This is a genomic window from Paenibacillus sp. WLX2291, from assembly GCF_046603665.1.
In the GTDB taxonomy this organism is placed as follows: domain Bacteria; phylum Bacillota; class Bacilli; order Paenibacillales; family Paenibacillaceae; genus Saccharibacillus.
In genome coordinates, this window is record NZ_CP176755.1 from 4,767,501 (window position 1) to 4,882,843 (window position 115,343).

The window sequence follows — 115,343 nt, forward strand, 5'->3', positions numbered from 1 at the left end:
AAAGCGCTCCATTCGATTACAGCCGGACAAAGCAGATGTGGATCCCCTACATCCAGATTCTGAGCCAACCGTGAAGAAACCGGTAGTAACACCTGTGTCACGTCCACAGGAAGCAACGCCTTTTTATACACGACGTTCCTTTTTGCGCGGTGCCATTGGTATTGGACTTGCGGTTTCGATTGGTCCTACTTTTCTACGGTGGCTGGGTAGTTCATTAACAAGCGGTGGTGGTAGTTGGACTGAAATGCAAGCCAGCAATCCAAACAAAATGGTGCCTGATCCGAAACCGCTCACTGATTCATCTCCTCCAATTGGTGGAGGAGCGCAGGGTGAGTTCCGTGTGTATACGGTGACGCCGATTCCTTCTTTTGATAATAGTAACTGGTCGTTCACGATTGATGGGCTGGTGGATAAGCCGCAAACATGGAATTGGGAGCAATTTCTGAAGTTGAAACGACAGGTTCAGGTCAGTGATTTTCATTGTGTAACTGGCTGGTCGGTGTATAAAAATACGTGGGAAGGCATTCCGTTACTCGACTTTTTGAAGATGGCTGGCGTGAAGCCGGAGGCGCGTACGATTAAATTCTATTCTGGTGACGGAGTGTATACGGATTCGATTACAATGGAGCAGGCGCAGTTGAAGGATATTATGGTTGCGCTTCTGCATGATGGCAATATTATTCCTGCCGATCTGGGCGGTCCGGTGCGACTTGTCATTCCGAAAATGTATGCTTATAAATCAGTAAAATGGTTGAATCGGATTGAGTTGATTACGGATGATTATACGGGATATTGGGAAGAACGCGGTTATGATAAAGATGCTTGGCTGCCGGATAACCTGAGTTGATCATTGTTTGATTGTTGGAATTTGGTTAGTGTGGTGAGTTATTAATTAGTTTGGTATTGAATAAAAAGGACGAGTGTCTCGGTGTATAGAGATGCTCGTCCTTTTTTGAGGTTGTGGCTTAACATTTCAAGATACTAGGTGACAAAGGAGTTCTCTTAGTTCTCTTAGTTCTCTTAGTTCTCTTAGTTCTCTTAGTTCTCTTAGTTCTCTTAGTTCTCTTAGTTCTCTTAGTTCTCTTAGTTCTCTTAGTTCTCTTAGTTCTCTTAGTTCTCTTAGTTCTCTTAGTTCTCTTCATTCTGTTATGCTTCGTCGAGGTTTAGCAATTGGCGGAGTTGTTGCTCGTCTTCGATGATCTCGATGCCGAGGTCTTGTGCTTTGGTGAGTTTGCTGCCTGCTTTTTCGCCGGCAATGACGATGTCGGTCTTTTTGGATACGCTGCCGGTGACTTTGGCGCCGAGTTGTTCCAAACGCTCAGCAGCATCGTCGCGGGTCATCGTATGAAGTGTGCCCGTTAGGACGACGGTTTTGCCAGTAAAGTAGGAATCTTCGGTTATAACCGTTGCGGGCGCTTCAGGAACTTGCGGCTTCACGCCTTGCTCCAGCATACGGTCAATTCCGGTTTGCATAAATGGATCAGCAAAGTATTCGACGATACTTTCAGCGACAATCGAACCAACGTCTGGCAACTCAACCAGTTCTTCAACCGTTGCCGCGCGGATTTTCTCCAGATCGCGGTAATGTTCTGCCAGCATACGCGTTGTTGTTTTCCCAGTATTGGGAATGCCCAGTGCGTACAGGAATGATGCCAGATCACGGGTTTTGCTGTCTTCGATTGCTTGTAACAGGTTATTGGCCTTGCGTTCTCCAAAGCGTTCCAGCTTCACCAGATCGTCCAGCTGCAACGTATACAGATCTGCTGGTTCGCGTACTTGCAATTCGCTTTGCAGCTGCGTTGCTGTTTTGATGCTGAATGTCTCGATATCCATCGCATCTCGGGAAGCAAAATGTGTGATACGCGCTACAATTTGCGGCTCACAGCCAAATTTGTTATTACAGAACAAATGTGCACCGCGCTGTTCTACCGGGAAACCGCATGCCGGACATTGATCCGGGTATGGAATTTCTTCGCCATCGTTCTCTTCGGACACTTTGCCAAGAATTTCAGGAATGACATCGTTTGAGCGACGAATATATACACGAGTGCCAAGGGCGTGTTTCAAGTTTTTGCGTTCAATGTCGCCGATGTTGTTGAGTGTACAGTTCTGTACAGTTACGCCTGCGAGTTCGACAGCTTCCACACGTGCGAGCGGTGTGATTTTACCAGTACGCCCTACATTCCAGCTTACAGATTGGAGAATGGTACTCGTCTCTTCGGCTTCGAATTTGTAAGCAACTGCCCAGCGCGGAAATTTATCGGTATAGCCGAGTACTTCACGGGTGCGCATATCGGTAATTTTCACGACCGCGCCATCGATCAGATAATCCAGACTGGTACGTTCAGCTTGGATCTCTTCCAGCTTCACGATCACATCATCAAAATTCTCATAATAAAAAACAGACGGATTCACGCGCAAATGGTTATCCTGTAGAAACTGCATCATCTCTTGTTGATTTTGGAACGTGATGCCTTCTGCATATCCTACATTATAGAAGTAAGCGTTCAGCTTGCGTTTGGAGGTGATTTTGGGATCGAGGTTGCGTAGTGCGCCTGCGGCGGCATTGCGGGCATTTTTAAGTTTGTCCTTATCAGATGCGGCTTCGTTATACGCTTCCAGTACAGACAGATTCATAATGCCTTCACCCTGAATTTCCAGCTTGCCCTTCGTAAATGGAATCGACAATGGGATCGAGCGGATCGTTTTCACTTGTTCTAAAATTCCTTCACCGACTACACCACTCCCACGAGTCGATGCCTGAATCAAGCGACCATTTTCATACGTCAGGTTCAGTGTTAACCCGTCAAATTTCAGTTCGACCGCGTAACTTGGTTCCGGCAATGGTGTATCTGGATTCTTCTCGTTGTAATCATCAATGCGTTTCCGAGCACGGGTATGCCAACTTGATAGCTTTTCCAGGTTTTGCGCTTTGTCGAGACTCCATAGTGGTGCCAGATGACGATGTGGTAGGAAGCCTTTTAACAGCTCGCCGCCTACGCGTAAGGTAGGGGAATCTGGCAGTACGACACCGCTATCCTGTTCTAGTTGCAGCAATCGGTCATACAGGGCGTCATAGGCTTTATCGTCCACAAGCGGTTCGTCCATCGTGTAGTAATGATAATTATAGTTATTCAGCTCGGCGACAAGGCTTTCCATTTCCTTCATCGGGTCCATTGGGGGCATCTCTCCGTTCGTAATATGTAAGACGGCTGCCAATGAAACAGACAGCCGCCTCGAAATATAGACAGCATCCGCATACCATGCATCAAACTGTGTGATTTTCTCTTATTTTAAAATTTGATCGTAACGTTGAAGATATACAATGATACGATGTGCGTTTACAAAGGAAGGTTCATTATTCCACTTTGGTAATCGGTGCAAAACCAGCCAATAGTCGCTTCAAGCCTGTCGGTGCCGGGAAAGCAATTTGTAGCTCCATATCGTTCCCCGTTCCTTTGACAGCTACAATGGTGCCTATCCCCCATTTGCCATGGGATACTTTATCGCCTGCCTGGAAGTTACCACCACCGCTTGCGGCTGCTGGTTTGGGTGCTGTGCCGTTCCCCGTGCTTACCGTGACACCAGAAGATGCCGAAGTTGTACGTGGTACAGCACGTGCAGACGATCCGCTACCGAATGCCGACGAGTTATCCCGGCGTCCGCCAAAGTTACTACCACCTGCATTGCCACCAAATCCACGTCCACTATTTCCATAGCTGCTACCGCCGCCACGACGGTAGTTGTTCGGTGCTACGCGTGTATCTTCTTTGTACTCTTCTGGAATCTCTTCCAAGAAGCGTGACGGCGGGTTAGCAGTTGTGCGTCCAAACAGCGTACGCATCTGGGCGCAGGAAAGGAATAGTTGCTTCTCCGCGCGCGTAATACCGACATACGCCAGACGACGTTCTTCTTCCAGCTCGTCATTATCCATAAACGCACGGCTGTGCGGGAAGACACCTTCCTCCATACCGATAATAAATACAGTTGGGAATTCCAGACCTTTTGCACTATGCATCGTCATCAGTACGACAGCATCATCCTGCTCTTCTGGATCATCCCCCATTGAATCGATATCAGCGATCAGCGCCAGATCAGTCAAGAACGATACAAGCGATTTGTCTTCGTTGTTTTTCTCAAATTCCATCGTAACGGATAAGAACTCCTCAATATTCTCGACGCGCGCTTTGGACTCCAGTGTATTCTCACGTTGCAATTCGATTCGATATTGAGACATTTCCAGAATCTTCTCCGTCAATTCGGTCACTGACAGATAGTCTACCATCTGGTGCAGCGCTGCAATCATATCGTAAAATTCCACCAGCGCATTGCGCGTACGTCCAGCAAAACCCAAGTCATCCACAATCTCCAACACTTTAAAAATAGAAATACCGCGTTCGCCTGCTGCCGATGCCAGCTTCGCTACACTCGTATCACCGATCCCACGCTTCGGTACGTTGATTACACGGGTTAAGCTAATATCATCATCCGGGTTGGATAATAGACGCAAATAGCCGAGAATGTCCTTGATCTCTTTGCGATCATAGAACTTGATGCCGCCGACAATCTGGTACGGAATATCCGACTTGATCAGAATTTCCTCTATAACCCGGGATTGGGCATTGGTGCGGTACAGAATCGCATGATCCTGATACGGACGACCGGTTTTCACATTTTTATGAATCTCGGATGTAACGAAGTAGCCTTCATCATGCTCGGAGTCGGCGCGGTACACTTTGATCTTGGCGCCGCCTTCTTTGTCTGTCCACAGCTTTTTCGGTTTGCGTCCGCCGTTGTTGCCGATGACTTCGTTGGCTGCGTTCAGAATGTTGGAAGTCGAACGATAGTTTTGCTCCAGCAAAATCGTTTTCGCTTCCGGGTAATCTTTTTCAAAGTTTAAAATGTTCGTAATATCGGCACCACGCCAGCGATAGATCGACTGATCGCTATCACCAACGACACAAATATTGTGATGCGCATCTGCCAGCATATTACAGAGCATGTATTGCGCACGGTTCGTATCCTGATATTCATCCACATGGATATACCGGAATTTCTTCTGGTAAAATTCCAGCACTTCCGGTACTTCTTTGAACAGTTGAATCGTCGTCATGATCAGATCGTCAAAATCGAGCGAGTTATTCGCACGCAGTCGACGCTGATACATCGTATATACTTTGGCTGCTAAACCTTCAAAATAATCGCCGATATTGCGCTCATACTGATCCGGTGTGACCAGTTCGTTCTTCGCTGTGCTGATCATGGATTGCACCGTTTTGGGTTCAAACTTTTTCGTATCCATGTTCAAGTCCTTCATGCAGGAGCGAATAACGGACAACTGGTCACCAGAATCAAGAATGGAGAAATTGGAAGTAAAGCCGATCCGTTCGATATCACGGCGCAAAATTCGTACGCACATAGAGTGAAAGGTGGATACCCAAATTTCACGTCCATCCTTGCCAACCAGCTGAGAGACACGCTCTTGCATCTCACGAGCAGCTTTGTTTGTAAATGTAATCGCTAGAATGCCCCATGGTGCCGATTTGCGAGAATCGATAATATGAGCGATACGGTGAGTCAGTACGCGTGTTTTACCACTACCTGCTCCTGCCATAATGAGCAGTGGACCATCGGTTGCCAGTGCCGCTTCCTTTTGTCTGGGATTCAGGCGGTTGATGGCGTCTTTTATGTTAATCATCGTCATGCGAAATAATACCCCTTTCAAACAAAATAATTACGCTTTGACAGCAGAAACTGTCTTCAACGCTTGTTGTAGATCGTTGTATACGATGTTGCCAACAATTACGGTATCGCATATTTGTGAAGCCTGACGTGCCGTCTGTTCATCGACTACGCCACCACCGTAAAAGATACGTGCGTTGCGAGTCACCCGACGAATATCTGCTGCCAGTTCCATATCGCCAAATGTACCACTATATTCGACATACACTACTGGTAACTGCAATAAACGATCTGCTGCCTGTGCGTAAGCAGCTGCCGTATCAGCATCGAGATCGGTAATAGCATCGGTCAATTGCGCTACAGTAGATTCGCCATTTAACACAATATACCCTTCCGGGATCAGCAATTCCCATGGAATGAGATGACTGTACTGCTCAATCGCCTGTACATGTCTGCCAATCATCCACTGGCTGTGCTGCGTATTCAATACCATCGGAATCATATACAGATCAAAACCCGGTACAACTGCTTCGAGGTCGGACACTTCCAGCACACAGGGCAATTCGTAACGACGCACACGGGACATTAGATCAACCGTGTTGTCATACGTAATCCCAGATGAACCACCGACCATGATCGCGTCTGTTCCGGACATGCAAATCAGCTCCAGATCGTCATCCAAAATGTCGCGATCGGGATCAAGTTTGAACACATGACGCCATGTTTTTATTTCGTCTCTCAATGATATTCCTCCGTCTTTGAAACAACCTTCAAAATAAGTCTATGACAGCAGGTGTATAGTGTCAATGTTCGTATGCAATACGAACAAAAATGCCCTACTTTATACAAGTAGGACATAGGCGTATTTCCATTGCAGTCGATAGATGTATCGTTATTTTAGTTATTGTGCATGATGATGCAGATCAATACGCATTTTTGTTTACGAATCCATTACGTATCGTTTTGAAAATGATCTTAATATCGAATAGCAACGACCAATTTTCAATATAGAAAATATCGTGGTTAATCCGATCTTCAATCGACGTATCGCCACGCAAACCATTACTCTGCGCCCAACCGGTAATGCCCGGACGTACATGATGCTTGACCATATACTTTGGAATCTCTTCCCGGAATTGCTCTACATAATATGGACGCTCTGGACGTGGACCAACCACACTCATATCGCCAATCAGTACATTGAAAAATTGCGGTAGTTCATCCAGACTCGTACGTCGGATAAATGAACCAAACTTCGTTTTGCGCGGATCATTGGCAGTCGTCCAGCCTGTATCGACCTGACCTTCTGGAATAACGCGCATAGAACGGAACTTGAACATCATAAAATTACGCCGATTCAGACCGACACGCTCCTGCTTGAAAATAATCGGTCCCGGCGAAGTCAGCTTCACCCCGATTGCCACTATCAGCATAATCGGCGATGTAACCAAAATAGCTGCCAAAGAGAACAGAATATCAAAGCCGCGTTTGAAAATGCGGTTCGCCGCAATATCGAGCGGAATATCCCGCACGTTGATCATCGGCATGCCAGCAAAATTATCGAAATACGGTCGCGCAGGCAAATAGTCAAAGAAATCGGGAATAATGAGTGTACGTACACCCGCTTTTTCACATTCCGCAATGATCCATGGATATTTATCATGTGCATCCAGTGGCAACGCTAGAATGACCTCGTCAATCATCATCGAATGCAGCTTATCTCCCAATTCGTGAATTTTACCGAGTACTGGCTTGTACTTGCGTAGCTCAATACTGTCAAAATCACGATAATCATCAAGGAAGCCGACCACATCGTAGCCCATTTCCGGGTATTGCATCAGATTGTCGTAGAACCGTTTCCCAAGCGAACCTGCGCCCAGAATAAGTACGAACTGCTTGTTGAATCCTTTTTGCCGTGCGCGCTTGAGTCCGAGCTTGATCACATAACGATAAAAGATAATAAGCAGCAGATTGAAGATCATATATACGAGCAAGTAGTAACGCGAAATATTGACTTCTTTAAAGAAGAACAACGCGCCGAGCAGTACGAAAATACTCACTGCATGCGTCTGTACAATTTTTAGCATTTCATCAGCAAAACGCTTTTTGCGCTTGGCTGAATATAAACTGCTCATCGTGCCGATCAGTACGGCAATACCACCGTACACAATACTCCACATAAAATATGTTTCAATCGGCAATGCCCCATAACCTTCAGGCGAATTATCATACGGCAATACTAGTGCCTGAAACTTCAAAAACCAGGCAATCAGAAAGGAAAGCTGAATGACCAAGAAATCCGTCAAAATATACAGTCGGGTCAAAAATCGCTGATTTTTGCGGATCACGTCTGGATTCTCCTTTCTGTTTCGGCTGATGATGCGGATGCCGGTCGTAATAATTTATTTTTAATCAATGACATCGCAAGCTTGACCCCGATGCCAGCATACACAATACCGTTCGTTACAAACGAATACTGCTTCCGGTAATGCTTGCGGTGAAACAGCCACATGGCCCGGTGAAATTCATAGATGATCTTGAATGGCTTGCGACGGCTGCTTGCTCCCTTGTAATGCACAATAAACGTATTGCCGCGGTAGTGAATCTCCCAGCCCGCTTCTTTAATCCGGTAGCACCAGTCGATATCCTCACCATACATGAAAAACGCTTCATCTAGCCCGCCAATCTGCTCAATGACCTCACGTCGTACAAGCATAAAAGCACCTACCAACGAATCAACCTGGTAGCTGTCGTCCGGACTGAGATAACCGAGCTGATAGCCGTTAAACTTGGGATTGTTCGGAAACCATTTTGAAAATCCGAACGCATAATAAAACGATGCTGATGGTGTTGGGAATCCGCGCTTGCACGCTTTATCCAGTGTTCCGTCCGGCAAAATAATCTTACAGCCTGCTGCACCTGCGTGCGGATGGCTGTCCATAAAAGAAACCATCGTTTCCAGTGTGTCCGGTTCTACGATGGTATCGGAATTAAGCAGCAATGTATATCGCCCCCGCGCCTGTTTCATGCCAATGTTGTTGCCTTTGGCAAACCCTCCGTTGTCGGGATTGGCGATGAATACAGCATCCGGAAAAGTTGCCGGAATGCGAGTGACGGAATCATCACTGGAATGATTATCGACCACGATCATTTCGTACGTATACTGTGTCTGCGAACGATATACCGAAGCAATACAATCCAGTGTCAGCTGACATGTATTATAATTTAAAATTAAAACGCTAACGTCCATAATACGCTCCTGCCTTGAAATTCGCATATCATAAGCTAATGTGATTCATAGATTACGATCCTGCAATGGCTATTTATGATTGCTAATCATTATGAGTATTCTACCGACTTTTGTATATTCCTTGCAAAGACCGGACTTGAGTCTACAGGCATTATAGCACAGATCATCTGTTAGAAGTTAATTTCAAGATTATACCAGTAGAACCTTTTCAGTGTTTTCTGAATGACAGTCATTGGTGTTGCATGAATACGATACAGTATCTAGATGTAGCCGATTAAAATGAGAAAACGGAATAATAATTGTTCTGTAATAGACTGCCTGAATAGTCGACATGTTCTCAAATATCGAACCCTTGACCAAAAAGTAGATCTAGGTGCGATGAAATCATTCACCTGTCGAATCATCTCTTTATCGCACATTTGTTCACCATATATACGTTTAAATTCTTCTGCCTGTTTTACAAGTAGACTTTTATCTCCACGATGCTTGAGAAAACTATTCCACTTTTTCTTCAATTTCTGAGCAATTGTCCATTCTCCTCCAACTGCATTTCCACCGTGCTGACGATAGTAAATGGATGGCGTATGTTCAAAATGAACGTTACCAAAACAGGAAATGACCAGATACATCCACCAATCATGCATTTGAAGATTATTTATATTTACAGAATGAGATTTGTTCATTAATAACTGTAGCGCTGCTCTATTAAATGAGACAGTAGCACCAACAGCAATATTTTGAATTAATGCATTGTAAAAAGAGGCTTGCAAATTAGGCATCCCCGGCCAGATCGCAGTTGGATTTAACTGTCCATCTGTCAACTGGGTATCCGTACAGATCATACACGCAAGACTATGTTCGTTCTTATGTTTATCAACCAGATTACTACTTGGAGTATGGAGGTTTGTGGATTGCTGCTCTTGCATAGTAGATAACAATTGTACAGCCTGCTCTGCTTTATGAGTCATCCATACATCATCTTGGTCGCAAAAACAAAAATACTCCGCAGTCTGATCCGCGTGCTGCATCAATGACCAAAAACTTGGCACTACCCCTACATTGTCACCCTGGATCAACTGAATTACGTCAGGATGCTGTTCTTGATAGCGATGTATAATTGCAATTGTGTTGTCAGTAGAACCATCATCTCGAATTAAAATTCGTATAGGCTGGTACGGCTGAGATAGTATACTATCCAATTGCGCTTCGATATATTTGGCTCCGTTATATGTAGACATCAAAACTTGAAGCATTCCAATATCAGTCATGCCAATACCTCATTTTATTAAAATTAAATTGTCGCCCACTATACATTCGACGATACAATCTGATATGCATTATACACAACTCCTGTATCCAACGTCATCTATTCATAAAAAAACTGGATTCTATCTAATACATAGACAGAAATCCAGCCTAAAATAAATTATAAGTTAAACAAACCATTTATTCGTACATTTAAACAAATATATAGTTTAGATAAACACAATAATTCACAAAAATATATATAATAATTAATGCACTTATAACTATAATCAACTTCTGAGGAAAAATTAAGTGATCCAAAACGTATTTGAGTCCTAAGATAATAAAGATAATCAATGGAGAAGCAATAGACATAATATATCTTCCTTGTGGTTGATAATCGATTTTTAATGAATAATACGAATGTAAGCCTATCGTAATTAAACAACTTAAAACTATGGATATATTCATAAATAGCAGGTTTTTTTCCAAACATATATTTTTTTAAATATCTTACAAATATAATTAAAAATAACAGAAATTACGCCAACTATACCTAAATACAAATAAAAATCATAATAACTTTCGCTCATGATCACATTCATATATCCAAACTGACCAATAAATGAATGAATAACCGTTTCTCTAGCTTGATTATCAAATAAAAGTTTAAAAAGATCACCTTTATATGGTTGCTGTAGCACTTGTCCACCTTCAGCTAACCAGCGCAAATATTCTTTTCGAAATGTATTCATACCTAAAAAATCACTGTATAACATGTAATTTCTAATAAAAAAAGGAAAAGTTACTACTGCAGTTAAAATAAAAACTACTGAAAAGTTAGTTATTATCTGCTTTAGCGTAGTTCTATTCATTTTAAAATTCAAAATATTACTTATTATAAAAAAAAGCCCTCCCATTAAAATAAAACCGTATGAATTTGAATAACCTAGACCACAAATAATAAAACCTAATGCCAAACAAATACTATTTTTAATATTCCATTGATTTTGATAAGCTTTAATCATACTAAATACCACTATACTGGCTCCAGAAACTGCAATAATATCATTATTTACATAACTCGATAAAAAAGTGAATTGAGGCAAAAATGCCATAAAAACCATACCAAGTATAGAGAATTTTTTACTTTTTGTGATAAGTTCAATGCTTTTTCCAGTAAATAGTATTGCAATCATACCAAATAATACGCTGGTTAAACGAGCAGCAAACAACAAAGCATGATCTGAATTTTTTATAATGCTCATTATTCCCATGAAAAGAGCACTAAAAATTGATCCTAGGAATTGCGGGTAAAATGCGTAAGACCAGTTGCCTAGCCAATATATAACTTCTGGATCATATCCTGTTGGTAATTTCCCATGATTAAATATAAATTGTGGAATCTGATATCTCATTAATTCATCGGGTGCATTATTAAAAGGGATATGGTATGCCCATACTGAAAAAACAATTCCTGATACTATTACAACAAAACATTGATAAAAATTCATATCTATTTTTAGAAGTTTCATTCCTTTTGCTTTGTCCTTTCTAATTTAATAGGATTAACTCCTCACTTTGAAAAATCTCAATAGTTGAATGTAATATCGCAGGAACGCTAACACTATTTCTTATTTTGATTATAGTAATTTTGTAAAAAAACATTTAATCCTTTCGACCAATCGTGAATATCTACAAAGCCATTAGTTCTGATCGACATATGCTCCATTACTGAATTAGTAGGACGTAAAGCTGGTCTTGGAAATTCTTCTGTAGTACAAGGCTCCAATTGAGCAATAATTTCGACCGCTGCAACTTGATTAGCTTGTTTAAAAATTTCTTTTGCAAATTCATACCAACTGCAAGAACCACTATTAGAAGCATGATAGATACCATATTTTTCAGTAAGCATTAATTCAGCGAAAAATTCAGCTAAATCAACTGTATATGTTGGAGACCCCTTCTGATCATGAACTACTCTTAAATTTGGTTTTTCCTGACCTAATTTGAGCATAGTTTTCACAAAATTATTTCCATGTAGTCCATACACCCAAGAAGTACGCACAATAAAATAACGGCTGGATAACGTTTGTACAAGTATTTCACCTGCACGTTTAGACTTACCATAAATACTTTGAGGATTTGTATTATCATATTCATGATAAGGAATCATACTTTGACCATCAAATACATAATCAGTACTGACGTAGATCATTTTTGCCTGTACCGCTTCGGCAGCTACGGCAATATTGCGACTGCCTGTTGCGTTTACGAGATACGCGCCATCCACATCACTTTCCGCTGCATCTACAGCTGTGTATGCTGCACAGTGGATTACAACATCAGGAGCAAATTTGCCGAGCACCTGCTGGCATTGCTCCAGATTGGTAATATCCAGTTGATGGCGGTCGCATCCCAGCACAATGTGACCTTTACGTTCCAGTACAGCAACCGTATCGACGCCAAGCTGACCAGATGCGCCCGTAACGAGTACTTTCATTATTGCTCACCCAGACGGCTACCGTATTGCTGTTGGTAGTATTCTTGGTATTCGCCAGAAGCGATACGAGTCCACCATTCTTTGTTATCCAGATACCATTGGATCGTTGCTTGGATACCGGATTCAAAATTGTGTTTCGGCTTCCAGCCCAGCTCGGTCATCGTTTTGGTTGGATCGATACCATAGCGACGGTCGTGACCCGGACGGTCTTGCACGTATTTAATCAAGGATTCCGGCTTATCCAATTGTTCCAAAATCGTTTTAACGATATGGATATTCGTACGCTCATTGTTGCCACCGATGTTATACACTTCACCATTTTTGCCTTCATGAATAACGAGATCAATCGCGCTGCAATGGTCTTCTACATACAGCCAATCACGAATATTCAGACCATCACCGTATACCGGCAATGCTTCATCCGCAAGCGCACGAGAAATGATCAATGGAATCAGTTTCTCTGGGAATTGGAAAGGTCCGTAGTTGTTCGAGCAGCGTGTGATATTCACTGGCAGACCGAATGTTTCGTGGTATGCACGCACCAGCAGATCGCCGCCTGCTTTGCTCGCAGAATACGGGCTATTCGGAGTGAGCGGTGTTTCTTCTGTGAACAGACCAGTTTCGCCCAGTGTGCCGTAGACTTCATCTGTCGATACTTGCACGAATTTGGTGATGTTGTGTTTTTTGGCAACATCCAGCAGGACTTGTGTGCCGAGGACATTCGTTTTTACAAATACGTCCGGCTCCAGAATGCTACGATCCACATGCGATTCTGCTGCAAAGTTAACAATGATGTCCACACCTTGCGAGACGAGTTCCTCCATTTTGGCTCCATCACCGATGTCGGCTTTCACAAACGTATGATTGGGATTGCCTTCGATGTCTTTCAGATTTTCCAGATTTCCTGCGTAAGTCAGCGCATCTACGTTGATAATCTGGTATTCTGGATGCTCCCGCAGCATATACAGTACAAAGTTGCTGCCGATAAAACCGGCACCACCCGTAACGAGTAATTTCATAAATTGCCTCCTAATTTAACATAGTTATTTTGTTTGTTTAAAAACTATTAATTTACTTATAAAATAATTGACCAATATTACTATAATATTAACAAGGATTTTGGCAATAGTATCATTAATAGTTAATCCTTCAACAAGTAAAATCATACCCATTAAATCTATAAAGTAAGAAAGTAATCTAGCCCCAAAAAACAATACCATTTCTTTCATAAATCCTTTTTCACTTTTAAAAACATACTTCTTATTTGTAAAAAAGGCAAAGAGAACGGAAATAATCCAAGCGATCGTTGTGGCAATTCGATAATCCATATACAACAAATTCACCAATATTATATATGAAACAATATTTACAACGGTCGTCAATACACCAAAAATAATATAATTTATAATCTCTTTTCGATTAATCATTAGTAACCTTTTGTTCTTTCGGCAATTCTTTAGTGGGGATAATTTTATTATTATTATATTGATTTACAAAGTAAAGCGGTCTTCTTTTCGTTTCATTGAAAACTCTTCCTAGATATTCTCCTATAATTCCTAAAGAAATCAATTGAATACCGCCTATAAATAGCATTACCGTCATTAAAGAAGGATAACCTTCAACTGGATTCCCATAAATCAAAGTTTTAATAATAATCCAAATCATATAGATAAATGCACATGCAGATATAATGATTCCAGATGCTGCTGATAAGCGTAATGGAGTGATTGTAAATGAAGTTATGCCTTCAATAGCCAAATCAAATAATTTAAAATAGTTCCATTTTGTTTCTCCAGCAAATCTAGCATCTCGATCAAAGCGGATTTCTTTTTTGTTAAAACCGATCCAACTAAACATACCTTTAGTATAACGTTGAGTTTCTCGTAACTGTTTTAATGCCTCAATACAACGACGATCAAGAAGCCTAAAATCTCCTGTATCTTGTTGCAAGGGTACTCTGGTCACCTTTTGAAGAACTTTATAAAAAGTAGCTGATGTCCATTTTTTAAACCAAGTTTCTCCTTGCCGACTATTTCTTCTAGCAAAAACATCATCATAACCATCTTCCCAAAATTTTATCATTTGAGGAATAAGTTCAGGTGGATCTTGCAAGTCAGCATCTATAATAATAATTGCATCTCCTCGGGCATAATCAAAACCAGCCATCATTGCAACTTCTTTACCAAAATTTCGCGAAAGATCAATAATGGAAATTCTTGTGTCTATTTCGCGAAGCTCTTTAATAATTTCAATAGTGCGGTCTTTACTACCATCATTTATGAATAAAAATTCATAATCGTATTTAGAGATTTCATGTGTAACCAATTTCAACCTATCATATAAATGTGTTAGAACATCTTCTTCATTATACGCAGGTATCAAAATAGTGATTAATTTTTTCAATTTATCCTCCTTATATCTTATTGATGAAATTAATCGTTTTAATAATTATTGACCAATTTATTTTGTAGTACTGGTAAATTTAGTTTCAATAAGGCATATGCAGTGGTTTTCACATGAATAGAACCATCTGAATTTTTAGTCAATTTGATTTCGCCATGTGCTTTAGTGTTTTTAATTACATATTCAGAAAAAAGTTTTTGTGTTCCGCCGATTCCATATACGGATAGTCCTTTAACATCAAACTCTGCTGGTCCAGGCATCACCATTTGAATATCATTCAAGTCTTCTGGTATTTCAAACAGAGCTTCATTCTCTGTCACTTGTACCTCACTTGGATCAATATTATATGGTTCAGTTTGACTTATTGCTATTTGATCATTCATGCTTTTAACTATCATATTTGTATCTTTAAAAGGAGTTTCTCATACAAGAAGTTTTTCACCACGTCTTACTCCTCTTACAGAATCTATACCATAATAATTGGAAAAGTAACGATTACTTACAGAATTTCTGAACGGTGCGATTTGATCATTAACATTCTGATCTTTTTGATAAAAATAACGTGTATATTTCTCACCAGGTAATGTGTATTGATAAATCACAATATCCTTGTTATTCATACTTTTATTATAATTTAGCAAGTAGGCTTCATCGGCTAAATCTTGACGAGCAGATTTTAAATAAAAAGCATCTACCGACAAAAAAACGAAGCATGTAATCAAAGCTAAGATACTCAGCGTAAACATTTTCATAAAAGAGAATTTTAATAAAGGAACGATGCACGAAAGAATAAATATAATTAAAAATGTAGAAAATGCAAATGAACTGCGAACAGGTATATCAGGAAAAATAACTAAGGGTAATAAAGAGAGCGAGGGTGCCAAAATATATTTATAATTTTCAAGCAATTTTTTTACTTATTACAAGAACAACAATAAAGCAAATTGTAGCTAGTAAACATAGTTCGAAATTAAAACTTAGTAATGTTGTTATTTTGGATATATCAATATGCAGACCTGCAGACCCTGCTCTTTTGAAATTACCCGGAGCAGTGAAAAGCAGTATGACACCAAATGCAAAACCTACAATTCCATACCATGGAATTATTTTAATTTGTTTGATATTTTCAAGTAAATACAGAAATAAAAATGCTGCTCCTAGGAAAGCCACATTCTCTTGTCCCCAGCCTGCAATTATGCCAACAAAAAAAACAATACTATTAAAAACTTTTCTATTAGTAGATTCAGAAGAAAATACCTTAAAGTGACTTTGTATTTTATCATAAATAGAATTATTCATATAAAATACAGTTAAAACGATTAGTGCAGTAGTTGGCCATAAATAATTTAAACTTCCAGATAACCATACAACAGTTTAAAAAATACAGGAATAAACACCAATAATAGTACACAAGATATTATGAAAGAAGATAGCGCGATTTTGATTTTTTTATTATATAAGTTGAACTAAATAAGTACACATTTAAACAAAGTCGATCAATTACTTCTTGCGGTTGCCGGTTCACACGATTCATAAAACGGCGAACAGCCAAGCGGATTTTGTAGGTTTTGTCAAAAAAGACATTGTGGATGACATCACTTTTTAGCCATTTCCATAAGCCTTCTATCGGATTCATTTCGGGCGAATATTTAGGAAGAAAAACCAACTGCAGTCGTGGATGTTGGCTTAAAAAGAACCGAATCGCAGCCGCTTTGTGAATCCGTCCATTATCCACAACCATGACCAGCTTCCCCGTCGGATAAACCGCCAGAATTTGTTCCAGAAATCGCTGGAAGGCTTTGGCATCATAATCGAGTTCTTCATCCATTCGCTTTTTTTAAATCGGGTAGCACGTTTTCTTGAAAAAAAGCTTGCTCATCCGGATCGGCACTTGCAAGCGTATAGGTCGCTTTCGTGTAACTGAATCCAAGTCTTTGCAACACACGCGAAATGCCTTTTTCGCTAAATGTTTGACCAAATTCCCGCTTCACATAAGCCGCGATGAGCTTCAGTGTCCACGTCGATTTGGCTTCAAAACCCATGTCAGAAGGCTGCTGGTGTTTGAGTATTTCAGCGACGTATTGCTCTTGTTCGGGCGTAAGGGTACGAGGTTTGCCTGGAGAATGCTCCAACGCCAGTTCACTCAAGCCGCCATCTTGGTAGCTATGAATGTATTCGCCAATCGTCTTTCGAGTCCGGTGCAAAATAGCAGCGATGTCTTGCTGTGTTTTGCCTTCGAGATGCAGCAGAACAGCCAAATAGCGCTCGTACAGCCGCTTATCTGTAGTTTGTCGCATCGCTTGAATCAGCTGTTTGTTTTCATTCATTTTTCTCACGTCCCTGTTCACAGAGTTTAAAGAGTATTACCCCATTTAAACAAAGACAATAAGTCTTGTACGTTTCTTTAAGTCAACTTATATAGATAAATTTATCTATATCCTTGATAGTTTTAAATTTCTGCATTTTCTAAAAAAGGATGTCTAGTGTCTTTATCGGAAAGTACAGGAGAATGTACAGGCCAATCTATACCCAAGGCTGGATCATTCCACAGTATACCGCGATCATGTTGTGGAGAATAATATTCATCTACTTTATATAAAACTTGTGTATTAGGAATGAGTGTACAAAATCCATGAGCAAATCCTTTTGGAACGAGTAATTGCCTTTTGTTGTACTCGCTAAGAATAAAACCTTGCCATTGCCCAAATGTCGATGATTCTTTACGAATATCAACAATTACATCATATATAGCTCCAGATATAACACGAATTAATTTAGTTTGAGCTTTTGGTTCTAATTGATAATGCAACCCGCGTAATACTCCCGGCTCAGCCGAAAGTGATTGATTATCTTGAATGAAATTATGATAGATACCAATTTCTTTCATAACTTGATCATTATAACTTTCCATAAAAAAACCTCTATGATCCCCATGAACTATAGGATCTAGCAATTTAGCGCCTTCCAGTTTTAAAGATGTTACTTTCATAATAACCTCCTAATTACAGCTTTAATTTACCAAATTCTTCACCAAATATGATATCTTTTGCAAGTTCATTTGCTTTGGCCAAAGAAGCATGCGTTCCTGCATCTGTCCACCAACCCTTGAGAATATCAAACGAAAGTTCACCACGTTGAATATAGGCATTATTTACATCAGTGATTTCAAGTTCACCACGTGCAGAGGGTTTTAATGTTTTAACAATATCAAACACGTTATTATCAAACATATAAATTCCTGTAACAGCAAAATCACTTTTTGGCGCTTTTGGTTTTTCTTCAATCGAAACAATTCTTTCTCCATCAAGTTCAGCTACTCCGTAGCGCTGAGGATCATGAACTTCTTGAAGCAGCAATTTAGCACCATTCTCTTGTAAACGGAAGTTTTCAACAAAAGGAGCAATATCATCTTCAAATACATTATCGCCCAAAATAACAATCATTTGATCGTCTCCCACAAAATGTTCAGCCAAATCTAGAGCTTGAGCTATTCCTCCCGCTTCATCCTGTACCTTATATGTAAAGGTTACACCCATTTCGCGACCGCTGCCCAACAAGTTAACAACATCTCCCATATGATCTTTACCGGTGACTATCAAGATATCATGAACTCCAGCTTGTTTGAGTTTATGGACCGAATAAAAAATCATAGGATATTTGCCTACTGGCAAGAGATGTTTATTTGTCACTTTAGTTAAAGGATAAAGCCGTGTGCCTGTACCCCCGGCAAGAATAATACCTTTCATATTGTAAACCTCCCAAATATAATACTGGATTCATACTTATCGTTATCCAGCCACAAAATATATAGACAAATCAATAGTATCTCAAATAGACATATAATGCTATGCAAATCATAAATTTCGATTGAATAGCATTATGTCAATAGCTTAATTATAACATCAGAGAAAAATCTTCTCTTTCTCTCGAAAGATGTTTGCTATAAAAAGGATCATTATCAAGCAAAAAAGCCCAGCGTTTTTTTAAATAATCCGCTTCTTTATTGAAACGTTCCATTTTCTCAGGCGTGTTCTCATACCCTCTAGATTTGGATTCATAATGATAGAGAACTACATGTGGAACATATACATTATAATATCCTTTCTCAATCAATTTCAGGCAGAAATCTACATCGTTAAATGCCACTTGTAGATCCTCGTCCAATCCATCTACTTCTAGAAACAGTTTTCTTTTCACCATTAAACATGCACCTGTTACTGCTGCATAATCGCTTACCATACGCAATCTTGAAAAATAACCTGGGTGATTTTCCGGAAAATGCTTATGACTATGTCCTGCAGTACCCGAAATCCCCAACATAACGCCTGCATGTTGAATTGTCGAATCAGGATATAATAACTTTGCTCCTACCGCACCTATTTCGTTACGCTGTGCTTGTCCTGCCAGACCTTCCAACCAATCTGGAGTAATAATTTCAACATCATTATTTAATAATAAAATAAGTTCACCTTGAGCCTCGCGAGCCGCAAGATTATTTAGCTTTGAATAATTAAAAGGAATATCTAAGCGAAGAACTTTAAATCTTTTACCATGTTGTACGATATATTTATTAAATAAATCCAACGTAGCAGGATCATCACTACCATTATCAATAATAATAACTTCAAAATTTGAATAGGTAGATAATTTGAATATAGAATCCACACAAGTTGATAAAACCTCTGCCATATTCCGAGTCGGAATTAAAATCGAAATCAATGGTTCATTTTTTGGAAGATGCTTCATCACATATACATTTGCCAACTCATCTTTAAATACTTTAGCATTATAACCACGTCGATTTATAGTATCTTTTAATGCTCTGACGCCAGCATCAGAAGTATAAGTTTTAGCATTAGCTGAAGTAGCTGTTGAAGTATTTGACATTCGCCAATGATATAATATTTTATTAATATGACGAATATTTTTTGTTAATTCGACTATTCTTAGAGCGAGATCATAATCTTGACTACCTTCATATCCAACTCTAAATCCACCTATTTTTTTTACAATTTCAAGGCGATAAACAGTCAAATGACAAGTATACATTTGCGACAATAAAGTATTCGGAGACCAATCCGGTTTGAAAAACGGCTGTGATCTATTACCTTTTACATCAATTTTATCTTCATCCGAATAGATCATATCTGTATCGGGTTCATTATTCAATAAAAGTGCTACCTCATATAATGCATCCTTGGTAAACTCATCATCATGATCCAAAAAAGCAACATATTCACCACTTGCCAATGAAAGTGCCGAGTTACTTGCAACAGATATATTTTGCTGTTTTTCATGCTGAATAAATTTGATTCTACTATCTTGTTGAGCATATTGTTCAATAATCGCTTGAATTTTATTATTGCTAGAAGCATCATTACATATACAAAGTTCCCAATGTGGATACAATTGCTCTCTTACAGAATCAATTGCTTTCTTCAAATATTCTTCAGGTGTATTGTAGACAGGCATTATTACTGAAATTGTAAACTTACGTGTAATGGAATTTAAGTTTTGATTGATTTCATATTCCGAGATACCATTCAAACGAATCCATTCTTGATATAGTTGTTGTGTGCTTAATTGTGATGGATCGACAAAACTTTTAAGACGATTTGCAACTCCTTTAATTCCTTCTTTTTTATAAAGTTTAGCTGCTTTTAATATCAAATCACGATTTAAACATTTTGATAAATTAATATAATTTGAATATTTTTTTTTCAAAATCGTCAATGCACCAACAATTTTAATATCAATCAGAGACAATTCAAATTCACATTTTTGTGTACCTGTATCCAGCCTTAGTGTACGTGTCTGTTTAGGAATATAAAAGGTAAACTGACTGCTGACACGGTTTCCGATAGGCAAGCTACCTATTTTTGTACTATTCTCTTCAGAAATTCCACTACCATCATCCCAATATACTTTTAGAGGAACAATCATAGCCGAACTAGAAATAACATTTAGTTCAATCCAACCTTTTGGATAATCTCCATCAATAAAAAAGAAAGGATCTTCACCTAGAGAGCGCCATTTCTGTTTTTCAATATCATATTCAATTTGATTGATAGGGACCAGTTTTAATTCTGACCTCTGCATATTCAATTCAACCAACCTTCTCTACATAAAATGGAATTTAAATATCCAACATATAAGGTTTATCTTTGGAATAATTTTCATTATAATAAGCATCTTGCTTTAAAAACCCATTCCATTTCCCCTTCATATATGCTCGTTCTTCTGAACTATCATCATGAACATTACTGATATTATTGAGAAGTATTACTCGAACATAAGGCAACCAAACATTTATATAACCTGCTTGCATTGCTTTTAAAGCAAAATCGATTTCAAAAAAATGTTCCTGCAAGTTCATGTCAAATCCTTCAAGTTTTACAAAAATCTCTTTGGAAATAATGAAAAAATCTTTGCTTAATGCTGACACATTCCGAGTGACAAACATAGCACCATAATGTCCTGGGAAATCTATAGATATTCCTTTATAAGGATCCTCTGCGATATGATGCTCTCCTAAACCTAATACATATCCCGAATGTATAATGAGATCGTTATCTGATTGAATATAGGCTCCAATGACTGCGGTCTCTTTACGTTGACTATGGCCAATCATATCTTGAAGCCAAGCAGAATTATTTAAACGAATAGAATGATTAATGAATAAGTAATGTTCCCCTGCACATAAAGAAACTGCCTTATTATACATATGAGCACCTTGAAATTTCTCAGCATTGATCGATGTGTAGCGATTACCTAGTCTGTCATTCCATTTTTTATCAATTTCCGACACACTTACTTCATCTGCGTTCCAAATGACAACAATCTCGTAATTTATATATGCAGTTTGATCTAGTAAATGCTCCAAAAATTCATCTGTTGCAATCGGATTTTGATTCTCAGTAACAATAATACTTACTAATGGATTAGAATGTACATTGTAATGAAGTAAATAATAGTTAGGATATTGAGAAAGTTCCTCGATCCAACCATTAATTTCTCTACGTCTCATAGCATCAGATAAAGCTTTCATTCCTGCTACATGTGTATAACTTTTTGCAGAAGAATTTGATGCAGTTGATTCAGGGATCATGCGCCAGTGATATAAGATTTTGGGAATATGTGCAATTCGCTGCGTTTTCTCAGTAATTCTCAACGCTAAATCAAAATCTTGACTACCCTCATATCCTTTTCTAAATCCACCAGCTTCCTGAATCAATGTACTACGATATACTCCCAAATGCCCATAATACATATGGCAAAGAAAACGATCCGGAGACCAATCTGGTTTAAAAAATGGAGAAACTCTTTGATGGTCCATATTAACGAAATCTTCATCGCTATAAATGATATCCAGTTGTTTATTATGATTAAGCAACTTTACAATTTCATATAAAGCATTATTGGCAATTTCATCATCATGATCCAACAAAGCTAAATATTCACCTGTTACGAGTGCTAATGCTGAATTGCTTGCTTCTGAAATATGACCGTTTTTCTCACGATATACAACCTTAATTCTAGAGTATTTATTACTATATTCATCCAGTACTCTTTTTATATGATCTTTAGTAGATGCATCGTCCGCTATACAAAGTTCCCAATTTGTATAATATTGGCGAATAACTGAATCTATGCATCTTCGTAGCCATATTTCATCTACATTATAAACTGGCAACACAAATGAAATTAATGGCTGATATTGCATAGCTTGAATATCATGATAGATGTAGTCTAAATCATCGGCGGTTAATTGATTATTGGTTTGCCAAATTGTATATTCATCATATGATTGCGGAGTATTTGATTTACTTTTAACTCTTTGTAAAAATGAACGAATACCTTCTTTTTTTACAAGTAAAATAACCTTTTTGCATATTCCCATTATACTACCTTGTTCGGTTCTCGAACGGTATTCTTGTAGACGCTCCAAGAGCATATGCATTCGGGTTATTTTTTTTATTTGTACATTTTGCAATTTAAATATTACTTTTTTATCTCCTGTATCTAATCTTAATACTTTTGTATTATACGGGATAAAAAAAAGAACTTTACCTTTATATGTTCCTTTGGGCATATATGAAGGAGTAATGGTGTGCTCTTCTGAAAATCCATGTCCATAATCTATATAAAACTTTAGAGGAATAGATTCTTGCGTGCCAGATTCCCAGGCGAATTCTATCCACCCTTTTCTAAAAGAGCCTTCCAATACAAAAGACGGATCTGAACCCATTACTTCCCAGTTATTATCTTTATTTTTGATAACATCATTTAAAGGTACAAGTATAATTTTTTTCTGTGGACTTGCCCATCCAGTAATCTCGTCCCAAGCCATAAAACTTACTTTTTTCAACCGAGAAATCATTTTGGATTAAGAACTCCTTTTCAAAAAACTTTAATTATTTTTAAACTTAAACTTTTGTATAAATCTAGCCAATTTGAAAGATCGTGAATTTATTGTTTGATTTAATTCATTTTGCAATATGAGATTTGAATTATTAATATTATTTTTTTCATCAGTTAAATTCTTAATTTCAGCTTTATACGCATTATTATTCTCTTCTAGTTTTTCAACTTTATGACTAAAATCAGTATTTAAGTTCATAAGATTCACTTTTTCTGTTTGTAGGCTTTGATTTTCTACTTCAAGCATACTATATTTTTGTTTTTGTTTTTGTTCTGTTTCAGCTGAACTTTGAATCAATGCCATTAACATATCCAGCTTTTTCATACGTTGAACTGAAAAAGTGAGTTTATCCACTGGAGAAGAAAAGTTATGTTCAAGTTTGAGAATAATATAAGGGTCATTTTCAAGAAACAAAAATACATCTTCTAACGTTTGATAACCATTATTAACAAACAAACTGAATTCAACTTTCTCGTTTTGTTTATTTGTAATTACGATATTACTGATACGAAAAGCTCCTTTGGAATGTGAAGGATCTATGCGGACGTGTTTTATCGTAGAATAAGCAGCAAGTTCAAATTGAAGTTCAATCTCCTGATTCTGATCTTCATATATGCTAATATTCCTTTTCAGACTAGTTTCTTCACTAAAGCCTTTACCGTCATCAATATAAACTTGTAAACAATCTGTATTACGTTTCTCGCTGCCTCTAACAACCGCAAGCAATTGATGAAACTGATGCTCCAAAAATTGAAGTTTGTTTAAAATCTCCACATCGATTATTTGTTCGTCTTTGTCAATTACATAATCAGAGTAATTTACATTAGTATAGCCAATTATAATTTTCCTATAAGAATCAGCTGCATAATCGATGTTATACAAGTTTTCGTTATAAAAACGATCTATTAGTTTTCGGTACTCATTCATTCTTGAATCCCATACCGCAAAAAAATGAATACTCATCATACGTTCCCAAATATCAACATTGCCATGTGATAAAATACTATGGTTTATATTCTGTTCTTCCAAAAATTCGGTTAACTCTTCCAGTACAGGCAAACCGTTGATGTAATGTTCTTCTAACCAGATATATCCTTCATTATATAAAGAGCGATATAAAGTATTAAGACGCTTTTCTGCATTTCTTACTTTTTCAGAGTGAAAAGGAGCCGTTATTACAAAAAACTCTCGACTGACTCTTTGTAATTCCCAAATAAAATTTTGCCGTTGTTCTGGAAAAATATGTTCGAATACGTCCATAGCAACAATTACATCAAATGTATTATCATCGAAATCCATAGCTGTAGCATCTCCCAAAATATATTGAGGATCCTCCAGCAAATGGTCTGGTAGTTGTATATCCAAATATGTTATTTTATCATTCGGTAAAAATACTTCCAAATTTCGATGCTCGTTTGCACCTACTTCAAGAATATGAAAGGATGTTCCATCTTTTCTTAATTTATTGATAATCTCCTCAACGTTTTTGTATCTTTGATATTGATCAAAAGGATAATCCATTACTCGTTAACCTCCCAGGTGTGGTGGATGTAAAGTCTTCCTTCAGAAAAATATTTATTGGTAACTTGAAATTTTTTTACACTCTCTTTGTAATCCAGACAAACAATACCTTCATTATTGAAAATCCCTACATCAATAACAAATGTGCCACTAATTAAAGGTAAACTATCAATATGATAAGAAACTCTGTGCTTACCACGAGTGGTCGGAATTTCCACTTTTTCCAAATACGTATTAGGTCCAAATATATATTCTCGATCTGGAGTATAGATAGCTACTCCGATCAACAAATCGTCGATACGTTGTTCATAAACTTCATATTGAATATCTACTGTCAGTTTATCAAATGTCTTAAATTGATCATTATTAAGTTCGACTTTACGAATCAAAGCTAATACAGAAGTATCTACAGGCGTTAATAGATCATTCTCATCGCTAGCAGCATAGTCAGGAGCCATAACTTCCGTAATGTTAGGCTTATTTGGTTGTGAAGAGGACATTTTCATATAGTCTTCATAGCGATCTACAATTTCGCTTGATTCACCTTCTGCCTCAATTAATCCATCTTTAATCCATATAGCTTTGTTGCAAAAGCGTTTGATTTGTTCGGAAGCGTGCGACACAAACAAAATAGTTGTGCCTCGCTCTTTCATCTCTTTCAACTTATCGATACATTTGATTTGAAAACGGGTATCCCCTACAGCTAAAGCTTCATCAATAATAAGAATATCTGGTTCCACATTAATTGATACTGCAAATGCTAATCTTGCAAACATACCACTTGAATAAAATTTAACTGGCTGATTGATAAAGTCTCCAATATCGGCGAATTCAATAATACGATCCATTCTTTGTTCAATTTGGTCCGCCGTGTATCCCATCATCATTCCATTTAAACGAATATTTTCAATTCCAGTATATTCAGGGTTAAAGCCAGTGCCCAACTCTAAAATAGCAGAGATTTTTCCATGGACCTGAATATCTCCAATAGTGGGATGCAATACTCCTGTAATCAGTTTTAACAGTGTAGATTTTCCCGATCCATTTCTACCCAGGATACCAAGCGCATCGCCTTTTTGGATGCTAAAGGAAATACCTTTAAGAGCTTCAAAATCTTTATGATATTTTGTTTTCCGAATCGATAATGCTTCCTTCAATCGATCAACTGGTTTATCATATATTTTGAAATTTTTCACTACATTATTTAATTCAATCATATTTTCCATAGTAACGCTCCCTTAAAGTACATCGGAGAAGTGTGTTCTGAGCCTATTGAATATCTTAACACCGAATACCAAAGTAACCAAGCAAAACAACCAGAAGTATATCGTATGATACGGATGTTCAAAAAACCAAACTTTATTAATAAAACTATCCCTATAACCATCCACCACATAATACATAGGATTCAATTTGAAAATGTTTAACCAAAAGGGAGATAACATTGTGCTTGGCCAACCAATCGGTGTAAACCAAAAGCCCATTTGTAATACAATGCCGATAATTTGGTTTAAATCTCTAAAAAATAAAACTGTTGCAGAGGTAAATATGGTAATCGCAGCAACCAATACGATCATACAGCCTGTATAATATATAAATTGAAGATTAAAAAGCTGAGGAGTATATCCATATGCAGCATAGACAATAAAGATGAAAACAATAAAAAATAAATGAACATACAAAGCAGACATAATCTTCACACTCGGAATAACCTCAATACGAAAGACTACTTTTTTTACAAGGTAACTATAGTCAAAAAATGAACTCGTTGCTCCGCCAATTCCATCTGAAAAGAAAAACCAAGGAATGATGGCTACTAGGAACCAAAGTATAAATGGTACATCTGCTACGTCACCACTTCTTAGTCCCACTTGAAATACAAACCAATACGTAACAATGGTAAGTAATGGTTGAATAAACCCCCACACTACACCTAAATAAGAAGCAGCGTATTTTGTTTTAAAATCATTTTTGGATAGACTCCATATTAATTTCCGATCATCGATAGAATATTTCAAGAATCTAAGCGCTGATTTAACATTTACTACTGTATAAGAAAATAAAAAGCCAAATAAAATACTAAGTATGATTGAACTCACCTTAAACATCAGGTTTTCGCCCTGATTTGCCAATTGGTTGGCAGCTTCTATATCCATATAGATACCTGGATCCGTATTCGTAGCCTGAAGCATCAACGTATCTGTTGATTTTTGTAAAACACGAATTTGTTGAGATGCAAGTACAGCTTTTTTAAAATCGATTTGCTGAATATTATTGACTTGTACAAATAAATTTTTCAATTCTACATTTCCGATAGCGACACCAGGATCCAAACGAATTTGTTTCGTATTAGCTGGAATATAAAATTCCAATTTTTTCTGCCCTTTGTTGGCATCGTAATTTTTGGAAACAATTTGTTGTTCTGACCACTTATTTTTAGTAGATGTATAATACAGTTTATACTCTCCAGAATGTTCAGCGTTGACAGTCACATTTACAATCGTCTTTAAATTAGACTGATGATGAGCTTGGAAAACTTCAAAAAATGAAAAAATTGCCAGTATAGCAATGACCATAAATAAAATTGTTTTTTTGCTTGTAAATTTGTTCATACATCCACACCTCAGAATTTAATACATATGTATCGCAACCTAGACTTAAGATGTTCAGGTAACAACACTTATGTTTGAACGTAACGCAACTAGTTATCACATACATAACTATGCTAATATAGCATAAGTATCTATTATGAAAAGGAGTTTAAAAAGTGGCTAATCCAGTATACGGCAAACAGTTTAAAGCGTCTACCGAAGAAGAAAAACGCAATGGCATGTTCTGGGTCGTTAACATCTGTCTTATTCTATTCTTGTTATGGACCCCGTTTCAAGTGGCTTTATTTAATGGTTTAAGTTATTCATTTGAAAAACCGATTTTCTGGGCGATTCTGTTGTCCGGTACAATCATGATCCTGGGGCTGATCCAATTTTATAAAAAGGTAAAATTGGATGATCAACGGGATATGGTGGCGCTGCTGATCATTTTGCTGCCTCTATCGTACATGATCTCCATGATTGGTGCCGCCTCTTGGCATTATGCCGTAAATATGGTGCTAATTCAATGGATGTACGCATTTATTTTCATCACTGGCGTGTATATGCTACGTGACCGTATGTCGAATAAGATCATTCAGATGACGATTATGGGTTCCGCCTATATTATCGTAATGTTTGGTTTTATTAACTGGTTCGGTCAAGCACCGCTCGGTGGCAAGCTGGTATTCTGGTTCTCGAACGGGGTACAGAACGGTTCTTATGTAGACGCAATTATGCAGGATTCCAACGGCTGGCGTCTCACTTCTGTATTCCAATATGCGAATACATACGCTGCGTTCCTGATGGCTATGTTGTTTGCTGCGCTATTCAATGTAAGTCGTTTGAAAACATGGTATGACCATTTGCTGCATGGCTTTATGCTCGTACCGATTATTTTGTCACTGATTCTCACGTTGTCTCGTGGTGGTCTTGTTGTACTGCCATTTGTACTGCTGATTCTGCTCTTAATGCTGCGTCCGGCACAGCAAATTCTGTGGATTATCTATATGGTGATTGCAGGCGCTGCCTCCGCGATTATCCTGAATCCGGTAACGAATATCGGTCTACAGGTCATTGCCAAGTATGATGGTGTTGCAGCTGCTAAAGGCTGGGGCTATGTGCTGATAACTTCGCTGATTGTCGGTCTAATCGCGATAGCTATTGGACGCTTCATTGCTCCAAAACTCGAAAACGGTGTGGAAGGCTGGACCGCTCGTCGTTTCTCCAGTGTATGGTTGCCGATTGGTTCAGCAGTTATTGGTGGCGTAATGTTATTGCTGCTGATTGGAACCAGTCTGCGTAACTTGCTCCCTGCTAACATCCGTGTCCGCTTTGAGAACATTAATTTCCAACAAAGTAGTGTATTGGAGCGTTTCACTTTTTACCGTGACGCATTGAAATTATGGAAGGAGTATCCGTTCTTTGGTGCTGGTGGTGGTGCCTGGGGTGCTTCTTTCCAAGCTTACCAGAATAACCCGTATGTCAGCCGTCAGGTGCATAACTTCTTCTTCCAATATCTCGTTGAAGTCGGTATTATCGGGCTCCTGATCTTTGTATTGTTTGTAGGCTTTATCTTCTATAAATATATCCGCGGGTATATTAAAACGGATAAAGAGAAACGGGAAAGCCACTTCTTGTACTTCATTATTGCAGTATCGATCCTGATGCACAGTCTGCTCGATTTTAACTTGAGTTATGTGTATATGGGCATACTCGTATTCTTAGGATTGGGTGGTATGGCTTCCGCAATGGATGCTCAGCCGCTAAAGTATTTGAAACTAGGTGCAGGTACGATACGTGGGATTTATGTATCGTTGATTGGACTGACTGCGATTATTATTACGTTTACTTCACTACGTTTTGCTCAAGCATCTGGCGATATCAAAGATGTTGCCAAATTGTCTACCAATCAAAACGCAACGTATGAACAATATCGCAAGCTATTGGATGATGCACTGTCCATTCGCAGTACATTCCCAGAAGGCGTCGTCTATCTGAGTTCACTGCTAACTCAAGGACTTCAACAAACCAAAAACGAGGATTTCTACAACCAAGATCTTGCTTTGCTTAACAAAGCTCATGAAAAAGAGCCTTATAATCAAGATATTGTGAAGCAAATGGTCACTCTGTACCAATTAAATGGCGAGGATGATCAAGCATTTGATCTACTTGTGAATAGTACTCCAAAATACAAATGGGATATTAACTGGTATGAAGGTGTATTGACTCAAGCCTATGTTCTTGGTAATAAGGCTTATGAGAGTAAAGACACTGCTGCTGAACAGAAATACTTCCAGCAAGGACTGAATGTGTATCAACAGGTTCTGGACGGAATTCAGTATCTGACTACACTACCAGAAGGTCAGCTGCAAGGTCGTGACTTTAGCGTCACTCCAAAAATCGCTTTGAGTGTTGGTGAGATTTACCTGATGCAAGGTGAAAATGCTCAAGCCGCTGAAGTATTGAAAAAAGGTCTGCAAGACGATTTGACTGACGATACAAACAAACAAGTTGCTCGTTATTATCTGGCTGCGCTGAAAAAAGAAGGCCAAAATGATCAAGCAATCTACGACAAATTGATTACTGCTGATCCAAAAGAAAAAGAGCAAATTGCTGCAATCGCAAATAAAACCTATACCCAAGCTAAATAGTAGTACGAATCCGTATCGTATGAAGGTATAGACAAACTTGTATGTATTTTCAAAATCACAAAAAGGCTTCTCCCTATACGTGGAGAAGCCTTTTTATTTGATATGAATGAATATGGAATAACGAACTGTAAAATCATTAGATTGATGCTACCTGCTCTCTTCTGCATTCAACACTTCTTGTAAATAGGCGAGTGTAGATTCACGCAATTCAGGATGCTGAAGTGCATAATGCACGGTCGTTTTAATAAAACCACTCTTCTCGCCTACATCATGACGCAACCCTTCGAATTGATATGCGAGAATGTCTTGGCTTTGACCGAGTTTGGAGATAGCATCGGTCAATTGGATTTCTCCACCAGCACCAGCGTCTTGATTATCAAGGATGTCGAAGATCTCCGGGGTCAGGATATAGCGACCCATGATCGCCAGATTGGATGGGGCGTCTTCGCGTGGCGGTTTCTCTACCAGTCCCGTTGCTTTGTACAGACGATCTGATTCTGGCATGGATTCAGCAGCGACTAGACCGTAGCGGGATACGTGCTCCCACGGTACTTCTTTGACGCCAACTACGGATGCCTCATGATCTTCGTACACGTCCATCATTTGCTTCAGGCATGGTACGTCGGATTCTACAATATCATCGCCGAGCAGAACAGCGAACGGCTCATTACCGATGAATTTGCGAGCACACCAGATGGCGTGACCGAGACCTTTGGGTTCTTTTTGACGGATGTAATGAATGTCTGCCATTTCGGACGGTTCACGTACGGCGTCGAGCAGTTTCCATTTTTCTTTTTCAGTGAGATTGTGCTCTAACTCGAAGGAATAGTCAAAATGGTCTTCGATGGCGCGTTTGCCTTTACCGGTTACGATAATGATATCTTCGATACCAGAAGCGACGGCTTCCTCAATGATGTATTGGATCGTCGGTTTATCGACGATTGGCAGCATTTCTTTGGGCATCGCTTTGGTGGCAGGCAAGAAACGAGTTCCCAGACCTGCGGCGGGAATAATGGCTTTGCGTATTTTCATACTTGTTCTCTCCCAATCATTAAATAAACTATGAATTATAATCGTATTATTTAGCAAGTTAGCATAGAACATAGTTATTTATAAATATACATTGAATCATTGCATATTGTCCGTGTTCTCACTACTTTCTACACACGATAATGTTTATCTTATACGAATAAAGCACAATCAGCAAACATGACTCTAGGATCTGCTGATTGTGCTTTATTCTCAAAAATCATCAAAATGAGTTTACTACGATATGTATACACATCATAGTAAACTCATTTGCATTTATTCTCTTCTATTGATTGATTCTACTTATTCTCTTCCTGCGCCAGCACTTCTTTCAAATAATCCAGCGTGGAATCACGCAGTTCTGGATGCTGAAGTGCGTAGTGAATCGTCGTTTGGATAAAGCCACTCTTCTCGCCTACATCATGACGCAACCCTTCGAATTGATATGCGAGAATGTCTTGGCTTTGACCGAGTTTGGAGATAGCATCGGTCAATTGGATTTCTCCACCAGCACCAGCGTCTTGATTATCAAGGATGTCGAAGATCTCCGGGGTCAGGATATAGCGACCCATGATCGCCAGATTGGATGGGGCGTCTTCGCGTGGCGGTTTCTCTACCAGTCCCGTTGCTTTGTACAGACGATCTGATTCTGGCATGGATTCAGCAGCGACTAGACCGTAGCGGGATACGTGCTCCCACGGTACTTCTTTGACGCCAACTACGGATGCCTCATGATCTTCGTACACGTCCATCATTTGCTTCAGGCATGGTACGTCGGATTCTACAATATCATCGCCGAGCAGAACAGCGAACGGCTCGTTACCGATGAATTTGCGAGCACACCAGATGGCGTGACCGAGACCTTTTGGTTCTTTTTGACGGATGTAATGAATGTCTGCCATTTCGGACGGTTCACGTACGGCGTCGAGCAGTTTCCATTTTTCTTTTTCCTCTAGATTTTGTTCCAACTCGAAGGAATAGTCAAAATGGTCTTCGATGGCGCGCTTGCCTTTACCGGTTACGATGATAATATCTTCGATACCAGAAGCGACGGCTTCCTCAATAATATATTGGATCGTCGGTTTATCGACGATTGGCAGCATTTCTTTGGGCATCGCTTTGGTGGCAGGCAAGAAACGAGTTCCCAGACCTGCGGCGGGAATAATGGCTTTACGTATTTTCACGGTTATGATTCCTCCATCTACAATTTGGGATAGGACGTTCTGTCTCATGGATATGTAATGAAAAAAGCATGAGAACGTTCGTTTGAGCCTGAATACGGCTACCTTATCATTTAACCATTATTCATGGCAGTTACCCAGTCTAAACATTGGCAGTTTTGTGATAGCGGATACATATATCTATCTTGTTCAGAATGTATACATAGTATCATATTGGGTTACGTTACGCTGTTTTGTAGAATTCTTAAGAAGATAAACGTAGATATACATGCAAAATAGATGAGAGTTCGTTCTCTTTCTACTTTTGCTATACATTGCATACATATAAAAAGACTTCCCGCAAACGGGAAGTCTTTGACACTATGATTGACTTGCAGATTCGGTCAACATGGATGCAATACACGTTGGACGTTCAACTCATTTATTTTACCAATTGTCCGCGGGTTACGCCGAGTTGGTTGGTTGCTTTGAGTGTACGCCACACTTGAGTACCGCTAATCTCGCCAGTCAGTGCTTTGCTGTACAGATCGATGACTTGCAGCACTTGCTCTGGTGTTTCTTCCAAAAACTCCACGCGATACTGGGACACGCCCAGTTGCAGGAAGTTGCTCAAGTATTCTGCACCAGATTGCTCGATAGCGTTGTAGACGGTATTACGACAGCCTTCATCCACACGCACCGGATGGGACATACCGATACGGTCTTGCAGGGATACACGGCTATCTTCGCATGGACGACCACAGTTAGTGAAGTCCGTACCTTCGCTCAGGAAGGTGCAATAGACACAATGTTCCGTGTGGAACATTGGCAGATGTTGATGAATAACAACTTCCATCTGATCGGTACGACTACGTCCTAGCAGGTCGACCATTTGCTGAATATTCAGGTCGTATGATGGAGTCACCATATCTACTCCAGCTTCTAAGAACAGATCCGCTGTTTTGTGATTGGCAATATTCAATGAGAAGTCGCCGATCAGCTGTGGATGATTGTCTTGTGGATGGCTTTGACGACGTGCGAGATAGTAGTACAGCGCACCGGTATTACGCACTAGCACAGCATCTGGCTGCAAACGCAGAATATTGGCGTGGTAGCCATTTTCGCCTGGCATATGGATACGTGGTGTTACGAGTGCGATCTTTTTGCCAGCGGCGCGCACAGCAGCAACGGCTGCTGGGAATTGCTTAATAAATTCAAAGTCGGCGTAGATCATGTCCACGTCAGTTTGTACGACAGCTTCCACTTGCTCCAGATTGCGGCACAATGCCGTCAGCATCGCATCGGTACCACGAACCGGTGTCATTGCCGGGGAAATATCTCCGTATACGGCGATGTCGCGTTTGATATATACAGGTGGTTTCGGGCGTTCGCCCTCCAACTGTTCTACTGCCTGACGGCGAATTGCGTTCAGTTCGCGCATCGGGATGATAATATCGCCGTGCAGTTGGGCTTCCAATTGATCCAGTTGGAAAATAGTACCGCCCAGACGACCGAATTGTTCGTGCAGCAGCTCGGCATTCATCGGACGCTTCGCAGCAATTTCGAGTTCCATTTCGGAATCGACGCGTACAGTTACGCCTTTTTGTATATCCGTCCAGTAAGTCACTAGTGGTTGACCAGCATGACCGATCGCTTTGACATGGATGGGGAATACGCGGTACGGTTTGTCCGTTTCATACGTTTGACGCATCCGCTTATCCAGTGCCGGATCGTTCGTTTTCCAGATCTTGTCGCCGACATGTACCTTTTTCAGGTTAATGTCATTGCGACCGGGTACGATGTCAACGATCCACGATTCATTAGCTTCACCTTCCAGCTTGACGCCTTGACGACGCAGATCGTAGATCCGACCGCCTTCTTCTTTTTGCGTTGGATCGCCAGCGTCGAATACGATACCGTCGCCGCGCTTGATTGGCGCTTCCAAACGGCAGACAACGCCGTCACGCAGAATCTTCTCAACACGACCGAGGTACACGCCGCGGCTTTTCGGGAAAGTACCGTCAACGAGCTTTTTGTTGTTGGTTCCATCGAGGAAGCCATGGGTGAATCCGCGCGAAAAGCTTTGTTCTAGTTCGCGAATATCTTCGCGGCTGATTGGCGTTGCATCGCCGTCGAAATAACGGTCGATCGCTTTACGGTATTTGCTGACTACGTTCGCAACGTAAGTTGGCGATTTGAGACGACCTTCGATTTTGAACGAAGTTACACCTGCTTCGATCAGTTGTGGCATAATGTCAATCGCTGCCAGATCTTTCGGTGACAACAGATAGGTGACATCGCCCATGATCTTTTGCTCGCCATCGACGATGAGATCATATGGCAAACGGCAGGCTTGTGCGCATTCGCCGCGGTTAGCGGAGCGTCCGCCCCACATTTCGGATGTCAGACATTGACCGGAGTACGATACGCACAACGCGCCGTGGACGAATACTTCCATTGGCAGGCGTGCTTGTTCGCCGATCTTCTGGATTTGTTTCAGATTATTTTCACGTCCGAGGACGACACGTTCCATGTGAAACGGCTTGGTGAATTCGACCGCTTCTGGTGAAGTGATCGTCATCTGGGTCGAACCATGGATTGGAAAATCCGGCGAGATTTCGCGGATCATTTTCACCAATCCCAGATCTTGTACGATTACAGCGTCTACCCCTGCGTCTACGCAAGCGTCGATTAACTCACGCGCATCGTCCAGTTCATTTTCAAATACGAGAATGTTAAAGGTCAAAAAGCCCTTTACACCATAGCTATGCAGAAATGCCATAATCTCCGACAATTCGTCCATACGGAAGTTGTTCGCACGTGCACGCGCGTTAAATTTTTCCACGCCAAAAAAGACTGCGTCCGCCCCATTCGCTACCGCCGCCCGCATGCAGTCCCAGTCGCCAGCCGGCGCCAGAAGCTCCACGTCTTGTCTTTGTAATGCTGTATCAGTCATGTAGGTCAAGTTCCTCCCAAATTCAATTGCCCTTGGATCGGGCAATGCTCTATTCACGGATGCTGTCCGTTACATTATAAAATGGAACACTGCGCACACGCAGTGCATACGTCACACACTTTAAAATGATTCTAATCCAGTGTACCAGACCTGTAACTACGTATCTACCGTATCCTTTAAATTTGTATGAAAATATTCAGGAAATTTGCAGGCGAATCATGGACATGACTACAATAGATATGAAGATGTGACGGATGAGATCGAAACGGTATGAATATGAAGACAAACTAGCGATATTTCTACGATAGCAGCACTGTAAAAGGAGACGGAATCCAATATGGCGACAACACTACAGGATATTGAGCAATATGGACGACAGCAAGGCTGGTGGTATGATGAAGCGCATCAGCCATATGGGGAAGCGTTGCGTGAATTAGGGCTAGCAGAGACAGATGAAGTGTTTATCTTTTTCACGCATGCGGAAGACGGACCTACGTTTCATAGTGCTCGTGGGGAAATGTATCATTGGGGCTGGTTTATGCTACATTCGGACGATGTGAAGCTGAGTATGATTCGGATGCAGGAGCTCGGTATAGATGATGAGTATATTCCGCTGAATAGCTTCGCGGGAGACGGCGGGCATTTCTACAATCGCCGAACGGGGCAGGTATTGTATTTGCAAGCAGGGGAGTTGTTACAGCAGTATTTGGCAGGGCAAGTTCAGCCACAATGGGAGACGTTTGCAGCGTATCTCGGATGGTATTTTCAACTGAATTGAGTGGGAATTTTACAATATAAGTATGTAAAAAGCTGACTGCACAGGGATGTTCCTGTAGCTAGTCAGCTTTTTGGATTAGGCATTTCATGCTAAGAACATAGTCGTATCTCTGCTTGGAAAGGCAATTTATTTAAGACAATTCATTTAAAGCAAGTCATTTGTAGAAGCGCGATACTACTTCTTACTCATACTCGCGATTCTGACTTACTGTTTACTTATTGTTCTTGCTCCCTGTACGTTGTTCTTACTTACTGCATTTGCTTGATATCTTGCTGATTTCTCTTCCTTACTTTTCTTCCTTACTTCGCCGTCCACTGGAATGAGGATAGCACGTTCGCTACTTCTGCTTGATGGGTAGCCGTGTTGTTGGCGTTATTCACTTCGCTGGACAGAATGAATGTACGTTTGCCCTTGGTGAAGATGGTATATGTGCCAGTATACGGCGCATCGTCACTGCTAAACGTAGCTGTGAACGTATACGCTGGAACACCAGCAAATGTAGTCGGCTGTCCTTCGGATACGGTCGCTGTCGACGATGATCCTGTGGTGCCAGTTCCGCCGGAAGTCAGGCTACTTTTCCAGTCTTGCACGGCTTGTTCCAGCGAACTGGAATTTTTGATCGATACGTAGAAGCTACCGCCCGTGTAGTAGTAGGAGACGCCTGTTGCATTATAATCATTACCTGCATCGCTCCAGTAACGCGGAACTTGCAGACTGTATCCGTATGTTGTTGATGTACGGATGACCGTCTTGGTGCGATCTTCGGAATAGTAATCAAGCGGCAGATGACCAAAATTGCTTTGCAATGTCTCAAAGTCCACTTTCATCGAACGTACCATTTGCTCAAATTCGGCATCTGTTTGCGGGCTATCGGTCAGACCGCTGTATTCAAAGTAATACCGGTAATCGCCTTGCTGAATCAGCACTTCATACTCGGTATACCATTCATCGTTACCGTACATATATTGCATTTCGTTGATAACAGCATTATGACCGTCGATCTGACGTTCGGTTGTACCGATATAACGGTAATGATCGGCGGCGAAGTTCTGGTCAAACCAGTTGCGAATATCCTGCGACCAGTTTTGCACGGTTGATCCTGCCGGTACGCTGTATACGCCGAATTTGGCATACGATTCGTCTTTGTTGGTTGCTTCATCGGAATCGTCGCTGACTGACCAGCCGCTTGGCAGATTAACAGAGATGCCGTAATCCTCATTGGAGAAGGTTTCGCCCGTTTCCTCAGCATCACTGTCTTCTGCGATATCTTCCGCTTTGTCATCATCGCTGTTAAAGGACAGCTGGAATGAGTTCAGCAGTGCCTGATTATCGTTAAAGTCTTTGTAAGAATATGCCTGCGAATCGGCGTACATCACAAAGTACAGATAACCATTACCTGCATACAACCGCGTCTCTGACAAATAACCATCGGTCGTTTTGCTGATTACGCGTGCATACGTACCATTGGAGCCATTCACGATCTGCTGATCCAGAATTGTCTCATCCAATGAGCGAGTATAGCTAACCAGTTCATCCAGCAGATCATCGGAATCTGCCTGTGTATAGACCGAACCTGTAACAGTATCCGGCTCAACCGCTACTTGTAACAAGTACGTGCCTTCTGTATTCATAAAGTTGGCAATCGTTGCATTGGAACCGCCCAGATAGGTCAGATCCTCTGGATAGTTGATCGACCACTGGTATTTGCTGTCGCCAACACGCGTCTTCCCAGCATGCTGAGCAGCGCTATCGTTACTACCGGACTGCGCTTCCGATGCAGGCAAGGTGACTACGATTTGACCGGAAATCACTTTCATGTTGCCGCCGATGCCTTCAGTCAGTGGGCGCAGCGGAACCATCAGGGTGCCGAGTCGCATGACAGGTGCAGCAGGCAAGGTTACCTTTTTACCGTTCATGGTTGCAATCTTACTGCCGATTGTCATCGAAATGATGTGTTTGCCAGAAGTCAGTTGAATCACATTGTCATCATGCAATTCGACCTGAGCGCCAAAAGCACGCGAGAACAGACCCAGCTGTACCATCGTTGTTCCGCCTGCTTCGTATGGCTTGATGATTGTCTGCTTATCACCGTTAATGGTTGCAGACGTACTGCCTTTTTTCAATTTCAATTCCAGCAGTTCAGCGGCTGAAACGGTTCCGACTCCAGCGTAAGAAGTTGCCACCGTAATTCCGGCTGCCAATAGACCCGTTGTGGTCATACGCATCCATGTATTCATTCTGTATCCTCATTTCTATAATCAAAGTGGAGGGTAAGGCATAAAATGAAGCCGATTTATTCGCTGGAATCTGAGTCGGACGAAGTAGCAGCCGTATCAGCGACCGCATCCGTCTGCTGGGATTGCGTCAGCTTCACGCTGCGAATAACGATGTCACCATTCGATTGCATCGTCAGTTTGATAATATCGCCCGGTTTGTATGAGCGGAACAATTCGTTCAGATCGACTACGGTGTGTACTCGTTTTCCATCTACACTGTACAGAATATCGCCTTCTTTGATGCCTGCTTTTTTAGCATTCGTAGAATGAACGGACACAACAGTCAGTGCATCATTCGTTGGCATGCCGATCAAAGCGTCGTCGCTCTCTTTCAGTTCCAGACCGATGGAGGCGCGTTTGACAGTACCGTATTTACTCAGTTGACCGATAATGTACTGCACAGTATCAGCAGGAATGGTGAAACCGAGGTTATCGACACCAAGCGCTTCATATTTCATCGTATTGATACCGATCACTTTGCCGTCCATATTGATCAGCGGACCGCCGCTATTCCCGGGGTTAATCGCCGCATCAGTTTGTAGCAGATAGTAGGACGCATCTACTGCACGATTCACCCCGCTGATGATGCCGGAAGTTGCTGTGTTGCGCAACGACAATGACAATGGTGTACCGATAGCGATTACCTGCTCACCCACCTGCGGTTTTTCACTGCTGGACACGAATGAAGCTTTTTTCAGACCAGTGGCATTGATCTTAACGAGTGCCAGATCGCTAATGCTGTCGCTGTAAAATTCTTTGACGATATACGTTTTGCTTTGTCCGTTCGCTTCGGAAGTAATTACTTTCGCTCCCGGCTCCATGCTGTCGATCACATGCGCATTAGTAACGATCCAGCCATCAGAGGAAATGATCACACCGGAACCAAAAGCGATACCCGGATCACTCGATTCGGAACCGTTGCTGTCATCATCACTTGAACTGGAGCCGCTCTCCGCTTGAATCGCCGCGGCTGTAGGCACGCCAACAATCCCGACAACGGATGGCGAGATACGGGAAATGATCTTGGTATATCCGGCACCTGCGGATGCACCGTATTGCGGTGCAGTGTATGTATAGCCGGAAACAGATGCTGCTGCTGAGGATACGGCGGCAAAAGGCACAGAACCAATCAGGGTAGTACCGGCGAGCACAAATGCGGATAATGGGATATGGAGTTTTTTCAAATTCATCCAGCCTTTCTGTAGTTGCGTGCATATATATTGATATAACCCTGAAACAAAGGTTCAGTAAACGAAGCAAGGTGCCAAGTCATGATTTTTTCTGTAAAAAACTTGTATTCTCAATGTAACATATTACACAGAGTCGTAACAATTGCTCTGCCCGGTTATTTGCCGAAATTGTGTGTAATGGATTTGCATGATAATGAGCATAGTGAATATGGAAGACAATTGTACGCTGATTATGTAAAGCGCAGAGAGATGGGCTTCACTCTGAAGTTCCATCCTTCTGCGTAAAAACAGACTACTGTGCTATGCAATACTTCGACACAAACCTGAGAGATATTAAGCTAAACGCATATGCTGTATATCTCTATTGGAAATTTAGAGATATTGATCTAAAAGCTCACATTATTAAAGCTCATATTATCAAAGCTTATATTGTGATCGAAAAGTACCACTTCGATCACAATATAACCGATCACACCTCAGCTTACGTGCGAGATGATCACTTGGAGTTCCGTCTGTCATACATCAAACCTGACTGCTTTCCAATTCACGACTGCGAACGGTATCGCGTTCCAGAATCGGTTTCAGATAATGACCGGTATACGATCCTTTCACTTTGGCGATATCTTCCGGTGTACCGGAAGCGAGAATTGTACCGCCGCCGCTGCCGCCTTCTGGACCGAGATCGATCAAGTAATCAGCAGTCTTGATCACATCTAGATTGTGCTCGATAACGAGTACCGTTTCGCCGGAATCAACCAGACGCTGCAACACTTGCAGCAGACGATCAATATCGTCCACATGCAGACCGGTTGTCGGCTCATCTAAAATGTAGATCGTTTTACCGGTACTGCGACGATGCAATTCGGAAGCCAGCTTCACACGCTGTGCTTCCCCACCGGACAGCGTAGTCGCCGGTTGACCAAGCTTCACATAACCGAGACCGACATCCAGCAGCGTTTGCAGCTTGCGATGAATACGAGGCAAGTTCTGGAAAAACTCGACGCCATCTTCGATCGTCATTTCCAGTACATCGGCGATATTACGGTTTTTGTATTTCACTTCCAGCGTTTCGCGGTTGTAGCGCTGACCTTTACATACTTCGCAAGGCACGTAGACGTCTGGCAAGAAGTGCATCTCGATTTTGATAATACCGTCACCGCGGCAAGCTTCACAGCGTCCGCCTTTGATGTTAAAGCTAAAGCGACCTTTTTTGTAGCCGCGTACTTTGGCTTCATTCGTCTGTGCAAACAGATCGCGGATATCATCAAATACGCCGGTATATGTTGCCGGGTTGGAACGCGGAGTGCGTCCAATTGGCGACTGGTCGATATCGATCACTTTGTCTACATGATCCAGACCACGAATCTCGCGATATTGACCCGGAATGACGCGTGCTTTGTTCAGATCGCGTGCCAGCGTTTTGTATAAAATCTCGTTGACGAGCGTCGATTTACCAGAGCCGGAGACGCCTGTCACGGCGGTGAATACGCCGATTGGGATTTTTACATTAACGTTTTTCAGATTGTTTTCCTTGGCACCGCGTATTTCTAACCAGCGATCGCCCGGCTTACGACGTTGAAGTGGCACTGGAATGAATTTGCGTCCGCTCAAATATTGACCGGTCAGCGATTCCGGGTGCTCCATAATCTCGGTCGGTGTCCCTTCAGCGATCACCTGACCACCGTGAATGCCAGCACCCGGACCGATATCGATAATATGATCGGCTGCCATCATCGTGTCTTCGTCATGCTCTACGACGATCAGCGTATTGCCTAGATCACGCATATGCTCCAGCGTTTTGATCAGACGATCGTTATCCCGTTGATGCAGACCGATACTCGGCTCATCCAGAATATAGAGAACGCCAGTCAGACTAGAACCAATTTGAGTCGCCAGACGAATCCGCTGTGCTTCCCCACCGGATAATGTTCCAGCTGCACGCGCCATCGTCAAATAATCCAAACCAACGTTCACGAGGAAGCCAAGACGGCTCACGATTTCTTTGAGGATCAGACGTGCAATGCTGCGTTCTTTTTCACTCAGCTCGATCTCTTGGAAGAAACGAAGCGAATCGTGAATCGGCAGATCGGTTACATCGGAGATGTTTTTGCTGTCTACGGTAACAGCTAGTACATCGCGCTTCAGACGTTTGCCTTTACATACCGGACAAGGCTTGGCACTCATATAGCCTTCGATATATTCGCGCATGCTATCAGAAGACGTATCTTTGTAACGGCGCTCTAGATTGGGAATGATGCCTTCAAACACAACCTGAGCTTCCTTCGTACGACCAAAATCGCTCTCATAGCGGAAACGAATCTTCTGTCCATCCGAACCGTTCAAAATCAGATTATGCTGCTCTGTCGTCAATTCCGATACTGGCACATCGGTTGGAATATTGTAATGCTGGCAGACTGATTTTAGAAATTGCGGATAGTAATTGGACAAACCGCCGCTCCAAGCCTGATATGCACCTTCTTCAATCGTTTTGCTGCGATCTGGTACAAGTAAATCAGGATCGACAACCATACGGATGCCGAGACCGTCACACTCCGGGCATGCGCCAAACGGACTATTGAATGAGAACATACGCGGGGACAGTTCTTCCATACTGAATCCACAGATCGGGCAGGCAAAGTTAGAACTGAAACGCAGCTCCTCCTGACCGATAATATCGACCAGCAGCTGACCACCGGACATTTTCAATGCCATTTCGATTGAATCGGCGAGACGTACGGCTACATCTTCTTTGACTACGATGCGGTCAACGACCACTTCAATCGTATGCTTTTTGTTCTTTTCCAGTTGAATATCTTCGGACAGATCGCGCAGTTCGCCATTGACGCGTACACGGACAAAGCCTTGCTTGGAAATCTCGGTAAATACACTTTTGTGCTCACCTTTGCGTCCAGAAATGATCGGTGCCAAAATCTGCAATCGGGTCTTTTCCGGGTATTCCATAATGCGGTCTACCATCTGTTCGACGGTTTGCGATGTGATCTCCACACCGTGATCCGGGCAATGCGGATGACCGACACGGGCGTACAACAGACGCAGATAATCGTAAATTTCCGTTACAGTTCCCACAGTGGAACGCGGGTTCCGGCTAGTTGTCTTCTGGTCAATCGAGATTGCTGGAGACAGACCATCAATAGAATCGACATCTGGCTTATCCATCTGACCGAGGAATTGACGAGCATAGGCGGATAATGACTCTACATAACGACGCTGCCCTTCCGCATAGATCGTATCAAACGCGAGCGACGATTTGCCCGATCCGCTCAGACCGGTTAACACGACAAAACTGTCGCGTGGAATGCTGATATCGATATTTTTCAAGTTGTGCGCGCGTGCGCCTTTGATATCAATAAATTTGTTCGACAAGGAATCCAACCTCCATATCCGGTGCTTCCGGAGTAATTAAAACCTGTTCCGGTATTCACCGGTCGTATCAGGGTTGCTATCAACACGCAGCACATAAAGCATCAGTCTATGATAAAGGTTGCCGAATATACCGCCCTGACGGCAAGCATATCCAAGCAACCTCTGAAAGTACAACATGATGTGCGTTAACTAATCTCTGCTTTTAATTCCAATACGGCATCGCGCAATTCAGCAGCACGTTCAAACTGCAAGTCTTTTGCCGCTGCTTTCATCTCGCCTTCCAGACGTTCGATCAGAGCGATCCGATCGCGTTTGGACATCTTCGCTTTGGATGCTTCTGCCATATAGTTCGCTTTGCCTTCGGCGACTTTGGTCGCTTCAATCACATCGCGGACTTTTTTACGAATCGTTTGTGGGGTAATGCCGTGTTCTTCGTTGTACGCGATCTGGATGCTACGACGACGCTCTGTCTCACGAATCGCATTCGCCATCGAATCGGTCACTTTGTCACCATACATGATCACTCGACCTTCGGAGTTACGCGCAGCCCGTCCAATCGTCTGAATCAAGGAACGTTCGGAACGCAGGAAGCCTTCTTTGTCGGCGTCGAGAATCGTAACGAGCGACACTTCCGGCAAATCCAGACCTTCCCGCAACAGATTGATCCCGACCAATACATGGAACGTTCCTAGCCGTAAATCACGCAAAATCGACATCCGCTCCAACGTTTTGATATCGGAGTGCATATAGCGGACTTTGATACCGACTTCTTTGAGATAATCGGTCAGATCTTCCGACATCTTCTTCGTCAGTGTCGTTACTAGTACACGCTCGTCCTTCTCAATCCGTATCCGAATCTCGCTGATCAGATCGTCAATCTGTCCTTTGGTTGGACGTACTTCGATAATCGGATCAAGCAGACCTGTCGGACGAATGATCTGCTGCGTCATATCTTCGCAATGTTCCAGTTCATACGGTCCTGGTGTTGCCGAAACGAATACCACTTGACCGACCTTATTCTCAAATTCCTCGAACTTGAGCGGACGGTTATCTAGCGCTGACGGTAAACGGAATCCATGATCAACCAGTACATTTTTACGCGCTTGGTCACCGTTGTACATCGCCCGAATCTGTGGCAACGTCACATGCGACTCATCAATGACAACGAGCATATCATCTGGAAAATAATCCAGTAGCGTATACGGGGTATCGCCACGTTCACGGAATGTCAGTGGACCGGAATAGTTCTCAATTCCGGAACAGAAGCCGATTTCCTTCATCATCTCAATATCGTAACGCGTTCGCTGTTCCAGTCGCTGCGCTTCCAGCAATTTGCCTTCTTCGCGGAATTTCTCCAACTGCTGTTCCAGTTCGCGCTCGATATTTTTGATTGCTACTTTCATCGTCTCTTCTTTGGTTACGAAGTGAGATGCCGGGAAAATGGCAATATGGTCGCGTTCGCCAACCAGTTCGCCGGTCAACACATCAATCTCGGTAATGCGTTCAATCTCATCGCCGAACAATTCGATCCGAACTGCCTGTTCACCGCGTGACGCCGGGAAAATCTCGATCACGTCACCACGTACGCGGAATGTGCCACGGACAAAGTTAATATCGTTGCGCTGATACTGGATATCGACCAGACGCGCCAATATTTCGTTGCGAGACTTTTCCATACCGACACGTAAAGACAGCAACATGCCTCCGTAATCCTGTGGAGAACCGAGACCATAGATACACGATACACTCGCAACAATGATTACGTCGCGACGTTCGAACAGTGAGCTAGTCGCCGAGTGACGCAGTTTATCGATCTCTTCATTGATGCTGGAGTCTTTTTCGATATACGTATCGGAGGAAGGAATATACGCCTCCGGCTGATAATAATCATAATAACTAACAAAATAATCAACGGAGTTGTTCGGGAAAAACTCCTTGAACTCGCTGGCAAGCTGGGCAGCCAGCGTCTTATTATGTGCAATGACCAATGTCGGTCGTTGCAACTTGGAAATGGTCTGCGCAATAGTAAAGGTCTTACCTGTACCGGTAGCACCGAGTAGCGTCTGATACTTCTCGCCGTTCTTGATACCATCAACCAATTCTACGATCGCATTAGGCTGATCGCCCTGCGGGGAAAATTCCGACTCTATCTCAAATTTCTTGGAGCTGACAACAATATCGTTCATTGCCCTGCATCACCCTATCGTCTAAAATATATAGTACGTTTGCCCGATAATAACAAAAGAGACCGTTCTTGCGAATGTCCGGCACCTATACTTTACCCAGCCTTGGCTGTGCTGGCACATCCATAAGAACTCATCTCTATGAAAACAATCGGTATTACGCAATCCAGACCGCTTCTGCGCCCAACGACACGATCTTCCTTACATACACATCGCGCGCTGACGGTCACAGCAAAAAACCAATTTTATTTTCCTTCGTCTTCCTATTGCTGGACGCTATAATTGGTTAAATAGATATAAATTATAATACCCGCCATCGCCTCTTCAATTTACAAAGATAACAATGCGGGATAACGTAAAAAACGATCACGACAGCAGCATCCTACGTTGCGGTTCACCCTGATCTGGAGGTGTGGAAAAACCACAGGATTTCATCATTCATACAGTCAAATAAGAATGTTTGTTCCCTTCTATTATACTCGTACCATACCATTTATGCAATTGAAACAAGGTCTGAAAACGACATTTTTTTCAATATTTTCATACAAGCAGTTGCGCAATGTGGCTGGCTGGAACGGGAACATTTCCACATTTTCCCTGTCTCCAACACAGATCAGCTTCCCGTACGCAGAACAGGAGATGGATACATGGATTTGACAACAATTATCGGAATTATTGCAGGGGTTGCTGCATTGATTGGGGGGTTTTTATGGGAAGGCGGAGACGCTGGAGGTTTGCTTCAGGGTGCTGCCGCATTAATCGTATTTGGTGGAACGGCGGCGGCTGTAGTGATCAGCTTTCCGGCATCTCGTTTAAAAAAAATGCCACAAGCTATTGCTACCGTACTCGTACCGGCACGCTCGGACAATGAACAATTGATCGAAGATATCGTCAACATGTCGATGCATGCACGCCGCGCTGGTGTACTGGCGCTGGAGCCACAGGCGGTATCGCACGAAAATGCCTTTTTGCGTGAAGGATTGCAACAGGTGGTCGATGGGACAGATCGTGATGTGATCCAGCAAATTTTGGAGTTAGAAATGGGCAAGACGGAGCAAGAATATGAACAATATGCCAAAATCTTCGACGCGGCTGGTGGTTATGCGCCAACGATGGGGATTATCGGTACTGTTATGGGTCTGATTCAAGTATTGAGCAGTCTGAATGAGCCAACTGGTCTTGGTGCATCGATTGCTGTTGCTTTTACCGCTACGCTGTACGGTGTGGCAAGTGCCAACCTGATCTTCCTTCCACTCGCTTCCAAAATCCGGTCGCGCAGTGAATTGGAAATTCAGACGATGGAAATGCTCGTTGAAGGTGTATTATCGATTCAAAATGGTGAAAATCCACAACTCGTACGTCGCAAGCTGGAAACATTCCTCGTTGATAGCGAAGGTAGTTACGATGATAGCAGACCCGCATCCGCAAGGGAGGAATAACGATGGGACGTTATTCTCGTCGCAAGCCCAATAACAGCGCACATGATCATAAAGACCGCTGGCTCATTACGTATGCCGATCTGATCACGCTGCTGCTTATTTTCTTCATTGTCATGTATTCGGTTAGCCAGATCGATTCCGGTAAATATAAAGTATTAACAGAGTCACTACAATTGACGTTCCAGAGTGCCAATTCAGTGCTGGATGGTGGCAAAGGTGTAACTGGGACAGCTGGTGAGAGCGTCGACAATGGCGGTCAGTCCCCTGAACAGAATCAAAACGGTGAACAGGGCGGACAAAGTCAAAACGACGGTCAGGAGACGCTCACAAGCCGTGAGCAAGCATTTCGTGAACAGGAACGCGAGCTTGGCAATCTGATGCAAGTGATCCAGAACTATGTGCAGACGAACAATCTGCAAAATCAAGTGTCCGTCGTCGACAAACCGCAGGGCATCTCCATTACGCTCAGCGATCAGTTTCTGTTTGACGAAGGGAAGGCAGAACTGAAAGATCGTTCGCTCGGTACGCTGTCTCGTCTTGCCAGTCTGTTCCAGTCGATTAATACGACGATTAGTATTGAAGGGCATACGGACAATTTGCCGATTGTATATGCTTCTCGTTACAAAGATAACTGGGAGCTGTCCGGTGCGCGTGCGCTGTCTGTACTGCGTTATTTTATCGATAACAAAAAGCTGGATCAGTCCAAGTTCCAATATGCCGGTTATGGAGCTACTCGTCCGGCGGCAGACAACTCCACCGAATCGGGCAGACAGAAAAACCGCCGCGTGGAAATTATCGTTCTGCGGCAGTTGCAGGAATAGTAAAACAATAAATGGTAGCTGTTTGGGATTTAGATGATGTAAGTGGTATATTTGCTCGAAGTACTCCACTGATGTTTTTATTAAAATGCCAAAATATCAACATACGAAAAGCCCGTGTTGTGCTGCATTTGCAGTGAACACGGGCTTTTGTTATTATTTGCGACGATTGGAACGGCGTTGACTGCGTTTTGGTAATTCGTCTGCTGATAATGCGGATGTGAGCGGAGCGTAATCGACCGGTTGTGGCTGTACGTGCGCAGGGGTTGGACTTGTTGCTTCATCCTCTGGCTGCGCTGATTCCGACTCATCGTAATGTACCGGTGAGACATCATGCGTCTCGTTCGTCTCGTTCGTCTCGTTCGTCTCGTTCGTCTCGTTCGTCTCGTTCGTCTCGTTCGTCTCGTTCGTCTCGTTCGTCTCAGTATATTCTACCGAAGAAACCGGGAGTGCAACATTTGGAAATTCGGAGACATGTGCTGATTGTATCGAATGATCCTCTTCTGTAACATGAGTATCTTCTTCCATCTGCGAAGGCTCTAGATCATGAGAAGATTGCATAGCGTCTGAAGACCTTTCATATTCAGAAGATACCTCTTCAGACGATACCTCAAAGTTAGAATGTACTTCCGAGCTATTAGGTACTTCATAGCTAGCAGATACTTCAGAGCTGGCAGGTATTTCTGAGTCAGAAGGGATCGCAGAGCTGGAATGTTCTACAGCATGTGATGATGGTTGCATATCAGCAACATCCGTAGCATCTGCCTCTGCGTCTGCTTGGGTATGAGAATGTACCAATTCCGACGATGGTTCTGACGATTCAAGTTCAGACGAAGCGGGAACATCTGTCGCTTCGAGCGGCTTTTCTTGCTCAGGCTCAAGAGCAACATGAGACGCTGCTGGCTCTATAACCGAAGATGGCGCGATGACTGGCGGTTGTGTGTGTATAACATTCGTCTCCGCCTGTTTCTGTTCCGACTGCGCCGTCGTATCTTGTTCAGCGACTGCATCGGAAGCTTCCGACTTCGTCCGATCATAACTCGGTAGCGCAATACTCGAAAATTCCTCGATATCGCCAAATGATCCTCTAGTCGAACGGTCACCGCCACCGCGCTGCTTTGTTACTTTGGGCTGCATCAGCAGGTGAACAGCACTCAATCGTTCCACATCCGGCGAGATCAGCGACTGATCATCCGGTGCGAAGATCATGCCTAGCTGATGATGATCACCAGCATAGATTGCACGCTGCAAAAATTTACTTTCTCCATTGATATTCAATATTTCCAACTTGCAAAATGCCGGATTCATACGCAGCGCTTCATGCAGCTGCTGCGGGCTGTTCACTTGCATACCATTTACTTTGTACGCTGTCTCGCCAGCTAGAATACCTAGCTCGCTCGCCGGGCTGCCCGGAATGACATCCATAATCCGTAGCCCGCGCAGACTTTGTGTATACAGCAGCGGCTGACCCGCTTCTTCGCGGCGGGCAGCATAGATCATATATTCACGCCAGATCACACCAATCCAGATCCCGAGCACCGCTAGTGGATGCCAGAAAAAGGACGCTGCGGTGATGACCAGCAACACCAGATTACTTTGCCATAAACGACGTGTGACTACCTGTGCCTTATGAGCAGGCAGCATCGTACGAGTCAAGATGCTGCTGCCGATCATTACTGGCAACATAGTGAGCGCTATCCCTGCACCCCAATCGGCGCTATGATTGAGTGGACTCCACGGCAATAGCAGACCGCCAGTTAGCGGGACAAATAACCAGATCGGCACTGGCCAAAACGCATCCAGCGTATACGCACCGACCGGCTTACCACGTTTGCCTTCCACATTGACTGGAGATGCCAATCTAGGTGCTTGCGAGCGGTACAAGATCGCTTCCGCCATTTGCAGCAGGACAGCAATCGCCAGCAATCCAGTCCAATCGGCTATCCGCACGCCTGCTACGAGTTCACCCAACCAGCCGGAAGGCTGCCAATCCGGCATCAACCACAATAATAGCGAAAGTATCGTTGCCACTGCCAGCGCATCCAGTATATGCGCAAAACGCAATCGAACAAGTGACAGCAGGACGATCAATCCGCTTAATACCCAGTTCATTCCGATGGTCATATGTATACCAATCCCGGTCATCAGCACCGAAACAACCAGTCCAATTACCAGACCCGTGATCACTGTACGCAGCACTCTCCCTGCATACAGATGCACCCGTATGTTGAATAAACGCCGTTCCAACAGTCCCTGACGCCGGTAATGCAGAAGTACAGCAATCAAAAATATATAGTAAAGCGGCTGCGTCAGCAGCTGCCACAACACATCAGCCGTTATTCGGAGTGTCTCGTTCAATACCGCTACCATTACCCACTCTCCTCAGTTGCCTCCATCATTTTGCACATCGTTCATTCATGTTTGCGTATTCATTACTCTCTATTGTACCGAAAAAAAGAAGGCTGCAACAGCCTTCTTTTTACAATCGTGTTGGTCATCTCGTTTGCGCCAGTGGTAGCGCGGGTCTAGTGTAGAACACACGTACATATTTTATTTTTTGGTAGCTACTTGTTGCTCGACGCCAGCAATCGCTTTGTTCAACTGGACATCGTATTGCGGGTCTTGAATGTGTTTTACCAGCGCTGCTTCCAGTGCAACAGCGGTTTTGGCATCAATTTGACCATTTGCGGTCAGTTTCTCCGCGGTTTGGAACGCTTTGACCTGTTCTTCTGTGCTGCGGTCAAAGTATCCATCTTTGCGATCTACGTCGTAGCCAAGACCGTCCAGCATGATCTGGGCATTTTTGACGTTATCGTTATTCATGTCGTATTTGAGCGTTGTATCTGTATTGATCGGCGTCACTGTGTAATAATCCGGTGGCGATACGTTCACATCAGGCTTGATGCCTTTTTTGTGAATCCAGTCGCCGTTCGGAGTTAGCCATTTGGCGATAGTGATCTTGATCAGACTGCCATCATTGAACAGATTGTCCATGCTCGTCTGCACAGTACCTTTACCATACGTCGTTTCGCCGTACAGTGTAGCGCCTGCGGATTGCTTGAGCGCACCGGCAAGAATCTCGGATGCACTGGCGCTACCGCCGTTCGTCACAACTGCAATCGGATAATCTACGCTTTGACCAGTCGAGTTGGCGACCTGACGTTCACCGGCTTTATCCTCGATCTGTACAATCGCTTTGCCCTTCGTAATAAACTGGGATGCCATATCTTCAACGACGGACAGTACACCGCCCGGGTTGTTGCGGACGTCGATAACGAGCCCTTTCATCCCTTGATCTTGCAGTTTCTTCAGTTCTTCTTTGAAGCGTTCGGCAGTATTGAGCGAGAACTGTGTAATCTCGATCACGCCGATTTTATCGTCTGTCATACGTGCATACACCGTTTCCATCGCGATATCGTCACGTACGATTTTGAAAGTCATCGTCTCTTTGCTGCCAGCACGCTGAATCTCTAGCTCGGCAGTAGAGCCTTTTTTACCGCGAATTTTGGCAACAGCGGCGTTCAGATCGTCACCAGACAGCTTCTCGCCATTCACGGAAACGATAATATCTTTGGCGCGCAGACCGGCTTTCTCTGCTGGGGAGCCTTTGATCGGGGATACGATCACGACATTGCCGTTATCCTGTGACACTTCCGCTCCGATTCCGGTAAAGGAGCCAGCGATGGATTCGGTAAATTGACCAGCCGTATCCGCATCCATGTAACTGGAATACGGATCGCCCAGCGCTTCTACCATACCGTTGATGGCACCGTCGACCAGTTTGCTCTCATCTACATTTTGATAATAATTGCCTTCGATCAGACTGGCGACCGTACTGAGTTTGGATTTCTCCTCGTCGGTCAATCCACTGTTGCTAAGCGCGCCCAGCACACCCTGACCCATTGAAGCTCTTTGCACAAATGACGGCAGATTCACTACAGCCAGCGTCAGTACGCTGCTGAGTACCATCATGGCAACAACAAGCAGAGCTACCGTGCGTTTTTTCATTCCATTAACCGCCTCTCTACGTTAAAACCGGTTCACCCGCGATCCGCATATGAAGCAATGCAGACCGCAGGCAACCGGTTTTACAAATATCCCATTGGATCAACTGGCGAACCATTGACCCGTACTTCAAAGTGGCAGTGCGGCCCGGTGGAGTTACCAGTAGAACCGACTTCTGCAATTTTCTCGCCTTTGCTTACGCTTTGACCGACCTGTACCATCACACCGCCGTTGCGGATATGACCGTACAATGTTTGAATGCCGTTTCCGTGGTCGATAATGACAGCATTACCGTAGCCACTCACTGCACCAGCTACTACGACTGTACCGCCATCAGCAGCCATGATCGTTGTACCCTGCGGTGCGGCAAAGTCCACACCAGCATGCAGTTTGTAAATGCCTGTTACCGGATTCGTACGATAGCCAAACGGTGAGGACAGGCGTGCGCCGCTAACTGGCACCATCAGGATGCCGCTTCCGCTACCCTGATAACCGCCACCGCCTCCACCGCCGCTATACGAACCGCCAGAACCTTGTGAAGCTGCTGCTTCTGCGGCTGCACGAGCTGCGGCTGCCGCGCGTTCTTGTGCTTCAACAGCTGTTTTCTCGCTATAGAGAGAGGCGCGTTTGTCCGCCAGATTCCATAATGACTGCTCCTGAGCTGCGGTTGCTTCTTCCGCATTCTGGATTTGCAGATCGTATTTGGCGATCAGGCGTTGTTTTTCGTTTTCTTTGGAATCGAGCTCGCCTTTGCGTTTCGCTTTTTCGGAATACAAGCTTTTTGCTTTGGCGTAGTCGGCTTTCAATTTATTTTGCGTCACGATGACGAATTGTTTATCTTTTTCATGTTGTGCCAAAATGTCCTGATCCTGATCAACGATCATTTTCAAGGAATCTGCACGCTCTACAAAATCGGAGAAGCTAGTTGCAGACATCAGTACATCCAGATACGATACCATACCGTCGGTGTACATCATCCGTACACGCGTATCAATCATGCCTTCTCTGGCCTTGATCCGTTCCTGTGCTTCGGCCAGGTCTTTCTTTGCCTGCCGCAGACCGGTTTCCGTTTTGGTAATATCGTTGGATACACGCGAAATCTGGCTGTTTACTTCGTTGATTGCCTGCAATACATTACTCAAATCCCGCTGCGCTGCCTTTTTCAGTGTAGACGATTGTGCACGACGGGCTTCAGCCGCTTTTTGTTGCTGCTTCGCTTCTCTCGCCTGCTGCTCCACTGCATTCAGTTCTTTTTGAATATCGCTCGAAGATTTGGCTGCAGATGCCTGTCCCGGTTGTATCAATGCAGCGGCCAATAAAACGGTGGCCATAATTGATGCGGCTTTTTTCAACTTTTTTACCATCCTTTTATTGTAGTTGGTTATTTAAAGAGTCGTTTCCGGCGCTCAGCAATTACGTCATGTTTATTATCGGCAATGATAAATGAGCATTTATAGGACTAAAGCACTTTTCGGTAAAATTTGGAACTATTTTGACCGTTATACTTTAAGAAAACGACGAATGGATACCGTACTGCCCCAGATCCCGATCAATACGCCGAGAATGAGCAAAATGCTGCCTAGTAATAACCAGATTTGCTGTAACGGTACAAGGGTGATCAATGAGCCTAGACTCAAGGATGACATAGATGCAATCACGAGTTGCTGATACCCGATAAACAGAATAATGATCGTTACCAGTGCACCAATTCCGCCCAGCAGCGCGCCTTCAATAAAGAACGGCCAGCGGATAAACTGATTGGTCGCCCCGACGAGCTTCATAATACCAATCTCGCGACGGCGTGCCAGAATAGTCACTCGAATCGTATTGGCAATGAGGAACATCGCCATCAATGCCAGTGCAGCGACCAGAATCAGACCGATATTACGAATCAGATCCGTTACTTTGAACAGCGTCTCAATCGTCTCACCGCCATAGCGGACTTTGAGGATTGGCTTCTCAGCATGATCGTTGTTCAGCGCTTCAATCTTCTGTGCTACAAATGGAACCGTGCTCGCTTCAATCACATTGACGCGCAGCGCATCAGGCAACGGGTTGTTATCCTCGGCATATCCCTCAAGGAAACTTTCCCCGCCTTCTCCCAGATTCTCGCGCAATTCCTTCAAACCTTCGTTTTTCGGAATGTACTGGATATTGCTCACTTCTGGCATTTCGCTGATTTCCTGCTGCAATTGCTCACGTAGCGATTGGCTTACATTTAGCTCCAAGAAGACATTAATCTCTACCTGATTGTCCGCCTTATCGGCGAGCTGATTGACGTTATATACAAGTAAAATAAAGACACCGAGAATGAATAAAGACACAATAATCGAGGTGATGGACGCGACTGACATCCATCCATTGCGGAACACGCTTCGAAAACCTTCCCGCAGGTGTCGCAAGAAGGTACTAAAATTCATAACCGTACTCCCCTCTAATCTGGTCTCTGACCAGCTGACCATTCTCAATCGCTAGTACACGGCGGCGCATCGAGTTAACAATATCTTTGTTATGTGTCGCCATAATAATCGTTGTGCCACGGAAATTAATCTCATCTAGCAATTGCATAATGCCAAACGATGTCTCCGGGTCTAGGTTACCAGTCGGCTCATCGGCAATGATCACAGCAGGATTGTTAACAATCGCACGCGCAATCGCAATCCGCTGCTGCTCCCCACCAGAGAGATGATCCGGGTAGCGGGTTGCCTTGCTCTGCAAACCGACAAGCTCCAGTACTTCCATCACTCGCTTCTTGATCTGACGACGCGGCGATTCGATAACTTCCATCGCAAATGCCACATTTTCAAAAGCCGTCAGCTTGGGCAGCAACCGAAAATCCTGAAACACGACGCCAATGTTACGGCGCAGCAGCGGGATTTTGCGTTGTTGCAGCTTGCCCAGATTGAAGCCGTTTACCGAAATCTGTCCCTTGGTCGGCTTCTCCTCACGGTACATCAATTTCATAAATGTCGATTTCCCCGCTCCCGAAGGACCGACTACATATACAAATTCATTACGGTCAATTTTAACGGAAATGCCCTGTAGTGCATGAGCACCATTGGGGTACGTTTTCCATACGTCCTGCATCTCGATCAATTTATCACTTCCTATTACAGGGTTCAATGTAACCACAGCCGACTAGCGATACATCGCAACAGTCTTGATTCTGCCGGTTACGACAGGTCTGACATAATTCCACAATCTCTATTGTAACAAATTCGTTACCTGTTGAGTACTATAATAACCTGAAAAGATTGGCGGAATCAAAAAACGACCGGTTTCATATGTAGCCTGAAATCGGTCGTTCCTTATGTGGCGCGGGATGCCCGCTCTTGGTTTGTTTAATGTAGCGTTTCAGAAGTTGGATGTGGCTTGTCAGAGACGCGAGACGATGTAACTGCCCGTGCACTTCCCATTAGCGCAACCGATACTAAGGCGCATATTGCAGGCACAATCGCCCAGCCAAATGTACCGGACACCGATTCAGTCAGTGCTTGCCGGATAATGTCCAGCACCTGCGCTGGAATCTGCGACTGCATCTGTTCTGACAGCAATGCACGCGGATCGATAGTCGACAGATCCATACCAGATGGTAATGAGCCACCTGCCTGCTCCTGAATGCGAGCGCTGAACAAACTATGCTGTACCAGCCCAAAGATCGTTACCCCGACCGACATGCCGAGCGAACGGACAAAGGATAGCGTCGAATTGGCAGCACCGCGCTGACGTACATCAAATTCCTGAATACCGCTAATGCCCAGTACGGAAAAGGAAAACCCGATCCCAAACCCGGTAATGATCAGATCCAGCACGAGCAGCCAGTGCGGTGTATCGGCACGCAATTGACTGAGTAGAATCATACCAACCGTGAATATAATCGCAGAACTAACCATGATGCGGCGGAAGGTCATTTTATTCACCAGAATCCCGCCAACCATCGCCGCCAGTACCGATCCTACCGTCATCGGTAGCAGAGTCAGCCCCGAATTGACAGCAGTACCACCAGTTACACCTTGCACATAGATCGGAATATAGAGCGTCACCGTAATAAATGCCGCCCCGTAAAAGAACCCTGCCGCTACGCTACCTGCAAACAAGCGCTGGCGAAACATCGGAAACGAGACGATCGGTTCCTGTGCACGCCGCTCTACAAATACAAATGCAATCGACATGACAACAAATCCGATCAATAGCAGCACAATCGGCAGCGACGTCCATGCATATGTCCCCCCGCCCAGTTCCAGCGCGAACATGAGCGACACGACGGCGCCGACCAGCAAGCCTGCACCTGCCCAGTCAATCTGCTGACGCGCACGCTGCAACGATTCGCGATAAAAGAACAAAATCAACAGCAGCGAAACAATCCCAAGCGGCACATTGATGTAGAATACCCAGCGCCAGCTAAAATACTGCGTAATATACGCACCAAGCAGCGGTCCAAACAAACTCGACATGCCGAATACTGCTCCCAGCAGCCCGGTCATTTTATCCCGCTTCTCCGGCGGAAATGTATCAAATACGATCGTAAACGCAATCGGTACAAGCGCACCGCCGCCAATACCCTGAATCGCGCGATACAGACTAAGCTGCACAATCGACTGCGCTGTTCCACACAAAATCGAACCAAGCATAAACATAATTAAGCCGAATACAAAAAATCGCTTACGTCCATACATATCAGACAATTTCCCAAAAATCGGCGTTCCTGCTAGCGAAGCGACCAGATACGCCGACGTAACCCATACAAACTGATCAAAGCCCCCCAGATCGCCGACAATCGTCGCAATCGAGGTTGCCACAATCGTATTATCGATGGATGCGATAAAGATTCCGAGTAACAACCCAGCTACGATCCAGCCTGTTTTGACTGCACCGCCCGGCTGTTGCCCCGGTAAAGATATTGCTGCTTGAGCCATTTCCGTTCACTCCTCTTCCTATTATGCTGCGTACGTTCCGCTATATTGCGTACGTTCTGCTATATAAGATGCAATACGTTATTATTAACACATCTTCCTTGTAATGACCCACTGGTCAGCAAGAAAAAGTATAGCATATGCCATCGCATGATTTCTCTTTTACATGCAAAAAGTTCGGCATGTTCAAACTAGCTGAACGTGCCGAACTTGTATAGGATGATTGTATGCTTGTATTACAGCGTCACACCATTTTTGAAAATAGCCAATTCACGGAAATTGTTCTTCTCATTGTTGACCCAGCGCCCACTGGCAACGTCAACAATATAATCGACAAAGTCTGCCAGACAATCCTGCATGCTGGTCTCCTCTACTAGCACACCCGCGTTATAGTCAATCCAGTGCGGCTTGCTCTCAAACAGCGGCGAATTGGTAGATACCTTCATCGTTGGCACAAACGAACCAAACGGCGTTCCCCGACCTGTTGTGAAAATCACAAGCTGACAGCCCGCCGCTCCTAGCGCAGATGACGCAACCAGATCGTTGCCCGGCGCACTGAGCAGATTGAGTCCGCGTATATGCAGCCGTTCACCGTATTGCAGCACATCCTGCACAGCGCTCGTGCCGGCTTTTTGCGTACAGCCGAGCGATTTGTCTTCCAGTGTAGTAATACCACCTGCTTTGTTGCCGGGCGACGGATTCTCATACACTGGCTGGTTGTAATTCATAAAATACTGCTTGAAGTCATTGATCAGATCGACAATTTTGCCAAAAACCTTTTCATTCTCCGCACGCTCCATGAGAATCTGCTCAGCACCGAACATTTCCGGTACTTCGGTCAAGACGGTCGTTCCGCCCTGAGCTGCCATATAATCGGACAATTGACCGAGCAGCGGGTTGGCGGTAATGCCGGACAATCCGTCCGAACCGCCGCATTTGAGTCCGATCTTCAGTTCCGACAGCGCAATAGGCTCGCGGTGGTCATCGCGAACGGCTGCATGAATCTGATGCAGCAATTCTACCGCAGCTTGTACTTCATCCGATACACTTTGAGAAACGAGGAATTTTACGCGTGATTCATCATATGATCCGATCGCTTGTTTGAAATCTTCCATTATATTATTTTCGCAGCCTAGACCGAGTACTAATACCCCCGCCGCATTCGGATGACGTACCGCATCTGCCAGAATGGTCTGGGTGTGCAGATGATCGTCGCCGAGCTGTGAACAGCCATACCCGTGCTTCAATACGAGCATATTCTCAAAAGGGGCAATATCCCCGATCTCGGCACTGAACTGCTTGAGGATCATCTCGGCAATGCCGTTTACACAACCGACTGTTGGTACAATCCACAGCTCATTGCGAATCCCCACTTCGCCATTGCTACGGCGATAACCCATAAAGGTACGCTGTTCCGGCACATACGGATTGGGAAAGCTACGCGGCGCATAGTTATATTGCTCAACCCCGCTCAGGCTGGTGCGCGTATTGTGTACATGAATATGGCTACCTGCGCTGACCGGCTGAGTCACATGACCGATCGGGTATCCGTATTTGATCACCGGCTCACCGACTTCCAAAGGTGCTAGTGCGATCTTGTGCCCTCTGGCGATGTCCTGCTGCACCTGCACCATCTGTCCGTTATGCTCCAGTGTTTCCCCTTGCTCATAATCGCGCAGCGCCACGGCTACATTGTCCTGTCGGTTGATCTGAATCCATTCCAGCATTGCGGCTCCTCCTTGTGTTTAGATCGTTGATTGTGATGGGCGGCGCAGCTCCGATGGCTCCTGCATCATTTGCTGCAAGGCGGTACCCATGCCTTTTTCCAAAATGAACTGCATATCCGCAGCTACACGTTCTGTCAGACCATCAATAGCATGCAAATTCTGCTCCCAGAATGTCGTCTCGCTCAATGCCTGTTTTGCCAATTGCTGTATAGAGATGTTATGGTCATCGTATGCTGTCCACCACTGCGCAAACCGGCTCAATACTTGCGCATCGTCATTGAGTGCAATGTGCTGCCCATTCCGCTGTCCACGGTAAAAGACGAACAATGCTGCCAGTGCAAAGGTCAGCCGGCGCGGCAAATGTCCCTGCTGTTCGATAAACGTTAGCAGCGTTGGCAGATCACGGGTTTTGAATTTGGAAATGCCGTTCAGTGAGATGCTCATCAGTTGATGCTGCACATACGGATTGGCAAACCGCTCTAACACCGCAACAGCAAAAGACTGCAATTCCTCTTCCGGCAGATCTAGCGTCGGAATAATCTCCTGATGGATCAAGTCGCGTACAAAAGCACCCGTCACTTCGTTGCCCACCGCTTCGCTAACTGTATCCAATCCGTACAAATACGATACCGGCGTCATCGCGGTATGCGCGCCATTCAAAATCCGCACTTTGCGCGTGCGATAGGGCGTCATATCATCTACAATCTTCACATTCAATCCGGCAGCTGCGGCAGGCCATTCCGCCGCCAACGATGCCGGAGCTTCGATCACCCACAAGTGAAAAGGTTCACTAACTACGACAAAGTGATCCTCATATCCTAGCTCCTGTGTAATCTCTGGCATGCGTGCCTTTGGATATCCCGGCACAATCCGGTCAACCAGACTACAGCAAAAGACATTATCCTGTTCCAACCATTGTATAAAACCAGCTTCCAACTGCCACAGCTCTGCATATTGCAGCACAATCCGCTTCAGCTCATCCCCATTACGGTCAATCAGCTCACACGGCAAAATGATAAATCCTTTCGAAGGATTACCTTCAAAATGTGTATACCGACGATACAGCAGCGCGGTCAATTTGCCTGGATAGCTGCGTTGCGGCATATCTTCCAGCGTATCTGCCGGATCAAAGGCAATGCCCGCTTCCGTCGTATTGGAAATGATGTACCGTAGTTCCGGTTGCTGCGCCAATTGTTCATACTGCTCATATTGCGTATACGGATTGATGCCTCGCGTTACACAATCCATCACATCCTGCTGCTGAACAAGTTCACCATCCTGCATGCCTTCCGTGTATATGGTATACAATCCATCCTGTTCGTTGAGCGCTTCCGCCATGCCGTTGGGCAGCGGTTGTACAATCACAACACCTGCTTGAAAGTCCGCGTGTTGATTCATACGCTGAATGTGCCAGTCCGCAAATGCCCGCAGGAAATTCCCTTCGCCGAACTGGATCACTTTTTCTGGATACCGTGGTGCTGGGTGAAGTTGACGATTCAATCTATTCACATTCGATTCCTCCTGTATGCAGTAATCTATTTTAAGCAGTAGAGTACCATCCTTTGCCTCACAAACATTACGTTTCATTGCATCTATTGTTTGTAGATCACGTTTACATCTATAATTTTAAATTTATGCACACGTTAACAAAATGAGATTTATCACACTTGGCTACAGAACAAACCGTATATTTAAGTCGTTTCTATCACCATAGCTATCCTGCATGCTAACCATCCTACAGTCAGCACTACAGCAATACTCATGTAACGCCAAATAACTACGTTTACAACCTTACACAAACACGGAAACGCCGGAATCATTACAGATGCTTCACTGCTGTACACGCACTCCTCCACAGCCCACATCATCATATACAAGCACGGAAACGCCGGAATCGTTACAGATGCTTCACTGCTGTACATGCACTCCTCCACAGCCCACATCATCATACACAATTCCGACGTTTCTTCACTTCTTCACTTCTTTACTTCTTCACTTGCCAATTTTCAAGTTCCAGTTCGAGTTTCCAACCCTACAGAAATATTCTTATTGTTCAGTCAGCATCCTTCATCCGCATCCTAAGCAAATCACGTCACACCCGAATTATTTTCTATCAGTTGCCGTCGAACGTCGTTCGATCAGTTCCGTACCATGGAAAATCAATTCCTCGTCGCTCGCTTGCAGCTGAATCCGTTCCAGAATCTTCTCCGCACCGTGTGCGCTCATCTGCTCAATCGGACGCTTAATCGTCGTCAGCGCTGGATTGGTATACATCGAGAATTTGATATCATCAAAACCGACGACAGAAATATCCTCTGGCACGCGCACACCCATTTCGAATGCAGCATTCATCGCCCCAATCGCCATATCATCATTAGAGCAAAAGACAGCGGTTGGCGGTGTATCCAGTTGCAGCAGCTTGCGCATCGCTTCATACCCACTCTCCGTGCTGTACTCGCCCGGTACGATATACTGCGCTGGCACATCAATGCCCGCCGCCTGAATTGCCTCCAAGAAACCGATGCGACGCTGCTCGGTCGACTTGAAGCCTTGCATCCCTTCGATCAAAGCGATACGGCGGTGTCCCTGTGCAACGAGATATTCACCAGCATGCCCGGCACCTTCGCGGTCATTGGAAACGATATTGACAAAGCTTCCGCCAGGAATTAAGCGGTTCAATACGACCAGCGGAATCTGCTGATTCACTACATGCTCGATAAAGGCATTGTCGGCGTCACTCTGACTCATCAAAATAATACCGTCAAACCGTTTCGGATGAATGGTTGCATAGTCAGAATAATCGTCAATGCCACGTACAAACAGATTGTATTCAACCCCGATGATCGAGTTAACGCCGCGCATCGTATCCGCGAAAAAGCTGCTGCTCGTTCCGCGCGACAGACTGGTGAAGAACAGCCCAATCGTATGCGAACGCTGCAAAACAAGACTTTTGGCATTGTAATTCGGAATATAGTTAAGCTGCTGGGCAATCTCTACAATTTTGCGTTTCGTCACTTCTTTGATCAGTGGGCTATTGTTAAGCGCCCGTGAAACGGTTGTATGGGATACGTTTGCTAATCGGGCAATATCTTTGATGGTGGCTGCCATGTGCATACCTTCCTTTGTCGTAGCTTTCCGAGATGCGGACAGCGAACTTGCTATCCGACCTGCTTACTCCTAAGAATAACACATTGTACTTATTCCACCATACTCTGCGCTTGCCCTGCCATGATTTACATCATGCCTTCCTGCGACTGACGACGCAGCTGCAATTCAGCGACAATCTCCTCGTGCTTGCGGTCAGTTAATTTATACATCAGTCCGATAACGATCATCGCAATTGCCAGCGCCACAGCAGGATACAGACAGAGCAGTCCTTTGATCCCGAGCAGCGTGCCTGCACTTTGCGCTACATTCGGCACGTAACCGATCAGTCCCAGCCCTACACCGGACAGCGTACCAGCGAGGGATTGAGCGAGCTTGCGGGAGAAGTTGAACAGCGAGTACGTAATACCATCTTTGCGCTCACCCGAACTCCATTCGCCATAGTCGATAATATCCGATACAAACGCCCATGTAACACCATTCGGAATACTGATCCCGATAAAGGCGATACTGGCAAGAATCGTAAACACATACACATTGGAAGGCATCATAAAGTTAATCGTATCCGCAATCACACTCACCGCCAGACCGATCAGCGCTGTATTGCGTTTGCCGAACTTTTTAACCAATTTGGGCAGGAACAGTACCCCGATAAAGGACGAGCCGATAATAATAAAGTTCATATATGCCATCAATTCCACGTTGCCAAGATTGTACTGAGCAAAATAAACGAGCATCGCAGATTTGATATTGTAGGCGGAGATGGTGAATACCGTCATCAAGACAAGCACTAGCAGCGGCTTGTTGCTAATAAATGTTTTGACGATCAGTTTGGGCGACAGCTTTTCCTTTGGCGGTGCCTGATTGACAACCCGCTCCTTCGTACCACGATAACAAAAGACGAAAGCGATTACACCAATTGCCGACATCAACGCCATTACAACCGGATAACCGACCGATGGATTGGAGAAGTGCACGATCAATGGCATAACAACCACACTCGTAATAAACAACGCGCCGAGCGAGCCTGCCTGCCGGAACGAAGATAACGATGCTCGCTCCACCGTATCCTGCGTAATCGCTGCACCGAGCGAACCGTACGGAATATTCACAAACGAATACCCAATGCCCCAGATCATATACGACGCATACGCATAGAACAATTTGCCACCTGTCGACAGATTCGGCGAGATAAAGGTCAGAATCGTCAAAATCGCCAGTGCGATGCTGCCCATGATCAGATACGGTCTGAATTTGCCACGTGGACCGATATTTTTACGATAATCGATAGATGAACCGACGATGGGATCACAGAAAGCGGCGAATATTTTGCTGACTGCAAAAATCCCCCCTGCCGCATATGCCGGAATGCCCGCCACATCAGTAAAGAACTTTAATAGATACAATTGCCCCAGGTCAAACATAAATCCGTTCCCGAAGTCACCAAGACCGTAGGAGATCTTTTCCTTTAAACTGATTTTGCTTGTTGTTGCTTCGGCATCCGTGTGAACGCCCTTGATTGTTGCTGTCCCCATCATGAACCCTTCCTTCTTCTGTTCAATATGATTGTGATGACACGATCAAAAAGCATATGCTGCTGCATACTATATTTTGTGAAATTTTTCACTTTTCACTGCTGCATTGCTCCTTGATTCCCCCATGCAGGGCAGTGTGTAGGCAGATAAAGCTGTGCAGATATCTGCTTACACCCTGTTGCACGTATATCCTATGTTTCTTTTACGCTAGATCAAAAGAAAAGTGTATGTTACTGAGCAGCTGATTACGAAACGGATACAACCGCCGGGAAATCGAAGTACTGTTCCGCATTGTTGTAGCAGATGCCCGCCACGATCTCTTTTAATACATTCATATCGTCCGGCACCTCGCCGCTCTCCACCCAGCTTCCGAGCAGATCACATAGTAGACGGCGGAAATACTCATGCCGTGTATACGACAAGAAGCTGCGTGAATCGGTCAGCATACCGACAAAACGGGCGAACACACCGAGATTGGCGAGAATACGCATCTGCTCAAACATGCCATCTCGATGATCGTTGTACCACCATGCGGTACCAAACTGGATTTTGCCGGGAATGCCGCCGCCTTGGAAGCTGCCTGCGATACTTGCCAGCACATGATAGTCGTTCGGATTGAGCGAATACAAAATGCTTTTTGGCAATCCGCCCGCGCTTTCCATATCGTCCAGCAGTGATGCCAGCGGCGTTGCAATCGCGCCATCGTTCACTGCATCATACCCCGTATCTGGTCCCAGCTTGCGGAACATCGGCGTATTGTTGTTACGCAGTGCATGGATGTGCAGCTGCATCGCCCAGCCTAGCTCATGATACAACTGGCTCAGGAATACGAGCGTATGCGTTTTGTGCTTGGCTTCTTCTTCCGGCGTCACCTGACCTTCGCGCAATGCTTTGGCAAAAATGGCGCTAGCTTCTTCGCGAGTTGCTTTGCCATAGACGACCGTATCGAGCGCATGGTCAGATACACGTCCACCAGCGGCATGGAAGAAACGAACTCGTTTCTCCAATGCTTGCAAAAATTGATCATACGTCTGAATGTCCGCACCGTTCGCAGCAACCAATCGTTCCAACCATGGACGGAATGTGTCACGGTTGATCTCCAGCGCCTTGTCTGGGCGGAAGCTTGGCAGCACAAGTGTATCAAAGCCTTGCAGCTCACGGATCGCTGCATGATGTTCCAGCGAATCAGCAGGATCATCGGTCGTGCAGACGACCGTCACTTTGGACTTGGTGATCAGATCGCGTGCGCCAAAACCAGCGCCTTGCAGCTGCTTGTTTACCTTTTCCCAGATCGACGGTGCAGTCTGCTCGTTCAGCAGTTCATATACACCGAAGAAACGCTGCAATTCCAGATGTGTCCAGTGATGTAGTGGATTGCCGATCAGCTGGGGTACGGTTTTGGCCCAAGCGAGGAATTTGTCATAGTCGTCGGCATCGCCGGTGATGTACTTCTCCTCTACGCCATTGGCACGCATCACTCTCCATTTGTAGTGATCGCCATATAGCCAGGCTTCGGTAATATTTTTGAAGCTTTTGTTCTCATATATTTCCTGTGGGCTCAGATGACAGTGATAGTCGATAATCGGTAAATCTTTGGCTGTGTCATGATACAGTTGGATCGCAGTTTCGCTGTGTAACAGAAAGTTCTCATCCAGAAATTTTCGTGCCATATCGGTTCATTCCTTCCCTGATTCAGACTGTTTTATTTATTTTGTTAACGTTAACATTTCATGGTTTCATTGTAGCTCTTTTCTGCCAAGAAGCAATAGGAAACTTTAATTTTTAGTTGTTACAGTTGTTTGAAATGAATCGGTCTGTATCTGTAACAGATATCACAGATAAACGCTAAAAAAAGTGGTTCGTCTATTGCTAAATGATTGGCTTCCTCCGCTATATCCAGTATAAGCAAGCTTACATTGTTTTTCTTTTCATTACAAAAATAGGATACTGCATCTATCCAGTTACGTGAAACAGCCACTCTCATCATGATCGATTACGTTTCATTCACAAATAGGTTATCATTTCGATATGTATTGCCGCTCTATTCTTACCTTTTCCTCCTTACATACTAAGAAAATTGCAGAACAAGCAGTATTCTCCTTTCTTCCCCACTCCTTTGTCACAAAAAAGCCATGCTCTGATCTGATGTTATTATGATTATTCTCATATGTTTGCCTGTATCGTCTTCCCTATTCTTGTATATCATACTCAGCGATCTCATAGTTTCTTCTCTCTCTCATGCCACGTTCATGCAGACCATCTTTCCATTCTTGCAGATTATTCTCCATCGTTGCAGATCATCTTCGCTACAAGCACTTGCCCTCCCCTTATAACTGAACAGTACATAACACAAAAAGCGGCATCCCCTCTCCATCGAGAAGAAATGCCGCTAATCATGCACATGCTCTCATTTCATTCAGAGCATAATGTCTATTTCATTTGCAATTCATTCTATTGAAACAACCCAATTACGAACGTGTATGCTGCTCTAGCCACTGCACCGTATGTTGCAGCTTGCCGCCCGCACGTTCAATCGCTTGCTCTACCTGTACTGTTGCTGTACCGCCATAGACGTTACGCGCGTTCACTACCGTTTCCGGTTGCAGCACTTGATAGATGTTATCGTCAAACAGTGGCGAGAAGTTCTGGAACTCCTCCAGCGTCAGATCCAGCAAATACTTGCCTTCCTGAATGCAATACAGCACCGTTTTGCCGATTACTTCATGCGCCTGACGGAAAGGCAGACCTTTGTTCACGAGGAAGTCTGCAATATCGGTCGCATTCGAAAAGTCCTTGTTGACCGCTTCTCTCATCCGTCCAGTATTCACCTTCATAGTGGAGATCATCGGCGCGAACAGTTGCAGCGCGCCTTCCAGCGTCGCGACCGTATCGAACATGCCTTCTTTGTCTTCCTGCATATCTTTGTTGTATGCCAGTGGCAACGACTTCAGCACGGTCAGCAGACCGATCAGATTGCCGTATACCCGACCCGTTTTCCCGCGTACCAGCTCTGGTACGTCCGGGTTTTTCTTTTGCGGCATAATGCTGCTACCGGTACAGAATGCGTCATCCAACTCGATAAAGTTGAATTCCGTACTGCTCCATAGCACCAGTTCTTCGCTCAGACGCGACAGATGCGTCATGATGAGCGAAGCGCCCGCCAGAAACTCGACGATAAAGTCACGATCACTCACCGCATCCAGACTATTTTCATATACGCCGTCAAAGCCCAGCTGCTCTGCCACAAAATGACGATCAATCGGGAATGTCGTACCTGCCAGCGCACCTGCGCCAAGCGGCAGTACATTGATCCGTTTGTAGCTGTCCTTGAGTCGGTCGATATCTCGCTCAAACATGGACACATACGCCATAAGATGATGGGCGAACAGAATCGGTTGCGCACGTTGCAGATGCGTATAACCGGGAATGATTGTGTTCAGATTATCTTTTGCCTGTCCGATCAGCGCCTCCTGCAAAGTATGCAGCAGTCCGGTCAGTTCGACAACACGGTTACGCAAATACAAATGCATATCGGTTGCCACCTGATCGTTACGACTGCGACCAGTATGCAGCTTGCCACCGACTGCGCCGACTTCTTCGATCAGATGCTTTTCGATATTCATATGAATATCTTCATCCGATACGGAGAATTGCACCTGCCCGGCACGGATTTTGTCCAATACTCTGTTCAGACCGGCTTTGATCGTCTCTACATCTTCTGCCGGTACGATGCCACATTTGCCCAGCATCGTAACATGCGCCAAACTGCCCTGAATATCTTCTTCTGCTAATGCTTTATCAAAGTTGATGGAAGCTGTATATTCCTCCACCAGATGATTGGTTTGTTTCGTAAAACGTCCGCCCCATAATTTGCTCATGTTGCCGGTCACACTCCCTGCTTCACTTGGCTTGCTGCTTGCTGTTGTACGCCCGCGCCGACTTTCAGACGCAGTGCATTCAGCTGAATAAAGCCAGCTGCATCGCCTTGATCATACGCATTTGTCGGATCGGCTTCCATCGTAGCGATATCCGGATTGTACAGACTGTACGGGCTGCTCAGACCGGCAGCGATGATATTACCTTTATACAGCTTCACACGTACCGTACCAGTCACGTTTTTCTGACTTTCGGTTACAAGTGCTTGCAGTGCCAGACGCTCTGGTGCGAACCAGAAGCCATTGTACACGAGGTTCGCATAACGAGTAATGAGCGAATCACGCAGGCTCATCACTTCGCGATCCATCGTCAGTGATTCCATTTTACGGTGAGCAGTGAACAGAATCGTGCCGCCCGGTGTCTCGTATACGCCGCGACTCTTCATGCCGACAAAACGGTTTTCCACCATATCGACGCGACCGATCCCGTGCTTGCCGCCCAGCTCGTTCAGCTTCTCCATCACTTCCAGCGGAGTCAGCGATTGACCGTTGAGCGAGATACAGTTGCCCTGTTCAAATTCCAGCTCCAGCATTTCCGGCTGATCTGGTGCATCTTCCGGGGATACGCTCAGTACGAACATATCTTTGTTGCTCTCTGCACTTGCGTCAAAGTTCGGATCTTCCAGCACGCCGCTCTCATAGCTAATATGCAGCAGATTCCGGTCGGTCGAATACGGCTTCGCCGCCGATGCTGTTACCGGAATGCCATGCGATTCCGCGTAAGAGATCATTTCCGCACGTCCCGGGAAGTCTTCACGGAATTTCTCCAGACGCCAAGGCGCGATCACTTTGATCTCCGGTGCCAGTGCCGCCGCGTTCAATTCAAAGCGAACCTGATCATTCCCTTTGCCGGTTGCGCCGTGAGCGATAGCAATGGCGCCTTCAGCACGAGCGATTTCCACCATACGTTTGGCAATCAGTGGACGCGCAATACTGGTGCCCAGCAGGTATTGTCCTTCATACAGCGCGCCTGCTTGGAACATTGGATAAATGAAATCTTCAGCGAATTCTGCACGCAGATCGTCGATGTATACTTTGGATGCCCCAGTTGCAAGTGCTTTTTCTTCCAGACCGTCCAACTCGTCTGCCTGTCCGATATCCGCTGTAAACGTAATGATTTCCGCGTCATATGTTTCTTTTAGCCATTTCAGGATGATGGACGTGTCCAGTCCACCGGAGTATGCCAGTACAATTTTGTCTTTTGCCATTTTAAGTGCCCCCCAATGTAAAACCTCTTGAAGCGGACAGGTGGATCGCAGACACACACAAGTTGCGCCCGCTCTATTCCTGTCCGTCAAAAGGCTGTGTATTGTTCATTATTGTTATTGTAAAGGTTCCTGCTGCGCCCAACAACCGGGTTGTGCGCTTTGTTTCTGATTAGGAAGAGATTAGCCGATCAGCGCCGCCATAATCGCTTTTTGCGCATGCAGACGATTTTCCGCTTCATCGAAAATAACGCTGTTGCCACCGTCGATCACACCCGCGCTCACTTCTTCGCCGCGGTGAGCAGGCAGACAATGCAAGAAGATATAATCTGGCTTCGCATGGCTAACCAGTTCCTCATTCACCTGATACGCTGCAAATGCTTGCTCCCGTATCTTCTGCTCTTCCTCAAAGCCCATGCTCGCCCACACATCGGTATAGATCGCGTCTGCGTTGGCTACCGCTTCTTTTGGATCACGTACAACCTTGATCGTTGCGCCGCTCTCTGCTGCCAGCACTTCGCACTGCTTCAACACTTCAGGATCTGGCTCGTACCCTTCCGGGCTTGCTACATATACATCCAGACCGACACGCGCGCCGCCGATCATGAGCGAGTGCGCCATATTGTTGCCGTCGCCGATATACGCCAGCTTCAGTCCTTTCAGCTTGCCTTTGTGCTCCACAATCGTTTGGAAATCTGCCAGCACCTGACATGGATGTCCTAGATCGCTCAGTCCGTTAATAACCGGAATGTCGGCATATTTCGCCAGCTCGGTTACATTTTCATGACCGAACGTACGAATCATAATACCGTCTAGATAACGAGACATCACTTGCGCCGTATCGGCAATCGTCTCGCCGCGTCCCATCTGAATATCATTTTTGCTCAGGAACAGCGCGTGTCCGCCCAGCTGATACGTACCGACTTCAAACGATACGCGTGTGCGAGTGGACGACTTTTCAAAAATCAATCCAACTGTTTTGCCTTCCAGCGGGCGATACACTTCACCAGCTTTTTGCTTGCGTTTCAATTCAATCGCCAGCTCGATCAGAAAATGAATCTCCTCAGCGGTATAGTCGCTCAGCTCAATAAAATCTTTGCCTTTAAAATGGCTCAATTCCAGCTTGCCTGTTTGTGTTGCATCGGACAATGTTCCAGCCTCCTCAGTAATCGGTGACATTGTTGCTGTATGCGGATTAGGCATACGGCACACCGATCTGTTCTTTGTATAGTATGCACGCTATATCAGGTGCGTGATTGTATGATTAGGAATCGTATGGTCAACCTATGTCATTCAGGCGTATGCAACCGATTGGGTACATCAAATGAGTGGAAATGCACAAAAAATAAATGGAAATACACACACGTTTCGCTTACTTCCCGTTCGGACTGCCCGCCGTTACGACTGGCGCATATTCCTGAATAATCTCGCTCAACAGAGTGATCGCCTGATCAATTTCTTCTTTTGTGATCAGCAGATTCGGCAGCAGACGGATGACATTCGGACCAGCGTTGACGAACAGCAGCCCTTTTTCCTGTCCAACAAGAATGAGTTCGTTAATCGGACCTGCACATTCGATCCCGATCATCAACCCTTTGCCGCGAATCTCCAATACAAATGGATGATCTGCAAATTTGTCATGCAGCTGTTGATTCAGATAGTCGCCCATCTGTGCAGCATGTTCGACTACATGCTCCTCCTGTAACGTTTCCAGTGTTGCGATCACCGCTGCGGTTGCGAGCGGTGTACCGCCAAAGGTCGAACCGTGACTGCCTGCGCTGAATGCTTCTTTCAGATGAGCTTTGCCGACCATCGCACCAACGGGGAATCCGCTTGCCAGACCTTTTGCCAGTGTGAAGATATCCGGTTCGATACCGTAATGTTCAAATGCCAGCAATTTGCCAGTACGTCCCATACCCGTCTGAATCTCGTCGATAATGAGCAGCAGACCGTTTTGTTTGCACAACTCTGCTACCGCCTGTACATACTCCACACCTGCCGGATGCACGCCGCCTTCCGCCTGAATCATTTCTAGCATGACAGCAGCTGTATACGGTCCGATTGCATCTTGCAGGGCATCCAGATCGTTCAATGGAACAGTAATAAAGCCTGCTGGCAATGGATGGAAGCCTTCTTTCACTTTATCCTGTCCAGTGGCAGTCAACGTTGCCAATGTACGCCCATGGAATGACTGGGTAAAGGTAATGATCTCGTAACGCTCTTCACCTTTGATCTTTTGCTGATACTTACGCGCCAGTTTGATCGCCGCTTCGTTCGCTTCCGCACCGCTGTTACAGAAAAACACTGCGTCACCGGATGTCATCGATGTCAGCATTTGCGCCGCTTTTTCCTGATTCGGAATCTGGAACAGATTGGACGTATGCCACAGTTGATCCAGTTGATCCTTCAGCTTGGCTGTTACACGTTCGGGAGCATGTCCCAGATTGGTTACTGCCAGTCCGCACATAAAGTCCAGATACTTCTTACCGTTGACATCCCATAGATAACTTCCTTTTCCTTTGGCAAAAGCAAGTGGGTATCGCGCATACGAAGGGAATAACGCACTTTCGGTATTTGCTGGTGATTGCTGGTTGTTGATCGGATTAGCCATGCTGGTCACGCTCCTTAATCGTTGGTTTACACTGTTCGTTAGAGAATTGGCACTTGCTGTAATAGTGAACGTTACATTTACAGTACGGTACTTCGCACAATGCGTGTGCCAACGGCATCGCCGTTCAGTACCCGGCTCAGAATATCAGGCTCACTGCCATCCACGATAATCACTTCTTGCACATCACCTTGAATGCAGGCAATCGCTGCTTTGACTTTGGGAATCATGCCGCCATAGATTTCGCCAGTTTCGATCAACTGTTCAATATCTGCGATTGTTACTTGCGGCAATACTTTCTTTTCGCCGTCCACTTGCTTCATAATGCCCGGTACGTCGGTGACCACGATCATGCGTGGTACGCCAAGGTGCGAAGCAACCGCTCCCGCCGCCGTATCAGCATTGATGTTATAACGTTGGCCGGTAGCATCGACACCTACTGGAGCGATGACCGGCATATAGCCCAGATCAGTAATGGAGCGGATAATGGATGCCTCTACATAAGTGACATCGCCCACCAATCCGACTTCCGCGGAATTGGCAACCGGTTTGGCCTGAATCAGACCGCCGTCGACACCAGAGATGCCGATGGCTTTTGCCCGGCTGCCCTGAATTCGTCGGACGATCTGCTTGTTGATGCTACCCGAAAGCACCATCTCCACGACATCCAGCACTTGTTCGGTCGTTTTGCGTAATCCACCGACAAACTCGGTTTCAATCCCCAATTTGCCCAGATTATCTGAGATCGCCGGACCACCGCCATGCACGATGACTGGCTGAATACCAGACTCCTGAATCTGCTGCAAATCTGCAAAAAATGAATCCGGCAACGCCGCCAACGTACTGCCGCCACATTTCATCACAAAGGTACGGGCTGTCTGTTCTGTCATATCCATATCCTCCATTCTCCAATTGTCTATATTGTATTGTCGTTCTATTGTTCTACTGACCGCTGCAATTCTACGAATATAGTCTTACAAATACGGTCTATTGTAGATGAATGATGTATCTCGTTTCTGAAAATATCGTTGGATATCGCTTGGTATGAAAGTCACTCGTTACGTATATTTAAACGTCATAGCCGATATGTACACCGGCAACAACTACCTACTCGGTCGTTATTGCCATCATAATATTAAATTCCCAATTCCATGGTTACGTACGATACGCTGCATTGATACGCACATAATCGTATGTCAGATCGCAGCCCCATGCGAGTGCGCTACCTTCCCCATAATGCAGATCCACCACAATCTGTACCGTATCGCCTTTCAAATATTCCAGCGCCGCATCTTCATCAAATGGCACTGGACGCGATCCAGTAAGCACGACGATATCGCCAAGGCGAATATCGACTGTATTCACATTTACCGGTTCGCCAGCACGCCCAACCGCCGCAATCACACGTCCCCAGTTGGCATCTGCACCAAACATAGCAGATTTGACAAGACTGGAACCAATGACCGTTTTGGCAATCGCTCTGGCGGACAGATCACTGATCGCACCGTTGACCACAACCTCTACAAGCTTGGTCGCTCCTTCGCCATCGCGGGCAATCGCTTGTGCCAAATGCTCACATACATGGCAGAATCCAGCAGCATATGCTTCCCAATCAGCATGCGCTGGCGTCAGTTCCTCATGCTCTGCCAGTCCGCTTGCCATCGACACCAGCATATCGTTGGTACTCGTATCGCCATCGACTGTAATCATATTAAATGTACGATCCGTCGTATCGCGCAGCAGCTGATGCAGATGAGCAGATGAAATCTTTGCATCCGTCGTCATAAATGCCAGCATCGTCGCCATATTAGGGTGAATCATGCCTGACCCTTTGGCTGCTCCAGCGATGTGAACAGTAACACCATCCACCTTCACCGCTACACAGATTTCTTTTTTCACCAGATCGGTCGTCAGAATCGACTGGCAAAATGCTTCCGCATGCTCCGCCGTATTCCCCGTTGCCGCAGCCAGATTATCGATACCGGAAGTGAGACGATCCATTTTCAACAGTTCGCCGATGACACCAGTCGATGCAACCGCCACATCGTCTTCATGCAAATGAAATTGCTGCGCCGTGCGCGCACGCATCGTATACGCATCCTGCTCACCTTGCTGACCAGTACAGGCGTTGGCATTACCACTGTTCACAACGACAGCGCGCAGTGTACCGTTGTTCAGACTTTCGCGAGTCACTTGCAGCGGTGCCGCCTGAAACAGATTCGTCGTGTATACTGCCGCCGACGCTGCCGGAACATCACATACGATAACACCTAGGTCGTTACGCTCTGTCTTTTTCAATCCACAATGCAGCCCTGCTGCCTGAAATCCTGCCGGTGTGACGATTGAACCGTTCTGAACCTGTTGAAATGCTTGATCTGACATGATATCTCCACTCACTTCCTGATCGACGATGTAAATTTGAGAAGATGTATTTGTAGAACATAGATAATCTATACCGATATGACCGATATGCGCATGATCACGAGATCAGCAACGTCATTGTTGAGCGTATCTGTTAAGGATACACCGGAATCATGTTGAGTCCGAGATTCTCATCCCAGCCCATCATCAGATTCAGGTTTTGAATTGCCTGACCGGCAGCACCTTTGACCAGATTGTCAATGACCGACACAATCGTCATACGACCGGTACGCTCATCCAGTGCAAAGCCGATATCGCAATAGTTGGAACCTGCTACCTCTTTGGTAGATGGCCATTGTCCTTTGCTCCGTACACGGACAAATGGACGATTTTTATAATAATCGCGGTACAAATCAATCCAGTCCTGCTCGGAATGATTGCCTGTCGCCGTCATATACATCGTACTCATAATACCGCGTGTCATCGGCACGAGATGGGTAGTAAATGTGACTGTCACCGACTTACCTGCAACTTCACCAAGCACCTGCTCGATTTCTGGAATATGCTGATGCTTGTTGATTTTATACGCTTTGAAGTTTTCATTCATTTCCGCATAATGTGATGTTAGGCTGGTACCTCGTCCTGCACCAGATACGCCGGATTTGGCGTCAATAATGATCGTATTGGTATCCACCCAACCAGCGTCCACACCCGGTAACAGACCGAGTAGCGTCGCTGTTGGATAACAGCCGGGATTGGAGATGAGTCGCTGACCTGCTACGCTTGCGCCTTTACGCTCGCATAATCCGTATACCGCTTCAGCCAGCACATCCGCCTGCGGTGCTGTATGCTTGTACCATTGCTCGTATACAGTTGCATCCTTGAGACGATAATCGCCAGACAGATCGATCACTTTCAGACCTGCTTCCAGATATTGCGGAGCCAGTTCGCCGCTCACACCGGATGGTGTCGCCAAAAAGACCAGATCTGCTTTTTGCGCTGTTTCGGTAGGATTCACACCGTCCAACTCCATATCCAGCAATCCATTCAAATGCGGGAATTGATCCGACATCGGCTTGCCACTACTAGAAGCCGAGATTACCGATGCAATCTCTACTTGCGGATGATGCTGCAAAAAACGAATCAGTTCCACCCCGCCATAGCCGGTGGAACCTACAATTGCGACTTTTAGTTGATCTGAACTCATCTTCCATTCCCCCTGTTCCTTGCTTGTACGCCATATCATACGTTGCCGATCTGCTTCATCTATCGCTGTTGCTGTATCGATGTTGGCATGGCTCCGATTGCTGAGGTGGCGGTAACGTCTCCGATGAATAAGATGTGTATTATTATACATCCGATGTAATATAAATACAACCTTGTACACAAACATTATTTCAGCCTGACAGTTTATCATATCTCCGTTATAGCGCGGATTCCTCTCCAGATGATGATAGAGCCGTGTCATGTTAAAATAAAGGCAAAGCATGATCCCAGCTACATCGTTATCCTTATTTTATAACCATGTGAACGGAGTGAGTTCTTCGATGCATTCATCCTTTTCCTTTACAACCGATACAGCCGCTCTCTCGATCTTCGACTTGCAAGCTATTCGTCATCGAATCGACGATACGTCCGATTGGTGGACGATCGAGCAAGATGAATTGGAAGAAAGCAATTATGGTCGCATCCTATTCTTGCATGTAGAACATGACGGTACATACGATGTGCATATCGTAGCGCATATTGAGCAGCCGCAAATGTCCGGTATGCTGTATATTCCATCAGGTCAACTGTTCGCAGGTGCAGCCGAGGATACAACCGGCGGCGATCTAGAGCCAGATGATTCCTCGGCTGTATCCGGTCAACTATGGACGATACGCCCCGGTGTATATCAAGTACAAGCTACTCGACAACAACAGTCTATCCAAATGGCGCTGATCTGGTTAGCAGATGCTCCCTCTGCCATTCCCAATTCTAATCGTCCTACATCAGCCGACTCTGAAATTGCCGCAACGTCTACAATCAATCCACTATCCAGCCATGCCAGCCCTTCCGTGAATAACGTTATACTGAACAACTGGAACCAGCGCCTACGCCTTTAATTTAACATCTGCCTGCGGTCTGCGCTCCCCACCATATCCAATGAAACGATTTACCAAAAAAAGAGCATCACACTTCTACGTTCGAAGTGTAATGCTCCTTACCATTTCATCCCGGTAGCTTAAACCCTTTCCCCAGCACCTCATGCGCATTGCTAATAATGACAAACGCCTCTGGATCGACCGACCGCACAATCGTTTTTAACCGACTGGCTTCATTTTGCCCAACGACAACCATAAAAACAGTACGATCGTCCCCCGTATAACCGCCCTCTGCATTCAGCTTCGTTAATCCGCGATCCAGATCATTCAGAATCGCCCGCTGCATTGCCTCGACTTCCTCGGAGATAATATAGGCAACTTTCGAATTGCTAAAGCCCAGCTCTACCGCATCAATCATTTTACTCGTCACAAACAACCCGATCAACGCATACAACGCCTGTTCCGGCTTGAGAAATATCGCCGCCAGCAGAATCACCGTACCATCGGTCATCACCACACAAAACGACATGCTAAATCCGGTCAGCTTATGAATCATCTGCGCCAGTATCGCCATGCCACCAGTCGATCCGCGACCACGAAACACAATTCCCAAGCCCAGACCTACACCAATCCCGCCATATAGCGCGCCGAGCAGCGGATTCGTCGTCGGCGCCGGAATATCCCGCGTGATGTACACGAACAATGGCAATACAATCGTGCCCAGCAGCGAACGAATACTAGAATGCCGTCCCAGCACAAAATATCCCGCCACAAATAGCGGAATATTAAACACCCATTGCGTATACGCCGGTTCCACGCCTAACACTTGCGCCGCAATAATCGAGATGCCTGCTACGCCACCAGACGCAATATGATTAGGCAGCAAAAACAAATTAAATGCTAGTGACATCACAAATGCGCCCATAATAATCAGCGCCGCATCCCACGCATTGCGAAGCGGCCCTGTCAAAGGAATCACCGGCGGCTTCCGCCTGCGTCCCGTTGTTGTCAAAGAAGTCATCATCTCCACTACCACCCATATCCACAAATTGATAAAGCCAACACTTCACATATTCAATAGGTTCCCATACAAGAATCATCCCGTTCCCAATCCGATTCCCATCATCTATCGCGGCTTTTATTGTAGTAGAAAAGTCCATTTCCCGAAAGAACACGCGGCAAACGGGTGATACTTTAACCCGGGAGAGAACCAAAGCGGCACAACAGAGACGAATAATTGGAATAAAGCCAATCTGCTTATACAAATCAACTGTATAGTTACCAGCAAAATAGAACTATTATATCATTTTTCGTCGTTCACGCTCCTGCAATCGATGTATATAGTCCAACCACTCTTTTTGTGTATTCATACGTTCCATTTTGACTCCGCTCCTTAATGATCATCATTCGTCCACTTTCACACCAAAAAGACTCCGTTTCACAGACAATACACTCCATCTGTAAAACGAAGCCTTTTCTATTCACATTGATGTCGAATTGCAAAAGATACTACTGTTATCCTATCTCCAATCCCATCTTACCGTAACCACGTCGTCGCTGAAGCCTTTCGCACCAACAATTCATAATACCGCCCCAATCGATGCAGCCCCTCTTCCAACAACTCCACACTGCCTGCAAAACAAATTCGCACGCGGTGCAGACCCGCCGGACCAAAGCCTTCCCCCGGTGCTACAATCACCTTTTCTTCATGCAACAATCCAAATGCAAATGGCTCCGAAGTCATTCCCGTTGCCGAAATGTCCGCCATAATATAAAACGCCCCCTGTGGACGCGAATGCGGAATTCCGTACTGCTCCAGCAACTCGCACGCACGATCTCGCTTCGCTTTATAGCGCAAACGCTCTGCCTCTACATGGGACTGATCCCCATTCAGCGCCGCTTCGCCCGCCTTTTGCGTAAACTCCGCCGCACAGGTCGTTGTCGGCTCCAACAGCTTCCATACTAGCTCCGTCAATTCCTCCGGCACGATCATATAACCGAGACGCCACCCGGTCATCGCATACCCTTTGGAAAATCCATTCACGCTTACAATCCGATGCGCCAGATCTGGGCGTACTTCTAGCGGACAACATACTTCCCCATCGTAAACCAACTCATCATAAATCTCATCCGAAATCACAAATAGATCATGCCGCTCCGCCAGTGCCAACAGCTCCTGCCACACCTGACGCGGATACACTGCTCCAGTCGGATTACACGGCGAATTGACAATGATCGCTTTCGTTGCTGGAGTGATTTTGGACTCTATATCTTGCAAATCCGGTACGTATCCATCTTCCGCCCGCGTAGCATAATACACCGGCTCTGCATGTTGCATAAACAGCATTCCCTCATAATTAGGATACCCCGGATCTGGAATCAATACTTCCTCACCCACATCAACCAAAGCCAGCAAAATCGCATGCAGCGCACTTACCGCACCTGTCGTGACCACAACACGCCCCGGATCGATCTCTATATCATATTTGCGCTTCATCCGCGCTACAATCGCCTCACGCAGCGAAGGCAAGCCTGCATTGGATGTGTAATGCGTATAGCCCGCTGCCATCGCCAGTTGTCCTGCTTCGACGATATGTGCTGCCGTATCACTCTCCGGCTCGCCAATCTGTAACGGAATCACATCATCATATTGCGTAGCTGCCACCATAATTTTACGAATGCTATTCGGACGCATGTTTTGTCTATGTACAGATGGTTTCCCTCTCATCGTCTCCACCGTCTCCTGTCTCTGTAAATTAAAATCATTATCCATCCCCCTCTATTAGATTGCAAGATGACATGAGCAAGTCACCCATACATACATACATACATTCAATCCATACATGCAATATCACCAAGCACCATGAACGATGAGCATATCTCTGATCGTCCACACTTCATATCTGTACACAAATCAGCCAGATCTCCACATACACAAACCAGATCTTCCTATACTATCTATCGTCTAACACAAAAAAGCTCCGGCATCCCCTCCATCGCTGGAAAAGCATACCGAAGCTATCTATCGATCTTATTGTATTAGCAGATCACGATTGACTCCTTTGATACCAATACCAACTAGAATATACAAGTTGCAATCACAATACAACTCATCCATTCTGTCAGTATCAGCCAATCATTACTCTACCTCAATCTTCAACTGACTACGCAGATAACCGTCGATAAACGAATCCAGATCTCCGTCCATCACAGCACCGATATTACCGGTTTCCACTTGCGTACGATGGTCTTTGACCATGCTGTACGGATGGAATACATACGAACGAATCTGGCTACCCCAAGCGATTTCGGATTGTTCGCCACGGATTTCTTCCAGATGCTTACGCTCTTCTTCAATCTTACGCTCATACAATTTGGAGCGCAGCATTGTCATTGCACGCTCACGGTTTTTGATCTGCGAACGCTCGGTTTGACAGCTGACTACTACACCGGACGGAAGATGCGTAATCCGAACAGCGGAATCTGTAGTATTGATATGCTGACCACCAGCACCACTGGCGCGGTACGTATCGACTTTCAGATCTTCTGTACGAATCTCGACCTCAGCATCATTCGTAATCTCAGGCACCACATCACACGATACAAACGACGTATGACGACGACCCGACGAATCAAATGGGGAAATACGAACGAGACGATGTACGCCTTTTTCTGCTTTCAGATAACCATAGGCGTTGTAGCCCTTGATCAGCAGCGTAACGCTCTTGATCCCAGCTTCGTCACCCGGCAAATAATCCAACACTTCCACTTTGAAGCCGCTTTTCTCCGCCCAGCGCGTATACATACGCAGCAGCATTGAACCCCAGTCCTGAGACTCTGTACCGCCTGCACCCGGATGCAATTCCAGAATCGCATTCAGCTTGTCGTACGGCTCATTCAGTAGCAATTGCAGCTCGAACTCCTCGACTTTTTTGACAAGTGCAGCGACACCTGTTGTCACTTCAGCTGCCAGCTCAGCGTCGTTTTCCTCGTCTGCCAGCTCAGCCATCAGACTCACATCGTCATATTCCTGTTGCAGCTTATTGTACTGATCCACGGAACCTTTGACTGCATTCATCTCAGCAATGACCGCCTGTGCGGATTCATTATCGTCCCAGAAATCCGGTGCCGACATTTTCACCTCAAAGTTCTCGATCATTTCATTTTTGAGATCTAAGTCAAAGAGACCCCCTAAGATTTGATAGTTTCTGCGCCATCTCGCGCAGATCATGCTTTACATTTGGTTCGATCATTGAACATTCACCTCATTTAAAATTTAAAACGCTACTTTCATTATACATACCCCGGTAGCCGCATGCTGCTTCCATCCTGCTCACTTTGTAAATAATCCGAGAAAAGACACCCACGATAACAGTGAGTGTCTCTCTGCTCTATCCATATGCCACACAATGCCGTGTGGACATACTATGTTGCTTGTTTTATTTCCGTCTGCGACGACGTTCTTCGCGGGAAGGACGTTTCTCCGCCGTTTCGGAACTGTTCGTGCTGACTTTGCTTGTATCCACAACCGCTTGACGCTCTTGTTGACTCTGACTTTGAATTTGCGCTCTCATCACATAACCGGCAACTTCTTCTTGAATGTCAGCGATCATTTGGTTGAACATTTCAAAGCCTTCGAATTGATATTCGCGCAGCGGATCAGTACCGCCGTAAGCACGCAGGTGAATACCTTGACGCAGTTGCTCCATCGCATCGATGTGATCCATCCATTTGCGGTCAACCGCACGCAGTACAACCACTTTCTCGAATTCGCGGATCGTTTCTTCGCCAATTTCTTTCTCGCGTTGCAGATAGTATAGCTCTACACGCTCAAATAGATAATTGACCATTTCTTCTTTTTCTTTTTCTTCCAGTTCTTCCTTGGTTACATGGGTCGTTTCAACGAGGAAGTTGTTGTTAATATAGTTCGCAACTTCTTCAAGTTCCCAGTTTTCTGGAATATCGTCATTACAGTGAACTTCAACGACACGTTCCACACAAGGTTTGATCATTTGCAGTACAACTTCACGAATGTTGTCGGACTCCAGCACTTCACGGCGCTGTTTGTAAATGATCTCGCGCTGTTTATTCATCACATCGTCATATTGCAGGACGATTTTACGCATATCAAAGTTACTACCTTCAACGCGGCGTTGTGCAGATTCTACAGCACGAGTGATCATACGGCTCTCAATCGGCTGATCTTCTTCAAAACCGAGTTTTTCCATCATGTTCATCACGTTGTCCGCGCCAAAACGCTTCATCAGTTCATCACCGAGAGACAGATAGAACTGCGTGGAACCCGGATCACCCTGACGACCAGCACGACCACGCAGCTGGTTATCGATGCGGCGAGATTCGTGACGCTCGGTACCGATGATGTGCAGACCGCCCACTTCGGCTACGCCTTCACCCAGAATGATATCTGTACCGCGACCTGCCATGTTTGTAGCAATCGTTACCGTACCCGGTTGACCAGCACGTGCAATGATTTCCGCTTCTTCTGCATGGTATTTCGCGTTCAGTACTTGGTGCTTGATGCTTTTACGTTTCAGCATTTCGGACAGCAGCTCAGAGTTCTCGATCGATACGGTACCGACCAGCACTGGCTGGTTTTTGGCATGGCGTTCTACGATTTCTTCGACAACTGCACGGAATTTGCTTTGTACGCTCTTATACACAACGTCTGGAGAATCCTGACGTTGATTCACACGGTTCGTTGGAATTTGCAATACTTCCAGACCGTAGATTTTTTTGAATTCTTCTTCCTCTGTTTTCGCTGTACCGGTCATACCAGCAAGTTTGCGGTACATACGGAAGTAGTTCTGGAACGTGATCGTTGCCAGCGTCATACTTTCGTTTTGTACTTTGAGGTTTTCTTTCGCTTCAATCGCTTGGTGTAGACCATCGCTATAACGACGACCTGCCATCAGACGACCGGTAAATTCATCGACGATCAGAACTTCACCTTCGGACTCAACATAGTCAACGTCACGGTGCATAATAACATTCGCTTTCAGCGCCTGTACTACGTGGTGGTTGATCGTTACATTTTTATTGTCATACAGGTTTTCGACGCCAAAGAAGTTCTCGGCTTTTTCTACGCCTGCTTCAGTCAGTGCTACGGATTTTACTTTGATGTCTACAGTGTAGTCATCTTCCGCTTTCAGACTTTTCACAAAACGATCAGCTGCAAAATACAGCTCTGTCGATTTTTGTGCCTGACCCGAGATGATCAATGGTGTACGTGCTTCGTCAATCAGAATCGAGTCGATCTCATCAATGATACAGAAGTGCAGCGGACGCTGTACCATCTGCTCTTTGTACAGCACCATATTGTCACGCAGATAGTCAAAACCAAATTCATTATTCGTACCGTATGTGATGTCGCAAGCATACGCTGCTTGTTTTTCTTCGTGCTTCATACCACTCAAGTTAATGCCGACACTCATACCGAGATAGTTGTAGATCCGACCCATTTGCAGGCTATCGCGCTGTGCCAGATAGTCATTGACGGTAACGACGTGCGCACTTTTGCCTTCGAGGGCGTTCAGGTATACAGGCAGTGTACCTACCAGCGTTTTACCTTCACCTGTTTTCATCTCGGCAATTCTACCTTCGTGCAGTGCGATACCACCGATCAGCTGAACGTCAAAATGACGCATGCCCAGCTGGCGTTTAGATGCTTCGCGTACGGTTGCGAAAGCTTCCGGCAGCAACTGCTCAAGCGTTTCTCCTTTTTCGAGACGTTCACGGAACGCTGCTGTTTTGCCCTGAAGTTCTTCGTGGGACAAAGCCTCAAATTCCGCTTCCATATTATTGATAATGTCCACGGTTTTCATAATCCGTTTGACATCACGTTCATTTGAATCACCAAAAATTTTCTTAACGAGTCCTAGCATGGTTAACCCCTTTCGCGCAATACAAAGATAGATTATTGAATAATGGAACAGATACGACGCTTCCGGGGGATTATTCAATAATCTCAGTTGCAATAAATTGTACCAGTTTCAGGGAAGCGCCGCAACAAAACAGCCCTGCTGCCCTGCGAATTCACCGGATGATGTTATACCAAAATGTAAATACGACCAGAGAAATCATATCCCGTGTCCGTAAAGTTCAATATGAAATTTGTTACGTAGTTTGTTACGTGGATAATGACTAACAATCTTGATTGTATATTGCATCCATTCATTATCACTTGATTGTGACAGTATACTACCCTGTACCATACGCAACAACTTGCCATTTTGTTTCCAAAAATACGTTTTTTTCAGAAAAAAACGCAAAAAAAAGTAAAATTCGATAAAATGCCATCTTCATAGACGACCGTTGTTACCCGATTGCATACCCTAATTCGCTGTCTGGCAGGGTGTGAGTGCAGATGGCGAAATGTGGATGTGCCGCATGCAATACCACCTAATCAGTATACTCTACTTTATAGTGGAATGCACTTGTTTGTTGAATGCTTTTCCAGTTTCTGGGGACACCAAAAAGAGCCTCATCCGCATAAGCGGACAAGGCTCCCATTACATATTCCATATCAGGGTTACAGCGGATACTGCGTTAACGTTCCATACGTACTCTAGTTGCCTGATCTACAATATCACAACATGTTGCCGGACAGGAATGATGCGAATCATTACTCCTGCTCGATCAGACCGTATTTGCCGTCATCACGGCGATATACGACATTGACCTGCTGTGTGTTGACATTGGAAAATACAAAGAATGTATGTCCAATCAGATTCATTTGCAGAATGGCTTCTTCAACGTCCATCGGCTTCAGGAGGAAGCGTTTGTTACGGACGATTTCGTATTCATCAGTTTCCACTTCGATATCTTCGTCTTCATCAACCGCCAGCGAAGCGATGATTGGATCTTCTACGAAGAATGCTTTCAGGTTCTCGTCGTTTTGACGGAACTTGCGGTTTAATTTGGTTTTGTGCTTGCGGATCTGACGCTCCAGCTTATTCACTACGGAATCAATGGAAGCGTACATGTCCTCGCTACGGTCTTCCGCGCGAAGCAGCAAACCCGGGAGTGGAATGGTTACCTCTACGGTAAAGCGTCCGCGATTGGAACTGAGTGTCACCATACCGTCGGAAACGGGCGGTGCATCAAAGTATTTCTCCAGTCTGTTCAGCTTTTTGTCCACATAATCTTTAATCGCATCTGTAACTTCAAAATGTTGACCTCGAGTAGCAAAATTCATGTGGCATTCCTCCTTTATCGAATTATAACATAGATGTCAGGTGTAAGTAAAAGAAGCGTTAACGTGGATTTACAAATTATTAAAGCGTTAACAATTCCAGTATAACAATCTTACCATTTGCAACCCTGACTACAAAATAACACTAAATTGCAACAGCCGCTAAGTTAACTAAAAATGGTGTGAGATTGATTGGTATTTGTCGTCTACCATTTTGTATATTTAACGTTGCCGTTACTTTTTTGACTTAACCGATTTGGAGATTGTTAAACAGGTTGTAGCGATCCGACATCAAAATAACATATAGTTATGTGTGGAAATAGCGCATGACGATAGAGCAAAAGAATCATGCCAAAGCATCGCAACAACTCCGAATTGGGATACTATACTGCTTCTTTTTATTTATAATATTAGCTTCGTATACAAATACTTTTGTTTAAGTATGTACAAGATATTTATTGTTGAAACATGTAAAATATACACAAAAAGACCCCGGAATGACTTCCGGAGTCTTAGCTAGTTGTTCAAATGTAACCATCAGAATTACCTATGTAAGGTCGGCAAAAGCCAAGGGATGATTATAATTTGATAACGTTAGCTGCTTGAGGTCCACGCGCGCCTTCGACGATGTCGAATTCCACGGATTGCCCTTCTTCAAGCGTCTTGAAACCTTCGGATTGAATTGCGGAGAAATGTACAAATACGTCGCCGCCTTCGTCAGTTTCGATGAAGCCGTACCCTTTTTCTGCGTTAAACCATTTCACTTTACCTTGCATGCAATAACATTCCCTTCGTTATCAAATAAAATAAGGCATCGCCTACATTTCTGAATATACCATTTTTGGATTATAAATGTCAATTATAAAAGTGAAGGTTTTCCTGCAATTATATTACATAATTAAATAAAGTTATTTCTCAAATTTTATAATTAGTTTCTCCAATTTTTCTTGCAACAACCTGCATTTGACCTAAATACTCCTCTCCAGATGAAATTTTCAAAATCTCAAAATTGTGTTGTCTTAAAAGTACTCTTAATGATATATGGTCGTATAGTATAACATGAAGAGGGGGATCAAGATGCCTCCATTGGCTTCCTGCATAATAACTTGCACTTGAACTTACATTAGGCGTATTCGCAACAAATAATCCATCTTTTTTCAAAACTCTACTTATATTAACCATAAAGTGGTGTGGATTGGGAATATGTTCGATCACATCCCAAGCTGTTATTATATCAAAAGTATCTTTCTCAAAAATAGTATCAGTTAACTCTCCCGTTAAAATGTCGAGATCATGATCTTGTCTTCCACGTTCTGCTGCATCCTCAGAAATTTCTATACCTTGAACAGACCAGTATCTTAACTGAGCCTCCCATATAAAATTTCCTGTAGAACAGCCTACATCTAGCAAACGTCCTCTTGGAAAACGAGTTTGATTCCAGAAAGACTCTACCAAATCCATACGCATTTCATTTACTCTTAAAACTGCACTATTTACATTTGACAATTCCGGTTCCCAACCCATTTTTTCCCTATGAACTTTTGAATAATAAATATGGTTATAAAACCATTCCAAATAATTCTCCGTTGGTTGAGGATTCATAAAGACTGTTGCACAATCGCTGCAACGGTATAAATTTGTTTCAAAATCTTCATGTCCTTTTATTGAATGTAACATTGAATACTTTTTTCCATTGCATACAGGACAACTTCGCAAATCATTTTTGTAATGTTCACCTTCATACGATAAAGATTGTACAGAATTATAAATTTCTTTGCTTTTAGAAACGATCTCAATGATTTGCAAAGCGCGCTGAACGTAGGTATGATTTTCGATAATATGATCATAAGCAGCTTCTACTAATTCTGTCTTTTGTTGCGGATGTGTGAGAAAGTAATCTGCTTTCACAAGTAGATCGTCGAGATTAGAAAAAGTGATTTCATTCCAAAATTCAGGGAATACTTTTTTGATATCTGATTTGTAATCACTAATAACAAAGCCTTTACATGCAAATACATCAAACACCCTATTGTTTACAGAACTTTCTAATTGCAGCGATGAAATGTTTAAATTGATTGTATATTTTTGATAAACTTCTGGCAAAAGATTATAAGGTACTACATTATGACTTATGATATTTTGATTAGTTAATTTTGAAGTAAGTCCATATGCATGAATATCTATACCTTCAAGACTATTTAATACATACTTCCTCAATCTTCCACTTCCAAAATGATGAATTGGAAAATGTATTTTTTTCCAGAATAATTCTGGATAATGATCATGTAAATATTGTATAGATTTAAACTCATTATGTTTAAATGCTATTTTACATAAATCATATACAGGAACGTCAATATTATTGATCTTTTCATTAATGATATATTCTATAAATATATCTTCAATTTCACTAGTTTTTTCTTGATTTATATCACTAATATTTCCTACAAAAGAAAAAGTCCCTTCTTGTACTGCAACATTAGCATTCGGTTTAAATTTTTCTATATTTGTAGCGAGCATTATATAGTGAATATTCTCATAGCCACGATTTTTAAGTGCATCAATATAATATTCGTCCCATACTAAATGGTAATAAAACGAAGGATATTTTCCGAACTCTTTTTCATAGTCCTCAGTAATATTGTAAAAAGGATTATCGTAGTGGAGACATACTGTCGGGATATTGGCATGACGCAATAGAAATCTACCGTCTGTATCTCTTAAAATTGCATTAATTCCATATCCAATCACAAAATCTGGTTTGAAATTTATCAATTGTTGATACGATTCAAAATCGAAATTTTGATCCAACGAAATCAATAATATTTCATGTTCTAGTTTTTCAAAAGCTAGTTTGTAATCTTCAATAATATGAGGAGCTATAACCCCGTTGACCTTTAAAAAAGCTATTTTCATTTTACTTCCTCCGTTCTTTCTTTAAAGTTTTCTAATCGCCTTATAAATCTCTTTGCAGCATAATTGCTGATTTTCTGAAGACATATTAGTGTCGGAAGGTAAACATATCCCGTATTTAAATAATTTTTGACTGATATCTAAATCCTCTACATGATTGTAATAAACAGCATCTTTAAACAAAGGTTGCATATGCATTGGTTTCCATAAAGGACGTGATTCAATATTTAGTTTATCAAGATGTTTAACAATATCCATAATGTTACACTCTATAAAATCAGGATCTATACTCATTGCTGTCAACCATCGAGTTGATTTTCCTTCAAAATACTCTGGCATAAACGAGATACCTTTAATTTTTGATAACTCTCTATTATAAAATGAAAAAATCTCCCTTTTTTCTTGGATTCTTTGGTCCAAAACTTTCATTTGTCCTCTACCAATGCCCGCAAGAATGTTGCTAAGACGGTAATTATATCCAATTTGACTATGCTGATAATGAGGAGCACGATCTCTAGCCTGGGTCGCATAAAATCTTGCTTTTTCCAAAGCAGTTTGATTTTCTGATACAAGCATTCCTCCACCAGAGGTCGTGATGATTTTATTACCGTTAAATGAAAAAATGCCAAATTCTCCAAAAGTGCCACTCATTCGTTCACTATATGTAGCTCCTAATGATTCAGCAGCGTCTTCAACAATGGGAACGTCATAGTGATCGCAAATATTTTTTAATTTATTATAATCGGCACTCTGACCGTATAAATTCACAATAACTACTGCTTTTGGCTTTTTCCCTTTAGCAGCATATTCTTTCATAGCTCGTTCCAAAGCTATAGGGGACATATTCCATGTATTTAGTTCTGAATCAATAAAAACTGGTATAGCTTTTTGATATAATATCGGGTTAGCACTGGCAATAAAGGTGAAAGAAGAACAAAATACAATATCATCCTTCTCAACTCCTAACAAAATCAAGGCCAAATGAAGTGCTGCTGTACCAGAGCTCAAAGCTACACCACCTGAACTTCCTATATAAGAAGCTACTTCTGATTCAAAAGCATCTACATTTTCTCCTAAAGGCGCTACCCAATTCGTTTCAAATGCTTCAGTAATATATTGCTGTTCTAAACCACTCATGTGAGGCGAAGATAAATAGATTCTGGCGCGTTCTGTCATTGTGAATCATCCTTTACTATGCAATTTAATTATTCGTGAAGGACATCCTACAGCTGTAACATAGTCTGGAATATTTTCGAGTATGCAAGATGCTGCACCTATAATACTGTGCGCTCCAACTGTGATTCCCGGAATAATACTAGCATTTATGCCTACATGTGTAGAATTCCCGATACATACTTCTCCAGCAGTGTGAACACCAGGAGAAAGATGTACAAAATCTCCTAGATTATTATCATGATCTACAGTAGCAGCAGTATTAATAATAGAATGTTTTCCGATTTTCGTATTTGCATTAATAACGACATTAGGCATAACTACTGTTCCTTCTCCAATATAAACATCAGAACCAATAACTGCACTAGGATGAATAATTTTGCCCCAAGAAACAAGATGATGAAGTCTTTGAACAATAGCTTTTCTCATCCTGTTATTTCCAATCGCTACCAAAAAATGAGTATCTGGATATTGATTGATAACAGTATCAATAGATTGTCCGTTTCCTAGATAAGGAATACCATTCCATTGTGTATCTTCAAAAAAATCATCGATAAAACCGATGACAGTATTTCCACTAGCAAAAATAATATCTAAAATCACTTTTGCATGACCACCTGCTCCATAAAGAATATACCTCATAAAGTGGCACCTCAATAAGTTATCGTTTTTTGTATCAATGACTCAGAATATATAGTTTCCTTCAAAACACCGAGAATTTTTTTGCTTGTATTTTCCTGTTGATATACATTATTTGTAGATTGAACTAATTCTTTAAACTGTTTACTTAAAGCATACTCTACTAATTTTTTTACATTCTCAGGATTCTCATCACTATCAATCACATTAGAAGAACGTTCACGTTTTTCTTGCCGACTACCAATATTAATAACTGGGACATGAAAAGAAGCAGCTTCAATAATACCTGAAGAAGAATTACCAACAAGAATCCGGGCCTCTTTCAGTACAGTTAAATAATCCATCTTTTCAAAATTAGTTATTAAATGATATTTGGGATGGCCTTGAAATGATTTATAAATATTCATAATAATATCTGTTCCGGCATCAGCATTAGGCATAACACAAATAATATCATAACCTGTATTTATCAAAGTTTGGATAATTGGTTTAAGTGCTTCGCCAAAATTTCGTTCTGTCGTTACAGGATGATAAATGAATAAAATATAATCTTTTATATGTTGCAACTTGTATTTTTCTTTTATCGACTTCAGTGGTAACAAATTTGCTGTAAGGATAGTTTCAATTCGAGGCGCACCAACTATGTGAATTCGCCAATGATCTTCACCCATGCGCTGCAAACGCTCGCCGCTCAATTCCGTTGCAACCAAATGAATATGTGCTAGTTTGCTGATAGCATGACGAACTGATTCGTCAATAGTGCCTGAAACTTCTCCACCGTGCAGATGGAATACAGGGATGTTCATATGCGAAGCTGCAATAGCTGCTGACAACATTTCTCCTCGATCACCCAAAATCATAATCTGGTCTGGCTGAATGCTCTCTATAGCCTGTGTCATTCCAATTAAAGCTAAACCGATTGACCTTGCCATATTAGCATGACTAGAGCCTTGAAGAAGACAATCTACCTGAGCAGAAATACGAAAACCATCCTGACGGATATCTTGAACTGTGAAGCCATACTGGGGGGATAAATGCATACCAGTAACAAGTAGGTGAAGCTCCATCTCGAGATCTTGCTCAATTTCTTTAAGAATAGGATAATAAATCCCATAATCCGCACGTGTGCCTGTGATTACCAACACTTTTCTCATTTCACATCATCCCATTTTAGTAACATATCCTTAGTCATATCTCTTACCAACACTTTACCAATAAATTGTTCGTAAAATTTCGGTTCTATGCCTACTCCTGGACGTTTTACTAAGATATCTCCTTCAGTTAGTTTTTCTCCTGCGTATTTATCATTTGCTAGTACCAAACTTTTTCGTGCCACAGTTCTTGTATCCATCTCAGAAGGCATACATCGTTTTATACCATCACCTAAAGCTTGTTCAATATTTCGTATAGAATGAATCAAACTAGCGAGCTCAATAGGCTCCAAAGAAGCTTTATGATCGGGTCCTGGAAGATTGCGATCCAATGTAAAATGTTTTTCAATAACTTTAGCTCCTAAGGCAACTGCTGCTACCGCTGCTTCAATTCCAATCGTATGATCAGAATAGCCAACAATTTTTGCATATGTCTGTTTCATAATAGGTATGACTTTTAAATTCACATCCTCAAAAGGTGCTGGATAATCCGAAGTACAGTGCAATAAAATAACAGTACAATCCTTTAAAGCTTCTAATGGCTCACGAATTTCCTGCATATCAGACATTCCTGTAGATAATAAAACAGGGCGTTTGTACTGATTTATTTTCTTTAAAAAAGGAATATTATTCATATCCCCAGAACCAATTTTAAAAGCGTCTACTTCTATCGAATCCAGAAATTCTGCACTGTCGTCATCAAATGGAGTAGACATAAAATCAATTTTTTTTTCATCGCAATATTGTTTAAGTTTTATAAATTCTTCAAAACTAAGTTCTAATTTTTTCAGCATTTGAAATTGATTCTCATCAGAGTTCATATTTTCAGATTGATAATTTGCTTTTTTTGCTTGTTTGGTAACTAATTTTTCACTTTTAAATGTTTGAAATTTCACTGCATCTGCACCACTTCTTGCTGCTACATCTACACATTGCATAGCTTTCTCTAAGGAGCCATTATGATTTACTCCTACCTCTGCAATAATGTATATAGAAGAACTTTTATCCGAAAAAAGATTATTTATCGACATTATTAGCCCCCCAATCCTTTTCCTCAATCAAAAACGAAAATATATTTAAGTTATATATTTTCATTCTGCTCTAAAATCAATTCAGCCCATTTCAAATCCCAAATATCATCAATATCAACAGAATTTCTTTTAGGCATGATATAGCCATAATTAGATTTGCCTATAATCTGATAATTATTCATTAATAGATCTCTTTTCATAATATAAATAGCTCCATTCAACATATAAACCTGTTGTAAATCTTGCCTACGCAAATGTGAAGGTTCTTGATGTAGATAGGGGTACAGTACACCATCATTCATTTCTCGTAATAAATAAGGATGATGATCACAAAGACTAACACTCTGAAGCGAATCTGCATTGTAATATTGAAAATCAATGAACGCCTGATCGATATCTTGTGCACTTCGTAACGGCGAGGTAGGTTGAAGTAGTACTATATAATCAAAAACTTTCTGTAAAGTTTGTTCATAATACTTAACTGCATGAATCATCACATCAATACTTTTGGCTTCATCCGTAGCAAGTTCGGCTGGACGAATAAAAGGCACCGTAGCACCTGCTTGTTGAGCAACTTTAGCAATTTTTTCATCATCTGTCGATACAACGATTTCTTTAATACAATTACTTTGTAACGCTGCCTCAATAGTATATTGAATCAAAGGTTTCCCACATAAAGGAATAAGATTTTTCCCTGGTAAACCTTTCGATCCTCCGCGCGCAGGGATAATAGCCAAACAAGAAGGCGATTGTTTCATAATAAGGGCCCTTTTTTGAAACCTAATCCGTTTTCTTCAATAAGCTGCTGGATTTCAGGCATGAATAACTGCGGAGCTGTGTGCGAAGAGTATTCTTGATGTTTAGCTTTGACAAATCCGTTATAATTTTGATCCGCTAGATTAAATGGAGAAGGAATCAAATACATTTTCTCATTTTCAAGAGCACGTTCAGACTCATCCAATGTCATGAGTTCTTCATAAAGCTTCTCTCCTGGACGTACGCCGGATTCTATAATTTCCCCACGATAAGAGCACTTACTTGCCTTTTCATACGAATCGATTAAACATTTTGCCAAATCGGTGATTTTCAGAATAGGCATTTTTAAAACAAATACTTCACCGCCCTGTGAATACGAAGCTGCATCAATGACAAGCTGAGCTGCTTGTGGGATCGACATCATAAACCTTGTCATGTTTTGATGAGTAACTGTTACAGATTGATTTTTAATGATCTGTTCGCGAAATAAAGGAATAACTGATCCTCTTGAACCCATGACATTTCCAAATCTTACACAAGAAAATATAGTTCCCTTACTTCCTTTATAAAGATTAGCTGCAGAAATTAATTTTTCGGAAAGTAATTTGGTTGCACCCATTGTATTAGTAGGATTCACCACTTTATCTGTACTAATTGCCACTACTTTTTTTACGTCATTTTCAATGGCTGCCTCAATGACATTTTGAACTCCAATTACATTCGTTTTCACAGCTTCCATAGGGTTATACTCACAAGAAGGTACATGCTTTAGCGCTGCTGCATGAAATATATAATCCACGTCTTCCGTTGCATAGCTTAGTCTTTTTTGATCGCGAATATCGCCAATTAGATACCTAACATTTTTAAAATCTCTCAGTTCATTTTGAAGATCAAATTGTTTGCTTTCATCTCTGCTATAAATCCGAACCGTTTTTGGGTGATAAGATAGTATCTTGCGAACAATTTCACTTCCTATCGATCCGGTTCCGCCTGTTATTAATACTATTTTATCTTCGAACATGGCTACCTCCATGAATATGACAGTTGAAATAAATTAGATTATATAATCATATTTTTAAATTTTACGGCTGTCGGATAAAATTTTGTTAATACGCAAGACTGTTTCTGTTAACATTTCTTTAACAATAGGAATAGTAGAACTTATATCTTTTAATAAATTGCCAAGATGCATATAAATCAAATCCGTTTTTTTTGTAATCGAATGTTCCGTTACAATATTCGGTAAAACTTGATCAAACCTTGCAATAGGTAATGGAAGAATAGTCTCAAAAATAGCAGAGAACCATTCACGATTAGCAATTTCTCCCCAAGTTTTTTCGATCTCTTCCACCATTTTTTGTGCTTTAAAAGGTTTTTTTCTCGCCAACACACAAATTTCCCCTAAAACTTTTTCAAGTAAACGTATTTCTAAACTAACTTGTGTTAAATCATTTATATGTTCTTCCAATCTGTTCTTTAACCAATTTGCTTTTTCTATATTTAATAAACGATTATTTTTTTTCAACCATTTAGAAATGGTATCCGAGTCTACATTTAATAATTTTAATTCTTCATAAAGACTATCAATTGACTGAAAAGGCGCTCCTTCAATAACAGCTCCATGACGTGTTGTATTTACAAAATCAATTTCTGGCAAAGAAGCGATTAGACCTTCTATTGCATCTTTCATAAACAGAAAACCCTCTTCTGTAGTATTGTACCCGCCATTTACGTTTAGCACCGTTTTTTTAGCCTTTTGAACTTTTTCATTTGTTGTCTCGCTAGCAAAATGAGAAATTCCATCTGCATAAAATTGATTGTTTGGAAACGATAAATCCTGACCCGCTAACAAAATCCGTTTTGCTCCCAAAATGGCAGCTACTTGTATACCATTTCCTGCTACTGTTGCTGCAGGAGTCATTAACACATCACTTTGAGATAAGCCTAAAAAATATTGAGAAAGCTCATCATTTTTCATAATACTATAAATTTTTTCATCTTGTTTACGCTCTGAAATTTCATAATAAGAAGAACTGGTATATACCAATGGTGAATCAAGAGTTTCGGAAGTAGAAAAAATCTTATTATTGACTGGATGTCCATCCATAATAACAGCTATATGAGGTTTGATACCATTTTTAACAAGCGCTTGAATACTGGAACCTACAGCTATAATCAAAGCATGCGGACGAAGTCTCTTTATCCAAGACATATCCTCTTGAAGAGATGGACCAGAAGATACAACAATTGCCGTTACATCTTTACAAACATATACTAATTCTTCAATAGATGGTGAGGACAATCCTTCTACTAAATGATATAAATAATTCCGAGTCCAATCTTCTCGAAAAAAATTCTCTGTATGCTTGTTTGCGTAGAAACTCATGCGATAATCATCAAATTGCTTACGCAAATCTTCTAATTGCTGATCATTTGCTTCTAAATACCTACGTAGTGCTATAAATACCATTTCCTGTTGCATATAGCTACATACCATATGGAATAACATTGTTAATTGCGAGTTCCCAAGCGAAAAAAAATATAAATTAGGATGTTTGAGTAGTGGACTTAAATCATAGTCCTGCAAAGCTTTATAAAAAAGTTTCTCATTTGGTTCGTAGACAAATAACCAACGATCTGGATACAATTCTAGCAAATCCGCTATACTGAGTCCCCTTTCAAATCCATATACAAATACAATTTTACACTCTCCCATCAAACTCTCAATAGCTTTAAGCCAGTTTACATCCTGTTCAAAAGCTTCTTGAAACTCTTCTTCTGGCTTCAAATATTCACTTTCTAATTGGATACCTACAATTTTTTTGTGCACATGAGGAAATCGAGCCTGTAATATAGAGCTATTTATTTGTAAATAAGACAAAAAAAGACCACCCTTCTATAGATTATTTACTATAATATATATCGGTTTGCGTATTTATGAAATGAATACCCTATATACATACAGTGTACGCGAAAAACCTCATTCATATAACGAATGAGGTTTTTACTGTTCATGTGTTAACTTATCACTTTCGATGATCTACAAACACACTGTCCAATGTATAAGCATGTTGATAAGCATTATGTTGAGTACGAACAGCAGTCTTTTTCTCCAACCATTGTCCAGCTTCTTCTTTTAAGAAGGTCATACGTTGAAGAATAATTGGATCATTATCTAATATTTTCTTAATCTGTATACGATGTTCTTTATTGATATACATACGATGCATTTCCAGTTCTTTTATTAACTCTTCTCGTTGAATTGAAAACTGTTCAAATTGTTCCTCACTCATCTCATGTAATGTAATTAATACATTCGATGTCAATTGTTCTATCTGATGCAACAAAAGTTGGATCGACTCTTCAACCATTATGCCTCACCTACAGCTATTTGCATTTTACTTGCTTCCAACCAAGCTTCTCTTAACTCAGAAAGATGTTCCAAAACTTCTGTGGCTGGAAATATATCTTTTTTGACATTTGCATCAATCAGAAGACGCAAACAGTATTCATAAACTGCAAGAAGCTCATTAGCGATCGGATAATCAAAATTTAAAGATGAAACCAATTCATGGACAATCGCTTGTGCTTTACAAAGGTTAGTATTCGCTTTTGTATGATCTTTCTCTTCAATACCTTCAATACCTGCACGTATAAAACGAAGCACACCATCATATAACATAATAAGCAGTTTAGGTTTGGAAGCTGTTTGCGCCTGAGTTTGCTGATACTTTTGATAAGGTGATTTAATCAATTTATAACCCTCCTTGGATTATTACATGCCTGACAAGCTAGATGAGGAACTGTTATATTTATTAATTGCCGTTTCCATAGCTGTGAATTTTTTATAATAATTCGTTTCTAGTCTATTTAGTCGATCATTCATATCGCTAATTCGTCTATCTAAACTACTCAACTGATCTCCAATAGTACTGTTTGATATGAATGTGGATGTGATATCCGAGCTTACTTTAGAAGTACCTGCTGTTTCCGCCATACGTTGCAAAGAGATATTCCCTATTTTTTTTAATTTGGCAATAATTCCATCTTGTTGTGTATAATTATTAGTTAATCGTGTAGTTGAATCCTGTGTACCAAAAAATTTAGAAATAACATCAGGATTATTTTCAATTGCTTCACGAAGTTTATCTTTATCTAAAATCAGTTTACCTTTAGTTTCATAAGTTCCAGTAGTGATTCCCAGATCTGACATATTTAAAGGAATAACTTTTCCATCTGCAGATTTTTTACCTACATCTACACCTTGTACCATCGCATTTCGCATGCTGGAAACTGTCTCTTGAAGTATACTATCGTTTTTTAGCATACCGCTTTTAGCTTTCTCAGTCCAAAGTTTGGCTTCATCGTCACTCATTGCAGCTCGTTGTTCAGTAGTTAATGGTGCATATTTAGCATATCGCTCTTCGCCTAATTTACTATTATACGTGGACAATACATCATTATAGGCATCAACAAAAGCCTGGATATTGTCTACCAGAGCATCTGTATCTTTTACAACTTCAATGTGTGTAGATGCACCACCAGCTTTTTTCAAAGAAATTTCGACACCATTCAAAGAAAAATTATTTGACGTTTTTGTAATAGCTAAACCATTAACAGTCAAAGATGCATTCGCTCCAGTGTTGGAACTTAATTTAAAAGCTGAAATGATATCGCTACCGCTACTATCATTATTTGATTTAATATTCATCTGTTGTGCACCAGTAGCTTTGTTGGTGAGAGACAGACCAGAAGTTTCATCGTAAATAGCTGTAACGCCTGAAGAACTATTAGCATTGATCTTATTTACAAAAGAATCGATTGTTTCGCCAGAATCAATTGTTATTTCCGCATTACCAATTGTGATACTGCTTGGTAAAGAAGTTAAACCAAATACGGAGGATAATGAAGTTGTACTTGCAGTTTTGCTCCATCCGCTCGAAATGGCTGTACTAGCAGTCGCCAAAGAATTTACAGTGATATCAATAACTCCACCACTAGCAGTAGATGAAGCTTTTGCAGTTAGAGCATCAGTATTACCAGTCGTATTTGCAGTTTGCGCATTTATGGAAGAACTTCTATTTAATGTATCTAACTTAGTTTGTAAAAATGATACCATTTTGGTACTAGACTCTCGATAATTTTCGCGTTTCCATTGTAATGTTTGCTGCTGTTGATTCATCTTATCCAATGGGGCTTTCTCAGCAGTCATCAACTTTTTAACAATAGAATCGATATCCAAGCCACTTGAAAAACCTGTAATTCTTGTAACCATATGCAGTACCTCCTATATCTTTTTATCTACAATAAGTCCACTAATTTCCATTAATTTAGCTACTGCATCAAGTATTTTTTCAGGCGGAGCTTCCCGAATCAGTTCTCCTGTCTCCTTATTTTTTACTTTTATCATAATAGCATGAGTTTCCTGATGAACTGACACTTCAAGCGATTTTTGCGGTCCTTGAATTGCATCTATGGTTTTTTGAAGTTCTTTTATAGCTTCTTCAGAATTCTTTGCTGGCGACTGCGCTACTTGTAACTGAAGTGCTATTTCGGCTGTTTGTTCATGATCTCCAATTTCTTTTTTAATTAATGTTGAAGGGATCGAGTTGGACGAGAAATTTCCTGGTATTCCAGTAGAATTAATTGAACTCATTATTTCGCCTCCTCTTGTATGTTTGATGATTATGTGTGAAATGCTATTTCGTATAAGTTTTGTTACTATATATATCGGCAAAATATGATTGTTCTTTAGTGTTTCTCAATAAATAAGTAAAAAGACCCTGCCGTGAGCAGAGTCTTTTACACTATTCATCAAAATCGGTTTTAGATTAACGCAGCAGGGACAAGACACCTTGTGGTGCAGAGTTAGCCTGTGACAACATCGATTGAGAAGCCTGTACCAGAATGTTGTTCTTGGACAGTGCTACCATTTCTTTTGCCATGTCGGTATCACGAATACGGGATTCGGATGCAGTCAGGTTTTCTACAGTTGTACCCAAGTTATTGGACGTGTATTCCAGACGGTTTTGAATCGCACCCAAGTTAGCACGTTGTTTTGCTACATTAGTGATTGCAGCCGATGTAGCTGACAGTGTAACTGCAGAAGTCAAACCTTTGAAACCTGTAGTAGAAATACCTTTAACAGTGATTTTAAATTTATCATCGTCAGCTTGAATACTTACACTGGATGTGATTTTAATACCGTTGAAGTTTGTGTTACTCATAATCGCATCAATTTGCGCACCCAGTTGACCCAGTTCCGCTTTGATGTTCGATTTATCGCCTGCACTGTACGTACCATTCTCTTGTTGTACACCCAGTTCTTTCATACGTGTCAGCATGGAGCTTACTTCATTCATTGCTCCCTCAGCTGTTTGTGCGAAAGAGATACCGTCTTGTACGTTACGTTGCGATTGTTCCAGACCACGAATCTGTCCACGCATTTTTTCGGAGATCGACAGACCTGCTGCATCATCCGCTGCACGGTTGATTCGCAGACCCGAAGACAGTTTCTCCATGTTTTTGCTAGCAGATGCACTGTTCAGGTTCAAGTTACGCTGTGTGTTCAAAGCTTGGATATTATGGTTGATAATCATTTTGTTTTCCTCCTTGAAATTGAATCATCCCACATCCATGTGGTGATTGATTGTTGTATAGTAGACGTTCGACTCTTCAAAACGGCCGTCTTTGAAGTTCTCCCGCTCTATACTATATATCGACTACTTTCCACCAAATGTTTATAGATACTTATAATTCTTTCACTTTTTTTTAAAAGAAAAACCCTCACCAAGTCGGCGAGGGTACAATGACATGGAACGATCAGCTTTAGATTAACGCAGCAGGGACAGCACACCTTGTGGTGCAGAGTTAGCCTGTGACAACATCGATTGAGAAGCCTGTACCAGAATGTTGTTCTTGGACAGTGCTACCATTTCTTTTGCCATGTCAGTATCACGAATACGGGATTCGGATGCAGTCAGGTTTTCTACAGTTGTACCCAAGTTATTGGACGTGTATTCCAGACGGTTTTGAATCGCACCCAAGTTAGCACGTTGTTTTGCTACGTTTTTAATAGCATCGCTTGTACTTGCCAGGCTTACACCAGAAGTCAAACCTTTAAATCCAGCTGTTGAGATCCCTTTGATTTCAATTTTAAATTTGTCATCATCGGATTGGATTTTCACACTAGATGTAATTTTGATACCGTTGAAGTTTGTGTTACTCATAATCGCATCAATTTGTGCACCCAGTTGACCCAGTTCCGCTTTGATGTTCGATTTATCGCCTGCACTGTACGTACCATTCTCTTGTTGTACACCCAGTTCTTTCATACGTGTCAGCATGGAGCTTACTTCATTCATTGCTCCCTCAGCTGTTTGTGCAAAAGAGATACCGTCTTGTACGTTACGTTGTGCTTGCTCCAGACCACGAATCTGTCCACGCATTTTTTCGGAGATCGACAGACCTGCTGCATCATCCGCTGCACGGTTGATCCGCAGACCCGAAGACAGTTTCTCCATGTTTTTGCTAGCAGATGCACTGTTCAGGTTCAAGTTACGCTGTGTGTTCAAAGCTTGGATATTATGGTTGATAATCATTTTGTTTTCCTCCTTGAAATTAAATCATCCCACATCCATGTGGTGATTGATTGTTGTATAGTAGACGTTCGACTCTTCAAAACGGCCGTCTTTGAAGTTCTCCCGCTCTATACTATATATCGACTACTTTCTACCAAATGTTTATAGACATTTATAATTCTTTCACTTTTTTATAAAAGAAAAACCCTCACCAAGTCGGCGAGGGTACAATGACATGGAACGATCAGCTTTAGATTAACGCAGCAAGGACAAGACACCTTGTGGTGCAGAGTTAGCCTGTGACAACATCGATTGAGAAGCCTGTACCAGAATGTTGTTCTTGGACAGTGCTACCATTTCTTTTGCCATGTCGGTATCACGAATACGGGATTCGGATGCAGTCAGGTTTTCTACAGTTGTACCCAAGTTATTGGACGTGTATTCCAGACGGTTTTGAATCGCACCCAAGTTAGCACGTTGTTTTGCTACATTAGTGATTGCAGCCGATGTACTTGCCAGGCTTACACCAGAAGTCAAACCTTTGAAACCTGTAGTAGAAATACCTTTAACAGTGATTTTAAATTTATCATCGTCAGCTTGAATACTTACACTGGATGTGATTTTAATACCGTTGAAGTTAGTGTTACTCATAATCGCATCAATTTGCGCACCCAGTTGACCCAGTTCCGCTTTGATGTTCGATTTATCGCCTGCACTGTACGTACCATTCTCTTGTTGTACACCCAGTTCTTTCATACGTGTCAGCATGGAGCTTACTTCATTCATTGCTCCCTCAGCTGTTTGTGCGAAAGAGATACCGTCTTGTACGTTACGTTGCGATTGTTCCAGACCACGAATCTGTCCACGCATTTTTTCGGAGATCGACAGACCTGCTGCATCGTCCGCTGCACGGTTGATCCGCAGACCCGAAGACAGTTTCTCCATGTTTTTGCTAGCAGATGCACTGTTCAGGTTCAAGTTACGCTGTGTGTTCAAAGCTTGGATATTATGGTTGATAATCATTTTGTTTCCTCCTTGAAATTAAATCATCCCACATCCATGTGGTGATTGATTGTTTTTTATAGCATTCAATTCTTCAATTTCTGAAGTTCCTTTGCTATATAATATATATCGTCCATAACATTATAAATTTAAATACTTTTTCAATTATTTTTCTCTTTAATCCAAGTTTGTAATTGATTTTTATTCATAGCAGCACTTTGATTATTTAGTTGAATTGCTTGATAAATTTCCTGACGATAAATTTCAATATTTTTAGGAGCCTTTATACCCAGTTTGATTGTTTCGGCATCAATTGAAAGGATAGTGACTTCAATCTGATTGTCTATTACAATAGATTCGCCTTTTTTTCTCGACAATACTAACATAAAAGTCAGTCTCCTTTCAGTTGAGTCTGCTGCAGAGGATGTCTTATTGAATAGTCTGTATTTTGTAATATGATTTGTCTAGCTTGGCGATTATCAAGATTAAATACTAAAGGAGCAACTAAATTTACCGTTCTATCTTCAAGTTTTTCACTCCAAGATACAATATTTCGAATAACTACTTGATTTTCTGAATTAATATTTAATTCTTCTATTAATTCTTGTGAAAGTTCAATTTCATAATCAGGATATATTTTAAAAGGATCCACAATAATAAATCCTATCTCAGATTGATTAACTGCCTGCAATACACTGAATGAATGATCGTATTCCATAATTGTATATTCTATTGCGTCTGGAAAACCTGGAATCCCTTTGGCAAACACGAAATTTTTTTGTTGCTCCGATTCAGTCTCATTCGAGTTAAATTGCGATTCCGACATATCTTAGACTTCCTCCCTGATTCAATAAAAGACTACGGACAAACAAAGTCCATAGTCTTTTTTTGATGAATTATTTTTGTTGAATTACTTATATTGTAAATTTACTTAAGGAAATTGACAAGAGACATCTGCATAATTGATGCTGATGTTTGTAGAGCAGCTTGATAAATAGTCTGGGCAGTCGTTGTCTTGATCAGAGTCTCTGAAATGTCCGCATCTTCAACTTGAGACTGAAGAGTTGTAACATTTAAACGTCGATCATCTAAACGACTATTAACTAGTTCTACGCGATTTGTTTTTGCACCGATTTCAGCTCTTGCAGTTACCATTTTATCTTTTCTGCTTTCGATATTCGTGACTTCAGTTGTAATTGCTTCATGATCTCCACTTGCTAAAGCCGTATTCAAACGATCCAAAGTTGAAAATATATTATCTATATCCGTTTTATTCCCAAAAAAATCATTTCCTTTTACATTTACATCTAGCGAAACACCTTCGCTTATTCCATAAGTTACTCCACCGGTATCTGTAATTACATCACTATAACTGGTTACGCTACTTGATAATTCGTAGGGTGCCTTATCAAGTTCTTGTCCGTTAAAAACATATTTTCCATTCAATTGGCTATTGCCAATATTCACAAGTTGATTTTTAAGTTCAGATACTTCGCTTTGAACAGCTTTCAAACCATCTGCATCTGTAGTGCCTGAGCCAGCTTGTACAGCAAGCTCTTTGATACGAGTTAATACATCTCCAGCTTGTCCCATTACAGTATCTGAATAGTTAAGCCAACTTTTTGCTTCATCCGTATTATTCAAATATTGATCATTTGCAGCCAATTCAGCACGATATCGAAGTGCATACGTAGTGCCTACTGGATCATCCGAGGGTTTATTAATTTTTTTTCCGGAAGAAGATTGGTCACTTAATTTATCTAAAGTTGCACGATTACTATTTAAATTACGCAATGACTGTGAAGTCATCATATTGGAGGTCACACGAATCGCCATAATACTACTCCTTTTTAATTAAAGTCCAACACGACCGGTACTATTAATTAATCTATCTAACAGCTGATCCATTGTTGTCATGAAACGAGAAGCTGCACTATAAGCATGCTGAAACTTAAGCAAATCTGCCATTTCCTCGTCTTGTGATACTCCGCTAACAGATTGCCGATTAGAGTCTACCTGACTTGTTAATGTCTCTGCATTTTCAGCTTGACGAGTTGCTTCAGCTGAATTCACTCCTAACTTCCCTACTGAACCATTAAAGAAATCTTGTACTGTTGTTGGAGAACTTGTACCAAAATCAATCTTTGTATTTTTTAATTCCGACATCATTAATGCTAATCCACCGTTTCCTGCTACTACTTTTTCTGCAGTACCTGTTCCAGTTGTACGCAGAGAAAAAGCAATATCACTAGGGTTAGTTTGCAGATCGGGATTGAGCGTTATATTGCCAGCAGTAACTGTCCCTCCCCCAGTTGCGGTGAAAAAATCTCCTCCTGATTTGCTTGAACTATTATATCCAAGTTTGTGCAAACCATTAATACCTTCCACATCAAATGTAAGATCGGATGTCAACGTTCGATTGCCTGCTGCATCCGAATACGTAACGCCATTAATTACAGTTCCTTCAGGAATAACAGAGCCCGAAGGAAATGTAACTGAGAATTTACCATTAGCCAATGTGTTAGCTAACTGATCCAATTCTGCTTTTTGATCAGCTACATATTCATTTTTAGAATAAATTAATCCATGTAATTCACCGCTTGTTAGAGCTCCACCATCATAAGCAGTCTGTACAGCATCCGCTGTTAAAGCTGTCGTTGTTGCACCATTAACAAGTTGTTGGCCTGCAAATGTAACTTGATAGCCTGTATTAAGTTCTGTCACAGTCAAATTTCCATATTTTGATAACTGATCAACTGCATAATCGCGCTGATCTCGAAGATCATTAGCATCATTGCCTTGCGCTTCTATTTTCATAATATTTTGATTTAAAGAAGCAATGGTAGACGTAAATGAATTAATTGTTGATACGTCTAAATTGACACTAGAGGTCAAATCTGAACTTAGCGCATCCAATTGCTTACTCGTTTGATTCATTGCATCTGTCAAAGCAAGAGTAGTTTCTTTTAAAATTTTCTGGTTGGTTGTACTTTGAGGGTTGTTACTCAAATCAGACCAAGCACTCCAAAATTGATTCAAAACTGTTTGCATGCCTGTTTCCGAAGGTTCATTAACTACTTTTTCGAGCTTATTTAATGTATCTGAACGCACTGTCCAACTTCCTAATGAAGAATTTTCTCCACGATACTGCGTGTCCAAAAACATAGAACGAACGCGTTTAATAGCGGTCGCTTCTACTCCAGTACCGATTTGTCCGGAGTTGGTCGAATTGCGGAAGGCCACTGCTTCCAGGGGATTAGTGGCACTTGTATGTACCACCTGCCGCGAATAACCAGCTGTATTTGCGTTGGCAATGTTATGAGAAACGGTATTTAAAGATGTCGTTGTGGTGCTCAGACTCCGGCGTGACGTCTCAATGGAATGAAATGTTGATGTCATATGATCCTCCTAATATTAACCTCGTGTATCAAATAATCCCGAGCGGGTAGCGCCATATGCTTTGTCTGCCGGATGCTGGTACGTTGCTTCCTGTTCCGGAACAAGCGTCATCATTTCCAATGAAAGGTCCACGTAATCCAAAGCCTGTTGAATGAGCTGTTTATTGAGGTCATTAAGCTGTTGGAACTGCTGCAGGGTATCGAACAGTTCGGAGCTAACATCCAGCAGTTGTTGCTTCTCAGCGGGATCAAATACAAGGCGAGCTAGTTCAGCAAGATTCAGACGCAGTTTGGACTTAATGCCTCTGTCCAGCAGGAAGGCGTATACCAATTGCTCACGTTCCTGTTCCTGTTGTCCAATATGCTTGGCTAATTTGGATTCCTGATTCATTACAGCAATCAGTTCATTCACATTGTTTTTGATGACGGCCTGCTTTTTGCTTTCTCCCAGTTCGATCATTTGCAGGTGACTTTCATTCAGTTCTTTTAACTTGGCCACCAGCGGCTGCACAGTTCCACTCATTGATTAATTCCCCGTTCCTTTTAAGAAAGGCAGTAGTTTGTCAGCCAGGGCTCCTGCATCCACTTGATACGTCCCAGCAGCTACTTGCGCTTTCAGACTTTGAATTTTTTGTGCACGTTCTGCATCAGCAGACGCTTGCGTTGCATTAGCTTGCAGCATTTCCATAGCTTCCGGCGAGATCGAAACTTCGTCTTTGCGATTAGCTTTCTTTTCGTTCGTTACGGCTTTGGCTTCTGCACTGCGTTGATATGGGTTAATTGCCCCTACACGTTGTGTATCGTTAATTTTCATAGTTTTTTACACACTCCTTAGTAAATTTGAGAAAGAGTTCCTACTTCATGGTGTCATATGCGTCGGGAAGGTGGACCGTCTTTTCAAAATTAGGAAGTCCTTTTGAGATAACAGGAAGGTTGGGTGATAGTCGGAATAAGAAGGTTCCTGGTATCATTAAGACAACCGAATTTGTTGTTACTAAGATTATCGACCACTTTTACATCAATTTTTATAGTCTTAAAGTGGTTAATTACGTAGTAATTTTTTTCGTTTCTTAAGTCCCAATCCTGCACAGCTATGCAAGCTTTAACACTCTGATAGTACTAGGAAATGTCGTTATTTGACTAGGAATAGGAAATATTTCTAGTCTTTTCGGAATTTGTCGACAATTCGGTATGCTCCCTGGTTCTTAGTACCGTGTTCTTCTTTCGGCTGTTCTGCCGGTTCTTCATAAGCATGACGAATATCTTTGGTAAGGCGCGATCGGCACGAATCGCACATATTGCCTTCGCGGATAACTGTCCCGCATACTTCACAGGCATATCCCATATTGGGCGCATTCGCAATAGAGATGCGACCTTCACGAATAAATTGGGTGATCTGCTTGATAGGAACTTCCGTCGCTTCAGACAGATCGGTAATGGTAGCTCCTCTATTTTGGCGCAGATAATGATTGCAATCCTCGTATTGACGCTCAATCTTTTTGATACAGTCACTGCACATTCCTCTTAAATTCAATACATACAATTTCCCGCACTGAGGACAATTTCCTAAGTTCATTGCTGTTTGCCTCCTGTCATTCTGTACAATCTATATGGCCCAGCCTCACAGTTATTAAATAAGATGTCTTTATTTATATCGTAAATTAAGCGTCATTTTATTAGTGTTATATGTCAAAATTGTGAGATTTGCGTATGTGTGTAGGCTGAGTTCTATAAATTGTCATACGTTTGACAACGTGGAAGCAAACAGAGTATAGATATGATCACCACTTTATAGATTCATTAAAATAACCTTTTGATAAATAAAGTTGTAGCTACTTGCTGCATCAAGAACGTGCACAAGTAAGTGAGAAGATGCGAATCTGACTATATTGTCGCTGCGCACTTTCCTGTAAAGCAATCGCACAGCTATTTATTGTACTTCCGGTTGTATAGATATCATCAATAAGCAGTAGCTGCATGATTCGTGGCTGCTGCTTTTCTTTGGCAGTATCAAATAGGAAGGGATGATTTAACGTCCTATACAAGGATAAGGAACGAGATAATACATGTTTAGGCGAAAGCTTAGCATGCTGTTCCTGACGATAATGCTGTTTATTATCCTCATTCTCTTCCCATTGTGCAAGCCAGTCACCTGCCTGCGGCAAACATGAGAAAATACCCCGTACATTACGCTGCCTTCCAGCACGTCCTTGCGAGCTTTGCTTGTTTGTGTGACGATTGCGCTCCAATAACGATATGCATGGGATTCGCAATTGGGCTGCCAGTTGTTCCGCCATCACCTGTGCTTGATCAAATCCACGACTTTGCAGGCGATCTGTGCTGGCTGGCACCCATGTAATGATATCGGGTCGCCAGAACCTACCGTAATGCAAGGATAATTCGGTTTGCATGCGGTAGTAGCCATGCTCCATCAGTACGCCAAACAATGCAGCATATCGTTCATTCCCTCGATATTTGTATTCTGCTAGCCATTGCCGTACATCTGGCGTATAAGAGACCGCACTACGATTAAGCATAAATGCACGCTGTGCAAACGACCGCCGCCGACAATCTGGACATAGCTCTGCTCTGCCGCATACTCTACATTTCAGATCACTGATCCATGGAATGCGTGCTGCACATGTGGAGCATAGACCGGGATATGCTCCATGCGACGCTATCTTGCGATTACAGACGATACAGCAATCATGTTGAGGATACCAGGAAGTCTTCCATTGTTTATGTAAAAATGAGAAAATATTCCTGAGTCTCATTTTATATAGCCCTCCTTGCGTGCAGCTGTGTTCATGTAGCGAATTTGCCGGATTGCTTCTTGCTGGGAAGCTGTTCGCTCGGTAGCAGCAAATATAACCTGTCCTGCTGGATCTTCTTTGGAACGTCCTGCTCGTCCAGCCATCTGAATCAGGGCAGCTGTACGGTAGACAGAATGATTGGCTTCTATTATATATACGTCGCTCTGCGGTACAGTAACTCCTCGCTCCAAAATCGTCGTTGTCACAAGTAACCGAATATGCCGATCACGAAATGCCATGACCTTTTCAGCGCGATATTCATCCTGTGAGGACGTTCCTGCCACCACCAGATGAGGAAAATGATGTTGGATGAGTGTCACCATATCTGTAATCCAATCAATTCGTGGCACAAACCAGAATATTTGGGCATTACGTTCGATAGAATGACGTAGCTTAATGAGCAACGATGGTGGAATGCTATTCTTTTGGCGCCAGTAGGAAAATGGAGCCATTCTCAACCAATGTGGAACAGGAAGAGGATGACCGTGAAAACGTGCTGGTACTTTGGCATGTGCGAGCGTTCCATATTGGATTTGCTTCTGTAATTGTTTAGAAGGAGTAGCTGATAAATATACATATTTCCCATACGGCAAGCACACCTGACTAGCAGCATATTGCAACATAGGATTGCCTTCGTACGGAAAAGCATCGATTTCGTCGATAATAACCAGATCAAACGCCGCTCCATAACGAAGCAATTGATGCGTAGTTGCAATGACAATTTGTCCTTCCTGCCAGCGCTGCTCACTGCCGCCATACAATACAGTTACCGTCTGTGCTGGAAAAGCTCTGCTGATGCGTGGTGCCAGCTCCAACACTACATCTCGCCGCGGTGTAGCGATCAGAACACGTCCTTGCTGCTGAATCATATAATCTACTAAAGGAAATGTCATTTCGGTTTTACCGGCGCCTGTCACTGCCCATATTAGAAAGCGAGATTGCTGATTGCAGGTTGATTGTTCCACAGTGGGATTTGTTTGAGTATACGTAATTTTCTTATGACTATACCTAGTGGCTAAATGATTATGTAATGCTGAATATATACGTTGTATGCTTGTTATCTTTTTATATAGAAATGCTTCTGGATAAACCTGCAATTGATCTTGTAAAAATAATAATGCTGTTCCAGCTGCCTGTGCTTGTGGCACACTTAGTCCCCAACTGTCCTGAAGTTGCTGCAATGTTTCACGGGAAACATTGGTTGAACGTTCAATCGTTGGAGCAGCAATGCTTCTATTGGTAATCGGTGGACGAACTGCTTGCAACAATATCCCACATTCTCTGCTACGTCCCATAGTCAGGCATTCTTCACAATATCCGCAGCTTGATGATCCACAGCTGGCACACGTTGTATAGACAATCTTCGTACTGTTACATCGCCGACAACGACTTGAATGGGATGAACGATGCTGCAATGACTGCGATTGTACAGATAACGTAGTTAGGCGTTGCTGGAAACGATCTACAACAGACATTTTGGCGGTTATTGGTTCTTGTACATAAACAGCACTGAGTAGACGAATCTGCTTTTGTAAATAAGCAAGCTGTACACAGCTACGCCAGCTATTCAGATACGGCGATTGACGATCTTCCATGACATTCTGAAATTCCGATACTAGCAATGATCTGCCATTTAACAAACCCGTAATGAAAATGGCACCACACACTAGTTGTCGTTTCGTAAGTAAATCCATGATATCGCCCTCCATCTCGCCTGAACGATACGTTGCTAATAAGCTCTGCCCTTGTTGTGTGTAGCCCTGTTCAGCTTGCCATAACAGCGATGGCGCTGGATGCAGATGAGACTTTACGATGTGTCTGTATTGCAAAGCCCAACCAGCTGGACGATCAGTAGCGATCAGCCAAATGTGCTGAACAGCTTTTCCCTTTCTATTGTTGGCTGTCCACCACAAAAGATCTACTCGCAAATCTAATGATACTTCGATTTGCAGTTCCTGTTCATATTCCACAGCGTATACATGTAACTTCGTACCAATCACTCCTCTTCAAAAACATAAAAAAGCACACTATCCCTTCACAGGAACAGTGTGCTTCACTTGTTGTGTTCATTATGAGCGTTTTATATCCGGCAAGCAATACCGGATTTGCGCAGTCTGGAATTACAGTGTAACCCAGCCATGTTTGATGGAATTAATAACAGCTTGTGTACGATCGTCCACTTCCATCTTCTGCAAAATACTGCTGACATGGTTTTTCACTGTTTTTTCACTGATGAACAGGTATTCACCGATCATCTTGTTACTTTTACCTTCTGCCATCAGACGCAGTACTTCAGCTTCACGACGGGTCAATGGGTTGTCGTCACCAGCTACGAATTTCACGCCAGTATCGCCATTGTTGTTATTGTCTGCCAATGTCCCCGTTTCATTCACATATGTCATGCGGCGCAGTTGCTGAATCAGCTTGCCTGTTACTTTTGGATGGATATAGGCGTGACCTTCCACTACCGAGCGGATGGCGTTAACCAAAGACTCGGCTTCCATATCTTTTAGCAAGTAGCCGGAAGCACCTTTGCGCAGCGTTTCAAACACATAGCTCTCATCGTCATGGATAGACAAAATGATAACCTTGATATCCGGGAAAAGCTCACGCAATTTCTCCGTTGCTTCTACACCGTTCTCGATTGGCATGTTGATATCCATCAACACTACTTCCGGTGGAGTGTGGTTACAGAACTCCAGTACTTGAATGCCATCTCCACATTCACCGATAACCTCCAGATCATCCTCCATATTAAGGATGCGCTTTAGACCTTCGCGGAATAGTTGATGATCATCGGCCAATAGTATTTTGATCTTTTTAGAGCCGTAATCATGGTTTTCCATCCTGTTACTCCTTTCACTTTTCCACATTCGTTGGAATATGAATCACAATTTTCGTCCCCTGATTTTCGGCAGATTCAATTTCCATTCTACCGTCAAGCAATTCGACGCGTTCCCGCATACCAATCAGACCAAAATTATTATGGTCTTTGGTGCGCTGTTCTACTTTTTCCAGATTAAAGCCCTTTCCGTTATCTTCTACGGTCAGCTTCACAATCTGGGCCTGGAATGTAATGATGACTGTTACATACGTAGGCTCGGCATGCTTGGATGCATTCGTTAGCGCCTCCTGAACCAGGCGATAGATAGCAGCTTCCATGGCGGAACTAAGCCGGTATTCCTTGCCTCTGGTTTCAAAAATGGATCGGATTTTGGTTTTATCCTCATAATCCTGAACATACTTCCGCAGAGTTGGAATAAGCCCCAGATCATCAAGGGCCATCGGTCTTAAGTTAAAGATGACTTTTCTCATTTCTTCTAGACTAGAACGCACTTGCGCTTTTAAATCTATTATTTCGTCTTTGACCATAGCATAATCCTGCTTTGTAATCATTCTTTCCACAATTTCGGTCCTAAGAACTAGGTTTGCCAGCAATTGTGCTGGTCCGTCATGGATTTCGCGGGAAATACGTTTCCGTTCATCTTCCTGCGCCAGAATAATTTTCAAGCCGATCAATTGCCGATTTTTGGCTGATTCGATAATACGGGTTACTTGATTAAGCTCGCCGGACAGATATTCCAGTACAACTCCCATTTGCGAACCGATCGTTTCGGCACGCTCGATAGAGCTTTCTACATTCTTTACCCGTTTTTGCAGGTCGTCGCGCCGCGCTTTTAGATACATTTCTTTTTCGCGATATATCATCAGATCAAGCTGCAGCTGAGTCGCCCTCTCGTAGGCTTGCTTGATATCTTCTTCATTATACCGCACAAAGTCACGACTTACCTCAGTCAGTCTGATTCGGGAACTGCGATAACCGACTTCGAGCTGATCCACTTTCTCAATCGTCTCTGCTGTCTCACGCAATACCAATTCCAGTTCGGTATTGAGAGACAGCAGCTCACGACGGGAAGTGTCCAGAATCTCGAAGATCTGGTATTTGCTGTTTTCCATTACATTTGTCGCGTTCTTAATGACGTGATCTATCGCATCAGCGTGGAACTCCACTTGATCTTCTCCATTTCTGTAAGTCATTTATAATGATACTTTTATATCATATTATAACTTATCACGATTGGATAGTAATCGTCTTGGTTGTTTGATCCCATTTTACGTTTAATCCCAGCTGTTCTGACACGAGTCTTAGAGGGACTAAAGTCCTGCCAGATACGACAACTGGTGCCACAGAAGAGCTTTGACGCTTGCCATTTACTACAAATGCCTTGTCGCCAACTGTCAAATCCATCAACTGACCAGAGCGCAAAATCGTCACACGCTGGCTACTTTGATTCCAGTTAGCCTGCCCGCCAAAAGCATCAACGATATATTTGACAGGAATGTACGTAGCATTGTCTTTTAACATTGGTGCAGCATCGATCGATTGAGATGCACCATTGAGTGTAGCTGTTTTTTTGCCAACTGTCATAGCTAGCGAACCTGTTGGATTCGTATACGTCGGCGTTTGAGCTGTGCCGGTCAGTTTAATGTTATCCAACTGAATCATGCCTGTCGCTGCACGTTCATCTTGTCCTTCTTCCACATTGACTACATAGAAGCGTTTCAGTTTAGCCGGGTATGCGATATTCAGTCCAGACAGATCAACGTTGAGTGTTTTCCATCCTTTCCAGTTGATGCTCTTCGCTAGATCAATGTAGACTGTTTTGCCATTGGCATCCGTTACTTCACCGCGCAGCCAGTTATAACTTTGATCGCCGTACACATCAACCGACATCGCTGTTGATCCAGCAGTCAATGCTTTACCAGAAGTGCCATTCAGCTGAGCATAAGCATACTTCTTGCCAGTACCAGCTGTCATGTCATAGCTTAATTGCAATGCTTTGGAATTGGAATGATCATCTGCTCCTTGCGTGACAGTCGCTGATCCAGTTACCGCGCTCGGATTACCAAGGAAACTAATTCCGTAATTCACATTTTCAAAATCTTCCCATGTACTGCTAGCAGCTCCGCCGCTAGTCAATACGATCATCGTACTGAAACCGTCATAACGTGCAATCGCGTAACCGACGTCGGTACCGCTATTGACCGAATTGATCGTCAACTGATCACCTTTGACTGTTCCTTTAAAGCCGACAAATTCCCATTTCAACATTTCAGGGGCGATTGTCAGACTGGAGCCGTTTTTTAGCGTTGCATTTACAGGTACTGAAAGTGTAGTGCCTGCTTTCAAACTTGCCGTTTTGGTAGCTGGAGTCAGACTTTGGATCGCTTCTGCTCCGACCACTTCCACATTCATGCTGGTGCTGATGCCGTTACTGGTAGCAACGACTTTAGCTGTTCCTGATTTCAGCGCCTGGAACTGAGTGCCATTCCATTTGATATTGCTATTACCTGCTTTCCAGGTTGGCTTGATCGCATCATTTTTGATCGGATTGTAATACGTATCATAGCCCTTGGCCGTGTAGGTGGCTGTCTGACCGAGCAGAAGCTGCTTAGGCCCACTAATACTAAACCCTTTCACACTGCCCTGTGGCGCGCTTGTGTACACGCCTAGACCATTCACTACACTACGCTGCGTTGTACCACCATATTCTGTCTCAAAAGTCAGGTCAGCCTGATCCTCGCCTAGCGGACGTGTAACTAATGTAGTCGAACCACCGCCGTCCAAATTCAGACCTTTCCAAACACCGATGGAAGTCATAAACGATTGCAGTTCGTACAACGACATACCCGCACTGTTATTATTGTCTTCTACTGCAACAATGTAAGCATACCGTCCATCCTGAGAATAACCGACTGCTGTACGTGCACGATTACCACCAAGCGCCGATACACTACGTGAGAACGAAGTTGCTTTTCCTTGATCAACCAGAATAGTATGACCACCAATCATCACTTCAAGATCAGATGGATTCACTGTCTTACCAGTTGATTTTACTTGCAGTGCGTAATCAGCTGTCACTTTTTGTCCAACCGTCATATGTTGCTGAATAAATTTGGCTGCTGTACCATGAGCACGCAAAATATAGGCGCCTGCCGGTACCGTCTGATTAATGCCTTTATTCAGCGAAATCTGCTTAATCACACCGTCCTGCACCAACACTTCAGTTGGTGTGGTAGAACTGTTAGCCGGACGCTCAACCGCTTTCCACGCGTCTGTATAAATATACATTTTATTCGTATGACTGAACGTTTTATCTGGTTCTGTCATATACGATGCTTGGTTAATACCAGCCAGATCAAAAGTCGAACCATCTTCTGCGGTTACTTTTCCAGTAAAGTTGAATTGCTCAATCATCGGTGTGCCACTTTTGGTAACGCCAAATGCATACATCCCGCTGAGCTGCGAAGGGCTAGACATCAGAACACCGTTCGAGACTTGAGCCCCCATCGGTACGCCTTCTGCACTTGTATTGAAGTAGTCACCGTTCACACCAGCTACCGCACCTGTTTCCTGTGCCATGCCTTCTACGGATTGACGGGTTGTAAATTTACCGTCCTTACCGGTCATCACATTCAGATTCACGTATGGATTTTGTAAATCAACCTGTACCACATCAGCCAAAATGTTCACTGTTTTACCAGAGCGGCTAGTTTGATATCGGTATTGCAGCAATTTGGCTCCTGACGTAATATTACTTTCATCCAATTTCGTCGTTGCAGCCGCACTTGCCGTATGTGTAGACAACAATGTGCCTGCGGGAATACCCAACTCGACTACAGGCTGAATCCACAACACACCTGCAACAGTCAAAGCAATCCATTTGGTCATTGTTTTTGTTTTGCCAATCATCAATTCAAACGCCCCTATCCTCAAAATCACTAGTCAATTGTTCAATATACATGCTAAAAAAAGCCTTATACAGTTAGACTTCATTACAGTAAAAAAGTTACGCTATTTGCAGTAATTCTGCAAAATAATGTCCATATTCATACTCCATAGCAAACTTATCATTGTGCAAAGTCAATGCACACTAGTTGTAGTATAGTACAATGCCCTTTATTTCAGAAGTTATATTTATTCGTTGCATGACTATGAGAGTTGCAATAGACGTTTTGAGACTAATATAATCAAATCTTGATAAAATAGTATATGTATACAAAATAGTGCAAGCACCTTATTTTCCAATGAATAGAATGATCCCAAAATAACAGTATATTGAAAAAAAACAGAAGAAGTCGCACGGTAACTATCCCCGGCGACTTCTCCATTTAAAATCCGATATTCTCTTTAAGCTTAGGCTTCTATGAATAAAGCGTATTATATTGAATAGCATAGCCCTATCATAAAGACTGTGCTACAAGAATAAACGATCATTCCACTGCTATTCCAATATACAGTCTCGCTTTTATTATTCATAATATTATGCATAAAACAATAATTTTACAGACCTGCTTCAGATTTCAACAGTTCTGCTTTGTCTACACGTTCCCAAGGCAAATCAATATCTGTACGACCAAAATGACCGTACGCAGCAGTCTGGCGATAAATAGGACGACGCAGGTCCAGCATGCGAATAATTCCTGTTGGACGCAGATCAAAATGCTTACGAATCAGTTCCACCAGCTTATCTTCCGCTACTTTACCTGTACCATACGTATCTACATTAATGGAAACCGGGTTAGCTACACCAATAGCATAAGCCAACTGAATTTCACATTTATCAGCCAAACCTGCTGCAATGATGTTTTTGGCTACATAGCGTGCTGCATATGCAGCGGAGCGGTCAACTTTTGTAGGATCTTTACCGGAGAAAGCGCCCCCGCCATGACGTGCGTAGCCGCCATATGTATCCACAATGATTTTGCGACCAGTCAATCCGGCGTCACCCTGAGGACCACCAATAACAAAACGTCCTGTTGGGTTAATAAAGTATTTTGTCTCATCATCCAGCAATTCAGCAGGTACTACCGGCAAAATTACATGTTTGCGGATGTCGTCCTGAATTTGTTGCAACGATGTATCTGCTGCATGCTGAGTGGAGACTACAATCGCATCGACACGAACCGGTTTGTTATCCTGGTATTCTACAGTCACCTGTGTTTTACCATCCGGGCGCAAATAGTTCAGCGTGCCATCTTTACGTACTTCCGACAAACGGCGAGCAATGCGATGAGACAATGCGATAGGCAAAGGCATCAATTCAGGAGTCTCGTTCGTTGCAAATCCAAACATCAGACCCTGATCACCAGCACCGATATTTTCAGTTTCCAACTTGAGTTGCTCTGGATCACGTGTTTCCAATGCAGAATTTACACCTTGTGCAATATCAGCAGATTGTTCATTTAAAGAAGTTAGTACTGCACATGTATTGTAATCGAAACCGTACTTGGCACGTGTATAACCAATTTCTTTTATCGTGTTACGCACAATTGCCGGAATATCAACGTATTCCGATTTGCTGCTGATTTCACCGATAACAAGAACCAGACCTGTGGCAACAGATACTTCACAAGCCACACGCGCATTAGGATCATTTTCCAAAAATGCATCCAGTACAGCATCCGAAATTTGGTCACAAATTTTATCAGGATGTCCTTCTGTTACAGACTCTGATGTGAATAGATGTTTTTTAATCGTGGACAACAGATTCAACCTCCCATATGGATATTAAGGTGAGCGTATTGTGCAAAATCCCCAGCATCCCAGCAGAGCGTTCCCACACAAAAAATGAACCCTTTCCACCCGGAAAAGGTTACTTTTACAAGCCTCACAGGTCATGATAACTCATTTGATAATAAGTGTCAAACCAATTAATACACAAATTCCAGTCGGAATTAAAGGTTTTAATCTGACAAAGCATTTTAATCTAAGATCATATTAATAATAGACTATGAGTATGGCAATATATATGCTCACATTATTTTCTAATGTAATGTTATTGTCAATAAACAGTGCCCAAGATTATACGTACAATTAAATCGTAATCTAGTACATATCAAACAATATTGAAAACAATCATGTAGAAACATAAACAGTATCTATGCTCTTTTCGTATATATTTATGCAATATGAATGGTAAAGATTATTGCACTCCATAACTACCAATTACCATAACGGTAGCATTGGAGCTAGAAGTTGCATCTACGGTAACGCCGCGTCCATCACGAGGGAATAACAATAGATGATTATTACTTATTACTTGAGAACCGCCGACTTCTGTTCCACTTGTAATATCGATGATTCCATTGGATGCATCACTGTATACGATAGCCTTTCCTTTACGCACAATGACTTGTGTACCTGCATTAGCAATCAACTTTTTCCCTGGACGTAGTTCTACGATCGATACTTTGGAATTACTATTTGTACTTGTTGATGTACCTGTCGTATTCGAACCAGTATTAGCTGTACTAGAAGTATTGTTCGTATTTGTGGTAGAAGAACTCGAATTTCCAGAATTCGTACTGGAACTATTAGAGTTAGTAGGAGTTGTGCTCGTATTCAAACTGCCTCCCAATGCCTTTTGAATTTGCTGATCCACATAACTTTTGGTAACAACAGGATCATCCGATGAACCTAGCTGACTACTTGCATTACTCACTGTTGTAAATGAGCTTCCTACCCAGATCCCTATTCCAACAGTGGCTACGGCTAAAAGCCAAGTTGAACGCTTTTTCATATATATAGCCTCCCTAATAATAAACAATATAGAACGTTTATTTATTTAAAAGTAAAGTGTGCATTTCAGATAGCGCAAATAGGAACCATCTGAAATGCTAGAGCAACAAATTAGTATATATAAACAAAAATA

At 42.9% G+C, this 115,343-nt stretch carries 89 protein-coding genes (1 of these 89 only partly in view); 6 read left to right on the forward strand and 83 right to left on the reverse strand.

Annotation, left to right across the window (positions count from 1 at the left end; all coding sequences use genetic code 11):
• Positions 1-847 carry the 3' portion of a molybdopterin-dependent oxidoreductase gene (locus ACDE64_RS20435; RefSeq protein WP_411348081.1) on the forward strand. The gene continues 458 nt to the left of window position 1, outside the view, so only the last 847 of its 1,305 coding nucleotides appear in the window; its start codon lies off the left edge, out of view; it ends in the stop codon at positions 845-847.
• Between the two features lie 299 nt (positions 848-1,146).
• On the opposite strand, the gene ligA is transcribed toward ACDE64_RS20435, so the two are convergent.
• The 23 genes from ligA to ACDE64_RS20550 form a co-directional block, all read right to left on the reverse strand.
• Positions 1,147-3,177 carry an NAD-dependent DNA ligase LigA gene (gene ligA / locus ACDE64_RS20440; RefSeq protein WP_411348082.1) on the reverse strand — a complete coding sequence of 677 codons (2,031 nt, stop codon included), beginning with the start codon at positions 3,175-3,177 and terminating at the stop codon, positions 1,147-1,149.
• Between the two features lie 181 nt (positions 3,178-3,358).
• Positions 3,359-5,704 (reverse strand): DNA helicase PcrA, encoded by a 2,346-nt coding sequence (pcrA, locus tag ACDE64_RS20445; protein ID WP_411348083.1) that lies wholly within the window; start codon positions 5,702-5,704, stop codon positions 3,359-3,361.
• 30 nt (positions 5,705-5,734) lie between these two features.
• Entirely contained in the window at positions 5,735-6,424 is a 690-nt protein-coding gene (locus ACDE64_RS20450) for a heptaprenylglyceryl phosphate synthase (RefSeq protein ID WP_411348084.1), read from the reverse strand.
• A gap of 181 nt (positions 6,425-6,605) precedes the next feature.
• On the reverse strand, positions 6,606-8,030 hold the full coding sequence (locus ACDE64_RS20455; RefSeq protein WP_411348085.1) for an undecaprenyl-phosphate glucose phosphotransferase: 1,425 nt from the start codon (positions 8,028-8,030) through the stop codon (positions 6,606-6,608).
• Positions 8,027-8,932, reverse strand: a complete 906-nt coding sequence (locus ACDE64_RS20460) for a glycosyltransferase family 2 protein (protein WP_411348086.1) — start codon at positions 8,930-8,932, stop codon at positions 8,027-8,029. Before ACDE64_RS20460 ends, ACDE64_RS20455 begins: the two co-directional genes overlap by 4 nt.
• A 260-nt stretch (positions 8,933-9,192) precedes the next feature.
• Entirely contained in the window at positions 9,193-10,200 is a 1,008-nt protein-coding gene (locus ACDE64_RS20465) for a glycosyltransferase family 2 protein (protein ID WP_411348087.1), read from the reverse strand.
• 444 nt (positions 10,201-10,644) lie between these two features.
• A complete protein-coding gene (locus tag ACDE64_RS20470; RefSeq protein ID WP_411348088.1) occupies positions 10,645-11,712 on the reverse strand; it encodes a phospholipid carrier-dependent glycosyltransferase in 1,068 nt (355 codons plus the stop codon).
• Positions 11,713-11,804: 92 nt separating this feature from the next.
• On the reverse strand, positions 11,805-12,680 hold the full coding sequence (rfbD, locus tag ACDE64_RS20475; RefSeq protein ID WP_411348089.1) for a dTDP-4-dehydrorhamnose reductase: 876 nt from the start codon (positions 12,678-12,680) through the stop codon (positions 11,805-11,807).
• Entirely contained in the window at positions 12,680-13,699 is a 1,020-nt protein-coding gene (gene rfbB / locus ACDE64_RS20480) for a dTDP-glucose 4,6-dehydratase (protein ID WP_411348090.1), read from the reverse strand. The genes rfbD and rfbB overlap by 1 nt, the downstream gene beginning before the upstream one ends.
• Positions 13,700-13,723: 24 nt before the next feature.
• On the reverse strand, positions 13,724-14,107 hold the full coding sequence (locus ACDE64_RS20485; protein ID WP_411348091.1) for a GtrA family protein: 384 nt from the start codon (positions 14,105-14,107) through the stop codon (positions 13,724-13,726).
• Positions 14,100-15,083, reverse strand: coding sequence for a glycosyltransferase family 2 protein (locus ACDE64_RS20490; protein ID WP_411348092.1), 984 nt, complete (start codon positions 15,081-15,083; stop codon positions 14,100-14,102). The genes ACDE64_RS20485 and ACDE64_RS20490 overlap by 8 nt, the downstream gene beginning before the upstream one ends.
• Positions 15,084-15,121: 38 nt before the next feature.
• Positions 15,122-15,466: a hypothetical protein gene (locus ACDE64_RS20495; RefSeq protein WP_411348093.1), complete on the reverse strand. Its 345-nt coding sequence runs from the start codon at positions 15,464-15,466 to the stop codon at positions 15,122-15,124.
• Between the two features lie 39 nt (positions 15,467-15,505).
• Positions 15,506-15,991, reverse strand: coding sequence for a DUF6056 family protein (locus ACDE64_RS20500; RefSeq protein WP_411348094.1), 486 nt, complete (start codon positions 15,989-15,991; stop codon positions 15,506-15,508).
• Positions 15,984-16,403 (reverse strand): DUF6056 family protein, encoded by a 420-nt coding sequence (locus ACDE64_RS20505; RefSeq protein ID WP_411350355.1) that lies wholly within the window; start codon positions 16,401-16,403, stop codon positions 15,984-15,986. The genes ACDE64_RS20500 and ACDE64_RS20505 overlap by 8 nt, the downstream gene beginning before the upstream one ends.
• A gap of 97 nt (positions 16,404-16,500) precedes the next feature.
• Positions 16,501-16,911, reverse strand: a complete 411-nt coding sequence (locus ACDE64_RS20510) for a transposase (protein WP_411348095.1) — start codon at positions 16,909-16,911, stop codon at positions 16,501-16,503.
• The gene (locus ACDE64_RS20515) at positions 16,904-17,410 is read right to left on the reverse strand and encodes an IS630 family transposase (RefSeq protein WP_411348096.1); all 507 of its coding nucleotides are present in this window, start codon (positions 17,408-17,410) and stop codon (positions 16,904-16,906) included. Before ACDE64_RS20515 ends, ACDE64_RS20510 begins: the two co-directional genes overlap by 8 nt.
• A 122-nt stretch (positions 17,411-17,532) precedes the next feature.
• Entirely contained in the window at positions 17,533-18,072 is a 540-nt protein-coding gene (gene rfbC, locus ACDE64_RS20520; RefSeq protein WP_411348097.1) for a dTDP-4-dehydrorhamnose 3,5-epimerase, read from the reverse strand.
• A 13-nt stretch (positions 18,073-18,085) separates the two neighbouring features.
• On the reverse strand, positions 18,086-18,829 hold the full coding sequence (locus tag ACDE64_RS20525; protein WP_411348098.1) for a sugar phosphate nucleotidyltransferase: 744 nt from the start codon (positions 18,827-18,829) through the stop codon (positions 18,086-18,088).
• A gap of 148 nt (positions 18,830-18,977) precedes the next feature.
• Positions 18,978-21,182 carry a glycosyltransferase family 2 protein gene (locus tag ACDE64_RS20530; RefSeq protein WP_411350356.1) on the reverse strand — a complete coding sequence of 735 codons (2,205 nt, stop codon included), beginning with the start codon at positions 21,180-21,182 and terminating at the stop codon, positions 18,978-18,980.
• A 37-nt stretch (positions 21,183-21,219) separates the two neighbouring features.
• Positions 21,220-23,463: a glycosyltransferase family 2 protein gene (locus tag ACDE64_RS20535; RefSeq protein ID WP_411348099.1), complete on the reverse strand. Its 2,244-nt coding sequence runs from the start codon at positions 23,461-23,463 to the stop codon at positions 21,220-21,222.
• Positions 23,464-23,493: 30 nt separating this feature from the next.
• Complete coding sequence (locus ACDE64_RS20540) at positions 23,494-25,026, reverse strand: methyltransferase domain-containing protein (protein ID WP_411348100.1); 1,533 nt, start codon at positions 25,024-25,026, stop codon at positions 23,494-23,496.
• Entirely contained in the window at positions 25,026-26,252 is a 1,227-nt protein-coding gene (locus ACDE64_RS20545) for an ABC transporter ATP-binding protein (RefSeq protein WP_411348101.1), read from the reverse strand. Before ACDE64_RS20545 ends, ACDE64_RS20540 begins: the two co-directional genes overlap by 1 nt.
• Before the next feature lie 12 nt (positions 26,253-26,264).
• Positions 26,265-27,638, reverse strand: a complete 1,374-nt coding sequence (locus ACDE64_RS20550; RefSeq protein WP_411348102.1) for an ABC transporter permease — start codon at positions 27,636-27,638, stop codon at positions 26,265-26,267.
• 155 nt (positions 27,639-27,793) lie between these two features.
• On the opposite strand from ACDE64_RS20550, the gene ACDE64_RS20555 reads away from it, so the two are divergent.
• On the forward strand, positions 27,794-30,268 hold the full coding sequence (locus ACDE64_RS20555; protein WP_411348103.1) for an O-antigen ligase family protein: 2,475 nt from the start codon (positions 27,794-27,796) through the stop codon (positions 30,266-30,268).
• A gap of 147 nt (positions 30,269-30,415) precedes the next feature.
• On the opposite strand, the gene galU (ACDE64_RS20560) is transcribed toward ACDE64_RS20555, so the two are convergent.
• The 3 genes from galU (ACDE64_RS20560) to ACDE64_RS20570 form a co-directional block, all read right to left on the reverse strand.
• Positions 30,416-31,300, reverse strand: a complete 885-nt coding sequence (gene galU, locus ACDE64_RS20560; protein WP_411348104.1) for a UTP--glucose-1-phosphate uridylyltransferase GalU — start codon at positions 31,298-31,300, stop codon at positions 30,416-30,418.
• Between the two features lie 296 nt (positions 31,301-31,596).
• Positions 31,597-32,481 (reverse strand): UTP--glucose-1-phosphate uridylyltransferase GalU, encoded by an 885-nt coding sequence (galU, locus tag ACDE64_RS20565; RefSeq protein WP_411348105.1) that lies wholly within the window; start codon positions 32,479-32,481, stop codon positions 31,597-31,599.
• Between the two features lie 418 nt (positions 32,482-32,899).
• A complete protein-coding gene (locus ACDE64_RS20570) occupies positions 32,900-35,413 on the reverse strand; it encodes a DUF3656 domain-containing U32 family peptidase (protein WP_411348106.1) in 2,514 nt (837 codons plus the stop codon).
• Positions 35,414-35,750: 337 nt separating this feature from the next.
• On the opposite strand from ACDE64_RS20570, the gene ACDE64_RS20575 reads away from it, so the two are divergent.
• Positions 35,751-36,191 carry a hypothetical protein gene (locus ACDE64_RS20575; RefSeq protein WP_411348107.1) on the forward strand — a complete coding sequence of 147 codons (441 nt, stop codon included), beginning with the start codon at positions 35,751-35,753 and terminating at the stop codon, positions 36,189-36,191.
• Positions 36,192-36,490: 299 nt separating this feature from the next.
• Here ACDE64_RS20575 and ACDE64_RS20580 read toward each other — a convergent pair whose 3' ends face one another.
• The 4 genes from ACDE64_RS20580 to uvrB all read right to left on the reverse strand — a co-directional run bounded on the left by ACDE64_RS20580 (position 36,491) and on the right by uvrB (position 45,227).
• Complete coding sequence (locus tag ACDE64_RS20580; RefSeq protein WP_411348108.1) at positions 36,491-38,428, reverse strand: stalk domain-containing protein; 1,938 nt, start codon at positions 38,426-38,428, stop codon at positions 36,491-36,493.
• 56 nt (positions 38,429-38,484) lie between these two features.
• The gene (locus ACDE64_RS20585) at positions 38,485-39,651 is read right to left on the reverse strand and encodes a S1C family serine protease (protein ID WP_411348109.1); all 1,167 of its coding nucleotides are present in this window, start codon (positions 39,649-39,651) and stop codon (positions 38,485-38,487) included.
• 528 nt (positions 39,652-40,179) lie between these two features.
• The gene (uvrA, locus tag ACDE64_RS20590) at positions 40,180-43,041 is read right to left on the reverse strand and encodes an excinuclease ABC subunit UvrA (protein ID WP_411343930.1); all 2,862 of its coding nucleotides are present in this window, start codon (positions 43,039-43,041) and stop codon (positions 40,180-40,182) included.
• 185 nt (positions 43,042-43,226) lie between these two features.
• A complete protein-coding gene (gene uvrB, locus ACDE64_RS20595) occupies positions 43,227-45,227 on the reverse strand; it encodes an excinuclease ABC subunit UvrB (protein WP_411343931.1) in 2,001 nt (666 codons plus the stop codon).
• A gap of 644 nt (positions 45,228-45,871) precedes the next feature.
• Here uvrB and ACDE64_RS20600 point away from each other — a divergent pair.
• Positions 45,872-46,663: a flagellar motor protein gene (locus ACDE64_RS20600; protein ID WP_411348110.1), complete on the forward strand. Its 792-nt coding sequence runs from the start codon at positions 45,872-45,874 to the stop codon at positions 46,661-46,663.
• 2 nt (positions 46,664-46,665) lie between these two features.
• Positions 46,666-47,484, forward strand: a complete 819-nt coding sequence (locus ACDE64_RS20605) for a flagellar motor protein MotB (RefSeq protein ID WP_411348111.1) — start codon at positions 46,666-46,668, stop codon at positions 47,482-47,484.
• 153 nt (positions 47,485-47,637) lie between these two features.
• Here ACDE64_RS20605 and ACDE64_RS20610 read toward each other — a convergent pair whose 3' ends face one another.
• From ACDE64_RS20610 to argC, 18 genes are all read right to left on the reverse strand, one after another.
• Positions 47,638-49,851 carry a hypothetical protein gene (locus ACDE64_RS20610; RefSeq protein WP_411348112.1) on the reverse strand — a complete coding sequence of 738 codons (2,214 nt, stop codon included), beginning with the start codon at positions 49,849-49,851 and terminating at the stop codon, positions 47,638-47,640.
• Between the two features lie 180 nt (positions 49,852-50,031).
• Complete coding sequence (locus tag ACDE64_RS20615) at positions 50,032-51,489, reverse strand: S41 family peptidase (protein WP_411348114.1); 1,458 nt, start codon at positions 51,487-51,489, stop codon at positions 50,032-50,034.
• An 80-nt stretch (positions 51,490-51,569) separates the two neighbouring features.
• Complete coding sequence (locus tag ACDE64_RS20620) at positions 51,570-52,838, reverse strand: murein hydrolase activator EnvC family protein (protein ID WP_411343936.1); 1,269 nt, start codon at positions 52,836-52,838, stop codon at positions 51,570-51,572.
• Between the two features lie 147 nt (positions 52,839-52,985).
• A complete protein-coding gene (ftsX, locus tag ACDE64_RS20625; RefSeq protein ID WP_411343937.1) occupies positions 52,986-53,906 on the reverse strand; it encodes a permease-like cell division protein FtsX in 921 nt (306 codons plus the stop codon).
• On the reverse strand, positions 53,896-54,582 hold the full coding sequence (gene ftsE / locus ACDE64_RS20630; RefSeq protein WP_411343938.1) for a cell division ATP-binding protein FtsE: 687 nt from the start codon (positions 54,580-54,582) through the stop codon (positions 53,896-53,898). Before ftsE ends, ftsX begins: the two co-directional genes overlap by 11 nt.
• 245 nt (positions 54,583-54,827) lie before the next feature.
• Positions 54,828-56,402: a DHA2 family efflux MFS transporter permease subunit gene (locus ACDE64_RS20635; RefSeq protein WP_411348115.1), complete on the reverse strand. Its 1,575-nt coding sequence runs from the start codon at positions 56,400-56,402 to the stop codon at positions 54,828-54,830.
• 233 nt (positions 56,403-56,635) lie between these two features.
• Positions 56,636-58,126 (reverse strand): UxaA family hydrolase, encoded by a 1,491-nt coding sequence (locus ACDE64_RS20640; RefSeq protein ID WP_411348116.1) that lies wholly within the window; start codon positions 58,124-58,126, stop codon positions 56,636-56,638.
• Positions 58,127-58,144: 18 nt separating this feature from the next.
• Positions 58,145-59,653: a tagaturonate reductase gene (locus ACDE64_RS20645; protein ID WP_411350357.1), complete on the reverse strand. Its 1,509-nt coding sequence runs from the start codon at positions 59,651-59,653 to the stop codon at positions 58,145-58,147.
• A gap of 576 nt (positions 59,654-60,229) precedes the next feature.
• Entirely contained in the window at positions 60,230-61,234 is a 1,005-nt protein-coding gene (locus ACDE64_RS20650; protein WP_411348117.1) for a LacI family DNA-binding transcriptional regulator, read from the reverse strand.
• A gap of 125 nt (positions 61,235-61,359) precedes the next feature.
• Positions 61,360-62,766, reverse strand: coding sequence for an MFS transporter (locus ACDE64_RS20655; protein WP_411350358.1), 1,407 nt, complete (start codon positions 62,764-62,766; stop codon positions 61,360-61,362).
• A 245-nt stretch (positions 62,767-63,011) separates the two neighbouring features.
• Positions 63,012-64,436, reverse strand: coding sequence for a glucuronate isomerase (gene uxaC, locus ACDE64_RS20660; RefSeq protein ID WP_411348119.1), 1,425 nt, complete (start codon positions 64,434-64,436; stop codon positions 63,012-63,014).
• 798 nt (positions 64,437-65,234) lie between these two features.
• A complete protein-coding gene (gene argH / locus ACDE64_RS20665; protein WP_411343943.1) occupies positions 65,235-66,644 on the reverse strand; it encodes an argininosuccinate lyase in 1,410 nt (469 codons plus the stop codon).
• Positions 66,645-66,652: 8 nt separating this feature from the next.
• Positions 66,653-67,909, reverse strand: a complete 1,257-nt coding sequence (locus ACDE64_RS20670; protein ID WP_411348120.1) for an argininosuccinate synthase — start codon at positions 67,907-67,909, stop codon at positions 66,653-66,655.
• Between the two features lie 180 nt (positions 67,910-68,089).
• A complete protein-coding gene (gene argF / locus ACDE64_RS20675) occupies positions 68,090-69,055 on the reverse strand; it encodes an ornithine carbamoyltransferase (RefSeq protein WP_411343945.1) in 966 nt (321 codons plus the stop codon).
• A gap of 223 nt (positions 69,056-69,278) precedes the next feature.
• Positions 69,279-70,517, reverse strand: coding sequence for an acetylornithine transaminase (locus ACDE64_RS20680; RefSeq protein WP_411348121.1), 1,239 nt, complete (start codon positions 70,515-70,517; stop codon positions 69,279-69,281).
• Between the two features lie 77 nt (positions 70,518-70,594).
• The gene (gene argB, locus ACDE64_RS20685; protein ID WP_411348122.1) at positions 70,595-71,404 is read right to left on the reverse strand and encodes an acetylglutamate kinase; all 810 of its coding nucleotides are present in this window, start codon (positions 71,402-71,404) and stop codon (positions 70,595-70,597) included.
• A gap of 265 nt (positions 71,405-71,669) precedes the next feature.
• Positions 71,670-72,896, reverse strand: a complete 1,227-nt coding sequence (argJ, locus tag ACDE64_RS20690) for a bifunctional glutamate N-acetyltransferase/amino-acid acetyltransferase ArgJ (protein WP_411348123.1) — start codon at positions 72,894-72,896, stop codon at positions 71,670-71,672.
• Between the two features lie 133 nt (positions 72,897-73,029).
• The gene (argC, locus tag ACDE64_RS20695) at positions 73,030-74,082 is read right to left on the reverse strand and encodes an N-acetyl-gamma-glutamyl-phosphate reductase (RefSeq protein WP_411348124.1); all 1,053 of its coding nucleotides are present in this window, start codon (positions 74,080-74,082) and stop codon (positions 73,030-73,032) included.
• 340 nt (positions 74,083-74,422) lie between these two features.
• On the opposite strand from argC, the gene ACDE64_RS20700 reads away from it, so the two are divergent.
• Positions 74,423-74,980: a DUF6386 family protein gene (locus tag ACDE64_RS20700; protein ID WP_411348125.1), complete on the forward strand. Its 558-nt coding sequence runs from the start codon at positions 74,423-74,425 to the stop codon at positions 74,978-74,980.
• Between the two features lie 106 nt (positions 74,981-75,086).
• Here the strand turns inward: ACDE64_RS20700 and ACDE64_RS20705 are convergent, their stop codons facing one another.
• From ACDE64_RS20705 to ACDE64_RS20875, 35 genes are all read right to left on the reverse strand, one after another.
• Positions 75,087-75,983, reverse strand: coding sequence for a YitT family protein (locus ACDE64_RS20705; RefSeq protein ID WP_411348126.1), 897 nt, complete (start codon positions 75,981-75,983; stop codon positions 75,087-75,089).
• 513 nt (positions 75,984-76,496) lie between these two features.
• Positions 76,497-77,732, reverse strand: coding sequence for a pyridoxal phosphate-dependent aminotransferase (locus ACDE64_RS20710; RefSeq protein WP_411348127.1), 1,236 nt, complete (start codon positions 77,730-77,732; stop codon positions 76,497-76,499).
• A gap of 366 nt (positions 77,733-78,098) precedes the next feature.
• A protein-coding gene (gene prfB, locus ACDE64_RS20715; protein WP_411343954.1) for a peptide chain release factor 2 occupies positions 78,099-79,212 on the reverse strand; the annotation gives its coding sequence in 2 pieces (ribosomal slippage) (positions 78,099-79,139 and positions 79,141-79,212; 1,113 coding nt in all).
• A 186-nt stretch (positions 79,213-79,398) separates the two neighbouring features.
• The gene (secA, locus tag ACDE64_RS20720) at positions 79,399-81,861 is read right to left on the reverse strand and encodes a preprotein translocase subunit SecA (RefSeq protein WP_411348128.1); all 2,463 of its coding nucleotides are present in this window, start codon (positions 81,859-81,861) and stop codon (positions 79,399-79,401) included.
• Positions 81,862-82,601: 740 nt separating this feature from the next.
• A complete protein-coding gene (hpf, locus tag ACDE64_RS20725; protein WP_411343956.1) occupies positions 82,602-83,174 on the reverse strand; it encodes a ribosome hibernation-promoting factor, HPF/YfiA family in 573 nt (190 codons plus the stop codon).
• A 575-nt stretch (positions 83,175-83,749) separates the two neighbouring features.
• Positions 83,750-83,947 carry a cold-shock protein gene (locus ACDE64_RS20730; protein ID WP_017815470.1) on the reverse strand — a complete coding sequence of 66 codons (198 nt, stop codon included), beginning with the start codon at positions 83,945-83,947 and terminating at the stop codon, positions 83,750-83,752.
• A 139-nt stretch (positions 83,948-84,086) separates the two neighbouring features.
• Positions 84,087-86,087 carry a methyltransferase domain-containing protein gene (locus tag ACDE64_RS20735; RefSeq protein ID WP_411348129.1) on the reverse strand — a complete coding sequence of 667 codons (2,001 nt, stop codon included), beginning with the start codon at positions 86,085-86,087 and terminating at the stop codon, positions 84,087-84,089.
• Between the two features lie 21 nt (positions 86,088-86,108).
• Positions 86,109-87,260: an aminotransferase class I/II-fold pyridoxal phosphate-dependent enzyme gene (locus tag ACDE64_RS20740; protein WP_411348130.1), complete on the reverse strand. Its 1,152-nt coding sequence runs from the start codon at positions 87,258-87,260 to the stop codon at positions 86,109-86,111.
• A 6-nt stretch (positions 87,261-87,266) separates the two neighbouring features.
• On the reverse strand, positions 87,267-87,899 hold the full coding sequence (locus ACDE64_RS20745) for an acetyltransferase (RefSeq protein WP_411348131.1): 633 nt from the start codon (positions 87,897-87,899) through the stop codon (positions 87,267-87,269).
• 11 nt (positions 87,900-87,910) lie between these two features.
• Complete coding sequence (neuC, locus tag ACDE64_RS20750) at positions 87,911-89,050, reverse strand: UDP-N-acetylglucosamine 2-epimerase (protein ID WP_411348132.1); 1,140 nt, start codon at positions 89,048-89,050, stop codon at positions 87,911-87,913.
• Complete coding sequence (gene neuB / locus ACDE64_RS20755) at positions 89,047-90,072, reverse strand: N-acetylneuraminate synthase (RefSeq protein WP_411350359.1); 1,026 nt, start codon at positions 90,070-90,072, stop codon at positions 89,047-89,049. Before neuB ends, neuC begins: the two co-directional genes overlap by 4 nt.
• Positions 90,073-90,128: 56 nt before the next feature.
• Positions 90,129-90,836 (reverse strand): cytidylyltransferase domain-containing protein, encoded by a 708-nt coding sequence (locus ACDE64_RS20760; RefSeq protein WP_411348133.1) that lies wholly within the window; start codon positions 90,834-90,836, stop codon positions 90,129-90,131.
• On the reverse strand, positions 90,833-91,855 hold the full coding sequence (locus tag ACDE64_RS20765; RefSeq protein WP_411348134.1) for a UDP-N-acetylglucosamine 4,6-dehydratase family protein: 1,023 nt from the start codon (positions 91,853-91,855) through the stop codon (positions 90,833-90,835). The genes ACDE64_RS20760 and ACDE64_RS20765 overlap by 4 nt, the downstream gene beginning before the upstream one ends.
• Positions 91,856-91,909: 54 nt before the next feature.
• Positions 91,910-93,715, reverse strand: coding sequence for a motility associated factor glycosyltransferase family protein (locus ACDE64_RS20770; RefSeq protein WP_411348135.1), 1,806 nt, complete (start codon positions 93,713-93,715; stop codon positions 91,910-91,912).
• Positions 93,716-93,860: 145 nt separating this feature from the next.
• On the reverse strand, positions 93,861-94,205 hold the full coding sequence (locus tag ACDE64_RS20775; protein ID WP_411348136.1) for a hypothetical protein: 345 nt from the start codon (positions 94,203-94,205) through the stop codon (positions 93,861-93,863).
• On the reverse strand, positions 94,205-94,588 hold the full coding sequence (gene fliS / locus ACDE64_RS20780) for a flagellar export chaperone FliS (RefSeq protein ID WP_411348137.1): 384 nt from the start codon (positions 94,586-94,588) through the stop codon (positions 94,205-94,207). The genes ACDE64_RS20775 and fliS overlap by 1 nt, the downstream gene beginning before the upstream one ends.
• Before the next feature lie 21 nt (positions 94,589-94,609).
• Positions 94,610-96,109, reverse strand: coding sequence for a flagellar filament capping protein FliD (gene fliD, locus ACDE64_RS20785; RefSeq protein ID WP_411348138.1), 1,500 nt, complete (start codon positions 96,107-96,109; stop codon positions 94,610-94,612).
• 12 nt (positions 96,110-96,121) lie between these two features.
• Positions 96,122-96,490 carry a flagellar protein FlaG gene (locus ACDE64_RS20790; RefSeq protein WP_411348139.1) on the reverse strand — a complete coding sequence of 123 codons (369 nt, stop codon included), beginning with the start codon at positions 96,488-96,490 and terminating at the stop codon, positions 96,122-96,124.
• Positions 96,491-96,665: 175 nt separating this feature from the next.
• On the reverse strand, positions 96,666-97,433 hold the full coding sequence (locus tag ACDE64_RS20795) for a flagellin (RefSeq protein WP_411348140.1): 768 nt from the start codon (positions 97,431-97,433) through the stop codon (positions 96,666-96,668).
• Between the two features lie 234 nt (positions 97,434-97,667).
• On the reverse strand, positions 97,668-98,435 hold the full coding sequence (locus ACDE64_RS20800) for a flagellin (protein ID WP_411348141.1): 768 nt from the start codon (positions 98,433-98,435) through the stop codon (positions 97,668-97,670).
• A gap of 234 nt (positions 98,436-98,669) precedes the next feature.
• The gene (locus tag ACDE64_RS20805; RefSeq protein ID WP_411348142.1) at positions 98,670-99,437 is read right to left on the reverse strand and encodes a flagellin; all 768 of its coding nucleotides are present in this window, start codon (positions 99,435-99,437) and stop codon (positions 98,670-98,672) included.
• 140 nt (positions 99,438-99,577) lie between these two features.
• A complete protein-coding gene (gene csrA / locus ACDE64_RS20810; protein ID WP_411348143.1) occupies positions 99,578-99,802 on the reverse strand; it encodes a carbon storage regulator CsrA in 225 nt (74 codons plus the stop codon).
• 5 nt (positions 99,803-99,807) lie between these two features.
• Positions 99,808-100,242, reverse strand: a complete 435-nt coding sequence (gene fliW / locus ACDE64_RS20815; protein ID WP_411348144.1) for a flagellar assembly protein FliW — start codon at positions 100,240-100,242, stop codon at positions 99,808-99,810.
• Positions 100,243-100,343: 101 nt separating this feature from the next.
• Entirely contained in the window at positions 100,344-101,252 is a 909-nt protein-coding gene (flgL, locus tag ACDE64_RS20820) for a flagellar hook-associated protein FlgL (RefSeq protein ID WP_411348145.1), read from the reverse strand.
• An 18-nt stretch (positions 101,253-101,270) separates the two neighbouring features.
• Positions 101,271-102,815: a flagellar hook-associated protein FlgK gene (gene flgK, locus ACDE64_RS20825; protein WP_411348146.1), complete on the reverse strand. Its 1,545-nt coding sequence runs from the start codon at positions 102,813-102,815 to the stop codon at positions 101,271-101,273.
• A gap of 15 nt (positions 102,816-102,830) precedes the next feature.
• The gene (locus tag ACDE64_RS20830) at positions 102,831-103,337 is read right to left on the reverse strand and encodes a flagellar protein FlgN (protein ID WP_411343972.1); all 507 of its coding nucleotides are present in this window, start codon (positions 103,335-103,337) and stop codon (positions 102,831-102,833) included.
• Positions 103,338-103,340: 3 nt separating this feature from the next.
• A complete protein-coding gene (flgM, locus tag ACDE64_RS20835; protein WP_411343973.1) occupies positions 103,341-103,628 on the reverse strand; it encodes a flagellar biosynthesis anti-sigma factor FlgM in 288 nt (95 codons plus the stop codon).
• A 345-nt stretch (positions 103,629-103,973) separates the two neighbouring features.
• Positions 103,974-104,390 carry a TIGR03826 family flagellar region protein gene (locus ACDE64_RS20840; protein WP_411343974.1) on the reverse strand — a complete coding sequence of 139 codons (417 nt, stop codon included), beginning with the start codon at positions 104,388-104,390 and terminating at the stop codon, positions 103,974-103,976.
• A 268-nt stretch (positions 104,391-104,658) separates the two neighbouring features.
• Positions 104,659-105,351, reverse strand: a complete 693-nt coding sequence (locus ACDE64_RS20845; RefSeq protein ID WP_411348147.1) for a ComF family protein — start codon at positions 105,349-105,351, stop codon at positions 104,659-104,661.
• A 233-nt stretch (positions 105,352-105,584) separates the two neighbouring features.
• Positions 105,585-107,321, reverse strand: a complete 1,737-nt coding sequence (locus ACDE64_RS20850; RefSeq protein WP_411348148.1) for a helicase-related protein — start codon at positions 107,319-107,321, stop codon at positions 105,585-105,587.
• Between the two features lie 426 nt (positions 107,322-107,747).
• Positions 107,748-108,473 (reverse strand): response regulator transcription factor, encoded by a 726-nt coding sequence (locus ACDE64_RS20855; protein WP_322906498.1) that lies wholly within the window; start codon positions 108,471-108,473, stop codon positions 107,748-107,750.
• Positions 108,474-108,486: 13 nt separating this feature from the next.
• Positions 108,487-109,638, reverse strand: a complete 1,152-nt coding sequence (locus ACDE64_RS20860; protein WP_411343977.1) for a sensor histidine kinase — start codon at positions 109,636-109,638, stop codon at positions 108,487-108,489.
• Positions 109,639-109,699: 61 nt separating this feature from the next.
• Positions 109,700-112,381: a stalk domain-containing protein gene (locus ACDE64_RS20865; RefSeq protein WP_411348149.1), complete on the reverse strand. Its 2,682-nt coding sequence runs from the start codon at positions 112,379-112,381 to the stop codon at positions 109,700-109,702.
• A 591-nt stretch (positions 112,382-112,972) separates the two neighbouring features.
• A complete protein-coding gene (metK, locus tag ACDE64_RS20870) occupies positions 112,973-114,175 on the reverse strand; it encodes a methionine adenosyltransferase (protein WP_411348150.1) in 1,203 nt (400 codons plus the stop codon).
• A gap of 439 nt (positions 114,176-114,614) precedes the next feature.
• On the reverse strand, positions 114,615-115,211 hold the full coding sequence (locus ACDE64_RS20875; protein WP_411348151.1) for a hypothetical protein: 597 nt from the start codon (positions 115,209-115,211) through the stop codon (positions 114,615-114,617).
• Positions 115,212-115,343 lie beyond the last annotated feature (132 nt).

What these genes read in the sequence shown, in the direction of transcription:
- ACDE64_RS20460 (WP_411348086.1), bottom strand. Translation starts at nt 8,932, where the DNA reads ATGGACGTTAGCGTTTTAATTTTAAATTATAATACATGTCAGCTGACA.
- ACDE64_RS20605 (WP_411348111.1), top strand. Translation starts at nt 46,666, where the DNA reads ATGGGACGTTATTCTCGTCGCAAGCCCAATAACAGCGCACATGATCAT.
- flgK (WP_411348146.1), bottom strand. Translation starts at nt 102,815, where the DNA reads ATGACATCAACATTTCATTCCATTGAGACGTCACGCCGGAGTCTGAGC.
- neuC (WP_411348132.1), bottom strand. Translation starts at nt 89,050, where the DNA reads ATGAGAAAAGTGTTGGTAATCACAGGCACACGTGCGGATTATGGGATT.
- ACDE64_RS20855 (WP_322906498.1), bottom strand. Translation starts at nt 108,473, where the DNA reads ATGGAAAACCATGATTACGGCTCTAAAAAGATCAAAATACTATTGGCC.
- ACDE64_RS20805 (WP_411348142.1), bottom strand. Translation starts at nt 99,437, where the DNA reads ATGATTATCAACCATAATATCCAAGCTTTGAACACACAGCGTAACTTG.
- ACDE64_RS20610 (WP_411348112.1), bottom strand. Translation starts at nt 49,851, where the DNA reads ATGGTAGCGGTATTGAACGAGACACTCCGAATAACGGCTGATGTGTTG.
- ACDE64_RS20485 (WP_411348091.1), bottom strand. Translation starts at nt 14,107, where the DNA reads ATGATTAATCGAAAAGAGATTATAAATTATATTATTTTTGGTGTATTG.
- ACDE64_RS20840 (WP_411343974.1), bottom strand. Translation starts at nt 104,390, where the DNA reads ATGAACTTAGGAAATTGTCCTCAGTGCGGGAAATTGTATGTATTGAAT.
- argH (WP_411343943.1), bottom strand. Translation starts at nt 66,644, where the DNA reads ATGAGCAAATTATGGGGCGGACGTTTTACGAAACAAACCAATCATCTG.
- ACDE64_RS20845 (WP_411348147.1), bottom strand. Translation starts at nt 105,351, where the DNA reads ATGCTTAATCGTAGTGCGGTCTCTTATACGCCAGATGTACGGCAATGG.
- flgL (WP_411348145.1), bottom strand. Translation starts at nt 101,252, where the DNA reads ATGGCGATTCGTGTGACCTCCAATATGATGACTTCACAGTCATTGCGT.
- ACDE64_RS20515 (WP_411348096.1), bottom strand. Translation starts at nt 17,410, where the DNA reads ATGAATGAAAACAAACAGCTGATTCAAGCGATGCGACAAACTACAGAT.
- ACDE64_RS20730 (WP_017815470.1), bottom strand. Translation starts at nt 83,947, where the DNA reads ATGCAAGGTAAAGTGAAATGGTTTAACGCAGAAAAAGGGTACGGCTTC.
- ACDE64_RS20510 (WP_411348095.1), bottom strand. Translation starts at nt 16,911, where the DNA reads ATGGATGAAGAACTCGATTATGATGCCAAAGCCTTCCAGCGATTTCTG.
- ACDE64_RS20540 (WP_411348100.1), bottom strand. Translation starts at nt 25,026, where the DNA reads ATGGATTATCCTTTTGATCAATATCAAAGATACAAAAACGTTGAGGAG.
- fliW (WP_411348144.1), bottom strand. Translation starts at nt 100,242, where the DNA reads ATGTCGGAATCGCAATTTAACTCGAATGAGACTGAATCGGAGCAACAA.
- ACDE64_RS20465 (WP_411348087.1), bottom strand. Translation starts at nt 10,200, where the DNA reads ATGACTGATATTGGAATGCTTCAAGTTTTGATGTCTACATATAACGGA.
- ACDE64_RS20655 (WP_411350358.1), bottom strand. Translation starts at nt 62,766, where the DNA reads ATGGGGACAGCAACAATCAAGGGCGTTCACACGGATGCCGAAGCAACA.
- ACDE64_RS20710 (WP_411348127.1), bottom strand. Translation starts at nt 77,732, where the DNA reads ATGGATAATGATTTTAATTTACAGAGACAGGAGACGGTGGAGACGATG.
- ACDE64_RS20600 (WP_411348110.1), top strand. Translation starts at nt 45,872, where the DNA reads ATGGATTTGACAACAATTATCGGAATTATTGCAGGGGTTGCTGCATTG.
- ACDE64_RS20545 (WP_411348101.1), bottom strand. Translation starts at nt 26,252, where the DNA reads ATGGAAAATATGATTGAATTAAATAATGTAGTGAAAAATTTCAAAATA.
- ACDE64_RS20830 (WP_411343972.1), bottom strand. Translation starts at nt 103,337, where the DNA reads ATGAGTGGAACTGTGCAGCCGCTGGTGGCCAAGTTAAAAGAACTGAAT.
- csrA (WP_411348143.1), bottom strand. Translation starts at nt 99,802, where the DNA reads ATGTTAGTATTGTCGAGAAAAAAAGGCGAATCTATTGTAATAGACAAT.
- ACDE64_RS20765 (WP_411348134.1), bottom strand. Translation starts at nt 91,855, where the DNA reads ATGTTCGAAGATAAAATAGTATTAATAACAGGCGGAACCGGATCGATA.
- ACDE64_RS20850 (WP_411348148.1), bottom strand. Translation starts at nt 107,321, where the DNA reads ATGGATTTACTTACGAAACGACAACTAGTGTGTGGTGCCATTTTCATT.
- uvrB (WP_411343931.1), bottom strand. Translation starts at nt 45,227, where the DNA reads ATGAACGATATTGTTGTCAGCTCCAAGAAATTTGAGATAGAGTCGGAA.
- galU (WP_411348104.1), bottom strand. Translation starts at nt 31,300, where the DNA reads ATGAAAATACGCAAAGCCATTATTCCCGCCGCAGGTCTGGGAACTCGT.
- ACDE64_RS20580 (WP_411348108.1), bottom strand. Translation starts at nt 38,428, where the DNA reads ATGAATACATGGATGCGTATGACCACAACGGGTCTATTGGCAGCCGGA.
- ACDE64_RS20640 (WP_411348116.1), bottom strand. Translation starts at nt 58,126, where the DNA reads ATGCTGGAATGGATTCAGATCAACCGACAGGACAATGTAGCCGTGGCG.
- ACDE64_RS20535 (WP_411348099.1), bottom strand. Translation starts at nt 23,463, where the DNA reads ATGATTTCTCGGTTGAAAAAAGTAAGTTTTATGGCTTGGGACGAGATT.
- ACDE64_RS20670 (WP_411348120.1), bottom strand. Translation starts at nt 67,909, where the DNA reads ATGGCAAAAGACAAAATTGTACTGGCATACTCCGGTGGACTGGACACG.
- ACDE64_RS20740 (WP_411348130.1), bottom strand. Translation starts at nt 87,260, where the DNA reads ATGACAGAACGCGCCAGAATCTATTTATCTTCGCCTCACATGAGTGGT.
- ftsX (WP_411343937.1), bottom strand. Translation starts at nt 53,906, where the DNA reads ATGAATTTTAGTACCTTCTTGCGACACCTGCGGGAAGGTTTTCGAAGC.
- argJ (WP_411348123.1), bottom strand. Translation starts at nt 72,896, where the DNA reads ATGTCAGATCAAGCATTTCAACAGGTTCAGAACGGTTCAATCGTCACA.
- ACDE64_RS20705 (WP_411348126.1), bottom strand. Translation starts at nt 75,983, where the DNA reads ATGATGACTTCTTTGACAACAACGGGACGCAGGCGGAAGCCGCCGGTG.
- ACDE64_RS20735 (WP_411348129.1), bottom strand. Translation starts at nt 86,087, where the DNA reads ATGAAAATAGCTTTTTTAAAGGTCAACGGGGTTATAGCTCCTCATATT.
- ACDE64_RS20700 (WP_411348125.1), top strand. Translation starts at nt 74,423, where the DNA reads ATGCATTCATCCTTTTCCTTTACAACCGATACAGCCGCTCTCTCGATC.
- ACDE64_RS20680 (WP_411348121.1), bottom strand. Translation starts at nt 70,517, where the DNA reads ATGGCTAATCCGATCAACAACCAGCAATCACCAGCAAATACCGAAAGT.
- ACDE64_RS20635 (WP_411348115.1), bottom strand. Translation starts at nt 56,402, where the DNA reads ATGGCTCAAGCAGCAATATCTTTACCGGGGCAACAGCCGGGCGGTGCA.
- argC (WP_411348124.1), bottom strand. Translation starts at nt 74,082, where the DNA reads ATGAGTTCAGATCAACTAAAAGTCGCAATTGTAGGTTCCACCGGCTAT.
- ACDE64_RS20575 (WP_411348107.1), top strand. Translation starts at nt 35,751, where the DNA reads ATGGCGACAACACTACAGGATATTGAGCAATATGGACGACAGCAAGGC.
- rfbB (WP_411348090.1), bottom strand. Translation starts at nt 13,699, where the DNA reads ATGAAATTACTCGTTACGGGTGGTGCCGGTTTTATCGGCAGCAACTTT.
- rfbC (WP_411348097.1), bottom strand. Translation starts at nt 18,072, where the DNA reads ATGAAAGTAACATCTTTAAAACTGGAAGGCGCTAAATTGCTAGATCCT.
- fliD (WP_411348138.1), bottom strand. Translation starts at nt 96,109, where the DNA reads ATGGTTACAAGAATTACAGGTTTTTCAAGTGGCTTGGATATCGATTCT.
- ACDE64_RS20615 (WP_411348114.1), bottom strand. Translation starts at nt 51,489, where the DNA reads ATGAAAAAACGCACGGTAGCTCTGCTTGTTGTTGCCATGATGGTACTC.
- uxaC (WP_411348119.1), bottom strand. Translation starts at nt 64,436, where the DNA reads ATGGCACGAAAATTTCTGGATGAGAACTTTCTGTTACACAGCGAAACT.
- pcrA (WP_411348083.1), bottom strand. Translation starts at nt 5,704, where the DNA reads ATGACGATGATTAACATAAAAGACGCCATCAACCGCCTGAATCCCAGA.
- secA (WP_411348128.1), bottom strand. Translation starts at nt 81,861, where the DNA reads ATGCTAGGACTCGTTAAGAAAATTTTTGGTGATTCAAATGAACGTGAT.
- ACDE64_RS20865 (WP_411348149.1), bottom strand. Translation starts at nt 112,381, where the DNA reads ATGATTGGCAAAACAAAAACAATGACCAAATGGATTGCTTTGACTGTT.
- ACDE64_RS20795 (WP_411348140.1), bottom strand. Translation starts at nt 97,433, where the DNA reads ATGATTATCAACCATAATATCCAAGCTTTGAACACACAGCGTAACTTG.
- hpf (WP_411343956.1), bottom strand. Translation starts at nt 83,174, where the DNA reads ATGAATTTTGCTACTCGAGGTCAACATTTTGAAGTTACAGATGCGATT.
- ACDE64_RS20470 (WP_411348088.1), bottom strand. Translation starts at nt 11,712, where the DNA reads ATGAAACTTCTAAAAATAGATATGAATTTTTATCAATGTTTTGTTGTA.
- ACDE64_RS20875 (WP_411348151.1), bottom strand. Translation starts at nt 115,211, where the DNA reads ATGAAAAAGCGTTCAACTTGGCTTTTAGCCGTAGCCACTGTTGGAATA.
- ACDE64_RS20570 (WP_411348106.1), bottom strand. Translation starts at nt 35,413, where the DNA reads ATGACTGATACAGCATTACAAAGACAAGACGTGGAGCTTCTGGCGCCG.
- ACDE64_RS20525 (WP_411348098.1), bottom strand. Translation starts at nt 18,829, where the DNA reads ATGAAAGGTATTATTCTTGCCGGGGGTACAGGCACACGGCTTTATCCT.
- ACDE64_RS20745 (WP_411348131.1), bottom strand. Translation starts at nt 87,899, where the DNA reads ATGAGGTATATTCTTTATGGAGCAGGTGGTCATGCAAAAGTGATTTTA.
- flgM (WP_411343973.1), bottom strand. Translation starts at nt 103,628, where the DNA reads ATGAAAATTAACGATACACAACGTGTAGGGGCAATTAACCCATATCAA.
- ACDE64_RS20530 (WP_411350356.1), bottom strand. Translation starts at nt 21,182, where the DNA reads ATGCAGAGGTCAGAATTAAAACTGGTCCCTATCAATCAAATTGAATAT.
- ACDE64_RS20650 (WP_411348117.1), bottom strand. Translation starts at nt 61,234, where the DNA reads ATGGCAGCCACCATCAAAGATATTGCCCGATTAGCAAACGTATCCCAT.
- rfbD (WP_411348089.1), bottom strand. Translation starts at nt 12,680, where the DNA reads ATGAAAGTACTCGTTACGGGCGCATCTGGTCAGCTTGGCGTCGATACG.
- ACDE64_RS20760 (WP_411348133.1), bottom strand. Translation starts at nt 90,836, where the DNA reads ATGAAACAATCGCCTTCTTGTTTGGCTATTATCCCTGCGCGCGGAGGA.
- ACDE64_RS20775 (WP_411348136.1), bottom strand. Translation starts at nt 94,205, where the DNA reads ATGGTTGAAGAGTCGATCCAACTTTTGTTGCATCAGATAGAACAATTG.
- argB (WP_411348122.1), bottom strand. Translation starts at nt 71,404, where the DNA reads ATGACAGAACAGACAGCCCGTACCTTTGTGATGAAATGTGGCGGCAGT.
- ACDE64_RS20800 (WP_411348141.1), bottom strand. Translation starts at nt 98,435, where the DNA reads ATGATTATCAACCATAATATCCAAGCTTTGAACACACAGCGTAACTTG.
- ligA (WP_411348082.1), bottom strand. Translation starts at nt 3,177, where the DNA reads ATGGACCCGATGAAGGAAATGGAAAGCCTTGTCGCCGAGCTGAATAAC.
- ACDE64_RS20550 (WP_411348102.1), bottom strand. Translation starts at nt 27,638, where the DNA reads ATGAACAAATTTACAAGCAAAAAAACAATTTTATTTATGGTCATTGCT.
- ACDE64_RS20790 (WP_411348139.1), bottom strand. Translation starts at nt 96,490, where the DNA reads ATGAGTTCAATTAATTCTACTGGAATACCAGGAAATTTCTCGTCCAAC.
- ACDE64_RS20495 (WP_411348093.1), bottom strand. Translation starts at nt 15,466, where the DNA reads ATGAATGATCAAATAGCAATAAGTCAAACTGAACCATATAATATTGAT.